The following is a 111,416-nucleotide window of genomic DNA, read 5'->3' as shown; positions in this document are numbered from 1 at the left end:
TCTCAAACTTTCCCTTGCAATGGGTAACTATGACCGCACACGGGCAATCGTGGATGGGCGTGTTCAGATCGACGGAGTAGACCCGGTTCCGATGCTGTTGTCGCCGGAAGAAATGTTCTTTCGCGCGTTCCGCCACGAGGCTTTCGATATCAGCGAGATCTCGCTGTCGTCCTATTCGATTTCGGTTGCCCGAGGGAATCCGCATTATGTGGCAATCCCGGTCTTCCTGAGCCGTGCGTTCCGTCACACCTCTGTCTATATCCGCACGGACAAAGGGATTAACAAACCAGAAGACCTGAAGGGCAAACGTATCGGTATCGCCGAATATCAGCTTTCAGCTAACGTTTGGGTGCGTGGTATCCTGGAAGAGGAATATGGCGTTAAGCCCTCGGATATCATCTGGGTGCGCGGCGGCATGGACACACCCGGCCGGCCTGAAAAAATCAAGGTTCAGTTGCCCGATGACATTCGTATGGAGGAAGCCCCAGAAGGTAGCACGCTGAACAGCATGCTTGAAGCGGGTGAAATTGATGGCTTTATCGGGCCGCGCTGGCCGCGTTGCTTTGCTGAACGTCATCCGCATGTTGGGCGACTGTTCGCAGACAGCATTACAGCGGCGGAATATTACTTCGAGAAAACCAAAATCTTCCCGATCATGCACGTACTGGGCGTACGCCGGAGCCTGGCAGAAGAATACCCGTTCTTGCCCGCGGCATTGCTCAAGGCATTTACGCAGTCAAAACGGTTGGCCGAAGAGGCCCTTTCGGACACATCTGCCACCAAGGTGACGATGCCCTTCGTGGAGGACAATCTCAACCGTGTCCACGCGCTGATGGGGGATGACCCTTGGAGCTATGGCGTCAGTGGAAATGCGCATGTGCTCAACAAGTTTTTAGATTACCACGTAAGCCAGGGCTTGTCGCCGCGCCGTGTGGAGATCGAAGAGCTGTTCCATCCGTCGACCCTGGAAGCCTATAGCCTGTAAGAGGAATGCCGAGAATGGAAGATTATCAACCTGGCGACATTGTTGAGATCGAAACAACTGCTGGTTTGGCTTATGTGCAGCTTACGCATACCCATCCCAGCTATCCCCCGGTCGTGAAGTTCTTGAAAGGCCCATTCCAGAAACGGCCCGAAGCTGTAACCGTTCTGGCACGCGAGGCCTCGCCCATCGCGATGGTGCCTTTGAGTGGTGTTCTGAAAAAGCTCGGGCTCAAACACGCCCGGGTGGGTACGGTTGAAATTCCCCGTGCTGAAGGGGAGTTCCCAATTTTCAGAATGCCCATTCGGGATAAGAAGGGCGAGATCATTTACTGGTGGTTCTGGGATGGCAAGGGGCTGACATACACGACAGAGCTAATGCAGCAGCAGGAAAAGCTGCCCATGCGTGAAATTATGTCTGCAGAACGCTTCCTGGATCAGCTTGTCGCGGATGAATAGCGCCGCTCTTGTTGCCCGATTAGACCAATGACTGCTGGCTTTGGTGGTCTGATGGCCGCGTTTGGTGCGTTTTGTTATGCGCTTAGCTCGGTCGCAATTGCCAAAAGCTCTCAATCCGCCCAAGGGCGCGGGAATGATGTTCTGCTGTCAGTGTTGATGACAGGTATCGTTTCCGGTGCCCTTTGGCTGGTTTGGGGGCCAGAGCTGCTTTCTGTTAGCCAGCCCGTACTGATCGGGGTGGCCTATTTTGTGCTGGCGGGTGTTCTGGGGAATGTGGTTGGCCGCCTGACGTTGTTTCGGTCGGTGGAGCTGGCTGGCGCGATCGAGACAGGCTTCATCCGGCGTCTGATTCCTGTTTTTGCAGCGATTTTCGCATTTCTCCTGCTTGGAGAGGTGATTACGACTTCTATTGTGATTGCGTTTATTCTGGTGACAGGTGGCGTGTTGATCATGATGACTCGCAAGTCCGCCAAGGCGGTATCGACCCTGGTCTCTACGGAACCTTCGCCACAGGACAGGACCAAGGGTCGGGTTTTGGCGCTTGGCTCTGCTGCGGGTTATGGTGGTTCCTTCGTAGCGCGCAAACTCGCGATGCAGACCTTGCCTGATCCGCTGGCCGGGGTGTTCATTGGTGCGTTGACGGGATTGGTATGGTTCGTTGGGTGGGGGCTTTTTCGATTGCGTGGCCGGGTAGGGCTTTCATGGAGGTTGCATAAGCCAAGCGGGTGGCAATTGCTGGCTGGTGGTGCGATGACAATCGGACAAGTCGCACTGTTTTTCTCGTTGATGTTCACCAGTGTGACCGTCGTTGCCATCATGTCATCTATCGAGATGTTCTTTGCAGCCTGGCTTGCTGGGCATATCTTCAAAACCGAAAGACGGCCTGGCCCCAGGTTCTACATTGCGGCTGCTCTGGCTGCGACGGGGGTCATCATCCTTGCGATTGCTCCGACGCTTGAGTGAACGCCGAGGGACGGTCAGCTATGTGAAAGGTTGCTGATCAGCTTATCCATCGCCGCAAAGAAGACGGTAAGTTCGTCTACGTCTGAGCTACCCCCCGAAATTAGGGCACTGACGTAGGCTACGATTTGTTTTCTGCTGATCTTCGACGAGAAGGAGATCAGAGATGTCGAAACGGAAGCAGCATTCGCCGGATTTCAAGGCGAAGGTGGCGCTTGAGGCGCTGAAGGGTGAGCAGACGGTAGCCGAACTGGCGAGCCGGTTCGGGGTTCACCCGACGATGATCCACACATGGAAGAAGGCTTTGCTGGAAGGCGCGTCGGGCGTGTTCGAGCGCGGTGGCAAGAAGGCCCCTGAGGTCGACGAGGAGTAAATGAAGGAGCTGCATGCGAAGATCGGGGAGCTGGCCGTGGCCAACGATTTTTTGTCCAGAAAGCTCAAGCCGTGGACCGGCAAGTGAGGCGGAAGATGGTTGAACCCGCCAATCCCGATCTGTCGATCGGCAAGCAGTGCAGGCTGCTGTCGATCTCGCGGTCGTCGTTCTACTACACCCCCAAGGGCGAGACGGCGCTAAATCTCGCGCTCATGCGCCAAATTGATGAACAATTCCTTGAGACACCGTTCTTCGGTGTGCGGCAGATGACCTGGCATCTGCGCAATGAGGGTCATCTGGTGAACGAGAAGCGCATTCGTCGTCTCATGCGGCTGATGGGTCTCATGCCGATTTACCAGAAACCCAACACGAGCAAGGCGGCGAAAGGGCGCAAGACCTACCCCTACCTGCTGCGCGGGTTGCGGGTGGACCGGCCTAACCAGGTCTGGGCGGCGGACATCACCTATCTGCCGATGCGGCGAGGGTTCCTGTATCTCGTCGCCATCATGGATTGGCACACGCGCAAGGTGCTGGCCTGGCGTATCTCGAACACGCTGGAGGCTGACTTCTGCGTCGAGGCGTTGACCGAAGCGATCCATAAGTTCGGACCACCCGAGAACTGGCACCAATCGTATGACTGTCAGAATGCACCATGACCTTTCCGTCGGGCTTTCGCCGCCACACGGCCATCAGCAAGGCTTGCAAGGCGAGGTCGGTGGTCATGCACGATTGCGCCGACCAGCCGACCACGCGGCGCGAAAACAGGTCGATGACGACACACAGATACAGCCAGCCCTCGTGGGTCTTGATGTAGGTGATGTCGGTCACCCAGACCTGATCGGGCGCAGAGGCTTGGAACCTCTGCTCCAGCCTGTTCTCAGACACGATGGCTGGCTTGCCGCCGTAGCGCCCGGGACGGCGTTTGTAGCCAACCTGTGCGGCGATCCCGGCCAGAGACGCCAAGCGCGCCACTCGGTTCTCGGATATTTGCTCGCCCTGATCGCGCAGATCGTCCGTCAACTTGCGATAGCCGTAGACCTTGCCGCTGTCGGCCCAGGCCTGCCAGATCAACTCGGTCTGACGCGCATCCTCCTGTGCACGGTGGCTTAACGGTTCCTTAAGCCATGCGTAGAAGCCGCTGAAATGGACCCGAAGCACCCTGCACATGGCTCGGATGCCAAACTCCTCGCGATGCGCCCGGATAAAGGCGTACTTCATTGGGACCCTCGCGCGAAGTACACCGTTGCCTTTTTTAGGATGTCGCGCTCCTCGGTCACCCTGGCCAACTCACGCTTCAGTCGCCGGTTCTCCGCCTCATGATCCACACCCGGCTTCTTTGGGGCGGGATCGCCGAACAGCTTCATCCACTTGTACAGAGAATGCGTGCTGACGCCCAAGCGCCGGGAAACCTCCCGGACCGGATACCCCCGCACCGTGATCTGATGCACCGCATCCCGCTTGAACTCGTCGCTGTAATTGCTTGTCCCCATTTCGGCCTCCTTGCCTCAAAGTTAGGGGGCAAAGCGTCTACAAATCTAGGGGCACCTCACACATAGTGCCTTGATATCGCCCACCCGCCCCGGAAACCATCGCTCTGATGGACCCGAGACCGGTCATGCACTAACAATCAAACCGGACCACGCACGTGGGGCTGATCATGAACTGATCCCACGCTCTCGGCACACAACCGTCTTCGAAATGTCGCTCTCCTGCTTCTTCAGGATCGCGATGATCTGTTCTTCGTTGAACCGTGATCGCTTCATTCTTCCGTCTCCTTCGTTGGGACGGATTCTACCTCAAAACGGAGGAGGAAACGGGTCTCAGGTCAGACATTCCGTTCCTCGACGAGATTGAAGCGAACAAGAAAGGGTGATCAAGCATCCTGCACTCCTCATGAAGCGGAATGTAGGGCTTGTATCACCAGGGGACTGGGCAGCTTGCTTGCCCAGTCTTTTCTTTGTCGGGATGCAGGGCGTGTACTGTTCCTCATAAAATCATAGACTTCTAAGATTGTGATTGCTAGTTTGCCTATGAAGTTCGAATTGTGAGGATAAAATGAGCATCAAGAACATCCTTATTGCACATTCCGGTAGCGCAGGCTTCCCAAGCAGCGTTAAGCACGCGGCAAAAATCGCCGCAAAGCACGATGCATGGCTGACTTGTGTCTATGGGAACGCATCCTCGTATTTCGAGCATGTTCTTGGTTTGACAGAAGATCTTCTCGACAAGCTTGGCAGTGCAAGAAACGAGAAAATTGCAGCAGCACGTGATCTGTTCCAACAGGCGGCTGCCGAGGCAGGCCTTGCAGAGCGGTCCCGCTTTATTATGCCGAATGAGATTGGCAAAATGAACTTGCCAGAGCTGGCGCGAAATTTCGATTTTGTCGTTACCGGCTATCATTCCAACCTGCCAACAGATGAGTTTCGGGCCGTCAGCCCGGATATGATGTCATTGCAGAGCGGCCGACCCGTTCTTGTGGTTCCGAATGGATATTCTACGGATCAGCTTGCATCGCATGCACTTGTCGCATGGGACGGAAAGCGTTCTGCGGCCCGGGCGCTCAACGATGCAATGACGATCCTCGAGGAAAAGCGGCGTCGGGTGACAATACTAAGTGTTGGGTCTAGCTTTCCGAAAATGCCGGAGGGGGCGGATATCTTGACGCATCTGAAGCGTCATAATGTCGACGCAGAGCATGTTACCCGTCCAAAAAGCAAGGGCGGTATCGCCGAGGTTATTCAAGAGACGGCCAGAGAACTGGGCGCAAAGTTAATCGTGATGGGGGCGTACGAACATAGCAAGTTCTCTCAAGACCTTTTTGGTGGTGTCACGCATGAGGTAACGAGGACCAGTAAAGTTCCGGTTTTTATGTCTCACTAGTACCCTGGCGAGGTATTTTGAGGATTGGTGTCGCTTCCTGCCGGGAATAGTTGTCAAAACTTCGTGGCGGGGCATGGCAATATCAATCACCGCCAAAACGGGCTCGGCCTGTGCAATACTGTTACCGGCCATGGTCGGTCTGCCTTGCGGTGTAGTTTGTGCAAAACCACTGTAGGGACCTGAAACCCGGCTATGATCGCCTACTGCGCAATCTGTGGGCTCCGCAGGCAATCATAGCCTTCAATCAGCGCTGTTCCGAAGGTGTTACGGAACGGAGTTCACCAGCCGGGCCATCCTGAGATGGGCCGACCACAATGCCATTCCCTGCACTACATTGACCCCGGCAAGCCACGACAGAATGCGTTCATCAATTCATTCAACGGCAGCCTGCGTGACGAACTTCTGAATGAGGAGTTATTCGACATGACCTGCCCCCCTTCGGTCCCTCGTTCATAACGAGAGTCTGCGGGTTTGATCTTGATAATCATGGGTTTCGGTTTGGGCAAGTGCGCCGGGCGCGGAGCCCTCAAATTGCTCAAGCGCTCGGCGCGCTTGCAGTGGCGTCTGGTTTCCGAGCGACGAATGCGGCCTGACGGCATTGTAGTCATATCGCCATAGCGCCAGCTTTCGCCGGGCATCGTTCAGGGTGTCAAAGATCTCCTCGTTCAATAGCTCGTCGCGCAGGCTGCCGTTGAACGACTCGATGAAGGCGTTCTGCTGTGGCTTCCCTGGGTCGATGTAATGCCACGGCACATCGTTCTGGTCGGCCCATTTCAGGATGGCCCGGCTTGTGAACTCCGTGCCGTTATCACTGACGATGCAACCTGGTTTTCCGTAGACCCGCACCAGCGCATCCAGCTCGCGGGCGACACGGGCTCCCGAGATACTGGTGTCGGCCATGAGGCACAGGTTTTCGCGGCAGCAATCGTCGATCACTGCCAGGATGCGGAACTTGCGTGAAGCACCAAAGCTGTCCGACAGAAAGTCCAGCGACCACCGCGCATTTGGGCGCGCCGCCTCCGGCATCGGTGTGCGTGTGCCGCGGGCCCGTTTGCGGCCACGTCGTCGCTTCACCGAGAGACCTTCCTCCCGGTAGAGCCGATACAGCTTCTTGTGGTTCATGATCATGCCCTTGCGTTCGAGCAGGACGCCGATCCGACGATAGCCGAACCGACGTCGCTTGCCTGCAATCTCCTGCATCTCTTTGCGGATCTCGGGGCAATCCGGCGGGCGTTCGCGCCGGACCGTCTTTGGATCGACACCGACAAGCCGGCAGGCCCGGCGCTGCGAGATGTCGTGATCCCGCATCGCTCTGAGCGCTGCCTCTCGCCGCTTGGTCAGCGTCGTCAGTTCTTTCCCAAAAGATCTTTCAGGACCACGTTGTCGAGCATCGTATCGGCCAGCAGGCGCTTGAGCTTGGTGTTCTCGTCTTCCAGCGCCTTCAGCCGGGCGGCTTCCGACACCTCCATGCCGCCGTATTTGGCTTTCAGCTTGTAAAACGTGGACGGGCTCAGCCCGTGACGACGGCACACTTCGGCCGTCGGCATGCCCGCCTCTTGCTCCTTGATCATCCCGATAATTTGCGCCTCGGTAAAACGGCTCTTTCGCATTCGTCTGCTCCTTCAAGGTTGGGCAAACTCTACATCATGATGAGGGATTTCGCGGGGGGCAGGTCAATTGGTCTGGCCGACATCCGGCATCCCGAAGGCGATCCATGTCGATAACGCGCAGGAGTTCCACAGCGACGCCTTCTCATCGGCCTGCGAAGATTGGGGCATTGCCGTCGAGTACCGCCCGCCTGGTGCAACGCACTTCGGAGGTCATATCGAACGTTTGATCGGAACGGCCATGGGGGCTGTTCATGTTTTGCCCGGGACCACGCAATCCTCCGCTGCCGAGAAGGGCGATTATGACAGCGAGAAACATGCGGCTCTGACCCTGGCCGAGTTCGAGGACTGGCTTCATCTGGAGATTTGCCGCTACCACAATACCCGCCACGAAGCCCTCGGGCGAACGCCGCTGGCCGCTTGGGCTGACTTGGGCGGAGACACTGCGGGGCGGCAGGTTGTCGATGTCGAAGCCTTCCGGACAAGCTTCCTGCCTTTTGAGTTGCGCCAGCTCGGGCGCACTGGGATCACTCTCTTTGGGGTGCACTACTGGAGTGATGCCTTCGCGTCGTTGGTCGGACGGGGCAGCGGCAAGGTGCAGGTGAAGTACGACCCGCGGGACCTGTCGCAGGTCTGGGTTCTCGTCAATGATGGCCGCATGATCCCGGCTCGGTATCGGGATCTGAGCCACCCTCGGATATCGCTTTGGGAAAGTCGTCGGGCGCGGAAGGAATGGCAAGACAGGCATGGCGGTCGGATCAACGAGAAGGCCTTGTTCCAGGTGATCGACGCGCAGAGACGACTGGCCGAGGCGGCGCGTCAGAAGACAAGGACCGCCCGTCTGGAGAGCGAACGCGAGACGCGGCTTCCCAAGCACCAGCCGCGCCGCGATCCGTCCCGAGAAATGTTCGCCATCGACACTGGTAACCCAGACCTCCCCACTTATCCGATTGAAGAGTTTGATGACCCCAGAAGAAAGAATTGACCGCATCCGCAGCGATCATTGGATCGCATTCGACCGTGCCACGATTGTTCTCAACCGATTGACGTCCCTGATGGAAATGCCGCAGCAGAGCCGGATGCCTGGCCTGATGGTCTATGGCAGTTCCGGTATTGGCAAGACGATGATCGCCAAGCGCATGGCCAGCAAGTATCCGACGCAGTACAACGCAGAACTGGGCATCACGAAGACCCCCATCCTGCTGGTTCAGGCGCCGCCAGCGCCGGACGAGCGACGCTTCTACCAGCACATCCTTTCGACGATCGGGGCGCCGATGTGGGGGCGGCATACCGTGTCCGAACTTGAGGTCCGCGCGCTCAGTCATCTTCGGGATATGGACCTGAAGATGCTGATGATCGACGAGGTGCACAATCTGCTTGCCGGTAGTTACCGGGAGCAACGCCGGTTCCTGAACATGCTGCGGTTCTTGGCCAACGATCTCTGTGCCTCGCTTGTCGTTTTCGGTGTCAACGAAGCGCTCGAGGCCGTCCGCGGTGACGACCAACTGGCCCGTCGCCTGGACGAACACTACCTGCCGCTCTGGGAGGACGACGTGGAGTTCTCTCGGCTCATCCAAACGCTGATTGCCGCGATGGCACTTGAGCAGCGGTCGGGCCTCACGGTTGCGTCGCTTCGGACAATCCTGAAAGTGACGGGCGGTGTGACCTCGCGCGTGTTCATCATGATCAAGTCCTTGGCCATCGATGCGATCGAGACGGGTGAGGAGCGGATCACCGATGAGGCCGTTCAGGCCTGGCAGCCGGTATGGGCGAAGCATGCTTGGAGCATTCCGCGCCAACCCATCGCGGAGTTCGGGTGACCGTGAACCCATTGCCGCGTCGACCGCCACCGGTATCCGACGAGCTTCTCTCGAGCTGGATCGGGCGGTTGGCCCGGGCCAATCATTGTTCCGTCGAAGAGCTTTGCGGCTATCTCGGTTTGGGGCAGGGCAGGGTGCCGGAGCATGCGGGTGACCTTGGGCATGTGAACTGGGCTCGGTTATGTCCGGCGGTTCAGCAGACCCGGGATGAGATCGCGGCCATGACCCTCCCGGACACGACGCATCATCCCGCTCAATGCGTATCTAGCGATGACTTCCAAAGTTGCGCAAACTGCTCGAAACAAACCTCGGGACTGGTCCTGCGCCACTGGCGCTTCGCCTGGTCGCTGACTTGCGAAAACTGTGGTCGACCTCTTGTGGCGAGGCATCCGGCCGATGGTCTATCAAACAGGCTACGTGTCCGCGCCGCTCGGGGCGCGGCATTGCTGAAGACGGCGGTTGCCGCCGCCGATCTGAGGCACATGCAGCGGATCAGCCATACGCTGTGCCTCTTACAAGTACTTGAGTTGGTATACAGCGTGCCACTCACGTCGCGGTGTCAACTGGAGCGGTCAATAGTGTCAATCGGCATTGAAGTTTGACCCCCTATCGGCATCCAATATTGACCCCCTTGGTGGTGAGCAGGCCCGGCGCTGCGTAGCCCTCACATAGCGCAGCGGCGGCGGGCCTGCGGGGTTTCGGGTTGGCGCTATGCGCGGTTCTTGAAGCGCCAGCTTTCGTTACCGGTTTCGACGATTTCGCAATGGTGGGTGAGCCGGTCGAGCAGTGCGGTGGTCATCTTGGCATCGCCGAAGACGCTGGGCCATTCGCCGAAGGCCAGGTTGGTGGTGACGATGATGGATGTGCGTTCGTAGAGTTTGCTGATCAGGTGGAACAGCAATTGGCCGCCGGTCTGGGCGAAGGGCAGATAGCCGAGCTCGTCCAGGATCAGGAAGTCGAGGCGGGAGATCAGGTCGGCGGTCCGGCCCTGGCGCTCGGCGCGGGCTTCGGCATCGAGCTTGTTCACCAGGTCGACCACGTTGAAGAACCGGCCCCGGCGCCCTGCCCGGATACAGGTCCGGGCGATGCTGACGGCAAGATGGGTTTTGCCGGTGCCTGTGCCGCCGATCAGGACGAGGTTGCGCTGATGGTCGAGGAAGTCGCCGTTGGCCAGGTCGCGGATCAGGGTCTCGTTAACCTCGGCGGCCTCGAAGTCGAACTCCTCCAGTTCCTTGGCGAGCGGCAACTTGGCGATGGTCATTTGGTATTTGACTGACCGGGCCTGCTTCTCCCTGATCTCGGCGGTCAGCAGGTCACCAATGATCTGTTGCGGCTCGTGCTGGCGTTTGACGGCGGTGGTCAGGACCTCGTCATAGGCGGCCCTCATTCCGTAGAGCCTCAGCTTTCCCATCGCGTCGATTACCTCGGATCTTTCCATTCTGTGTTCTCCTCAGGCTGTCATATCGGTTGCAGTCGGCAATGGGCTCGCAGGCCAGCTTCAGCGCATCCGGGGTGGTGATTGTCAGGGGTGGTGGCGGCTCGCGGTGCCGGGCCAGGATGTTCAGCACGACGCCTGCGGAATGGACATTGTGCGACAGGGCTTCGGCGCAGGCCGCCTCGACCGCATCAATCCCGTCGGTCAGCACGGCGCTCAGGATGTCGACCATCTGCCGGTCACCGCCCGGCTGGCGTTCCAGCTTGCGCCACACGCGGCGGATTGGCACCGGCAGCTCCCATTCCCTGAAGGGCGCCCCGTTGCGAAGGGCGCCGGGTTTGCGGGCCAGAACGGGGATGTAATGCAGGGGATCGAAGATGGTTTTGTCCCGCCCGAAGGCCCGCTCATGCTGGCCAACGATTTGCCCATCCTGCCAGCATTCCAGCCGGGCGGCATAGGCCCTGATCTCCACCGGCCGCCCGACCGCCCGGGCATCGACCGAGTAGCGGTTCTTGTCGAACCGCACGAGGCAGGTCTTGGACACCGATGCGGGAACTGCATGGAATCCATCGAAAGGGCCGACGTAAGGCACAAGGCTCGGGCGCTCGTCCTCGAACACCTCCCAGATCGTCTTGTCGCGCAACTCTGGATGTTTGTTCGCCTTGGCATAGGCCAGGCAGCGATCCTCCAGCCAGGCGTTCAACTCGGCATAGGATTTGAACTTCGGACGCGGCACGAAGAAGCGCCGGCGGATCACGCCGACCTGGTTCTCGACTTGGCCTTTCTCCCAGCCCGAGGCCGGGGTACAGGCCACCGGGTCGACCAGGTAATGGCCGCACATCTGCTGGAACCGCCGGTTATAGGCCCGATCCTTGCCAATGAAGATCGCGTCAACGGCGGTCTTCATATTGTCGTAGATGCCCCGCGCACAGGCCCCACCGAAGAAGGCAAACGCCTTGTCGTGGGCGTCGAACACCATCTCCTGTGTCTCTCTGGGATAGGCCCGCACAAACGGCATCCGGCTGTGGCTCAGGCGCACATGCGCAACCTTCACCGTCGTGGTCACGCCGTCAATCAGGACAACCTCATGGCTCCAGTCGAACTGATAGGCTTCGCCCGGGTCGAAGCTCAGCGGCACGTAGGCAGCGGCGGAAGCTTCCCGGGTCGCCTTCGACCAACTCGCCGCATAGCGCCGCACCGCATCATAGCTGCCGTCATAACCCCGGTTGCGCAGCTCTTCGTAAATCCGAACCAGTGTCAGCCGCTGGCGTTTGGGTTGCCGGTCATTCTCAGCCAGCATCTCATCCAGATCGGACCGCCACGGGTCGATCTTGGGGCGGGGCTGCGTGGACCGGTCATAGCTGAACTCGGTTGCCCCGGACCGCACCACCTTCCGCACCGTGTTCCGTGATACCCGCAGCTCCCGGCAGATCTGCTTGATCGACTTCCCCTGGATGAAATGCGCCCGCCTGATCTTCGCAATCGTCTCCACAACCAACATCCCCAAATCGCTCCCTCAATCCTTTGAGGAAGCTTCTGAACAGAAATATCAGGGGGGTCACTTTTGGACGCCGATTACCCCAATACAGGGGTCAATCTTGCATGCCGGTTCACAACCCAAGACGCCGTGCACGCCGTTCGTACAAAGTTCGGAGTCAGTCTGGAGCAGGAGCCCGTGATCTACTGATCCGCACCACCCGCTGACAGGACAGCCTGTCGTCGTCGCGCAGTGGCCGCCTAGTCGACCTGGGCTTTGTCGGACAAGACGACACCGTGGACCTGTCGGGCCTGTTCCGAAGAAACCAATCCGGAATACAAATCATCGACGACGGCTTCCAGGCTCCGCTCTAGCGCGGAGCCATACCCGCCCCGCCCCGGATGTGAACTGATGAATACGGTCACCGACGTTCAGCCTTAGTCCGCTGACCACGCGGTGTTGTCACGTTCACGGGGGCGAGGTTGCCGGTTTGTTAATCTGTGCGTAAGCGGCGTAGACCTCTCATAAGAGAAAGTCCGGCGCCGTACCGCTCTTACTATCCGGTATCACCGCCTCGAAGCTTTCGATGCCTGGAAATCGCCGGCGCATGTCGCCTGAGCAGCCAACCCGATGCCAAATTGAAAATTCAGCGAATTCACGTGACACCACCCAACATGCGACAACACCTAGGATGTCCCAGCTCCATATTTGGACGCATGCTTCAGAACCTCAGACTTGGCAAATAAAGGGCGATCTGGGGGAAGACGAGCAGTAGGGCGATCCCGAGCAGCATGGGGATCACGAAGACGATCGCGCCCTTTGCCGTTTCCGTGATCGACAGGTCGGGCACAACCGTCCGCAGGACGAATAGGTTCAGTCCGACTGGCGGGGTGATGGCGGCGATCTCGATCTGGATGGTCACGATCACACCGAACCAGATCGGGTCGTAGCCGAGACCGACGATGGTATCGAGAAAGATCGGCACCACGATCACGAGAATGCTGAGCGGATCAAGGAACATACCCATGATCAGGAGCAGAATGTTGATCGTCACGATGATGACCCATGGCGGGACATCAAGACCGGTGAGATAGTTCGAGATATCCTGCGGCACGCCAAGACGCGTCAGAACGAAAGAGCTGAAGAGCCCGCCGACAAGAAGCAGCATGAACATCCCTGTCGTCCGGACGGTCTTCTGCAGCGCTTTCGGCAAAACACCCCCTTTTAGTTTGCCAAGCGCGAGCGCAACCAGTACCGCCGCTGCCGCTCCGAAGGCACCCGTCTCGGATGGGGAGGCGATGCCCGCGTAGAGGGCACCGATGATCATTACGGCGATCAGGACCGTCGGAAAGGCTTCGGCGCTTGTCTTGACCCGCTCGGTAAAGCTGACCCTATGCGTGATAGCCGGAGCGATCGACGGGTTCATGAGGACTTGCAGGATCACCGTGCCGGACAGCAATGCGGCCATCATGAGCCCCGGCAGGATCCCGGCAAGGAAAAGCCCCCCGATGGACGTTTCGGTGATCACTCCGTAAAGGATCATCGGCACGGACGGCGGGATAAGGATGCCGAGCGTTCCCCCGGCGGCCGTAGCACCCGCGGCCAGGCTGCGGGCGTAGCCGTGCTTGGACATCTCGGGGACGGCCATTGCGCCGATTGTCGCTGCGGTGATCGGGCTCGAGCCGCAGACCGAAGCGAAACCTGCGCTTGCGGCAATGGTCCCGATGGCAAGGCCGCCGGGCAGCCGCCTGAGCCATATCGCAGCCGCCCGGAAGAGAGCGGCACCGAGGCCGGATAGCGCAATCACCTCGCCCATCAGAACAAAGAGCGGCACGATGACGAGCACGAAGCTCCATGTCTGCGAGTATGCGATGTTCGCGATCTGGACGACGGCTCGGGGTGACACGAAGGCTGCCGTACCGACAATGCCGATGAGACCCATGCTAACCGCAACCGGTATGCGAAGCGCCAGCAGGAATATGAGTGCGCCAATGAAGGCGCTGAACCAAAGCAAGGCTTCCATGTGAATTTCCTAGTCTTGTTCCGTGGCGGCGAACCGCTGTTGTGCTTCGAAAAGTCGGAGCACAGCCGTAAGCACGAATTGAAGGACGCCAATCGGGCCGATGACCTGTATCCACTTGAGCTGAACTGCGATCACCGCAGTGGCTAGGCGGTTGTCGGAAAAGGCGCGGGACGTCAGCTTCCACAGGTACCAGCAGAAGACGATCCCGAAGATGAGGCAGGCGATGGCGGCAACGTGATCGAGGTACTTTCGGATCCAATTGGGAAGGAAGCCTTCGAACAACTCGACCGTTACATGCTGTCCGGACTGAAGCGCAGGTGCCAGCGACAGAAAGACAACGTAGGTGAAGGCAATCTGAGCATAGTCGTGCGCCCACATCTGCGGTTCGCCAAAGGCGCGGGCCAGGGTTGCGCCCACCACGATCAAGCCGATGGCGGCGATCAGAAGACAAGCGACGAAGGTGAAGAGGGCGTTTACGCCCTCTACCGTTCGTTTGAAGCCCAGGTAGGGCTGAGATTGGTAAAATGCCATCTCGGCACTCTTACCGACCGAAAGCGTAAAGCGTGTCGACAAGATGCTTGCCCAACTCGTCGGTCACTTCGCCCATGGCTTCCTGATAAACCGGGTCCCAGGTTTGCAGCAGGTTTGCCAACTCTTCGTCGGTGACCTTATGGTAGGTTGCCTTGGCCTTGATGTTCTCGGCTTCCTGGACACTCACTTCGCGAAGCTGCTTGGTGCCCTTCACGGTGGTCTCGTTCGACAGATCGGTGACGATCTTCTTCTGCTCGTCCGTCATGTCGTCCCACACGTCCGCGCCGACCAAGGTGATCAACATGTTGCCCGCGAACCCGTAGTCCGAGAAGTAGGGAGCGACTTCGTAGAGGGAGTTGGACAGGTAGATCGATCCCGAGATCAGCGCGCAATCGATGGTGCCGTTCTGCAAGGCCGGATAGATGTCCGACGCTGGCAGAGAAACAGGACTCGCGCCAGCCGCTTCCATCTGCTTGGCCTGCCAGCGGCCAGCGGTCCGAACCTTCTTGCCGCTCCACTCTTCCACGGATTCGAGGATCTCACTGGTACAAGCCAGGCCGCCCCCGAAGGCGGGCATGATCCAGAGCGCCTTTGCATCATGGGGCGCCAACAGCTTTTCTACGTCGGGAAAGATCTGTGGCATCGCCTCTTCGGTCAGCGGATTATTCACCGGGACGCTGAGGTTCAGCTCCAGATAGCCAAAGGCCGGGATCGTACCAGCCATGGCCGAAGCCACACCCATGGCGGCTGGAACCACGCTGCCTTGAATGGCATCGAGCGTTTCCGGAATTGTCACTAGGGCCGAGTTTGCGACCGGCTCAAAAGTGATCTCGCCGTTCGTCGCGGCGGATACCGCGTTGGCCCACTCGATACCGATCTTCGAGAATTCGTTGGTCTCGTTGAATGGCAGTGAATACTGCATGTCGGCTGCGGCTTGCGTTCCGATGATGCTCGCAATTAGCGCACCTGTCTTCAGTTTTGTCATTTCTGTTTCCTCCCATTTGGTTGGCTGTCCCCGTCACTGCGATCGGTTGACGCCCTTTTCAGGCCTTGCGCGCAGCGCAGAGGCATGAATTCACTTCCGGCCGCGTTGGTCGGCATTGGGGGTCTCGTGAGGCGGCGCCGGTGGCGTCACAGCTAGCAACATGGATGATGCGATGCTGTCGATTACGACCTCAGGGCATTCAGGCCTTGCCATTTTCCTCTCCTCCCGGTGCGGTGGCCCTGTGGGCCAAACACTCCGGCTCCCCTCTCCTGACCCCAGCACCGGTCCTCTCCGGTGCCTGCGGACTTGCCGATGCTGCGGGTTAGATTTCGTCCAGATAACTGCCGGTCTTCCGGACCCGCCGTGCTCCCTACGCACAGGGTTCGGTCGCTCATCGGCCGGACGTCTTGCCCTTGGCTCTGAAGGGTTCAACACGTGCGAACCCAGATGTGTCCGGATGTGTTGCGGTCCCTTGCGGGCGGTCGAACCACCCTTCAATTCGATATTGCGTAGATTTCTAAGCTATGCAAATTGATATTGAGGGGCGGCTTTATTCGCGTGGTGAATTTAGGGGGGAGCATGCACGGCTTGAACAACTTGGACCTGAACTTGCTGAAAGTTTTCGACGCAATTCAGCAGGAAAGAAGCGTTTCGATCGCGGCGGATCGACTCAATATGACACAACCAGCGGTCTCCAACGCCCTCAACCGGCTCAGGCAGACGCTTGGCGATCAGCTTTTCGTGCGGACGCGCAACGGAATGGAGCCGACGCCCCTGGCCCAGATGATCAGCAATCCGGTGCAACAGGGACTCAAGGGAATTGAGACCTCTATCATGCAAGGGTTGTCCTTCGTCCCGGCTGAGTTGACCCGAGCCTTCACCATCCTTGCGACCGACGTGGGAGAAGAGACCTATATCGCCGCACTTATGAAGGTTCTTGAGACCGAAGCGCCGAACATAGAGATCAGCGTTTTCGAAGCGCCCTTGGACGAATATGAAACGCTCCTCGAATACGGATACGCCGACTTCGCCATCGGCCGGCTGGAGATCTCCGAGCGCTTCAGCCGAGAGCACATGGCAAGTTGCCGTTATTCCGCACTGATTTGCTCCAAACACGCGCAGAAGATAGGAGTTACGGAAGGCAGCACGATCCCGCTCGACGTCTACCTGGCACATCGTCATATCAACGTTCTGACACGGGCCACGCCTGCGCATCGCCATCCGGTCGATGTCACCCTCAAGCAGATGGAGCGCCCCAGAAAGATAGCGCTGACCCTGCCTCACGCGTCCGTACTCTCAGAAATCCTTCTCGGCACCTCACTGATTGCCACGGTCCCTGACCCGGCCGTGGCGCCGATTCGGGCACGGGCGGACCTCGTCAGGGCGCGCCTGCCGTTCGAGACAGAGACGCTTCAGGTGCTGTTGATTTGGCACCGGCGCCAAGAGATGGACAAGGGCCACACATGGATCAGAGAGCAAATCTTGAAGCTGCCGATGGCGGCCTGGAACGTAAAGGATGTCATTGAACCGCGGTGATCTGTGCCCAATGTCTTCATGTTGAATGTGTCGTGCCTGCTTTCATTGGGGCAGATTGTTCGTCAATAATTTCAGATTGTTGCGTTAGGCCGCGACGTGACTGGAAAATCCACCGAAACAAGCTTTATTCACCCTCGTGATTTTATCTGAAGATTAAATCAATTTGAGTAACACCGATGGCCATGCCTACGCTGTCCTCAGGATGACAGATTACTAGACCGCATTCGGCGCCGAGCGAGGACGACGCAGGAACATGGTCAGGTCATCCAAAATTCTGGAGGAGGAAATCGAATGGGAAACCTTCGAAACGACGCCATTGATGCACAGACCGCCCGGCGTGCCGACGCGGTTCACACCGGGGCAGACCTGCTGATCGACACGCTGGTCGGACTTGGCGCCGAAAAGGTATTCAACATCACAGGGCTTGGAATGCTGGGACTGGCCCGCGCCCTGATGACCCGCCGCAAAGAGATAAATTGCGTAAGCCATCTGAACGAGACGAACCTGACCATGATGGCGCAGGGCTACGCACGTCAGACGGGCAAGCCGACGTTCTGCATCGTGTATCACGCCTCCGGCACCGCTCTAGCGATGATGTCGGTCACGACGGCCTGGGCGGACAATATTCCCATGGTGATAGTGTCGACGACCGGGTCGCGCACGACAAGCGGACGTGATCAGTATGCCGCGACTCCTCGCTCATTGACCGAAATGAGCGCGCAGTTCACCAAATGGAACTACGACATCACGACGCCTGAGCGCATTCCCGAAATCCTTGCCCGCGCTTGGGAAATCGCATCGACCGCGCCCATGGGCCCGGTCCATATCTCGATCCCCTCGGACCTCTACGATATCGAATTGTCCGGCCCCCCGCCCCGCGAGGACTACGCGCGGATGCGTACGTTCGACGCGCCGGTCGCGGACGAACTCGGGTTGGCGGAAACGGCACGGCTTCTGGGCGAAGCGCGTCGGCCGGTGCTGCTTTGCGGCAGTGAGGTCGGGCGTCTCCGGGCCGTCGACGAGATGGTCGCACTTGCCGAGGCAGTGGGCGCTCCGGTTGTGTCCGAACAGGATCCTTCCTTCATGGGGTTCCCGACCAGCCACCACCAGTATGTCGGCACTCCGGCGAACAATGCCGCGATCCTAGCTGAGGCAGACGTCGCCTTTGCCATCGGCTATGAGTTCACCGAAAAAGGCGTGCCCGATGAAAAGCGGATGCTGCCGTCCGGGACGCGGCTGGTTACGCTGTCGGTCGATCCGATGCTGACCGCCAAGCAACTCTGGCCGGACGTGGCCCTGCACGGTCATCCGAAACCAAGCCTCGCCCGGCTGGTCGAGATATTGAAGCACACGCCTGTCGCCGAAGACGCACGGGCACGCAACCGCGAGATCTGCGCCGCACCAAGACAAGCCCGGCAGACCGCGATCGAAGAGGCGGACGCGCTACCAGGCGATCAGTCCCCAGTGCCGCAAAAGAAACTCATCCGCGAAGTGTACAAGCAGTGCGGATCCGACTGGATTATCGTTCAGGCAGGCAGCACCCTCGGCTGGCATGTCGAGACGATGTACGACTTCGACGACCCTCTGAATTTCCACGCCGTATCTGGAAAAGGCAGTGCGCAGGGATGGGGCGCGCCGACGGCGATTGGCATGCAGATGGGCGCCGAGGATCGACGGGTTCTCGCCTTCCTCGGAGACGGGAACCTCATGTTCAGCGCTACCTGCATGTGGTCGGCTGCGCAGCAGAACCTGCCTGTGGTTTTCGTGGTGAACAACAACCAAGGCTGGCTCTGTGTCCCGGATGCGATCGATGCGGTCTACGACATGTCGACCGGTCTTCAGGAACGCAACGAAATGGCATGGACCTGGGAATCCGCACCGGTCGATTTCACCCAGTTCGCTCAGAGCCTGGGTCTTGAAGCCAAACGTGTGACGACCGCGGATGACCTGTCGGCCTGTCTGAAGACGGCAAAGGCAAGCAATCGGCCCTGGCTGATCGAGGTGGTCGGCGAATAGCGCCGGCCTGCGCGCCGGAGGGCGCCATCAATCAAAGCCATCGGGGCCCCGACCCCTAATCCTGCTGCCAAGGGCCGACGGCCCGGCAGCGGGCCGGACCTGAACGACTTCAGCAATGGATACGCGATGAAAGCGGCCTTCTACACCGAAACCGGCGCACCGGAAGTCCTGCAATACGGCGATGTCGAAGACCCGACATGCGGCCCGGCGGACGTCGTGATAAAAGTCAGCGCCATCAGCATCGAAGGCGGTGATCTCCTGCATCGGCGGATAACGCCGGTGGACGGAGCGCGACGGATTGGCGGTTATCAGGCCGCCGGGACCGTCACCATGGTCGGACCCGAGGTCAAATCACTGCGCCCCGGCGACAGCGTTGTGGGGTTCAACTTCTCGTGCTCTCATGCCGAACTCTTCGCGGTTCCCCAACATTTCGCCTACCCGGTCCCCGCCGGTACCGATCTGAAGGCGATGTCAACAGTGCCGGTTGCTTTCGGAACGGCGCATCAGGCGCTCTTCGAATACGGACAGTTGAGATCGGGTGAAACTTTACTGATCCACGGCGCCTCCGGAGGGGTGGGTATCGCTCTCGTCCAGATCGCCAAGCGGGCCGGCGCCCGGGTGATCGGCACCGCTTCTTCACCCGAGAAGATCGCCGCCCTCAAGACGCTCGGTCTCGATATCGGTATCGACGGCAGGACGGGCGACATCAGGGCCGAAACTCTGGCGGCGACCCGGGGATATGGTGTCGATCTAGCGATCGACCTTGTCGGTGGCCCCAAGTTTTCCGACTTATTTGCCGCCATTCGCCCCCGGGGTCGGTTGGTCATGGTCGGCATGGCAAGCGGCGTTCAACCCACGCTTGACCCTGCCGCGATCCGACAATCCGCGGTCACGGTCACAGGCTTCATCTTCGGCAAAGTCATGCACCTTCCCGAAATCGGACAAATGATTTCGGGCCTGCTTTCGGATGTCGCCGCCGGAGAACTCGTGATGCCCGTGGAAAAGACTTTCCGACTGAGCGAAGCTGCCGCGGCGCATCGCCATGTCGAAGATAACCGCCCGTTCGGGAAGGTCGTCCTGATCCCCTGAACAGACCAAACCTAAGCCAGCAAACAATGGAGTATACCATGGCAGACGCGACAGCGAGCACCTTCAAGATAAATGTCGTAGGCATTCCTGAAAACGAAACGATCCCCGAAACCTTCGTCTTCAATGACTGGGGCTGCACCGGCGACAACAAGTCGCCCGGCTTGGAATGGAGCGGGGCGCCCGATGGGACCAAAAGCTTTGCCCTCACGATGTACGATCCCGACGCCCCGACCGGCAGCGGGTTCTGGCACTGGATCCTCTTCAACATCCCCGCCGGGACAACCAGCATTCCGGAAAACGCCGCAGCGACCGGCGACCTTCCGATGCCGACTGTTCAGGGCCGATCTGACTGGGGCGCCCCGATCTACGGCGGTCCGGTTCCGCCACCGGGCGACAAGCCGCACCGCTATGTATTCACATTACACGCCCTGAGCGTTGAAGCTCTGCCGCTCGACGATCAGGCCTCGGCCGCGATGGTCGGCTTCATGGTTCATCAGAACAAGATCGCGTCGACCACCTTCACGGCATACTACGGCCGCTAGTCCCGACGCCGCCCGATTGCACCGGCCGGAGGAGGAGATCGGCCCGCAATCTTAAGGTGAAATCTGGATGTCAGGCCCCAGGGCCTGACTGTCCCGCCCGGATCGGACTTTCGGCACCGTCGTCCGGATGAACGGAATGACCTGGCCTGAAGACGCCGAACCGCGCCGAATAGGGAGGAATAGCATGCAGGACGACACGGTACGCCCCGACACCGGTTTCCAAAACGGACATGAGAGGGTCGGATCATGAGCGACGACACCTTGCTGGACGTGCTCATCATTGGCGCAGGACTAGGCGGCGTCGGAACGGCTGCGCAATTGATCGAAAGCGGATACGACAACATCGCCGTCATCGAGGCCGCAGATAGCGTGGGCGGCGTCTGGCGGCAGCACCGATATCCCAATATCGCCTGCGACACGCCGATCGACCTTTACGCCTACAGCTTCTACCCCGGCACCAGTTGGTCGACCAATTTCGCGCCAGGCAGCGAAATACTAGCCTATCTCCGCGACCTCGCCGACCGGTATGGCGTGACCCGCAAGACGGTGTTCAACACTCGCATCAGTCAGGCCACCTGGAACGATGACGCCGGATGCTGGCGCGTGACGAGTCGCGATGGCCGGACTTGGGCCGCACGGATGCTGATCTGGTCCGGTGGCCTCCTCTCGCAGCCGACCCTGCCTGAGATCAAGGGCCTCGACGGGTTCGAGGGCCAGTCCATCCATACCTCTTTCTGGAACGACGATATTGACCTCGACGGCAAGCGGGTGGCCGTCGTCGGTGGCGGTGCGACCTCAATCCAGGTGGTGCCCTATGCGGCGAAACATGCTGAAAAGCTTTATGTTTTTGTGCGTACCCCCTCCTATGTCATGCCGCGTCCGGACATCTCTTTTGCGGATATCGATCGCGACAGCGAAGAGTTTGCCAGTCAGCAACTGGAACGGCGCAAGGAATGGTTCGACCGTTTCGAAGTGATCGCCAAGTCCCGGTTTCCGATGAACGGCGCCGTGATCGCGGAACAGGAAGCGGCTTGGCGCAAGCTGTTTGACGAACAGGTCAAGGATCCGCATGCCCGCGAGGTGCTGGCGCCGAAATACCGGTTCGGGTGCAAGCGACCACTCTTCAGCACCGACTATTACCCGGCTTTCGAACGCGACAACGTCGAATTGATCGGACGCGGTGTGTCCGGCCTTTCGGAGGACGCGATCGTCGATGTGGACGGCGAGCGTTACCCGGTCGATGTCGTGATCTGGGCCACCGGTTTCGATCCAGCCGGGATGATGGGCGACCTGACCATCACCGGCAGCCAAGGCCGTGTCCTCGCGCAGGAATGGCAGGAGGTCCCGCACGCCTATTTCGGGTCCATGGTCGAAGGGTTTCCTAACTTCTTCATGATCTGCGGCCCGAACGGCGGCGGCGCGTCGGTCACCGACATGGTCGAGGCGCAGACCCGTTTCATCCTTGATGCAATGAAGCAGGCCGAAGATCGCGGTGCAGACATCCTCGAGGTCGACGAAGCGGCTTATGCCGCCTTCAACGACGATATCCAGGCCAGGGCCGATGCCAGCGTCCTCGTTCAGGGGAACTGCGTGTCCTACTACCGGGTCGGCGGCACCGGCAAGGTGTTCACTCACTGGCCCGACACCATCGAAGCCTTCCGCAATCGCGTGAAGAAGGAAGCGCTGTCCGGCGTCCGGTTCAGGGCGTCAAACTCTGCCGGTCCTGCATCGGTTTGACAACACGCGGGGCCGAAGGCCTGCGCGCCTGTCGGAGGAGGCAGACGCGCTCGCTGATACAAGTGCGCGGCAATCAGCCCGCACCAACCAGGGAGGAAAACACATGAAGAAATTTGCAGTCATATCGGCAAGTGCGCTGTGTCTCGCGACGGGGGCGATCGCCGAAGAACATCCCTACTCGCTCCCCTTCAATGCCGCGAACGAATTCTCGCAGATCGGGGTGACATGGGCTGAGACCCTGGCCGAGGCCACCGGCGGAGAGGTGCAGTTCGAGGCCGCTTTCAATGGTGGTTTGGTCTCGATCCCCGAAGCGCTCGACGCTGTGGGCAGCGGCGTGCTGGCCTGTCGCGACGCCTTTGTCGAAACCATAGACGACTGGGCGGGAAAGAAGATCCGAGCAGCCGGACGCTGGCAGGCCAAGCAGGTCGAGATCCTTGGCGGCAGCCCAGTCGCCCTGCCGGCCTCTGACGTCTACACCGCACTTCAGACTGGAACCGTCGACTGTTCGCTGACCGTTCCAACGATCTACCTTGCAAGTTCAATGTACGAGGTCGCGCCGTATTTCTCGGGCTACCAGCTGACCGGCAATGCCTTGATTACCGTTGTCGGAATGGATGTCTGGGATGCGCTGAGCGAAGAGCAGCGGGCAACCGTCGAACGCGTGTCCTCCGAAACAACATTGAGTGGAACGAAAGGCCTGCGCACCATCAACGAGACCGCGCTGACACAGGTTGAAACAACGGCCAACCTCTATCGCGTGACCGAAGAAAATCGCCAACGTCTCGCCCCGGCCTGGGACCCGGTCTTTGCCGAACTCGCGTCAGAGATCACTGACGAAACCAGCAAGAGCCTGGTGACCACATTGACATCGCTTCGGCAATAATTCGGGCGCCCTGCACTTGCCGGTCGTACAAGCGTGCGGTTGGCATTCAAGGGCATGGCCGGCTCAACCACCGGCCAAGCCTAACGCAATAGTCGCAACATTCCGAGGCGGACAGGGCATCAAAGCGACACAGAGATTTTCAGGAGGGTTGCCCGCATGGCGACCGTGACAGGGAGGGCAAAACCATGAACACAGGTCTCGAGATTCAGACCGGCGCAGAGCAGCAAAGGGCACGCAGCCAGCAGCTGGGCGATCTGCTGCGGCGAAGCGCGGCCCGGTATCCAGACCGGCTCGCCCTCGCCTTCCGCGAGCACCGGGACACATTCGCCGATCTGAACGACGTGGTGAACCGGACTGCGAATGCACTGATATCGCTTGGCATATCGAAGGGGGAAAGGGTTGCCATCCTGTCACGCAACAGCCGTGCGTTCGTCATCGTCCGCTTTGCGCTCGCAAAGATCGGGGCCATCGCAACGCCCGTCAACTTCATGCTGAACGCCGAGGATGTCGCCTACATTCTGGATCACTCTGGGGCCCGTGGCCTGATCTGCCAAGATACGCTCTGCCCGGTCGCGGAGGAGGCGCTGGACCGGATCGGGGGCGGCCCCGACATTCTGCTCTCTATCGCGCATGGGGGCGGAGCGGTGTCCGACCGGTGGAGCCCGGTCGAAGACCTTTTTGCCTGTGCCGATGCCTCCGAGCCTTGGACAGATGTCCAGCCCGACGACCCGATCCAGATGATGTACACCAGCGGCACGGAATCCCGGCCTAAGGGCGCGATGATGAGCACTTCCGCGCTGCTCGATCAGTACGTCACCGTCATCGTGGATGGAGAGATGCAGCCGGACACTGTCGAACTTCACTGCCTTCCGCTCTTTCATTGCGCCCAACTGGATTGCTTCCTGACCCCCGACCTCTACCTCGGCGCGACCAGCATCCTGCATGATGGGGCCGACCCGGCGGCCATGTTCGCCGCTATCGAGGCGGAAAAGGTGACCAAGCTTTTCTGTCCGCCCACGGTCTGGATCCTGCTGCTGCGCCATCCCGAGTTTGACAAGCACGACCTGTCGAGCCTGCGTCAGGGCTATTACGGCGCCTCTATCATGCCGACCGCCATCATCGAGGAATTGTCGGCGCGACTGCCGAACATGCGGCTCTACAATTTCTATGGCCAGACCGAAATGGCGCCCTGCGCGACAATCCTCAGACCGGAAGAACAGCTGACCAAACTAGGATCCGCGGGCCGTCCGGGCCTGAATGTCGAGACGCGTGTGGTCAACGATCAGGACGATGAGGTCCCGGTCGGGGAAGTTGGCGAGATCGTGCACAGAAGCCCCCACCTTACGCTTTGCTACTATAACGACCCCGATAAGACGGCAGAGGCGTTCCGCAACGGCTGGTTCCACAGTGGCGACCTCGGACGGTTCGACGAGGATGGGTATCTTTACGTCGTCGACCGCAAGAAGGACATGATCAAGACCGGCGGAGAGAACGTCGCGAGCCGCGAGGTCGAGGAGACCATATTTCGACATCCCAAGGTTGCAGAGGTTGCTGTCTTCGGCGTTCCGCATCCGAAGTGGATCGAAGCCGTCGTCGCCGTCGTGGTGCCAAAACCAGGGCAGAATGTGACCGCCGAAGAGGTTACCGATTACTGCCGCGGCGCGCTCAGCGTATTCAAGACACCCAAGCACATCGCCCTGCGGGACAGCCTTCCGAAGAATGCGAGCGGGAAGATCCTGAAGCGTGAGCTGCGTGAGGAGTTCGCTGTATTATTCGAAGGGTAGAGTAACCATAAACGCTGATTAATCAAAGAGATCAGCGTCGCGACTTTTCAGCTGTTCCGCTTTGGCAACGGCCCTAAAATCTTGTGTCTGACGTCCGGAGCCGATCAGCAGTTGTGCATTGGCGCAATTTCGAAAAAAAAAACGCTTTGACCTTACGCAAATATGAACTTGACACTCATAAATTTAGCCATCTACGTTTATTGACAGGATGGCGGGACGAGAGGAGCTCTGCGCCATCCAAAACACAACCTGGAGGAGAACCATGTTTCGATTTTCATATCGGGCGGGGCAGAAGATGCTTTGCCTAGCGCTTGCGGCCAGCCTTGCAGCCCCTGTCTCGGCACAGGACAAAACCCCATTCCGCGAGCATAGCGGCGTTCTGCCCGACGGCACTTCCTGGCTCATCCGCGTCCCGGAGAACTGGAACGGCCGCCTGTTGCGCGATCTCGATTTCGCCAGCTTCATCCATGTCCCGGGCTACGCGCCCCGTTATGAAGATCTGCTGGCGCGCGGCTATGCCTTTGCCGGTCTGGCGCGCCATCCCCTCCGGCTCTGGCAATACGATCCGCAGCGCGAGATCCTGAACCTCCAGACCGTTCAGGACACCTTCACCCAGCTCGAAAGCGAGCCCGACATGGTGATGCAATACGGATGCTCCGGCGGCGGTCTGGACAGCCTCGCCTCGGCCGAAGATTACCCCGACAAGATTGACGGCTCGGTGGTGCTTGCGGCCCATACACCGGTCTGGATCATGAACAGTTTTCTGGACGGTTGGTTCGCGATGCGGGCGCTGCTGGCGGAAGATTTCGTGGCACAGGGCCTGGGCCAGGCCTCGGATCTGACGGTCGCTGGTCTGCCGAACGCAGGCGCGGGCGGCGATCGTAACCTTGACGCAATCCGAGCGTCGTGGAAGAGCGCTATCGAAAACGCGGGCAAGACGCCCGAAGGTCGCGCCCGTCTGGCGCTCGCCTTTGCCATTGGTCAGTGGTCGCCCTGGATGGTCGAGGGAACCGACCTGCCCGACACGTCCGATACCGCCGCGATGGCTGACATGGTGGTAAAATCGGCGATGCGTAATGCCGGCAATGTCGGCGGCACCGCGCGGCTGCTCTTCGAAAATGCGGCGTCGGGTCAGCAGTTGTCCGGAAACGAAGGCGTCGACTACGCCGCGTTCTACGCCAACGCCGCACCGGCGATGAAACAGCTGGTCGAGGCGCTATATGCCGAAGCCGGGCTGGACCTTCAGGCCGATCTTGCGACGATTGAGGCTGAACCCCGGATCGCGGCGTCGAACTATGCGCTCGACTTCTGGGCCGGGGACGGACGCACCACGACCGGAGAGCTCGAAGTTCCCGCCATCCGGATCCACATGCTGGGAGACTGGGCCATCCCCTATTCGCTGATGCAGGGGTACGAGGCGCTGGTCGAACAAACCGGCACCACCGACCTCTATCGGCAGGCCCTCGTTCAGGGGACCGGGCACTGCGAATTCATGGCCGCAGAAAGCAGCGTGATCGTTGAAATTCTGGCCGAACGGATCGAAACCGGCACCTGGCCGGAGGTCACGCCCGAGGCACTCAACACGGCCGCGGCCGCGCTGGAGACGGGATCCGATCCCCGCTTCGTCGAATTTGGCGACTGGCGCGTTGGGGCGTACAACCGTCCCTGGACGCCGAGCCAATGACCCCTCGCGGGGTCTGCCCACCTGGGTGGACCCCGCCCCTAGCCTGACAGGAGCTCGACGTTGCGCGTCAGCAAGACAGACTACCGGATCAGCATCGCCAGTAGGAATTCAGGCGACCGACAGACACATCGGATGACGACCGGCGCGAGACCTCCCCGCGCCGGCTTTTTCGTAATCTAGGGCACGCTTGGAATGCCTATCGTGTCATTATGTGGAGACGAAGGGATTGATCTCGAAATCGTAGGGCAAGCCGACGAGGTCCCAACCACGTTTGAGGTCCGCGACGTGCCGCGCCATCCAAAGCTCGGCCTCGTCCGGATCCTGCCGCTCGACGGCGTCGAAGATCTTTTCATGCGCTGCCATCTCGCGCGGCCGGGCCTGCTCGAGCACCGGTTTGAGGTGCCGCGAGGCCGGAAAAAGCAACTGCCCGATCGGGAAACGGGTCAGTAGAAGCGCGACATTGTTGCTCGCCTCCGCAATCAATGCGTGAAACGCGAGGTCGATCTCGTAATCCGCCCGTCCTGTTTCCATCGCATCCCGGAATTCGATCAGGTTTGCCCGCAGCGGAACCAATTGATCTTCTGTCCGGTGGATTGCCGCCAGTCTCGCCGAAAGCGGTTCGACCTCACGACACACCTCCCAGAGTTCGAGGAACGTAATGCGTGACAGGACCATGGCATCGGTGGCGCGCGGCGCGATCTGCGACGTGTCCGGGATCGACACGAAAAGTCGCCGGCGTCCCGAACGCCGGACCAGCCCGTCGGCTTCGAGCTGACGGATCCCCTCGCGCACGGTGGACCTGTTGACCCCAAGTTTCTCGGCAAGACTGAGCTCCGACGGAAAGGGCTCACCCGGTTGGAGACTGCCCGACAGGATGAGTTTGCGGATCTCGCGCGACACGACCTGATAGGCCGGCGGCGCCGACAACGCCTCGATTTTTAGGTCTTGAACCATTGTGCTCCCATAGTTCCGCGCACCGCGCCGACCTTGATCACCGCAAGGTGTCAGGCCGTCTTGATGTCCCGCAGCACGTTCTTCAAGACCTTGCCGTTCGCATTGCGCGGCAATGGCCCATCCAGAAAGGTCACGAGGTCGGGAACCTTATAGTCGGATAGTCGGGCAGAACAATAATTTTTGATCTCGTCCGCGTCCACCTGATTTCCATCCAGGAAAATGTAGGCGTGCACCCGCTCGCCCAACACGTCGTCAGGGACGCCCACCACTGCCGCTTCAACGACCAAGGAATGCGACGCCAGCACGTCCTCGACCTCGATACAGTAGACCTTGAAGCCCGCGCGGTTGATCATGTCCTTCTTGCGGTCGAAGACGCGGACGAAGCCATTCTCGTCTTTTGAACCGATGTCGCCCGACACCCAGTATCCGCCGGTGAACCCCTTGGCATTGCCTTCCGGGTTCTCCCAGTATCCCGGCACCACCATCGGTCCTCCGATCAGAAGCTCTCCGCTTTCGCCGGGGGCCACTTCACGACCAGCGTCGTCGACCACGATGATGTCAGCAAGGGGCAGCACCTGTCCCACAGTATCGGCATGTTCTGCGATCTGGCCGCCCGGCATGATGGTGACCGGCGATGTGGTTTCGGTCGACCCGTAGACATTGTGCAGCACCATGTTCGGCAGGTCCCTTGCCAGCGCCGCAATTGTGGATTGCGGCATAGGCGCACCGCCGAAACCGGCCACCCTCCAGCAGTCCAGATCAAAGGAACGGAAATCGGGGTCGAGCAGGCACAGATTGTACATCGCGGTGTCAATCGGCATTGAAGTTTGACCCCCTATCGGCATCCAATATTGACCCCCTTGGTGGTGAGCAGGCCCGGCGCTGCGTAGCCCTCACATAGCGCAGCGGCGGCGGGCCTGCGGGGTTTCGGGTTGGCGCTATGCGCGGTTCTTGAAGCGCCAGCTTTCGTTACCGGTTTCGACGATTTCGCAATGGTGGGTGAGCCGGTCGAGCAGTGCGGTGGTCATCTTGGCATCGCCGAAGACGCTGGGCCATTCGCCGAAGGCCAGGTTGGTGGTGACGATGATGGATGTGCGTTCGTAGAGTTTGCTGATCAGGTGGAACAGCAATTGGCCGCCGGTCTGGGCGAAGGGCAGATAGCCGAGCTCGTCCAGGATCAGGAAGTCGAGGCGGGAGATCAGGTCGGCGGTCCGGCCCTGGCGCTCGGCGCGGGCTTCGGCATCGAGCTTGTTCACCAGGTCGACCACGTTGAAGAACCGGCCCCGGCGCCCTGCCCGGATACAGGTCCGGGCGATGCTGACGGCAAGATGGGTTTTGCCGGTGCCTGTGCCGCCGATCAGGACGAGGTTGCGCTGATGGTCGAGGAAGTCGCCGTTGGCCAGGTCGCGGATCAGGGTCTCGTTAACCTCGGCGGCCTCGAAGTCGAACTCCTCCAGTTCCTTGGCGAGCGGCAACTTGGCGATGGTCATTTGGTATTTGACTGACCGGGCCTGCTTCTCCCTGATCTCGGCGGTCAGCAGGTCACCAATGATCTGTTGCGGCTCGTGCTGGCGTTTGACGGCGGTGGTCAGGACCTCGTCATAGGCGGCCCTCATTCCGTAGAGCCTCAGCTTTCCCATCGCGTCGATTACCTCGGATCTTTCCATTCTGTGTTCTCCTCAGGCTGTCATATCGGTTGCAGTCGGCAATGGGCTCGCAGGCCAGCTTCAGCGCATCCGGGGTGGTGATTGTCAGGGGTGGTGGCGGCTCGCGGTGCCGGGCCAGGATGTTCAGCACGACGCCTGCGGAATGGACATTGTGCGACAGGGCTTCGGCGCAGGCCGCCTCGACCGCATCAATCCCGTCGGTCAGCACGGCGCTCAGGATGTCGACCATCTGCCGGTCACCGCCCGGCTGGCGTTCCAGCTTGCGCCACACGCGGCGGATTGGCACCGGCAGCTCCCATTCCCTGAAGGGCGCCCCGTTGCGAAGGGCGCCGGGTTTGCGGGCCAGAACGGGGATGTAATGCAGGGGATCGAAGATGGTTTTGTCCCGCCCGAAGGCCCGCTCATGCTGGCCAACGATTTGCCCATCCTGCCAGCATTCCAGCCGGGCGGCATAGGCCCTGATCTCCACCGGCCGCCCGACCGCCCGGGCATCGACCGAGTAGCGGTTCTTGTCGAACCGCACGAGGCAGGTCTTGGACACCGATGCGGGAACTGCATGGAATCCATCGAAAGGGCCGACGTAAGGCACAAGGCTCGGGCGCTCGTCCTCGAACACCTCCCAGATCGTCTTGTCGCGCAACTCTGGATGTTTGTTCGCCTTGGCATAGGCCAGGCAGCGATCCTCCAGCCAGGCGTTCAACTCGGCATAGGATTTGAACTTCGGACGCGGCACGAAGAAGCGCCGGCGGATCACGCCGACCTGGTTCTCGACTTGGCCTTTCTCCCAGCCCGAGGCCGGGGTACAGGCCACCGGGTCGACCAGGTAATGGCCGCACATCTGCTGGAACCGCCGGTTATAGGCCCGATCCTTGCCAATGAAGATCGCGTCAACGGCGGTCTTCATATTGTCGTAGATGCCCCGCGCACAGGCCCCACCGAAGAAGGCAAACGCCTTGTCGTGGGCGTCGAACACCATCTCCTGTGTCTCTCTGGGATAGGCCCGCACAAACGGCATCCGGCTGTGGCTCAGGCGCACATGCGCAACCTTCACCGTCGTGGTCACGCCGTCAATCAGGACAACCTCATGGCTCCAGTCGAACTGATAGGCTTCGCCCGGGTCGAAGCTCAGCGGCACGTAGGCAGCGGCGGAAGCTTCCCGGGTCGCCTTCGACCAACTCGCCGCATAGCGCCGCACCGCATCATAGCTGCCGTCATAACCCCGGTTGCGCAGCTCTTCGTAAATCCGAACCAGTGTCAGCCGCTGGCGTTTGGGTTGCCGGTCATTCTCAGCCAGCATCTCATCCAGATCGGACCGCCACGGGTCGATCTTGGGGCGGGGCTGCGTGGACCGGTCATAGCTGAACTCGGTTGCCCCGGACCGCACCACCTTCCGCACCGTGTTCCGTGATACCCGCAGCTCCCGGCAGATCTGCTTGATCGACTTCCCCTGGATGAAATGCGCCCGCCTGATCTTCGCAATCGTCTCCACAACCAACATCCCCAAATCGCTCCCTCAATCCTTTGAGGAAGCTTCTGAACAGAAATATCAGGGGGGTCACTTTTGGACGCCGATTACCCCAATACAGGGGTCAATCTTGCATGCCGGTTCACAGGTCAATAGCACTCGCAGCTGTCGATGTCTGCTCAGCCCGTCCATTATTGGGAGTGGCCATCTTGCTGCGCGGAAATGAACAAGCATTCTGGGATCTCCGACGCGCCTTTCCTCAGCGCAGACGTTTGATTGAGAAGGTGCGCAAGCTGTCGATGAACCTCGATATGCGACTTCCGCGAAGACGTCGGCAGGAAAGCAGTCCCGTTGACCGATCTGCCAGGGCGACGTCGCCCAAAAAGACGTCTGCGCAGGCCCTAGACGCTGCCCGTCAGGCCATCTCCGAGCTCGGTGCCGATGCAGATCGTCAAGCGCTTCTGGCACGAGCCGATGCAATCTGGAAGCGCCAAAGCTGTGTCAGCCACTGACGCAGCGCCCTGTGGATATATTGCAATTAAGGGTACAGAATCTGCCGAAAACGCTTCCAATCCGCAGAATCTGATTAATTAGGGTACAGTGACAGCTGCGCTGTCGAGCGGGTCCGCATGGGCGGCATGGCTATCGGCGGCGTCGGGCGACACACGTTGGCTTTCTGGGAGCGTCACATCGAGATCCCGCGCGTGGCGCTCGTCGAGACACGCGGTTTCGAGCTGCAGCGTGACCATGTGAAACCCATATTGTTCCGTCAGTCGATGATAGGCCCGGTTCAGCAGGTCTGAGGCCTCTGCGGGCTCACCATGGCGGATATGGGCAGAAAATGCGTGCTTGCCGCTGGTCAGCGTCCAGGCATGCACATGGTGAACATCCAGAACCCCGTCCTGGCCGTTCAGGTCCGCCATCACAGCCTCGAGATCCGTTCCCTCTGGCGTGCCTTCCATGAGAATGTGAACCGCTTCCTTGATGACGCCGACGGAGGCCCAGAGGAGAACCACCCCGAACGCCATGCCGAGGATCGGGTCAATCGCCAGAAAGCCGGTGAACTCGATCACTAGAGCGGTGACGATGATCAGGAGGCTGCCGACAAAGGTCTGGATGATGTGCCAGAGCGCACCACGGGCATTCAGATCGTCCTTGCTCGATTGCCACATCAGCCCCAGCGAGATCACTTCGGTGACCAGGCCTCCGAAGGCGACCCAGAGCATGGGACCCGTGGCCAGGTGAATCGGATTCCCGAGCCGCATCGCGCCCATCCAGATCACCAGTAGCGCCATTCCCAGAAGAAAGCCGCCATTCACCAGTGCCCCGATGATCTCGGCGCGGTACCAGCCGAAACTCCGCGCCGAATCCGCCGGGCGGCGCGCAATGCGCTGCGCGATGATGGCCACGAGAACGCCGCCAACCGCCGACAGGGTGTGAAACGCATCCGACAGGACGGCAATCGAGCCAGTCCAGAGCCCGACGGCCAGTTCAATCACGAAGTAGACGCCGGTGAGCCAGGCCGAAATCACAAGGGCCTTGCCGGAACTCGGCATGTGCCCGGCGTGAGAATGACTGGCCATATCAGCTCTCCTCCCCTTGTGTGCCGGTCTTTCGCGTCGCGGCGAAGAGAACCGACAGGCCGGTAAAGCCACCGAGCGCAAGCGCGGTCCATGTGGCAGTGCGGGCATCTCCGTTCATCGCCTGGTTGCCCATGTGAGCGAGCAAAAAACTCGCTGGAATAATCCCGGCCATCGTGGCCAGCGCGAACCTCCAAAGATGCAGCTTGCTCAGACCTGCGGCGTAACTGATCATATCGAAGGACAGAAACGGCAGCAGGCGACTGCCGAAGACCAAGAAGGTCAGAGTGTTCTGCGATCCGAACAGGCCTGTGTTAATCTTCTGACCGAGATGACGCTCAACGAAGGGACGACCGAGACCGCGGGCCAGACCAAAAGCGGCAAGCGCACCGAGTTCCGCGCCAAGAACGACAAAGAGTGTCCCGAACGTGTGCCCATAAGCCGCTCCGGCGGCGAGTGCGATCGGCGCCGAGGGCAGGGGGCTTGCCACGATAGCGATTGTCATAAGCGCCACGATAACAATTGGTCCGGCAAGACCTGCCGCCTCGATCCAGCGGTCAATTTCCGCGCGATCCGGCAGGCGAATGTCAACGCCAAGGACGTCCGGGAAGGCCAATGCGACGACTCCCATCAGGAACACCGCAATAAGAAGGATGCGCATCATCATGGATCAAAACACGGCATAGAGCAGAACGAAAAACGTCGCTGCCAAAAGGTCAAAGGCCACGCAGAATGGAATATACCAGTTCGGAATCCGGGCGAGACGATAAGAATTGTGGTGTGACATGTCCCAAAGGGCGTGCAGGGCCAAGCCCAAGGGAAGGAAAGCCCAATGCCATATCAGCCCCAAAAAGGCTGCCGAGCCGAACAAAAGGGCGACGGCGAGCTCTGCCCAGAACACGCGCGCTCTGCCGTCCGCGGCGCCAAAGCCGATATAGGCACCGCCAATCAAAGCAAGCGTGATCGAAGCAAGAGCTATCGAGCTCTTTTCATCCAAAAACAGGTGAGCCGGCATTGTGAGCAAGACAAACAACACGCCAACCCATACGGGAGATTTCAAGATATCCCCGTGTCGATGGTGCGATACGTGATCGCCTGTCTTTTCGAAAATCTGTGCCATGGCTTTGTACCTAGGGATTCCAGCAACTGGAAGGTCAAGGGCTATTCATCCACGCGCGCAACGCAGCGCTCACTCAACCGTTCCACGGTGAGGTCAAAGGACCGATATCAGGACGTATTTGACGCTGACGCCAAGCTCATGTCCGACGCGCGTGGCGATTTTCAGTCATCTTTCGCCTTCTGCCAGACTTGCTGGCAGGCTGAGTAAAGAAACGTCGCTGACCAGGTCAGCAACATGAAGCCCAAAAGCGATTGCAGCATCAGCAACAGTCGAAAGGGCCCGACCACCTCTATGGACGAATAGCCAAGGGTCGAGAACGAGATGCCCGTAACATAGAGAACATCCTGAAACATCGGCGGGCTGTTGCTGAACGATTGCGGCAGAACGCTTGCCACCACCATCGTGTTGAACACGGCGAGCGTCACAAGTTCCAATACGTGCAGCAACAGCAACGCGGAAAACGTCAGGATGATCCGAAAGCCGGAGCCATCCGACCGCTGCGGGGAAAACTTCAGAATGCCCGACAACGCATAATGATGGACAATTCCCATCACGATCGCCGCGCATATTCCGACAAACATAGCCATCAACTCGGTCATACACCCAAACCCGTCTTCCTGTTCAAACAGGTCAATTTGACCATACATCAGGCTTTTAGCACAACGGGACCAATTGATTCTTCACTGGTCAGGCCAACGCGGGGGGCAACCCGTTCAGGGCGACATCCACCGGAACGGTTGGCAAGTTCGATGCGATCCAGCCAGGCCCTTCGCCTGATCCCAACATCCCTTCCGAGATATCGGCGTAGCCCGAATAACCAGCTTGTCTCAACGCTCGAAGCAGCGATGCGGAGCGTCCGCCAGTGGCGCAGATCAGTCCAACAGTGCGATCACCGCTCAGTTCCTTGGCCCTGAACAATCGGTCCGGAAAACCGGACGCGTGCATGCTTATCGGCCATACACCAGCACCTACGCCGGTTTCTTGCCACTCTTTGTGCGTTCTGACATCGATGATCCGCGCCGTATCCGATAGAAGCGCGTCAAAGGCATTCTCTGCCGACCAGACAGATCGGCTCTGCGCCAACAGCGGTGACGCCGTGACGGTCAGCACCATCATATGAGCACCCAGAACGAAACGGCGCCGGTTCAAATCAAGAGCCATATTCGAAAACCTCATCCTTTGATCGGTTGCGATCCCAAAGGGCACATAACATACCCGCGACGCTACCCGGGAGCACGATACGGTGCAGGCACAGATTTGTATCCATCTGTAGCAAGGGACTGACCTGATACAAACGGCTACAATTCTACCCATGAAACACGGTGCAACGATGATCTAGGAAGGACGCCATGGGACCGCCACCTCATATCCTTATCGTGGACGACCACGCTCAGATACGCGAAAGCGTCGCGCGCTTCCTGGAGAAGAATGGAATGCGCACGACCGTCGCCAGGGATGCCGTGGAGATGGATGCCAAGCTGGCCACCGGTCACTTCGACCTCCTCGTGCTCGATGTCATGATGCCGGGCGAGGACGGTTTGTCGGTTTGCCGCAGACTTGCGCCAGAGGGTGATCTTCCGATCATCATGCTGACGGCGCTTGGTGAGGAAACGGATCGGATCGTGGGGCTGGAAATCGGTGCGGACGATTATCTGGCCAAGCCGTTCAATCCACGAGAACTGCTCGCCCGCATCAAGTCGGTTCTTCGGAGAAGCAACCGCAACGAACCTGTGGCCGGAAGCCTCGCTGGCAGGAAAGTTAGTTTTGCGCATTGGATACTGGATACCGACCGGCAGGTGCTGATCGATGAGACCGCCACAGAGACGCCATTGACGACCTCCGAGTTCAAATTGCTGGCGGTCCTGCTGGAACGCGCGAGGATGGTGCTCAGCCGTGACCAATTGCTTGACCTGACCGCTGGTCGGACGGCAGGCCCGATGGATCGCACCATCGACAATCAGATCAGCCGCCTCCGCCGCAAAATCGAGCCGGATGTACTTAGGCCCAGTGTCATCAAAACGGTGCGGAACGGCGGATACTGTCTGGCTGCCGATGTCGAGGATGCGCCGTGATGCGCCGTGCGATGAGGTCTCTGAGCGGCCAGTTGATCTTGCTTGTGGTCGCGGTACTTGTCATGGCCCAGGCGATCAGCCTGTTCCTGTTCGCTGACGAGCGCAGCCTTGCGATCCGTGCTGCATTGGGGTTTGAGGCCGCGGGTCGCGCAGCGAATGTCGCGCGGTTGATCGAGGAGGCTCCGTTGGATCTGCAGGACTCGATCCTTCGCGCGGCGAATTCGCCTCTGATCCGGTTCGATCTGTCGGACGCTCCGATCGTGGATCACACCGGTCACTCGGACGGCGGCATCGTGGAAGCGCGAATACGCGCCCTGATGGACGACAGCTACAGCCGGGACATTCGCATTGAATTGCACGAGGTCGAAGGCGAGTTGCGGCCCCTTCCCAACCTCTCGGACGAGATGACGGAAATGCATCTCGCGATGATGCGCGGAGAGTTGACGGCGGTTGAAATGAACCTGTCGATCGCCATCAAGGGAGCGCGCTGGCTGAATGTCGGAACGCGGTTCGAGCGTCCGCCAATCCAATGGCCTTTCTATTCGATGCTGACCTTCGGAATTTCCGCCGGACTGCTTCTGGTGGCGATCTTCTGGTTTGTCTTGACGCGCCTGACACGTCCTCTTCGGACACTGTCCAAGGCCGCGGACCATCTTGGCCGAGGCGAAGATGTGGGCGAATTGACGGTCGCAGGACCGACCGAGGTCAAGGACCTGACCGTCGCCTTCAACCGCATGCAACGACGGCTGACCCGGTTTGTCAGTGATCGTACACGTATGCTCGCAGCCCTTGGCCACGATTTACGCTCGCCGTTGACTGCCATGCGTGTCCGCGCGGAGCTGGTTGACGAAGAAGAGACGCGGGACAGCCTCATCGCATCGGTCGAAGAGATGCAGAGTATGGTCGAAGCGACGCTCACCTTTGCACGCGGCCTTACCGGATCCGAAGGTGCCGAAGTGGTCGATCTGCGCAATTTTCTGGACAGCTTGTGCAGCGATATGGCGGCACACTGCACCTTTGCCCCGAGTGATGATGTTGCCGTGCGGCTTCGACCCAACGCGTTCCGAAGGGCACTGAGGAACTTGCTTGAGAACGCCGTTCGCTACGGTGGTGCCGCAAAAGTCAGCTGGGCGACCCACGGTTCGAACCTCGTACTCAACATCGATGACAATGGGCCCGGCATTCCCGTCGACCAGTTGGAAAAGGTCTTCGATCCGTTCTATCGCCTCGAGCAATCGAGGTCTCTGGAAACGGGCGGTTATGGGCTTGGGCTCTCAATCGCGAGGACAATCGTCCAATCCCATGGCGGCGATATCCAGCTGGTCAATCAGAACAGCGCGGGTTTGCGCGCTGTTGTCACCATCCCGTTGGATGAAACCGAACTGATCGAAGGAGAAACAGATGAAACTGAACGCGTTGATCCTGCCGTTGCTGGCCAGCTTGCCCGCCAGCATGGCGCAGGCTGATGGACCAGGCTCCTGGACGGGGCACATGTGGGGCAGTGGCTATGGCTTTATGGGCGGCTTCATGATGCTCGCCTTCTGGGGTGCGCTGATCGCATTGGTGGTGTTTCTGGTGTTCAGGCTGCGGGACAATGGCACCCGTCCCCCGGACTCGGACGCGCAGGAAGCGCTCAGGCGCCGCTTTGCAAATGGGGAAATCGACGAAGAAGAGTTCCGTCGCCGCAAAGCAACGCTCGACGAATAGACCCCGCCGCGGACGCCAAAGCCGTCCGACGCGACGCCCACCGACGCTGAATAGGAAAGAACGCCATGGTCCCGGAAATTGGTCACTTCGCACTGGCCCTCGCACTGGCGCTTGCGCTTGTTCAGAGTGTTCTACCGATTGCAGGTGCGTCGCGTAGAAATGCCGTCTGGATGAAATCCGCCCAGGCGACGGCAATAGGACAAGTGCTGTTTGTGGCCATCGCCTTCGCAGCGCTGATGCAGGCTTTCATCGTCAGCGATTTTACCGTCAGGAACGTCGTCGAGAACTCCCATTCGCTCAAGCCAATGCTCTACAAGGTGGCCGGGACCTGGGGCAGCCATGAGGGTTCGCTGCTGCTCTGGATCCTGATACTCGCGGTGTTCGGCGCGGGCGTCGCCTGGTTCGGATCGAACATCCCCGCCGAGACCAAGGCGCGCACCTTGTCGGTGCAGGCGTGGATCAGCGTCGGCTTCCTGTCCTTCCTGCTGCTGACGTCGAACCCCTTCGAGCGGGTGTTTCCGCCGCCGCTCGACGGCAATGACCTCAACCCGTTGCTTCAGGACATGGGTCTCGCCATGCACCCGCCGCTCTTGTATTTCGGGTATGTCGGCTTCTCCATCGTGTTTTCCTTTGCCGTTGCGGCTCTTCTGGAAGGGCGCGTCGATCCGGCCTGGGCCAGATGGGTCCGCCCGTGGACATTGGCCGCGTGGGTCAGCCTTACGGCAGGTATCGCTCTTGGATCGTGGTGGGCCTATTATGAACTGGGCTGGGGCGGCTGGTGGTTCTGGGACCCGGTCGAGAACGTGAGCTTCATGCCCTGGCTTCTGGGCACGGCGCTGCTGCATTCCGCCATCGTCACCGAAAAGCGCGACGCGTTCAAAAGCTGGACCATCCTACTTGCCATCCTGACTTTCTCGCTTTCGCTGCTCGGGACGTTCATCGTCCGGTCAGGCCTGCTTACATCCGTGCATGCCTTCGCCGTCGATCCAGAGCGCGGGCTTTACATTCTGGGTCTGCTGGCCGTGTCCATCGGTGGGTCGCTGGCGCTCTACGCCTGGCGGGCGCCCGAAATGGAGCCGGGTGGTCTGTTTCGCCCGATCAGCCGCGAGGCCGGGCTGCTCGTGAACAACCTCATTCTGGCCGCCGCTACGGGAACGGTCCTGTTCGGGACGCTTTATCCACTGATCCTGGAGGCTGTCACCGGGGACAAGATCTCGGTCGGTCCACCTTTCTTCAACGCGGCCTTCATTCCGATGATGCTGGCACTGGTCGTGTTCATGGGTCTTGGTCCATTCCTGTCGTGGAAGCGGGCTGATATCGCCGGTTTGCTCGATCGCATCCAATTCGTGGCCGTGCTGGCGGTCATTGCAGCCTTGGCCGCATGGTATCTTCTGAACGGTGGGCCGATCATGGCCTATCTTGCCATCCTCGGCGCAGCGTGGCTGCTTTTTGCGACCCTGCGGGAATGGGCGCTACGCATCCGTCTGTTCGAGGTTTCCCTTGCAGAGAGCGCGAGACGCGTGCGCAACCTGCCACGCGCCTCTCACGGTATGACGCTTGCCCATGCCGGCGTCGCTGTGTTGATGATGGGGATGATCGGCTCGACCGGATGGAAGAGTGAGGAGATCGTCTTTGCCGCCCCCGGGACCGAAGTCACGATCGCCGGGTTCGACATCACCTTCGAAGGGGCCGCAAAGGTTCAAGGGCCGAACTACATCGCGGATCGCGGCACCCTTGTGGTGCGTCGGGATGGCGAATTGGTCACGACACTTTTCCCGGAACGGCGGTATTACCCGGTCGCGGAAAGCCAGACGACGGAGTCGGCCATCCGCTCCACATTGGCGGGTGATCTCTATACGTCGATTGCAACGCCAGCCTCCGATCAAGTGAACAACGCCGGAGCATGGACCCTTCGGATCCTCTATGAACCGCTCGTCAACCTGATCTGGATCGGCTCGATCCTGCTGGTGATCGGTGGCTGTTTGTCCTTGTCGGATCGCCGTTTGAGGGTCGGGGCGCCGCGCCGTGCCAAACAGCCAGCCACCGATGCCGTTCCTGCCGAGTAGGAGAGAAGATGAAACGTCTCATTGCCGGGCTGCCGTTTATTGCGGCGGTCATATTCGGTGGGTTTTTTCTCTGGGGGCTCAATCCCGACCGGGATCCCAACGAGATCCCTTCCGTCCTGATCTCGCAACCGGCCCCGGCGTTCGACCTCGATCCCGTGCCGGGGTTGGAGACACCCGGCCTGGCCCGAAGCGATCTTGTCGGCAACGAACGACCGGTCGTGGTCAATGTCTTTGCGTCCTGGTGCGTGCCCTGCCGCGCGGAACATGCCGTGTTGACAAGATTTGTCGAACGAGACGGCATGCGGTTGTTCGGAATAAACTACAAAGACAAACCTGAGGATGCCGTGAAGTGGCTCAATGACCTCGGCAATCCCTACGAGCGGATCGGGTCCGACCTGTCGGGCCGGACCGGGATCGAATGGGGCCTGTCGGGCGTGCCGGAAACCTTCATCGTCGATAGCGATGGCACCGTTTTGTTTCGCTATGTCGGGCCGGTCGTGGGTCCGGACGCCGTCGAACGGTTCACGCAAGCCCTGAAGCAGGCAGGCGCACTGCCAAATGGAGCAGGTTCATGAGACAGTTGATTTTCGCGTTTTGCATCGGGCTCCTTCCCTTTGCCGCCAATGCGGTGGAACCGGACGAAATGCTGACCGACCCGGTATTGGAACAGCGTGCGCGGGAGATTTCCAAGGATCTACGATGCGTCGTCTGTCAGAACCAGGACATCGACAGTTCGAACGCGGGTGTGGCGCGGGACTTGCGTCTGCTCGTACGCGAGCGCCTGGTCGTTGGAGACAGCGACGCGGAGGTGATCGAATACATACGGGCGCGGTACGGGGATTACGTGCTGCTGAAACCGCCTCTGGAGCCTGCGACCTACGCGCTTTGGTTCGCTCCGATCGCTTTCGTTCTGATCGGGGTTTTCGTTGGTGGCGGGCTACTGATGAGTCGGCGAAAGCAAGAGGCATTTGAAGACTTGGGCTCGGAGGATGAGAACACCGTGTCCGAAATTCTCAGGCAAAACGAAGCGGGGGATGCGTCATGATCTGGGGTATTTTCGTTCTTTTGACGCTGGTCGCAATCGGAATTGTCCTCTACCCGCTGCTGCTGTCCAAATCGAACACTCTCACCAGAGGGGATGCGGTACCGGCGATCCTCGCCGATCAGATGCGGGAAATCCAACGAGACATGGACCGCGGTTTGATTTCTGAACAGGAAGCTCAAGCGGCCAGACTCGAGATCAAGAAACGGATCCTCGCGACGACCCGCAATTCGGAAGAAAAAGCCGGATCATCCCGTAATGGTGGCAGAGTCACTCTCGTTGTCGCGGCGGTCCTCGCGCCGGTTATTGCCGCGGGCTACTATCTGACGATGGGATCGCCGGAGGTTCCTTCAATGGCCTTCGCTGCCCGTGCAGAGGAGCGGGCACAGACTGATGAAGTGACGGCGCTGGCAATACAACTTCGCGAAAGGCTTGTATCCGATCCGACCGGCGACCCTAGCGAAGGGTGGATGCTGTTGGGCCAGACCTATCAGCGCATGGGCAGAGCAGCCGATGCCGTCGAAGCCTTCGAAGTCGTTGCCGAACGGGAGGATGCCACCTCCGCGACATTCTCCATGCTGGCAGAGGCTGTCGCGGTTGCCAATGACGGCGTTGTTATTCCACGGGCGAAATTGGCCATTGATCGCGCTTTGGACCTTGACCCATCCAATCCTGCGGCAACCTACTTCGAGTCTCTGTATTACTTTCAGCAAGAAGAGACGCGTAAGGCCTACGATCTGCTTGTTTCACGACTGAATCAGGAAGAGGCTTACGTTCCCTGGATGGAGACCTATGCAGCGCAGATCAACCGGATTGCAGCGGCAGCTCGACCTTCCGGTCGTCAATCTACCCAGCGGGCCGACGTCGCAACCAGGCCCGAGTGCCGCAGATGTCGCGGCGGCGTCGGAGATGAATGACGCGGATCGCGCGGAGTTCATCCGATCGATGGTCTCGCGGCTGGCCGAGCGTCTTGAGGATGAACCGGACGATCTGGATGGTTGGATGCGGCTGGCAAATGCCTATACCGTCCTTCAGGAGCCCGATCGCGCCGTTGAGGCCTACCGCAAGGCTGAAGCGCTGTTGGAGCAGCAGCCCGCCAGTGATCCTCGGCGTGCGGCGGTCCGTGCCGCGCTTGAGCGGCTCGGCGGCTGACTACTGCTCGGTGTCCCGGTCGAGCAGGTCACTCCTGTCCGGCAACCTTTGCGGAAACATCCCGACCACTGGCTTGCGCCAAGGCGTTCATCACGTCCTCGGTTTTTAGCAATTCGGACAGCACAATGCCATTCGGTGCCGATGGTCCGTAGACGGCATTGAAGGGGATGCCGTATCTGCCGAAACTCTCAAGGTAGCGGGAAATGCGCGTGTCCGGGCGTGTCCAATCTGCCTGCATCGCCGTGACTCCAGGCGCTTCAAGCGCGCTCCGGACTGGCTCCCGATCGATGATAAGTGTCTTGTTCGCTTTGCAAGTCAGACACCAGTCAGCGGTCACATCGACAAAAACGACCTCTCCTGCGGACACGCGTTTCGCTATTTCCGAACGATCAAATGCGATCCAAGCCATTGCCAACTGCGGCGTCGAACGCGCAGGTGCTGATTGCTGCAAGAGAGGACCTGCGGCAATGGCCAGGACAAGGCTGGCTATGGCAATAGACCACCTGAATTGGGACTGCACATTCGGGAGAGATAGTATCAGAACGGCGAGACCGGACAACGCCGCGACCGCGATGACAGACGCAAGCCCGGCGACACCGTCGAGCACCCAGAACAGCCACACGGCGGTTGCAAGCAACAAAACCCCCATGACGCTTTTGATGATCAGCATCCATCGACCAGGCTTGGGCATGAATGCGACCAGACGCGGGAACGCGGCGATGACGAGATAGGGCAGGGCGAGGCCGAGCCCGAGGCTCGTAAAGACGATGAGGATGTCCACGCCACGCCCGGCCAAAGCAAAGGCCACCGCGGTGCCGAGGAACGGTGCCGAACAAGGCGTCGCCATGACGGCACCGAACATGCCAGTGAAAAAGTCGGCGGAATACCCGTTGCGTCCTCCGGCCCCTGCAAGCCGCGTCTGCATGCCGTGTGGAAGGGCGAACTCGAACGCTCCGAACAGATTTGCCGAAAAGACGAGCAGGACAGCGATCATCGCCGCAAGAAACAGCGGGCTTTGAAACTGCAAACCCCACCCGACGCTGAGGCCTGCCGTCTGGAGCGCCCAGAGGACGAGCGCCAGACCCCACATGAACGTCATGATGCCGGCGCTGGCAGCGACGAAACCGAACCGGACACGGGTTGTGTCGTGATCGGTGTGTTTGAGCACAGACGACACCTTGATGGACAGCACCGGCAGCACGCAGGGCATCACATTCAGGATCAATCCGCCCAGCAGCGCGATCGCGGCAATCCAGATCAGTTCCATCATGTCCGGTGTCGTGGCGGCCAGTTCAAAGGGTGGTGCTATTCCTTGCGCCACGCGATCCGCGATGATCGTGAAGGCCCGGTTCTCGCCGTCGGTGACGGTAATCGACGGAGCCACTGTCACATCCGTATTCGACGAGAGGATCGGCAAGCGCGCCCAAAGCAAACGATCCTCTTCTCCCAAACGGATATCGGGTTTGCCAAGCGCAACACCCATACCCAGTTCGGGAAACACATCCGGCGACTGGAGTGGTTCATCGACGCGAAGGCTGACGATCAACTCCGTGAGGTCTTCGTCGATGAAGGCATTTGCCTCGCTGACGCCGCTCGTCTTGGCCCCTTCGGGGACGCGCTCGGAAAACGTACCGATCAGCCCAGCCGAAGTGCTGTCGATGACGTTGCCCCGTCCGAGGCGAAGTGACAGGTCAAACTCTTCCGGGACACAGACATTGGAGCACACCAGCAGTTTGACCTGCGCGGAAAGAGTCACAGGTGCGCCGGGATCTTTGAGCGTTATGCGCAGCGGAAAGACGACTTCACCCGCATAACCAAAATTTTCGATGCCGAAGGCGGTGAAGCGCGTCGGGGCGGGCCACATGAATTCGACATCTGCGACGTTTTCGGAACCGCTCCATTCGACCGAAGGCGGTATTCCCACCTCGCCCGGCGACCGCCAATAGGTCTTCCAGTTTTCGTTCAGTTGAAGGTGAAGCCCGGCTGACAGAGTCTGTGTGTTCTCGGGAACGCCGTCCTGTACACTAATGAGATGCGCGGTGAGTGGCGCGCTCTGGTATTCAGCAGAGGTTGCTGCCGCGACACTTCCAGAGACAACGGCCAGGAGCACGAAGGGAATAAGCAAAACCCGTCGCAGGATCAAAAGGCAATCGATCAAGATACCTGCTTCCTTCCCATATTTTCCGCAGATTTCGCCAGGACGGCGGAAATTGCGTCAAAGTCCACCTGTGGCAAAACCCTGACGACCGTCCGCACAGACAATTCGCGCAACGCCAGTCGCAGAAGATGAAAGGGTTCGACACCCATCCGGCAGAAGGTCTGACGCTTGCTTCGTGGACACGATAGCGCCGCGATCCGAGCAGTCTTCAAGACTTCCTGCACATCCCCCAAGCATGAAACCCGACAACAGCAACGCGCCTACGCGTACCTTCCCGCGCACATCACGGCCTGTCGCGGACCACGACTGGAATCGCGGAGGTTATGGGCTCGGTCGTTTCCTCGATAGTATCCTTTGCCTTGTCGGAATGGCACGATTTTCCCATGAACTTGTGCATCACGAGATGCGCCCCAACGCACAGCAGGAGCGGGGCGAAAGCCGCTGCATTGCCCCACATGCCCGCCAATGTGCCGCCGGCAAGAAAAAACCCCGCAACGGGCAGCAGCATGACGACGCAACACGCCATCATACCATAATGCATGAGCCTGTCCGTGATCGGCTTTTTTCTGTGGCTGTGGTGGTCCATGACACCCTCTTTGTCTCGTTCCCGGCGTCATTTGCGACCCTCCAGCAGGGTAAGGTCAAGGATACAAATGGATACACTTCTCGCGGCCTTGTCAGGTTGCCTGATGCCGGGTCTCCCTTAAAAGACATGTACAAACCGTAGGCTAGGAGTGTGTCATGACGACATCGCGAAACAACAAGATCAATCGACGAAGCCTGTTGGGGTATGCGGCTGTCGCTTTGGTTGCACCAAGCGTGGTTCGAGCCGAAACCATTCGCCGCAACATTTCTTCTTTCCGAGTTCATGACTGGCAAGATCACTTCGACGCACTCGGAAAGGGGATCATCATCTCCGATACCGTGACGAAGGCGCTCCAGCATTGGACATCAGATGGCGAAATGCGGATCTACCCAACGTCCGTTCCGCTGACCGACGAACTCACCAAACGCGGTTACACCGAAGTGGTGGAAAAACGCAAAAACCCCAGCTGGGCGCCAACGCCCTCCATGCGCGAACGCAATCCGGAATGGCCGGCACGTATCGAGGGGGGTGATCCGGAAAATCCCTTGGGAACCCGTGCACTTTACCTGTCGTGGCAGTATTATCGTATCCACGGAACACAGGATACGCGCAAAATTGGCCGTCGGTCGTCAAACGGCTGCATCGGTTTGTTCAACGCACAGATCGAGGAAGTTTTCGAGCGGGCACCCGTCGGCACTCAAGTCAAACTCATCTGACCCAACGGGCAAGGCGGAAGATACAGGCATGGACAAATTGACTGCGCTGATTGGTGCCGTTTTTGTTATCGGCGGGGGTTTTGCCGTTTGGCAGTTCGTTGGAGCCGAAGATACAGCGGTTGGCCACTCCATGACGCCGCCTGACACAAGTGAGATCGCTGAAGGCGGCCCGATCGTTCAGGTCCAGCTGCCGGACGAACTTTCGCAGCAGGCGGCGCTTGGAAAGAACATATTCGAGGCAAAGTGTTCTGAGTGTCACGGTGAAAATGCTGCCGGTCAAAACGGTGTTGCGCCGCCTCTTGTGCACAAGATCTACGAACCAAGCCACCATTCGGACATGGCCTTCGTTTTGGCTGCACAAAATGGCGTCCGGGCGCATCACTGGAATTTCGGTAACATGCCGAAGATTGAGGGGTTGACCCAAGGAGACGTCAAGATGGTTGCCGCCTATGTCCGCGAACTACAGCGGGCCAACGGGATCAACTGATGCGTTGGTCGAAGACAAGCCAATGGATTTGTCGATGATTCTTGGCCTTTTCCTTGTAGTTCTCGGGTTGCCTGAGGTACCAGCCAATCATGGCGAAGCATCCTTGGCGCAAGAAGTTCACCCTCACGAAGTTGTAGGGTCATCGACGAACGAAGCCTCTGACCACTGTCATCCGGGACTCGATTGCTCTGTCCCGGTAGCGGTTTTGCTTCAACCAAAAGTGGCTTACGAGCCTCACTTTCTGAAGGCCGTCATGCATGACGGCGCGACCCTACAAACCGAGTTGCGCCCCACCAACGATCCTCCACCGCCGCGACGGTGGGTCTGATTTCACATCGCTCGAAAAGCAGACCCAAAGAAGGATCGAAGACATGAAAAAGACGACTATCGTAGCGGCAGTGTTGATTGCAGGTACTGCGGTCACGGCATTCGCGCATAGCGGTGCCACCGGCATCGTGAAAGAGCGCATGGATGCCATGCTTGCAATGGGGAAGGCGGTCAAGACCGTGGCCCCGATGATGCGGGGCGAAACGGCCTATGACGCAGAAACAGTGCGCGATGCCGCGCGCCTGTTCCAGCAGCACGCCGGTGAGAGCATGACAAAGCTGTTCCCAGAGGGCACAGGGGGCATGCCCTCGGAAGCCAAGGACGAGGTGTGGACCGACTGGGAGCGCTTCGCGGCATTGGCAAGTCAGCTGGAAGAATACTCTGAGGGCCTGGAACGCGCAGCCGACAATGGATTGGGCGGCATGAGCGGCAATACCTCCATGGATGGCGCCTCGATGATGGGCGGCGGGTCAATGATGGGAGGCGATACAACCATGATGGGCGGGAGCACGATGATGGGCCGAGGCGACATGATGGATGCGGCCGCCATTGCCGAAATGCCCGCCGACGCAGCATTCGCGATGACGACCCAGGTCTGTTCCGCATGCCATGAACGCTTCCGGGCGGAAGAAGACTGACCATGCGCCGGTTCTTGACACTCGTCAGCGGGGCCGCCGTGCTGGGCGCGGCCAGCCTCGGCGTCGTGATTGCATGGCCTGTCGGCAGTGCAGTGACTCCGATTGCAATAGAGGGCAATGTCGACCGGGGCGCATATCTGGCGCGCGCCAGTGGGTGCATTGCCTGTCATACCAATTTTGAAGCGGGCGGCGCACCACTTGCCGGAGGGGCGCCGCTCGAAACCCCGTTCGGAACGTTCTACCCGCCCAACCTGACGACAGACCCGGAACATGGCATGGGCGAATGGACGGCAGAACAGTTCGCAAAAGCCGTGCGGCAAGGCATCGGCCCCGATGGAACGCCGTACTATCCGTCTTTCCCGTACACCTTCTATGCGGATTTTTCTGATCAGGATATCGCTGACCTCTGGGCGGCGTTTCAAACCGTGCCGCCCGTGGACGAGCCTGCACCAGAAAATGATGTCAGCTTCCCATTCGACCAACGATGGGGGCTGAAGCTCTGGCGAGCGGCGTTCTTCTACGATCCGGATACCGAACCGATTGAAGGGCGAAGCGACGCATGGAATTGAGGACGGGAATTGGTGCGCGGTGCGGCACATTGCGGAGCCTGCCATACGCCGCGCAATCTTGCGGGAGGCCGCGATATCGGTGCTTCCTTTGCAGGCAACGCCCAGCTTCCCGGTGGCAGCAAGGCCCCCGCGATACGGCCAAAAGACCTGGTCAAAAATGACTGGACGGTTTCAAACCTCGCTTATGCGCTCCAGACCGGCATCACCCCTTCGGGCGATGCTTTCGGCGGCAGCATGGCGGAAGTGGTTCGCGAGGGAACTCGGTTTCTGACACCTGCCGATCGCGAAGCGATGGCGCTTTTCCTACTGAACAAGGACACGGTCGAGGCGGAGAACTCCGCTTCGAACTAACATCACGCGGGGGCGACACGCCCCCGCTTTCTCGAGGATCGAAATGAAACAAACACGTCGGGATTTCTTGCGCAATGCAACTCTGGCGGCCTGTGCGGCCGCCATCCCGCGGTCGGCTTATGCCGCAACCCCGTTCGAGGACGTGGTTACCAAGGTTGCGCGTCGACAACTTCTTCCGGACACCTACCCGGAAACAGAGATCTGGGGCTATGACGGTCTTGTTCCGGCCCCGGAAATCCGGGTTGCACAAGGCGATCGGGTGCGTCGCAGGTTCCGCAACGAGGTACCCGATCCCAGTTCGGTTCACTGGCACGGAATCCGGATCGATAACGCGATGGATGGCGTTTCAGGACTGACCCAGAAAGCCGTGGCACCAGGTGAAACCTTTGACTACGACTTCGTCGTACCAGACGCGGGCACCTATTGGTATCACGCGCATAATCGCTCATACGAGCAAGTCGCGCGTGGTTTGCGCGGTGCCTTGATCGTCGAAGAGGCCGATGGGCCGGACATCGACCGCGAGGAAGTCATCGTTCTGGAGGACTGGTTGCTCGACCCTGAGAGCGGGCAGCTGTTCGACAATTTCGAACAGCCTATGATGATGAGCCATAGTGGACGTACCGGCAACTTCATCACGACCAATGGGCGCTATGACCTGACCTTGCCCGCGAAGCGTAACGAACGCATTCGCTTGCGCATCATCAACGCAGCTAGCGCGCGGATTTTCCCGCTGAGGCTATCGGGGGTGAGTGGCTGGACGATGGCCCTGGATGGGATGCCTATCGGCCAACCCCAGCCGGTTGACGGTGAATTGATCCTCGGTCCCGCACAGCGCGTGGACCTGATCGTCGATGTGACCGCAGACGAAGGCGGAACCGCAGAGGTGCTGCGCATCGGCGATGATGATCAACTGACCCCGCTGGTGACTTTTTCCGTCGATGGCACAACCAGTTCAGTACCGAGAGACAAGCCGCTGCCGCTGCCGCCGAATCCCGCGGCACACGCGCCGGACCTTGCCGAAGCGCGTGATTTGCGACTGGTCATGTCCGGTGGAGCAATGGGGCGGATGCAGTCTGCCATGCTCGGAGGGGAACGCCTTGGGTTTCGTCAGCTTGCCCAGGCGGGCAAGTTCTGGGCCCTGAATGATGTCGCCGAAATGACCGACACGCCATTGGCCGATCTATCCCTGAACGAGCCGGTGCGCTTGAAGATCGAGAACCAGACCGTGTTCCCACATGCGATGCACCTGCACGGAATGCATTTCCGTGAGCTGCGCCCCGACGGCGCGTTCGGACCGATGCGCGACACGATCCTGTTGGCTGGCAACGAGTCCCGCGAGATCGCCTTTACGGCGGACAATCCCGGCAAGTGGCTGTTCCATTGCCACATGCTCAGCCACGCCGCGTCCGGCATGACAACCTGGATGCGGGTCACATGAGGTATCTCGTTTGGTCCGTTCCGATCACTGTTGTCGCAGCCGCTTTCACCTATTGGCTCTCGACCAGTGCATCCTCGGATGTCGGCAGCGCGTCCAAGGCGGAGAGCTCCGACATCCAAGAAGGCGCGTTGCTCTACGCAGACAACTGCGCGTCTTGTCATGGCGCAAATCTGGAAGGCCAGCCGGAATGGCGAACGCCCGGCGCGGATGGGCGCCTGCCAGCACCACCGCATGATGAGACGGGTCACACCTGGCATCATCCTGACAGCCTGCTCTTCGATTACACAAAACTGGGGGGTGCGGCGCTTCTGGCGCGTCAGGGTGTCGAATACGACAGCGGAATGCCGGGTTTCGCAGACGTGCTGACCGACCAGCAAATTCACAACATCCTGGCCTTCATCCGGTCCACCTGGCCAGACCGCGTTCGCGAAGTCCAGGCCGCGCGGACAGAAGCCGACGAACAACGGGGAGATAATTAAAATGCGTTTCAGACAAGCCTTCACGACTGTCGCGATAGCTGCCTTGCTTCCGATACCGGTACTCGCCGACGAACTGTCAGAGTCCCGGGTCAAGGAACTTGTGCTCGAGGCAATCCGCGAGAACCCGGAGATTGTCATGGAGGCCGTGGCGATCCTCGAACAGAGGCAGGCGCAAGCGCAGGAGCTCAGTCAGGCCCAAGTTCTGAATGACCAGCGCGATCTGATCGAGAACGATCCGAATGCGCCGGTTCTCGGCAACCCGGAAGGGGACGTCACCGTTGTGGAATTTTTCGACTACAACTGTCCCTATTGTCGGCGGGTCAAACCCGAGGTGCGGGCTTTGATCGAAGAGGATCCAAACATTCGCCTCGTCTATCGTGAATGGCCCATTCTCGGAGACGGATCGGTGTTCGCCGCGAAAGCGGCCTTGGCAGCGCGCAAGCAGGACAAATACGAAGAGTTTCACTGGGCGATGATGGGGCTGGAAGGCCGCGCGGAAGAGGCCTCCGTGCTGCGCGTTGCCGAGGAGATCGGCCTGGATATCGCGCAGTTGCGCAAGGACATGGAGGCCCCCGAGGTCGAAGAGCACATTGCGACATCCATGCAACTGACCCAAGCTCTGGGCTTCAACGGCACGCCGTCTTTCGTGATCGGTGACGCGCTGGTGCCTGGCTTTGTCGAAAAGGCGCAGCTTGCCGACTTGGTCGAAGAAGCCCGCAAAGACGAAGACTGAAAGTTCTTGCCCGGACCGCCCCTGGGTGGTCCGGGCACTGCATCAAGCGGCCGCAGGTTCCACGTCATAGCCCGCATCCCGAATGATCGCTTGGACCTGATCGGCTGGTAACACGCTGTCGACACGCACTTGTCGGGCAGAAAGGTCACATTCTACGCCTGCATTCGGATCTGCGGTTTTCACTGCGCTTTCGATTGCTGCGGTGCAATGCCCACAGCTCATGTCCGGAACGCTGAACTTCATCGGAACCACTCCTTGATCTGATTTCTGCCGGTGACATGGGGCTTCCCCGCGCTGGAAGGTCAAGAGAAGAAATTTATTTGGCGCCCTCCCATTGACCCTCCAGTTACTGGAAGCCCTACATTCCACCTCGAATGGAAAAACAGGTGAAACATATGCCCGAACCCAAACAGATCAGCCTGCCGATCGAAGGCATGTCATGCGCGTCCTGTGTCGGCAGGGTCGATCGCGCATTGAATGCAATCGACGGCGTAGAGGATGTGTCGGTGAATCTTGCATCCGAAACCGCGCGTATGAGCGTGGACGCGCTCAAGCGCGTTCCGGAAGTCATCGAAACTCTCCGCGAGCTGGGCTACCCTGCGCGGACGGTCAGGGCCGAACTCACGATTGCGGCCATGTCCTGTGCCTCTTGTGTCGGGCGGGTCGACAAGGCGCTTGCCGCGGTGCCCGGGGTGGTCGAGGTGAACGTCAACCTCGCCTCCGAGACGGCGACGGTGGTTTACGTCGAAGGTCTTGTCACGACATCCGATCTGATCGATGCAAGCGGCGCGGCAGGGTATCCGGCCACCGTGGCAACGGCCCAAGCCGGTGACGACAGGGTTGCGCGCAAGGAGGAAGAGGCTCTGGCGCTTGCCAAACGGGTCACCTTTGCAGCCATCCTCGCCTTGCCGGTCTTTTTGATCGAGATGGGTGGCCACGTCATTCCGGCCGTTCATATGCTTATCGAGACCACGATTGGTCAGCAGACGAGTTGGCTTCTTCAATTCGTTCTCACGACAATCGTTCTCTTCGGCCCGGGCCGGACGTTTTACACCAAGGGTTTCCCGGCCCTATTCCGGGGCGCGCCCGACATGAACAGCCTCGTCGCGGTCGGCACCGGGGCGGCTTACTTCTATTCCGTAGTTGCGACATTCGTACCATCGGCCTTGCCTGACACGCTGCGCTCTGTCTACTTCGAGGCGGCAGCGGTCATCGTCGTCCTCATCTTGCTGGGGCGTTTTCTTGAAGCGCGCGCTAAGGGGAGAACGGGCGCGGCCATCCAGAAGCTGCTGGGGCTTCAGGCGCGGACCGCACGCGTGATGCGGGACGGTGAAAGCATAGAGATCGAGATCGATGCGCTAGTTCAGGGTGACATCGTCATCGTGCGCCCTGGTGAACGCATCGCGGTTGATGGCGAGGTCATCGAGGGGACCAGCCGCGTCGACGAAAGCATGCTGACAGGCGAGCCGATTCCCGCTGAAAAAAGTGCCGGAGATCCGGTGACCGGCGGGACGGTCAATGGTGCCGGAAGTCTGCAATTCCGCGCCACCCGGGTCGGCGCCGACACAACCCTGGCGCAAATTATTCGCATGGTCGAAGAGGCCCAGGGCGCCAAGCTGCCGATCCAGGGATTGGTCGACCGGATCACGCTTTGGTTCGTACCTGCCGTCATGGCGATCGCGGCGGCGACCGTGCTGGTCTGGCTGGTTTTCGGGCCTGATCCGGCCCTGACAATGGCGCTGATCGCCGGTGTGTCGGTGCTGATCATCGCGTGCCCCTGCGCGATGGGGCTTGCGACGCCGACCTCGATCATGGTCGGGACGGGACGTGCTGCGGAAATGGGTGTCCTGTTCCGCAAGGGCGACGCCTTGCAGCAACTTGATTCCGTTGATGTGGTCGCCCTCGACAAAACAGGCACGGTGACCGAGGGGCGACCCGCACTGACTGACCTGGTGCTGGCCGAAGGGTTCGATCGTTCAACAACGCTCTCGAAGATCACCGCCGTGGAGTTGCTCTCCGAGCATCCTGTCGCGGACGCCATCGTCCGTGCCGCGCGGGCCGAGGGCGCACCTCTTGCGGGGGCCGAAGGCTTTCAATCGGTCACAGGTTACGGCGTGCGCGCCGTGGTCGAAGACGTGGAGGTGTTGGTTGGGGCCGACCGCTACATGGCGCGCGAAGGCATTGACGTCTCGGCATTGACTCCAGAGGAAACGAAGATCGCAAGCAAGGGTCGCACGGCGCTTTACGCTGCCATAGATGGACGTGTCGCCGCCGTGATCGGCGTCGCCGATCCGGTCAAACCGGCAAGCCGCGCAGCCATCGCAGCGCTGCACGAGAAGGGTCTTGCGGTTGCGATGATCACAGGGGACAAACGCGAAACCGCCGAAGCCATCGCCCGCGAAACCGGCATCGACCATGTCGTTGCCGGCGTTCTGCCAGACGGCAAGGTCGCGGCGCTTGACGGTTTGCGCGAAGGGAACAAGCGCATCGCCTTTGTCGGCGACGGGATCAATGACGCCCCGGCGCTGGCGCATGCCGATGTGGGTATCGCCATTGGCACCGGCACTGATGTGGCCATCGAGTCCGCGGATGTCGTCCTGATGTCCGGCGATTTGCGCGGCGTGGTGAATGCCTTCGAAGTGTCGCGGCGAACCATGCGAAACATCCGGCAGAACCTGTTCTGGGCCTTTGCCTACAATGTCGCGCTGATTCCGGTCGCCGCCGGGGTGCTTTATCCGGCCTTTGGGCTGCTCCTGTCACCAATTCTCGCGGCGGGCGCGATGGCGTTGTCGTCGGTGTTCGTTCTAACCAATGCCCTGCGCCTGCGAGGTATCGCGCCGGCGATGGACGAGCAGCGCGCAATCCCGGCAGAGCTGGCAGCTGTCACTCCTGCTCCAGCAGAATAACGGAGGTTCGACATGAACATCGGAGACGTTTCCCGACAATCGGGTGTGCCCCCAAAAACAATCCGCTACTACGAGGAAATCGGGCTGATCCGCCCGAACCGAAGTGAGAACGGCTATCGCGCATTCACCGAGAACCACGTTCACAAGCTGGCGTTTCTCGGTCGAGCACGGGCCTTGGGGTTCACCATCGAAGATTGCAGGACGCTTCTGGCTCTCTACGAGGATGAAAACCGCGAAAGCGTTCAGGTGAAAACGGTTGCGGAAGACCATCTTCGCCAGATCGAGGAGAAGATAGAGAAACTGCAATCCATGAGAACGACGCTTACCGAGCTTGTGGAGAAATGTGCCGGGGATCATCGTCCGGATTGCCCGATCCTCGCAGATCTCTCACCTGTACGAATGTCCGAATAATCGATGCCGGTTCGGCACGTTTCAGAACCAAATTGCGCGGACCGGCATCCAGATACCCATGAAGATCATCATCAGGTTTTCCGTCAGCGAAATGAACCCCAGCGGGACGGAACTGTCACCGCCGACGCAGGCGCATTTCAACTCCCGCTTGTCAATGTAGACAGCCTTGAATACGCTGACAGCGCCGACCGTGCCGATAAACAGGGCGACAGGCGCCGAGAGCCACAGCAGCGCGCCGGCAGTCATCAGGACACCTGCCAACGCTTCGCCGAACGGATAAAGCTTGCCGTATCGTACCCATTTGCGCGCCAGCAGATCGTAGTTGAGGAACATCGTCGAAAACCCTTCGACATCCTGCAATTTCTGGATCGCGAGAATGGTCATGGACAGCGAAATGAACCATTCGAACCCGCGCAAGGTAAAGACCGACCCGTACTGGTGCCAAGACAGGCCCAGTGCCAATAGCGCGGCGACGGAAAAGATCGCGATGACCGGCTGGTAGGTCGTGTCGCTTTGCTCTTCCTCGGGTGGGTCGATGTCAAAGAACACCCTGAGATCATCGTAGCCGCCGATCCGTTCTCCGCCGATGAAGGTCTGCGGCGTCGTCTCGACCCCGTGCTTCTCCATGAAAGCATCGGTGTCTTCACGGGTCTCAAGCGGATGGTCTTCCACCTCGAAGCCTTGCCGCTCCAGCAGGTCTTTCGATTTCAGACCGTAGGGGCAGACATGGCCCGGCATGACCATGCGATAAAGCTGCGCGGATTTACTGTCTGTGTCCCGGGGCATATGCTTTCCTCCTTATCCGGCGCAGGTGAATTGACCACGGAACCCGGCTTCGTAGTCGGTTCCGCGCTGACGATCAGATCGGTCAGGTCACCGTCTGTCTCTACGATCTCGGCCGATAGCGGGCCTTGAGAAAACGCATTTTCGCCCTGCGCATCCAGGCGCACCAGGTCACCGCTGATCTTCATCGCGGCCCCAGTCCCTTCGCCGGTCTCACCGGTCACCAGCACGGCTGGACTGTCCGAGGTGTAGGCAAATCGGCAGTCTCCACCATTCGGGAACACCGCTGCGATTTCGTCTTCCGTCAGAAACTCGGGATCGATTTTTGACACGACCTCCGTTTGAAGCGCCTGTTGCGCATCCACGACCTGTACCGGCGTTCCGGTCGGCGTGGCCGATGCCTCACCGTTTGCGCCAATGTCAGCAATGAGGTAGCGCATTTCGGCGATTTCCTTGTCCTGCGCATAGATAATGTCGTCTGCGAGCCCCCGGACGCGCGGGTCGGTGATCTCGGCACGAGTCGACGTCATGATGGCGATCGAGTGGTGCGGGATCATGGCGCGCATGTAGGACCTGTCCTGCACCGTAAATTGCCCGCGTACCAGCCAGAGGCTTGCCGCAAAGACAAGTATGGCGCCCCCGAAGATCGCGATGTTGGCTTTGGTGTTCTGATACATGGACAACATGTACGCCAACATGATCACGGCCATGGTCGCCCCCATCAGGATGGCCATGTAAAGGCGTGTCTCCGAAAAGAAGATATGGCCCCAAAGATAGGTGTTCAGGTACATCAGAACGAACATGACCACGGTCGATGTTCCGATCATCATAAAGAACCGTGAGTAGTGCATTTCCAGTCACCTCCTTGCAGTTCTCTGTAAAACAACAACATTCCAGCGCTGGAGAGTTCCAAAAGCGCGAATTTTCGTAGTTTCAAGGCAACAAAGGCGCGTCGTTTGCCCCGGTTCACGGCTTCTTTTCTTTGCCCCTGACGCGCACTGAATTTTCATGGGTCCGAGGAGATCGCGCCATGCAGAATTTCACGAGACGAGAATTGATTTGTGCCGGAGCGATGGGTTGCTTTCTGCCCACAATTGCCTGGGCCCACAAAGTCAAATTGCCCGAACGGTTCGAACCGCAATTGGTAAACACCCGTCGTGGTGACTGGGTTAAAGACGATGTCCACGTCGTTCCCGACGATTTTTTCCTTTATTTCATGCTCGAGGACGGGATGGCGATCCGCTACGGGGTCGGGGTAGGGCGCAAAGGTTTGTACGAACCCGGAGAGTTCACGGTAGCGCGCAAGGCCAAATGGCCATGGTGGCGGCCAACGAACGCCATGATCCGGCGCGAGCCACGCAAATACGCGAAGTACAAGGATGGGCTGAAAGGCGGGCCAAACAACCCGCTCGGGGCCCGCGCGCTGTATCTCTATGATGATGAGGGACGCGATACCTATCTTCGTATTCATGGAACCAACGCTCCGGAAACCATTGGATCGGCCGTGTCGAATGGATGCGCGCGGTTGACGAATGAACACGTAAAAGATTTGTATGATCGCGTAGAAATTGGCGCCCGCGTCTTCCTGTATCCCAAAGTGACAACGGCGTGAGGAGCGTTCTGTCGCCTTGAAGTTCCTCTTCCGGAAATGGCACAAGTGCGGCAGTTGGCGAAAGCCAGTCCATCATTCATGAGGTGACGGAATTGTCTTTGAGCCGGAGGTCTTTCCTTGGCGGGATGACCGTTGCGCTGGCTGGTACCCGCTTGCCAGCAGCGACACGCGAGTTGATCCTCGCGCCCCAATCGATCAAGGCGCGCCTTGCTGGGTACGACGTGTCGATGTTGGGCTTCAACGGTGGTCTGCCGGGCCCAGAAGTCAGAATGCGACAAGGACAAACCGCCCGCATTACCCTCGATAACCGATTGGAGGAGGGCGCTCTTGTTCACTGGCATGGGTTGCGGGTTCCAAATCGGATGGATGGTGTCAACGTTCTCACTCAGGATGTGGTCATTCCGGGCGACACGTATCGTTATCAATTCGGCGTCCCGGATGCCGGCACGTATTGGTATCACTCGCATTACCTGTCTTACGATCAGGTCAGCCGCGGCCTTTTCGGCGCCTTCATCGTCGAGGAGCAAAATGCGCCGGCTGTCGACCATGACATTGTTGTTCAGTTCTTCGATGTCTTGTTGGATCAGTCCGGACAGTACGACGAAGGGTTCAACCCGGCTCATTTCGCGACCGAGGGCCGTATCGGCAATACGGTCACGGCGCTTGTTTCCAATGGAACCAGCAAGAATGTGAGACAAGGCGACCGCCTGCGTTTGCGCCTGATAAATCCCTCTATCGACAGGGTTTACCGTGTCGGGCTGGACGGTCTGGCAGGCAAGATCGTTGCACTGGATGGTATGCCCCTGGCGCAGCCACAGACACTCGAACCCATCCTCCTAGCTCCGGGGCAAAGATGCGATGTGATTGGTGATGCGACCGGGCCTATTAGATTCGACGACAGCTTTGGAGAGTGGACGTTGAGCCTTGGCGAAATCGCTGTTTCCGGCTCTCGTGACCCTGCGAAAGTGCCCATCACCGCGTTGCCCGCCAACCGAATGCCCGCCCCGCAAGACCCCGGCCAAACCGCGGAGCTGGTGCTCCAGGGAGGTGCGGGAAGCGCGTCCCATAACGGCACTGGAACATGGGCGCTCAATGACGTATCTGGACTGCCTCGAACCCCTTTCCTATCCGTCGCGCGGGGGACGACCGTGCGCATTTCAATCCGCAACGAAACCGGGTTTCCACACGTCATGCATCTGCATGGCCACCATTTCTGGGAACTCGATGCGGCGGGGGAAGCCGGTCCATACCGGGACTCGACCTTCCTGGATATCGGCGAGACGCGGGATATTCTCGTCGTCCTGGACAATCCGGGATCCTGGATGCTGCATTGCCACATGTTGAGCCACCAAGCCGACGGTATGGCAACGTGGATCAGAGTCGGCTGAGGGTCGAGACGGATACATACCGTTACAAATCTCTGAATGATAACAGGCCTTTTGCCGTCTACGTAACCTGACAAGCGAGAAACAGGTCCATCGATTGCCAACGGGAGCGTTCATTGACCCTGACACCAAAATCTCTCGGCATGACTGCGGCGGCAGGATCAGCCGCCTTGCTGTTAGGGGCCTTCGTTTTCCAGGCTCTTGGGTACGCGCCGTGCGCAATGTGCATCTGGCAACGCTACCCACACGCAATCGCCATTGGAATGGGCGCTCTGTTGCTCTTTGCTCTGCCGATTTTGCCAATCCTGATAATCGGTGCCCTGTCGGCACTCAGCACATCCGCGTTGGGAATGTTTCATACCGGTGTCGAGCGCGGCTGGTGGGAGGGACCGACTTCTTGCACGGGATCCGGCCTCGATGTTTCCCAAATGTCGGTATCGGAATTGCTGCCCTCTGCGAGTTCAAATGCGTCCACTCTTGTTCTGTGCAATGAGGTTGTCTGGGAATTTCTGACGTTGTCCATGGCGAGTTGGAACGCGATCCTAAGCGGTGTCCTTGCTTGCCTCTGGTTGGTCGCGATCGCAAGACATCAAAAGGTTCGGTGGCGTGGGGTCGCGGACGTTTCTTGAATTGTCTCGCATTCATCGAAAACAAACAAAGGGCTTCGTTTCATGGTTACAAGACGACACTTTCTTGCACTCTCCGGTTCGCTGTTTTCAGCGTCTCTGAGTTCACCTGTGTTCGCGAAGACTTGGCCGACGAAAGCCGAAAAAGCGGCTTGGGACGCGCAGGTCACGCCCGCCAACTATGACCCGGCAACAACCAACCCATGGGGGCTGCATCCCAGGCTGCTGCCGCAACGCGTTTTGGCGAATGACGGTTTGCGCCCGGGTGACATTCACGTCGATGCGATCGCGCGCTATCTGTACCATATCGAGGAAGGTGGCACCGCGATGCGATACGGGGTGGCGATTGCCAAGGGCGATCTCTATGAACCCGGCACCTATACGATCCGCCGAAAGGTCGAATGGCCGCACTGGACGCCAACGCAGTCAATGATCGAACGCGATCCGGAGGCTTACGAGCGGTTTGCCGACGGTATGGAGCCCGGCCCCAACAATGCCTTGGGCAGCAGGGCTTTGTATCTATTCGTCGGAGATCGGGATACGTACCTTCGAATTCACGGAACGCCGAGCCCTCGCAGCATTGGCGGCCGGGCCAGTTCGGGATGCGTGCGCATGGTGATGGCCCACATCAATGATCTCTATCCGAATGTCGCTGTCGGATCGACGGCGTTCCTTTACTCGGCCGAAGACAGCGTTACCGCTCGAAGCTAACCTATTGCATCTTTGGCTCACACGCCGAGGACTGCGTCGTGCAGGGACATCTTCCAATGAATTGTTGGACGAACACTCACGGCTGTGTCGCAAGTGAACTTTCGAACTGTGCGATCGCTACGGATTTGTCGTCCTCATCGTTCTCGAACAGCTTTGTGGTTCGCACGCCCGGCAACTTGCCAAAATCCGCCATCAGGCGCTTTGGAAAAAATGTGCGTCCGATGGATTCAAATCCTGGTAATTGTCTGAGTACCGCGGAGGTACTGGCACTACAAAAACCGGAAGCGGCTGGGCCGCTGGCAATTGCAAGGCGCAAAGCCTGCTCCGCGACTTCGGGAGACACATCGATCTCTTGTATGACGACATGGTAGGTCTCGCGAGCATGAGCCCGCGCATAAAAATCGGCCACTTGTGGAGTAATGCCATAAAGCACATCTCCCCGTTCCGGTACAGCGCTCAGCCGGACCGTTCCTGCCGGATCGAAGATAACACGCTGCGACCCATTAATCATGACGCTGCTATGCGCACCCGCCCCGGACCTGTTGTTGATCATGGTGTACAACGTCAGCGCGGCCGGTCCATCGTGACGGTAGGATGCGCTACTGATGACTTCGGCTGAAGCATCCGGGCGCATGTCGTTTCCTGCACCGCACCCCGCCAAAATTACCAAGGTTAGAACTGAGAAAATGCGGTTCAAAAAGAGCACCCTGCAGCCTCCTGCCATGGGTTGAATGATTGAATTTTCGGGATATTCAGGGCCTCTAGCAATCTCGACATCAACTCTTCCGGATTTCACCTCTACCGAAACATGGGTTCGGTTTCGGTTGGTATACGGATCCTCGACACCTTTTTTTCTGGATATCGCATGTTTCAGATGAAGAGGAGCGTTCGCCCCGAATTGATTTGTCGCAATTTGTAACAGACCCCGCCTTTGTGACCTCGCGATACAAAACACCGGCTCGCGTGGCATTCCGCATCTGCAGGTGCCCCCCATATGCTGGGTATCGCAACACTGACACGAGGTGATCGAAATGAAACGCAACACTTTACTCGCTGCAATGACCCTGGCTGCAACCGCCCTTGGCGGTGCCGCATTCGCGGACGCCAACCACGGGCGTGGGGGACAATTTGGCGCCCAGAGCGGACCAGGCATGATGCAGAACGGTGGTCCCGGTATGATGGGGAACATGGGCGGAATGATGGACATGATGAAGCGCATGCACGGAAACATGATGGGCGCAGGCATGATGGGCGCAGGCATGGGCAGTGGTATGATGAGCCCAGGCATGGCTGGCGGCATGATGCAAATGTTCGACACTGATGGAGACGGCACAACGACGCCGGAAGAAATGCGCACGCAGCTGCAGGCCAAGCTTTCCGAGTTTGACAGCGACGGGGATGGAAGCCTCTCGATTACCGAGTTTGAAGCTCTCCACAGCGCGATGATCCGCGAAATGATGGTGGATCGCTTCCAACACCTCGATGCCGATGGCGACGGCGCGGTGACGCCGGAAGAGATGGCCGCTCCTGCCGATAGGATGGAGCGGATGCAGATGATGCGGTCGAATATGGCAGATGCGCCTGCGCGGCCTGGCAACGGTCAGGGCATGGGCAACGGCTCCATGATGCAGGACAACTGAGCCAATGGGTGCCGGTTTTTTTCCGGCACCCGTCCTCACAACCCCAAAACCATTCGCGGTCGGGACATTGAACCGAACCGCGACCTGAACCGTTTAGCCTCGGTATGCCAACAAATAGAGACACGGAAAGGAAAATTCCCATGGCCTATACCTATGATCGCGTCCTGAAAGACACCAAAATCGATGACGCAGAGATGCGTGTTCGGGATGCTTTGGCAGACAAGGGCTTCGGCGTTCTGACTGAGATTGACGTCAAAGCGACGATGAAAAAGAAACTTGATGCGGACATGCCGCCTTACCGCATCTTGGGGGCCTGTAATCCGGGCATGGCGCACAAAGCCATCGAGATCGAGCCTCGCATCGGTGCGATGCTTCCCTGCAATGTTATCCTGCGGCAACTGGACGGCGACACCGAGATCAGCGCGGTCGATCCTGTCGCTTCGATGCAGGCGGTGCAGAACCAAGACCTGGACGCGGTCGCCGGCGAAGTCCGCGATCTCCTTCGGGACGCCCTCGACACCGCGTGATGGCGGGATGGGCGTTGGATGCCCTGTCGCAGATCGAGCGCCTTTAGCGGTGCTCGATCAATGCCATCTAATCCCCACGTAAATTCCTGATGAGGAACTCACCCAGTGCTGCCAGCGGGATTGCCATTTCCGGATATTGGAACCGACCTCTTCTCCTTCGACATCGGGGGGGTCACATTCGCACTCCGCTGGTACGCGCTAGCCTATATCTTCGGTATCCTGATTGGCTGGCGCATTTGTTCGAGTGCCATAAGCCGTCCCGCGCTCTGGACGTCAGCTGGACCGCCGCTTGACCGAACGCAGATCGAAGATCTTCTGACGTGGATCATCATCGGCGTGATTGCTGGTGGTCGCCTGGGCTTTGTACTGTTCTACCAGCCCGCATATTATCTCGCCAATCCCTTGGAAATTCTGATGGTCTGGCAAGGCGGCATGTCTTTCCACGGGGGGTTCGCGGGAGTTGTCATCGCGGCCTTGCTGTTCTGCCTTAGACAGAACGCGTCATTGCTCAGCACTGGCGACTTGCTGGCTTTGGCAACACCACCAGGCTTGTTTCTTGGAAGGCTGGCGAACTTCACCAACAATGAGTTGTGGGGGCGTCCAACGGACGTTCCCTGGGCGGTGATCTTTCCCGGCGAAGTCGCGCAGGCCTGCCCAGGGGTTAGCGGCCTCTGCGCCCGACACCCGTCCCAGCTGTACGAGGCGGTATTGGAGGGGCTCATTCTTGGAATACTGCTCATTTATCTCGCTTGGGGCCGGGGCTGGCTGAAAATGCCCGGTGCCTTGGCTGGCGTGTTTCTGACCGGCTATGGTCTTGCCCGAAGTTTCGTCGAGATGTTCCGGCAACCGGACCAACAATTTGTGACGGCGGACAACCCGATCGGCCATGCGCTTCATTTTGGTGAGTGGGGTTTGACCATGGGCCAGTTGCTCTCCATGCCAATGGCGCTGGTCGGGCTGGCGTTGATCGTGTTCGCCCGGCGGGAACGGGGCCGGACAGCGCCACCCCGCAGAGCCGCAATGTAATCGCCGTACTGATCTCTCTTGACCCTCCCGCGGATGGAAGCCCTAGGCAAGAGAAGCATTCTCGGAAAGGACCGCAAAATGAGCACTCCCGACAGTTCTGAAACCACAGCAGCTTCTTCGGTATTCGTTTGCCCCATGCACCCTGAGGTGCGGCAGGACGAGCCCGGCAATTGTCCGAAATGCGGGATGCACCTCGTGCCGGAATCGGAGCTCGAGGTCCATTCAGCACATGATCATCACGAACACCACGCGGGTGCCACGCCGGCCGATGGCCGATATGATCTGGTTCCTACAGGACATGATGGTCCCATTTTCACCTGCCCGATGCACCCTCAGGTGCGGCAGCCTGATCCGGGCGCGTGTCCGATCTGTGGTATGGGATTGGAACTGGAATCCGGTGTGCCGGGCGATGAAGGTCCAAATCCCGAACTGGTGGATTTCACACGGCGGTTCTGGGTCGGCACAGTCCTGACGATCCCGCTCCTTGTCCTCACGATGGGGCCATTCGTCGGTTTCCCCGCAGTCCGGACTTTTTTTGGCGAAAGCACCACACAATGGATCGAATTGATCCTGGCAACGCCAGTGGTCTTGTGGTGCGGCTGGCCGTTTCTGGAACGCGGATGGATTTCGTTCCGCACATTGAACCTCAACATGTTCTCCCTGATCGGCATGGGCGTTCTTGCCGCCTGGCTCTTCAGCGTCGTTGCCGTTCTCGCACCGGACATATTCCCTGATGGGTTCCGAGACTCCGAAGGCCATGTCGGCGTCTATTTCGAGGCGGCGGCGGTGATCGTGACGCTGGTGCTGCTCGGCCAGGTGATGGAACTACGCGCCCGCGAGGGGACCGGCAAGGCGATCCGCGCGCTTCTCGACATGGCGGCAAAGACCGCGCGGGTCATCCGGGACGACGGATCCGAGGAGGAAATCCCGCTGGAGGACGTGCAAGTCGGGGACCGGCTGCGCGTGCGGCCCGGTGACAAGGTGCCGGTCGATGGCGTGGTTCTGGACGGCCGGTCCTCGGTCGACGAAAGCATGATCTCCGGTGAACCCGTGCCGGTCGAGAAGACCGAGGGCGACCCGCTGACCGGCGCGACGATCAATGGCACCGGCAGTCTGGTGATGGAGGCGACGCGTGTCGGGTCCGACACGATGCTGGCTCAAATTGTCGAGATGGTGTCGAACGCGCAGCGCTCGCGCGCCCCGATCCAGAAATACGCCGACAAGGTGGCGGGATATTTCGTTCCGGCCGTCATCGGTATCGCGGTCCTGTCCTTCATCGCCTGGGCGATCTGGGGGCCCGCGCCTGCGCTTTCCTACGCATTGATTTCGGCGGTGGCGGTTCTGATCATCGCCTGTCCTTGTGCGCTTGGCCTGGCGACACCGATGTCGATCATGACAGCGACAGGACGGGGCGCTCAGGCAGGGGTGCTGATCAAGAACGCCGAGGCGCTGGAGCGGTTCGAGAAAGTCGATACCCTGATCGTCGACAAGACCGGCACGTTGACCGAAGGCAAGCCGCGGCTTGTCGACGTACTCCCGCAACCCGGCCACGACGAAGCCGAGGTCTTGCGTCTCGCCGCATCGCTTGAGCGCGGATCGGAGCACCCCTTGGCCGAAGCGATCGTCAGGGGTGCGGAGGAGCGAGATGTCAAAATGGACGAGGCACGGGACTTCGAGGCGGTCACTGGCAAGGGCGTCAAGGGGGTCGTTGACGGCAAAGCGGTCGCGCTCGGCAATTTGGCGATGATCCGCGAATTGGGGCTCGAGGCGGGCGCGTTGACCGCCAAGGCCAATGCCCGCCGCGACGAAGGCGAGACGGTCATGTTCGTTGTGCTGGATGGCGAGATCGCCGGTCTAGTTGCTGTCGCCGACCCAGTGAAGGAGACCACGCCAGAAGCCATCGAGGATCTGCATGAACTGGGGTTCCGCGTCATCATGGCGACCGGCGACAACGAACGCACGGCCAAGGCCATCGGCACGCGGCTCGGAATCGATGAGATCCGGGCCGACGTGCTGCCGGAGGACAAGGCGCGGATCATCCTTGAGTTGCAAGAGGCGGGCCACAAGGTCGCCATGGCCGGGGATGGCGTCAACGACGCCCCCGCGCTCGCGCAGGCCGATGTCGGCATCGCCATGGGCACCGGCGCCGATGTGGCCATCGAAAGCGCGGGCGTCACGCTGGTCAAGGGCAACCTTGATGGTATCGTGCGCGCGCGGCGGCTCGCCCGGGCCACCATGCGCAACATCCGTCAAAACCTGTTCTTCGCGCTGATCTACAATGCCTCCGGCGTGCCGGTCGCAGCGGGAGTTCTGTTTCCCTTCTTTGGCATCCTCATCAGCCCGATGTTTGCTGCCTTCGCCATGAGCGCATCATCGATCTCGGTGGTGCTCAATTCGCTGCGTCTTCGCGGCGTTCGTATTTAGTAGCGCAACAGCGTTCGGACGAACCAAAATTAGAAGGGGACAATTTATGCAGAGCGAACAAGACACGTACCGCGAAGGGTCCATCAGTCTGGGCGGAGCCATTGCGATGGGAACAGGCGTGATGATTGGCGCCGGGATCTTTGCGTTGACGGGGCAAATCGCGCAGCTCGCCGGCCCTCTGTTCCCGCTTGCATTCATCGCCGGCGCGGTCGTCACAAGCTTCAGCGCCTACAGCTACATCAGGATGTCGAACAAATGGCCGTCCTCCGGTGGCATCGCCATGATTCTGCAGAAGTGCTATGGCACCGGAGCTGTCGCAGGCGGCGCCGCGCTGCTGATGGCGCTCAGCATGGTGATCGCGGAAAGCCTCGTCGCCCGGACCTTCGCCACCTATGTCTTGCGCCCTTTCGACATCGAAGGTGGCCCACTGGTCCCCGCTCTGGCCGTGGCCGTGATCGTTTTCGCCTTTCTGGTGAACATCGCCGGAAACCGCTCGGTCGGGCTGTTCTCGCTGATCATGGCAGCAATCAAGATCGGAGGCATAGCTCTGTTCGGCATCGCGGCCCTGTGGTCCAGTGGTTTTGCGTTCGCCGCGGCCTCCGAGACGCCTCAATCCTACGGTATAACTGGTTTCATAGCATCCACGGCGCTGGCTATCCTGGCCTTCAAAGGGTTCACGACGATCACCAACAGCGGGGCCGAGATCACCGAACCCAACCGCAACGTTGGCCGAGCAATCATGTTCTCGATCGGGATCTGCGTCGTCATTTACCTGTTGGTCGCCTTCGGGGTTGGTTCGAGTCTGACGATCGAGGAGATCATCTCCGCGCGTGACTATTCACTGGCACAAGCGGCGCAGCCCGCCCTTGGACAAACCGGCTTCATACTCACAGTAGTCCTGGCTGCTGTCGCAACCGCGTCAGGCGTTCTGGCCAGCGTCTTTGCGGTGTCGCGTATGCTGGCGATGCTGACCGACATGGAAATGATTCCGCACAGCCACTTTGGTATGTCCGGCCCAATCCAACGCCACACGCTGGTCTATACCGTTGTCATCGCTTCAGCGCTGGCCGTGCTTTTCGACCTGGGCCGGATCGCATCCCTCGGTGCCTTCTTCTACCTTGTAATGGACATGATCATACACTGGGGCGTGTTCCGCTATCGTCGAACAGATGTGGGCGCCTCCGGTATCGTGCTTTTGAGTGCCCTGTCGCTCGATGCGATTGTACTGGCAGCTTTCACCGTGATGAAGCTTCAAAGCGACCCGATGATCGTTCTCTACGCCGCTGTCGGGATGATCGCCGTGTTCGCCTTCGAGCGCGTTTACTTGTCGAAGTGGATGGCACCGCAAGCTGCACACGCCCCCGCCCACGCCCACGGTGATTAGCCTACCATCACCTGGCCTGAAGAGATGCGATGCCTTGTGCGCCGATCGTGATCAGCCCGACCGACAAGGCAAACGCAGCCAGGGCAAGCAGCATCACGCCCGTGTTCATGGGCAAGCGACGTACAACCGGTCCAAGAAATTCCGACCGCCCGAAAGCCGAGACGTAGAGCGGCAACGCGCTTATCATAGTCGCATAGAGGTAAACGCCGGAGATGTTCTCGAAAAACGCCGAACGCGCAAGAGTTGGGGATACAACCGCCAAAGCGGTTGAACGATTGCCGCCGAATGACCCGAACCAGTCGGCAGATAGAACGTATATCAGCACGTGGAGACCTGGAAAGAGAAGGGCTCTGAGCAAGACATCGACCAGCACGAAAAACGCCGTGTCTCTTGAGCCCGCCTTTGGTTGCTTTGTCATAGCGAAAAGGAAAAAACTGACATAGTTGACGGCAAAAACCACGGGCAAACCGTTGGTCGCAACCTGCCTTAGTAAGCGCATGAGTGCCGGTCCGCCGGCAGCAAGAGCCGGAGCAAAGCCCGGAGCCAGTAAGACGTAGAACAACAGGACCGGCAGTAATGCAGCGAAGCTGAACAGCAGGACATTTCTAACAAACTGAGCCGCGGGCATACTGATAGAGAAAAATCTATCCATTGAAATAGCCTGCCATGTGGGCACCACTAGGTCGATGATACGGGGCGTTGTTGTACAAGTCTGACGCCGCAGGATTCTCTTCGCGAACCCATGCTGTTAGGCGCATTCCATGAGCAACCCATCTCCCGCCCGCTATCATACGACCAACTGGTCCAGCTACAACGCATCGCTGAGCAAGCGGGGGTCCCTGCTGATCTGGGTCGACGAAGACATCACTTGGCGCGCGCCCTCACCGCCGCCCTCCTAGCCGGTACGATATCATTACTGTCCCCCTGCGTGCTACCTCTTGTGCCAGGTTATGTCTCCTACATGGCCGGGCGCACAGCCGCTAAAGGCGGGGCGGCTGCGGCCTCGCCGTTGCGCACCGTTTGACTGAGTTTGTGTTTTGGCCTCGGCTTCTCCATGATCTTCATCGGGCTTGGCGCTTCAGCTACTGCAATGGGTCAGGCCCTACTTCGTTGGCGGTATGAACTCAACCTCGTTGGGGGCGGCATCATCATTGTCTTCGGGTTTTTCATGATCGGGGCCGCGCGTGTTTCGGTCATGGAACGCGACTTCCGATTCAATCTCAACATCCCCGGGGGCCAACCCGCTGCGTCCTATGTCCTCAGTCTTGCTTTCGGCTTCGGTTGGACGCCGTGTATCGGCCCTATCCTCGGCGCAATCCTGACAGCCAGTGCGGCGAGCGCCACGATGGGCGAAGGCGTCATGCTGCTTGCCGTCTATTCCGCAGGCCTCGGGATACCCTTTCTGATCGTTGCCGGTTTCACTGATCAGATCGCGGGCCGCCTCCGGGCCATTGGCCGGATCGGCCGTCGCCTTCACCAGATTGCGGGCGTTGTGATGATCCTCATGGGCGTCGCGATGATGACGGGACAGTTGAGCGCGTTGTCGTACTGGATGCTTGATACGTTCCCCGTGCTTGGGCGAATAGGGCAACAGCTCATGCGTTTTTACGAAAGACATCTCCTTCCCGGCCTCACGCATCTCGCCATGCGACAGGACCAGCTTCTTCCCTACCGGCGCCGTGCCGTCTCAGGTGCGAAGGGACGCGTTCTGGAGATCGGGATCGGCTCGGGCCTGAACCTCGCGCTCTACCCCGAGGCCGTACGTCAGGTCGTCGGTGTGGACCCGTCGCCGGAACTCCTCCGTCGTGCCGCGCAGGCTTCTCAGGGCTTGACCCCGACAACGGAGATGATCGAGGGCGTGGCCGAAGCATTGCCGCTGGAAGATCGCAGCGTTGACTGCGTGGTCGCCACCTGGACGCTCTGCAGCGTGTCGGAACCGGAGAAGGTGCTGGCCGAGATCCGGCGCGTTCTCAAGCCCGACGGCGTCTTCCGCTTCGTCGAGCATGGAACGGCGCCGGAACCCGGTGTCCAGCGTTGGCAGCGCTGGCTCACGCCTGCCTGGAAGCGGTGTGCCGGGAATTGTCACCTTGACCGCCAGACAGACACTCTGGTCGAGCAGAACGGCTTCCGCATGGAGCGGCTCGACACCGGTTACGCGAAAGGGCCGAAACCTTTTGTTTGCATGTATGAGGGACAAGCTCGCCTTTATTGAGGCAGCTTAGAAGGAGAACAATGTCGGCTTCCAAATGGCGAGATACTGATGACAAGGTAACCAACTCTCGGCGGGAACTTATAGAATATATCAGGGGTTACCGCATCATGAGCAAGCAGAAAAATGATAGACAAACCAATCTGACACGCGGCATCCGCGTCGAGATCGCCAGCCTTGTCTACAATCTGATCGAGGTCGTCGTATCCGTCACCGTTGGACTTCTGACCGGCAGCGCCGCACTAGTGAGTTGGGGTCTCGACAGCACGGTCGAAGCCACCTCAGCCGGGACGCTGATCTGGCGCTTGAAGGCCGAGAAGGACGGTGGCGACAAGCGCACGGTCCTGCATCGCAAGAAGGTCGCGCTCTATGTGGTCGCCTGTGCTTTCTGGATCGTCGTCGCCGGGATCCTCTACGAGGCGGTGTCCGCCTTCATCTCGCAGGAGGCACCGGGCTTCAATTGGTGGGGGATCGCGATCCTGTTTGTCTCTTTGGTGGTCAATCCGCTATTGGCCTGGGGCAAGTATCGCTACGGCAAGAGGCTCGATTCACCCGCCCTGAAATACGATGCCAAGGATACCCTGATCTGCGAATACCAGACCATTGTGGTGTTGGCCGGAATCGGTCTGACGCAATGGATGGGCTGGTGGTGGGCCGATCCGGTCGCGGCGCTTCTGATCGTGCCCTACGTTGCGTGGGAGGCGTTCGAGGCCACGAAGGATGCGCGGTCGGTCGGGCCGGGTGAGGCCGAAGCTACTGCCGACGCCTGACGTTGCGCATGATGAACCGGTTCTGGGGCAGTGATGGCAGCTCTCCTGGGTCAAGCTCCAAATCCTGATCCGGCACATCGTAGTCGATGTCGTTCACAAGATATCTGCAAAACGCCTTCATCTGACTGATCGCGATCCATTCACCCGGGCAGCGGTGGTTCGTGTAGTGGTTGCCGCCGCCCTGTGGAATGAAGTCGTAGGGGTTTTCGGCGCGGCCCCGAAACCGTTCGGGCCGAAACTCAACTGGCGCATCCCATGAACGCCGATCGGTGTTCGTGCCATAGAGGTCCAGCAGAACCCGGTGTCCTTTGGGAAAGCGATACCCTTGCCACTCGAAAGTACTTTTGACTCGTGCCGCGACCGCAGGAAAGAATGGATAGAGGCGGCGGACCTCCTGAACGAAGGGTTCGAGCAGTCCTTCGTCGTTCCGCAGTTTCTCCTGCCATTCTGGGTACCTGTACAGGGCGTGCGCCGTCTGCACGATGAATACGGACACCGCCACGGTCGGACGCAAGACGTTCAGCAACTCTACGGCGGCCACCTTGGGGTTCAACAACTCCCCGTCGAGATCACGCCATGTCGCGATGACATGAAGGGCGCTTTCCTGCGTCGGCTGAAGCTCGCCTTCACGCACCTGTCGGATCATCCCTGCTGCCCATTTTTCCAGGCGGTGGCGCGCCAGACGTGCAGCCCAGTGTTTCGGGCCAATGGCCCCGGCGTCCTGAAAAAGCGCTGTAAGTTGCGCCGTTCGAGTCGCCACCTCCGCCTCGGGAAGCGGAACCCCACACCAGGCGCAAACGGCTCTTGTGAGCATTTCGCGCACTTCGTCGTAGAAAACGACTTCGTTCCTCGCCTCCCAGTCCGGCGAATAGTTGTCCAGCATGTGAAGCGACATGCCCTGAAGCGCGGCTATATGCTCGGTCCCCATCATCGACATGAACATCTTCTTGCGGTGCTGGTGGGCAGCGCCGTCCAATCCCTGAACGCCGCCTTCACCCAACAGGGTCTTCTGTATGCGGCCTGGCATCGAGCCTGCGCGGATCAGCCGGTCTTCCCGATAGAAGGCTTCTGCCGCCGCCGCGCCGGTCATGCAGATCGTCTCTTGAAGGAGGATGCGGGTTTCGAACAGGTCTGTGTCGAGTGCGCGGCAGGTCTCCGAAATGAACCCATACGGATTTCGCAGCAGGGTGAGTGTGCTGTCAAAGCCTTTCGCAGATGGTATGCTGAACATGGGTTACATCCCCGTTGTGTTTTCCTTGCGTTGACCCTGACCAGGCTTGTCCTTCGCAGAGCGGAAGCTGTCCCAGAACAGCAGGGCCGCGCCGCAGAAGATTGCTACGTCCGCGAGATTGAAGGATGGCCAGTAGTATGACCCGTAATGGAAGTTGAGAAAGTCAGGGACGGCCTGATAGCGAAGTCGGTCGAGGATATTGCCAAGCGCGCCTCCGATGATCAGACCGAGCGCCGCACCTGTCAGCCTGTCCGGAGCCTTCCACAGCCAGATCAGCAGCCATGCCACGATCACGGCAGCAAGTGCGATCAGACCCCACCACGGCACGACCCCGCCGAGCATGCCAAAACTGACTCCATCGTTCAGAACCCGAACCAGATTGAGGAAGGGCAGAACCTCGACCCCATTCTCTAGCGCCGGGGTGTTCAGGGCAAGAGCCTTGGTGCCCTGATCGAGACCGAGCGCAGCGATTGCGCAGAGCCCACCGAGAACGCGAGTGTTCATGCCGTCACCTTCAGATCGGCCCGTGCGTCGCGGATGATCGCCCATGACGAGTGCAGGAACAGTCCGGCGATACCGAAGGCGACGATAAGGTCGGGCCACGCGCTGCCCAACCACGCCACGAGACCGGCGGCGATGACGACCGCCGCATTGCCGATGGCATCGTTGCGCGAGAATAGCCAGACGGCCCGCATGTTCGCGTCGCCCTTACGGAATCGAAGAAGCGGCAGAACGGAGACGACATTGACGACAAGAGCGATCATGCCGAGCAGGCCCATGAGGCCCGCATCCGGCGTCGTCTGTTCGAAGACCCGCAAGATGGTTGTGCCGAGGACACCAAGGCCGAGCAGGCCGAGGAAGATGCCCTGAATCAGGGCCGAGCGCGCCCGCCAGACCAGGCTCCAGCCGATGGCCAGCAGGCCGAGGAAGGTGATCGCACCGTCGCCGATAAAATCAAGCGCATCCGCCTTCACGGCCTGCGACCCGGCGATGAACCCACCGATCATTTCAAGGACGCCATAACCGACATTCAGGATCACGACGATCCAGAGCGCGCGTCGGTAGGCCGGGTCCTGATGGGCCGGATTCGGCGGAATGTCTCCATCGCCCTCGATCCGGTCAAAGCCGTAGCCGGTCACCGCAACGGCCTTTTCGATGTCCGGCAGACGCGCTTCGGGGGCGTTCAGTATCATGATGTGCGTCGCGGCCGACACCTTAACATCGTTAGGCGCGACCCCCGCCGCCTGCGCCGCCCGCTCGATCTGTGCGGCATCCTTAGCGCAGTCCATGCCGGAGACCCGGTACCGGACGGCCGAGACTTCTAATAGTGTGTTTTCTGCGTTGGCCATTATCGCGGCTCTCCTGCTAAAGTGGATGGAGAACTAATACATCAGTGAGAAATGATATGACGCAGTTTGCTGTGGACCACAAGACCGCCACTATTGAACAGCGCGCAAAGTTGCTTCGCGGCTTCGCGGACCACAGTCGGTTGGCAATCCTGGACGTCTTGTCAGAAGGTCCGATGGTCGTTCACGAACTCGTCGCCCGCACGGGTCTATCACAACCCAACGTCTCCAATCACTTGCGATGTTTGCTGGAGTGCGGGCTTGTTGCCAGCGATCGAAATGGCAGGTTTGTCCGTTACCGCATCAGCAGCCCGCGCATTACAACGCTATTGAGCGAAGTAGATGCGCTTTTCGATGTCGTCGCTGCAGGGGTTGAAGCTTGTGAGAACTATCGCGGGATGTGACTCAAGATGTCGCGGCCTTCGATCAAGTGCCAACATCGCTGTGATTTGGCCCTTATTCAGCTAATTGTTCTGTTTAACGTCAGACAGAGGCGTGATATTCGGCAATAGTCTGTCAACCAAAGAAGAGCACCGGCCCCGAACACAGAGCATCGGGCCCTCCCGCGGAAGGCGTCCAAGTTCTCGGCTAGGACGCTCGTCGCGAACATCCCTTCGACTGCGACAGCGCACGCCACCTTAGTTTTTCTGAGCAGGATTTGTGGTGCGCCTCCTTTGGGATTTCGACCCCGAGTGTCTTGGGTCCGAGCTGGCGTTCCAACTCGCGGATGTGGTGTTCTATACGTCGCACAGCGCGATTTTCAGAACGACATCGTCTCAAGGCACAAGCACAGTTCCTCTCTTCAGCACCAAACGCCGACAATGCCGACAATATAGCAAGTTCGGCGCCTCGCCATCGCGACGGTCCACGGCATAGTTGCTGGCGATATCGTCTGTCCTTGCCTAAGTGAGAACACGAAAGCACGTGTGACATCGGTATTTATTCTTGAACCTCTAGTAGCTTTAGGAGTTAAGCCACCGACAAAGAACGGCACCATGGAGCAAGTTGCCAATAACGCCTCACTCCTTCCCGGGCGAACAACACTGCGTTCGGGGTAAGGTTCGGTTTGCCGTCCAATGCGTGAACGGAGCAATCTATATGCTGACAAGACGACATTTCATCCAGACGACCACCGCGCTGTTTTCGGCATCGATATCCAGCCCGCTCCTTGCAGACACGTGGCCTACCGATGCGCAGAAGGCAGCTTGGGACGCACAGGTTACACCTCCCGGCTACGACCCGGCCACGTCCAACCCTTGGGGCCTTCACCCTCGCTTCCTGCCACAGCGGGTCCTCGCGAAGGACGGACTTGTACCCGGTGATATCCATGTCGATGCTGTTGCGCGCTATCTCTACCACATCGAAGAAGGCGGCACGGCGATGCGCTATGGCGTGGCGATCGCGCGCGGTAAACTTTACGAACCGGGCACCTATACGATCAAGCGCAAGGTCAGGTGGCCGCATTGGCAGCCGACACAAAACATGATCGACCGCGACCCAGAGCTCTACGCCGATATCGCTGACGGTATGGAACCCGGACCTGAAAACGCGCTCGGATCGCGAGCCCTCTATCTCTTCGTCGGCGACCGAGACACCTATCTAAGGATTCACGGGACGCCGTATCCGAGAAGCATCGGCGGCCGTGCGAGTTCCGGTTGCGTCCGAATGGTCATGGCACACATCAATGATCTCTATCCCAACGTCGAAATTGGCTCGACGGCATTCCTGTACTCGGCGGAAGACAGCGTCACCCCGAGAAGTTGACTGGCGCATCATGTGTTACGCGTGGGCCTGACGCATCTATGGGCTGATCAGGACTGGCGCGAAGTGCAGATGGGGTTGCCACCAGCCGAGCGTAGCGGAACCAAGGTGTTTTCCACCGGACCGCTGTGTTCATACCAATAACAGCCATCCTCGGGACGAAGCCGCGCCGTGGTGAGATCCTGACCAGGCGCAGCAAGGGCAATGACGGCCTCGGGAACACTTCCCGCTTCGTTGCGAGCGGCGCCGTCGTCCAGCGTTGGCACCGCGCAGCCAGCAAGCACCAATGTCGCTGTGATAATCGGTGCGTTTCGTTTCTGCATGTCTACCTCACTCATTCTGATCGCTTCGTACCGGCAAGCGTTGCTCCAACCGCGTCGTTTCAAGGGGGCGGCTAGCTTCAAGCCTCCGCAGGGCGCCTTTCTTGCTGGACGAATATCCACTTTTTGCCCTTGAAGCTCTAGTTACTGTAGGGGCTATGTCAATGTGGAATCAATGAATCCTGAGGTCAATCCATGTCTTCCGACGGCAACGGCAACGATCACGGCCATCCGAGTGATCAAGAGCATTCTGACCCAAGAGGCAAATCCTGTTGCGACGCCAGCAAGGACGTCGCGTTCACGGCGCCAGCGCCGTCCGGCGGAAGGAGCTTTCAGGTCTCCGGGCTCGATTGCGCCGAAGAGGTGGCGATCCTGAACCGGGTTGTCGGGCCGAAAGTGGGCGGAACCGAACACCTGGCATTCGACGTGATCAACGGGCGAATGACCATCCTCGATAGCGCCGAGAGGATACCAGACGACGAAGTCACGCAGTTGGTCGCAACGACCGGCATGAGCGCGAAGCCATGGGATGCCGACAACGCAGCGGAGGACCAGGCGGCGCATCTGGCGCGTCAGAAGCGCTTCACCGCGTTGAGCGGCGGCTTCTGGGCGGCGGGTTTCCTTTTCCACATCGTCGAGACGGGCATGGGCGGCGCGCTCGGGCTCTTTGCGGGGCATGGCGAGGCGCCGATGCCAATGGCGGAAGCGGGGCTCTTCGCCGTCGCAATTCTTTGCGGTGTCTGGCTTGTCGCGCCCAAGGCCTGGTCTTCGGCGCGGAGGCTTAGCCCCGACATGAACCTGCTCATGGTGGTGGCCGTCGCGGGCGCCATCGGCCTCGGCGAGTTTTTTGAGGCCGCGACGGTCGCCTTCTTCTTCTCGCTTTCGCTTTATCTGGAGAGCTGGAGCGTGGGGCGGGCGCGTAATGCGGTTTCCGCGCTCCTCGATCTGGCGCCGCCAACGGCGCGGGTTCTTTACGACGACGGATCGGAATCCGACGTTCCGGCCGCGGCCGTGGCAGTCAATGCAAGGTTTATCGTGCGCGGCGGCGACCGGATCCCCCTCGACGGTGAGGTCGTGGACGGGGCAGGGGCCGTCGATCAGGCCCCAATTACTGGGGAAAGCGCGCTAGTGCCCAAGGAACCCGGCGACGAGGTCTATGCCGGCACGATCAACGGCGAGGGCACACTGACGGTGCGGGCGACGAAGGCCGCCTCGGACACGGTGCTCGCGAAAATCATTCGCATGGTGGGCGATGCCCATGCCCGCCGCGCGCCGGTCGAACAGTGGGTGGCCAAGTTCGCGCGCATCTACACACCCATCGTGATGGCTCTGGCGATCGCCATCGCGCTGGTGCCGCCACTGCTGCTCGGCGGCGCCTGGGACTACTGGTTCTACAACGCTCTGGTTCTGCTGGTCATCGCTTGCCCTTGCGCGCTGGTCATTTCGACGCCGGTTTCCATCGTGGCGGCGCTGACCGCGTCGGCACGGGCGGGGGTGCTCATCAAGGGCGGCGCCTATGTCGAGGCACCGGGGCGGACCACGGCATTGGCGATGGACAAGACCGGGACGATCACCATGGGCGAGCCTGGGGTGGCGGCGGTTCACCCACTGGTCGGCGTTTCCGCACGCGATCTCATGGCGTTGGCAGCAAGCCTGGAGGCGCGGTCTTCGCACCCGCTGGCACGCGCCATCCTCTCGCGCGCCGAAGCCGATGGTGTTTCCGTGTCTGCCGCAGAGGACACCCGCACCGTGCCCGGGCGCGGTCTGGAAGGACGCGCCGACGGGCGCGCTATCTGGCTGGGCTCGGATCGGTTCGCCGAAGAGAAGGGGTTCGGCAATGCCATTCCGGCGGATCTGCGGGATCGGATCGAAGGGGCAGGGAGCACCCTCGTTGCCGTGGGTGACGAGACCGGCGTGACCGGCGTACTGGAGCTTCGCGACCGCATCCGCCCAGATGCAAAGGGGATCGTTGCCCGCCTGCATGCGCAGGGTGTGAAGACCATCGTGATGTTGACGGGCGACAACGAACGCACCGCGCGCGCGGTGGCAGCCGAAGTCGGCATCGACGAGGTGCGCGCCGAACTTTTGCCAGAAGACAAGGTGACGGCCATTGAGGAACTCGTCGAAAGCCACAACATGGTGGCGATGATCGGCGACGGTGTGAATGACGCACCGGCCATGGCGCGGGCGCATTATGCCATCGCCATGGGCGCTGTCGGATCGGATGCCGCGATCGAGACGGCCGACATCGCGCTGATGACCGACGACATCGGCAAGGTACCCTGGCTTATCGGCCATTCGCGCCGTGCCATGACGATCATCCACCAGAATATCGGCATATCGCTGGCGACCAAGGCGCTGTTCGTCGGGCTGACCGCGTTCGGCATGGCCTCAATGTGGGGCGCCATTGCTGCGGACGTAGGCGTGTCTCTGCTGGTGGTCGCCAACGCACTTCGGCTCCTGAACGGCCATCAGGTTGAGGCCGGGCCTTCAGGCGGAGAACCGGTGGGCGAGCAGATGGCGAAGGGAGCACTGGCGCACGGTCATTGATCCGGCGGTTTCGGTAGAGTAACGTCTGACATCAACCAGACCTCGCAAAAGGGGCGTCGAGCGGTGATGAATACCAGAATTCCACGGCGGGTCTTGCTGTTGGGCGGATTGGGCGTCTTCCTGTCAGGCTGTGCCGGCAAGTTCCGGTCCTACAACGGTCCCGAAGTGACCCGGCTGCGTATGTACAAGGCGCAGCGGCTGCTGGTTCTGGACGGGGCGGATGATGTCTTGCGGACCTATCCCATCGGATTGGGCTTCGCGCCCGAAGGCCACAAGCAGTTCGAAGGAGACGGCCGCACGCCGGAGGGCTCCTACGCGATTGACCGGCGCAACCCGGACAGCCTCTTCCACCTCTCCATCGGCATCTCATATCCCAATGAGGCCGACATCGCGTTCGCGGAGGCGCAAGGAAAATCGCCGGGTGGCGACATCTTCATCCACGGGGGGCCCCGCAAGGGGATCGACCCGATGAACAAACGCGACTGGACCGCGGGCTGCATCTCCGTCACCGACCGGCAGATCGAGGATATCTACGCCATGGTGCGGGACGGGACACCGATCGACATCTATACCTGATGGTCAGGCAAAACGACGGCGCAGCGCAACGTTGATAGCTTCGATGGCGATGACCATGACGACGACGGCAATCGTGACGCTGGCCGCCTTGTCATACTGGAAAGAGCGCACGTAGGTCTGGATGTAAAAACCGATCCCGCCCGCGCCGACAATGCCGAGGATCAGCGACTCGCGCAGGTTCAACTCGAACCGGAAAATCGTGTCGCGGGCGACGACCGGCGCCATCTGCGGCCAGATCGCGTATCTGAGCCGCACGAGCGGCCCGGCGCCCGCGCTTTCCAGTGCGGCGATCGGCGCGCGGGACACGCCGTCGATCGCCTCGGCATAGAACTTGGCGAGCATCCCGGTGGCATGAAAGGCGACCGCGATGATGCCGGGCAACGGCCCGAGCCCGACAGCGCCCACCATGAGCATGGCCACGAGGATCAGCGGAATCGCCCGGATGAAAGCAAGCAGCGTTCGGATCGGCCGGAACACCGCAGGCGATACCATCGTCTCAGACGCGAGAATGCCGAGGGGAACGGACAGGATCACAGCACCGAGGGTGCCGAGGATCGCGATCCGCAGCGTTTCCGCGCTGCCCTTCTTGATCTCGGCCATCACCGTCGGGTCAGGCGGAAACATCCGACCGAGGAAATCGGCAATGCGCGGGCCGGCCGACATGAGACGCGACAACTCGACATCGGTCGTGGCGAAGGACCACAGGATCGCGGCGGCGATCAGACCACTCGTCGTAAAGCCGCCAAACCCGCGGAACGCCATCAGGACACCGCCCTGAGGCCGATACCGGGGATTGGCTCAACCGCCCGATAGAGCTCCGCTGTCGCATCCTCGTTCAACTCGGAGGCCGGCACATCGAAGGCGATCCGCCCGCCACGAATGCCGATGATGCGCTGCGCGAAACGCCGCGCCAGGTCGGGCTGGTGCGACGAAAACAGCGCCGTCGCGCCGCGCGCTTGCGCCGCCCCGGTCAGCAGCGCCAGGATCTCACCTGCACGCGTGGGGTCAAGGTTGCTCACCGGCTCGTCGGCGAGGATCAGCCGTGGCTCCTGCGCCAGACACCGCGCGATGGCGACGCGCTGTCGCTGCCCACCACTGAGACTGTCGACCCTGCGTTCGGCAAGATCGGCAATGCCGCAATCGGCAAGTGCCGTGCGCGCAATCTCCAGATCATGCTTGGTCGGCGATCCCATCAGGGCCCGCAGCGGCGACATGCGCCCCACGCGGCCATTCAGGACGTTACGCAGAACCGTGGAACGCTCGACCAACGCAAACTCCTGAAACACGAAACCGGTATCCGGACGGCGCGCGCTCGGCGGCGGGCGGTCGGGATCGAGCGGCGCACCCAGAACGGATACCCGCCCGCTCCAGCCTTGGAGCCTGCCGTCGAGCAGTGCCAGCAGGGTCGTCTTGCCCGCCCCGGACGGGCCGAGCAAAGCGACGCTCTCGCCCGCCGAAATCCGAAACGAGACCCGCTCCAGCGCCGGAAGGTCCGCGCCCGTATGGGCAAAACTCAGGTCGTCTATTTCGATAGCTGTGCTCATCGCAACAGCCCGTATTGCCGTGCCATATCGCGTACGCCGTCATAGGCGGCGGAGTCGGCCCTGACATAGCCGTCCGGACCGTAGAGATAGCGCAGCTTTTCGCGGTTTTCCGGCGCATTGAGCCGCAGCATCGCGTCGACAAACCGGGCCTGCAGGTCGGTGTCGAGCCCCGGGCGAGCGATCACCAAATGGCTCGGGATCGGCGCGCTTTCCGCGATCCAGGTTACCTCCGCCTGTTGCTGCGGTGTCAGAAGCAGGTCGGCATACTGGCTGGCGCCCGCGGCATCGACCAGGCCTTCGGCCATTGCCTGCATGGCTTGTTGGTAGCCGCCCGCGAAGAAGACACGGCCGAAGAATGCGTCCGCCTGTCCAGGGCCTTCGATCAGCCCGGCCTCCACGAATTCGGCGAGCGGATAGAGATAGCCCGATTCCGAGATCGGATCCGCGAATGCGATGTCGCGTCCGCGCAGGTCTGCGAGCGCGCCGAGGCCGCTGTCGCGCCGCACGAAGATGCGGCCCGTATAACTCGGCGCGTCGCGGTAGACCTCGGACAGGAGCGGCACGGCACCGATCTCGGCCTCGGCCAGAACGAAGGGCAGGGCGCCCATGAAGGAGATATCCGCGTCGCCGTTGCGCAGCGCCTCGACCGCCGCTGCATGGTCGATGGTGACGAACCCCTCGACGGGGACGCCGATCTCCTCTGCCAGCCATCCGGTGATGGCCTCGATGTCCCCCAGAAGCTTGTCGGGGTTCTCTTGCGGGATGAAGGCAAGCCGCAGGGTTACGTCTTGCGCGGCGAGAGGTGTCGCCAGCGACACCGCGCCCGCGCCGACCAAGGTCAGTATCGTTCTACGGGTCAGATGGACCGGCATCAGAATGCCCTCTCTTCGATTGCATCGGCTTCGGACTTGAACGCGGTCCAGCTTGCTTCGGCGGCCTTCCAGTCATCGGCACGGACGGCGGCGCCGACCGCGGCCAGACGTTCGGCCAGCGCATAGACCTCGGGCCGGGCGGGGAGGTTCGACATGGTACTGGCGTCCGCCGAGAGGTCCGCGGCCACGGTGTCGGTCAGCAGCAGGATATGCTCCGCGTCCCGCCGCGGCAGTAGCGTATCGATTGTCGAGGCGAAGGTCGTCAGTTCGGCGAATGCCAGCCGGAAAGCGGTGTTCTCGGTGTCGAAGGCTTCATAGGGCTCGTCTGCCGCGCCAACGGTCTCGAGATAGGCGGTTAGGTCGGCGCGGTCTTCCTCGGTAAGCCCAAGCGATTTCGTCTCGTCGAACCAGTCCACGACGGCGGCCAGCGTCGGCAATGACCCGTCGTGGAAATAGGGGGCGGTATAGGCCGTGCCGAGCAGCGTGGGCGTGTCCAGCGCACCGGCGCGGGCCCCCTCGTAGCCCGGCGCTACTGAGCCGATGTCGTGGGCCTGCCGGTCGAGGAAGTTCGCGTCTGGCACGTGGCAACTGGCGCAGGACCGATCGCCGAGCCCGGCGAAGGGCGTATTGAAGATCTCCTCGCCGCGCCGGGCGGCCTCTTGGGTCGTGTCGGTCAGACGGCCATCAGTCGTCAGCATGGAATTCGGCAGGAAGTCGAATTCGAGCATGTAGGCGACGAGAGCGTCCAGCATGAAGGGCGTCGGTTCCTTCCCGCCGAACTCGTTGACGACCACGTTGCGGGTGAAATCGCGCAAGGAGGCGAAGCGGCCATCGCGGCCGTAGGGACCGGTAAAACGCAAGCCGCGCAGGCTGGGAATGTCGAGCGGGTCGTCGCGCCTGTCATTGAAGATCGGGTTGAAAAAGGCGCCGTCCACGTCGATCGCGCCCGGTTGGTGGCTGGCGCCGGGGATGAAGAGCCGCTGGTTGACGTCCGAGCGGTTGTGACAGGTCGAGCAGGCGATCCCGAGATCCTGCGCCGGGCTTCCAAAGAGTTGCGCGCTGTCGAACAGCATGTCGCCGTAGGCAACAAGCGGCAGATCGGTCTCGTCGATGCCCTGTTCCTCGAAGTTGAGCACGAGCAGCGGCAGCGGGTCCTGATCGAAGATGTCGGACCCAGGCGGCAGGCTTGGCGGTACCTCGATGGCCTTTCCGCTGAGCACAGCTGTTTCCGGCAGGGCGCTCAGCGTCCGGCGCGGAGCGAAACTGTCCAGGAGGTAGTTCTCCGCAAGATAGCCGGAGATGACTGCACGGGCGGCTTCCATCGTGTCGCGATCCGCAGATGTGGCGCCAGCGCCGAGAACACCAGCGGAACCTGTGCTGCTGTTGAGCTCCAGCCAGGCGAGGCCGATGCGTCTTGCAGCTTCGGGATCGGCCGCCGCGATACCATCCTCAAACGCACGGTAGAGTTCGCGTGCCGTCTGCACCGCCAGCTGTGCTGTCGCCAATTCTTCGGCCGCGAGAGCACGGTCCAAATTCTCCTCAATCCTGAGCGCTACAAGCCGCGTCGCCTCGGCGAAGACCGCCTGCAGGTCTTCGCGCATTATAGCGTCCAGGAGACCGTCGGGCTCGATATCGCTTTTGCGGTCCAGCCACGCCAGCGCCCCGACAGAGAATTCCGAACCCCGGTAGGGTTCCGTCCAGGCGGTCTCGATGTCGTCCCAGGGCAGAGGCTCGAGATTTCCAAGAAAGAGCGTCAGACGGTAGGCCGCTGCCTCGGGAAGCCAAGGCGCCTCCTTGGCCGGCGTCGCGGCGACAGGTCCGGACAGGAGGAGCGCACTTGCGAGTGTGGCGAGCAGCACTCTCATAATATTTCGCATCACCACGGCCTCCAAAGTACAAAGTTAGACATGGCTAACTTATCTACCCGAAGCAAACAAGTTGTCAATCCCGCTGTTTCGCTGCAAAGTCCCGAGTATGACAAAGCTACAATCACAAGGGCGTGAGCCATTCGAAGCGGTCGACCGGGCTCCCGAGGCGCAGGCCGATGGCTTTGCGACCGTGCGTCAGGCACATGAAAGCGAGATGGCGGAGGATTACGTCGAACTGATCGCGGAACTGATCGAGACGCGCGGGGAGGCCAGACCGGTCGAGATCGCCGAGCGGCTTGGCGTGAAGCCGCCGACCGTGACCAAGAACATCTCGCGGCTCAAGGCTGCTGGTCTGGTCCGGCGGGAGCCATACCGCGCGATATTCCTCACCGATGCCGGGCAGGACCTCGCGGAGATCTGTCGACGCCGCCACAGGGTCGTCGTCGCCTTTCTTCTGAGCCTGGGAATCGACGAAGAGACCGCGGAACGCGATGCGGAAGGGATCGAGCATCACGTCAGCGGGACGACATTGGAGGCGTTCGAGCGACGGCTCAATCAGAAATGAGCTCGCCTAGATGCACATTCGCGCGATTCTCTATCGGGACCTCGAGCTATCGGGTCTTCAAGCCGCTGACACGTTTGCGCAATTTCGAAGCTCGCTAGCCGAGAACCCGCGACAGCTCGATGGTTGCAAACAGGGCGACAAGTCCGAAGGCGATCGCAGACGCTACCGCATATTGGAGGATATCCAGATGATTCCCCCTCCTCCGTCGTGCCAGATAGCCACCCCAGATCGCGCCTCCGATAGCGCTCACGATCACAAGCATCAGGATACCTCCGTTCCAAAATGCCGCGCATCGGGATCTCGTCCGAGCAAACTGGCCAGCCAGCCGAAGACCCAGCACCCAAAAACAAGAACCGACAAGGTCCAGTCGCCGAACCGCGCATAGGGCGTTGGAGTACGCGCGCCCGGCAGGCCGGCATCGATGACGCCTGTTTCCCCGGTATCGAGACGCGCGACGACCTCGCCATTGGTGTCGATGATCGCGGATATCCCGGTGTTGGCCGCCCGGACCACGGGAAGCCCTTCCTCGACCGCGCGCATCCGCGCGGAGGCGAGGTGCTGCTCGGGTCCAATGCTGGTTCCGAACCAGGCATCATTTGTGGCGTTGAATATCCAGTCGGGGCGGAAAAGGTCATCGACTACCTGGCCCGGAAAAATGATTTCGTAACAGATCGCCACTGCGACCAGAGGCGCACCCGGGATCGCCAGCGTGCGTGGCCCTGGTCCTGGCGTGAAATCGCCCAAACCTTCGGTCAGCCGCTCGATCGGCAGCCAGCCTCTCAGGGGCACATATTCCCCGAACGGAACAAGATGATGTTTTGCATATCCCGTCAGAATTTCGCCGCTGCCGTCATAGGCCTGAACCGTGTTGAAATATCGGGTTTCCCCATCGCCCTCTACGCGGTCAGGCGCACCTGTCAAAAGGATCCTGCCGTCTGGCAGAACCGTGGATAACCGCCTACGCGCCAAGGCGTCCTCGTCCAGAAAACCGGGAAAGGCCGTTTCCGGCCAAAGCAGCACATCGAAATGTCCGGGTTGCGCGGACAAGCCCAAGTATTTTTCCAAGGTTCGCTCGCGGCTGCCCGGTGCCCACTTCTCGACTTGTGGAACATTGCCTTGGACGATGCGCAAAGCAACGTCTGTGGGCGGCACGTCCTGACCTAACCGAAGCGCACCGCCAACCCAGAGACCCGTCACAGCAACGGCGAAGAGCACGAGAACAGGCGCGCGTCTCTTTGGCGCCGCCACAGTCAACACACCTGGCAATATGCCGATGAAGACCGTGAGAAAGCCCAAACCGTAGCTTCCGACCCAGGCGGCGGGTTGGCGCAGGGCGGCATAATCGACAAGGGCATAAGCGGCAAGGTTCCAGGGAAACCCCGTCAGGACATGCCCCCGCAGCCATTCTGCGGCAACCCAGCAGGTTGCAAGCAGAAGACCTGCCGTAATGCCGTCGGCAGCACGGCGCTGCATGATGGTTGCAAATAACATCGCCGCAATCGCCGGGAAAATGGCCAGTCCGGCGGACAGCCCCGCGACTGCCGGGATCGCAAGAGCACCGAAACGTTCGGAATCGACATAGAAGCTCTCGGCGATCCAGGAAATTCCAATCCCGAATTGGCCCAGTCCGAAAGCCCAACCGACAAGGAAAGCGCGCGAGGTTGAGATGTTCCGGAGAACGACAAAGAGCACGGAGAAGGCGACGGGGACCGCGATGAGCCAAGAAAACGGCGGAAGGGTCAAAACCGTCAATCCGCCGGCAGCAAGGGCAAGACCCATGCGCTGGAACAGGTTCGGGTCTTCACTAACGAACTGCGGCAAACCCAGCTTCATCAATCGATCTGAAGTCGAGCGCCAACCCAGGGCGCAACGAGCAGCAGCACCACGCCGCCAACCACAAAAACATCGGCCAAGTTGAAGGCAGGCCAGTGCGCCGTCCCGATGTAGAAATCGAGGAAATCCGTCACCGCACGATAGCGCAGGCGGTCCAGAATATTGCCGAGAGCACCGCCGATGATCGCACCATAGGCAATGGCCTCGACCCGGCTGCCGGAACGGATCAGCATAGCCGCCAACCAGACGCAGATGCCAAGCGCCAATACGACAAGGCTCCACCACGGCGCACCGCCGAGAAGCCCGAAGGTCACCCCGTCATTGCGCAGGTAGATGAGATTGAAGCCGGGAAAGACCGATACGCCGGAACTAAGAACAGTCGCATTGGAAACAACGATTGCCTTCGTTGCCTGATCGACAAGAAAGGCGATCAGAGCAGCAAGCAGACCGACGAAGAGGCAAGTTCTCATCCGCTTATCCCAGCCAGACGTCGAGGAACAACATGATCACAAGGCCAACCGCGAGGCCGAGCGTCGCCCTGTTCTGATGGCCGGAACGGTGGGTTTCCGGAATGATTTCGTGGCTGATGACGTAGAGCATCGCCCCGGCGGCGAAGGCGAGGCCCCATGGCAACAGCGGCTGCGAGATGCTGATGATCCCAGCCCCAAGAAGCCCACCTACCGGCTCGACAAGACCTGTCAGGGCGGCGATGCCCCAAGCACGAAACCTGGAATAGCCCTCGCCGAGCAACGAAACCGCCACCGCCAGACCTTCGGGCGCATTCTGGAGGCCGATGCCGATCGCAAGTGGTAACCCGCCCGACAAACCGTCAGCCCCGAACCCGACGCCGACGGCAAGCCCTTCGGGAAAATTGTGGATCGTGATTGCGATGATGAAAAGCCAGACGCGCCGCAGCGATGCGGCGTCGGGACCTTCCCGCCCCGTCTTGAAATGTTCATGCGGTAGCCGTTCGTTCATCAGAGCGATCGCGCCCATGCCAAGCAGGATCGCAACACATACGATGGCCGCCGGGAGAGCACCGTTGTCGAACTGTCCTTCAGCTGCGTCGAGAGCCGGGATGATCAGCGAGAAGAACGAAGCCGCGAGCATGACACCCGCCGCGAAGCCAAGCAGCAGATCGCGCGTGGCCCGGGACGGGATGCGCCCAAAAAGAACGGGGACCGCCCCGACCGCGGTCAGCGATCCGGCGGCCAGGCTTCCAAGAAAGCCAAGCGCTATGGGGGAGAGGGGTTCCAATTGTTAAGGTTCTGCCGCGAGTTCAGTCAGGAGCCGAGTAGCTGGTGTAGACCTCGGTCGATCCGTCTTCGTGGATCAGGAAGACATCGTAAGCCTCCCGGTCGTCCTCCGGTCCCATGCCGGGCGACCCGTAGGGCATTCCCGGCACCGCCAGGCCTACCGCGTCTGGCCGGTCCTCCAGCAGGCGTTGGATGTCAGCCGCCGGCACGTGGCCCTCGATCACATAGCCGTCGACCAAAGCCGTATGGCAGGAGACCATGCGCTGCGGCACGCCATTGTCGAGTTTGAAGCGCACAAGAGATCCTCCGAACATGTCCTCGCCCATCGGCGCGAAGCCATTCTCCTCGAGGTGCTTCATCCAGGACAGGCAACAGCCGCAGCCGTTTGTCTTCCGGACGTCGATCTGAATCGCCTCTGCGACGGCCTGCGCCGCAGGAAGCAAGGCAAATGCGATGGCAAGGGCGGGAGTAAATCGTTTCATGGATCAAAGCCTTTCGGTTGTCGTCTGTGCAAATTCGCTGGCGAGCCTCTCAGCAAGAAGTGAACGCGCCTCACGCAGTCGCTCAAGCGCGGCCGTGTCGTCCGCTTCACGCTCGGCCGCCTCTGCCAATCGGTCGTCAGAGAGAGGGTCGGTTGGGCGACCGTCCACCAGCACTTCGTAATGTAGGTTGGGGCCTGTCGCGGTACCCGTCGCACCGACCCGCCCGATCATATCTCCGGCCATCACGCGTTGCCCTTGTGTGAGCCCGTCCGGTACGGCGCTCAGATGCGCATAGCGCGTCAGGGTGTCGGAGCCATGAGCGATCTCGACGACCCGGCCATACCCACCGCGTCGGCCGATGAAGCTAACGCGGCCCGGCGCCGTCGCCTGTACCGGCGTGCCGCGCGCCGCCGCGAAGTCGACTCCTGTGTGCATCCGTACATTGCCGTAGACCGGATGGGTGCGGCGCCCGAACACAGAACTCAGCCGTGCACCTTCGACCGGTTGCGCAAACACGCGCAGGACTTCTCCGTCGACATAGATCGTCGCTTGGCCGCTGCCGTCGTTCGGCCAGACGATTTCATAGACCGAGCCATCGATATCCAGTGCGGCAAAGGCAAGCTCGGGCTGACCAATCCTCTTGTTCCCGTCTCGGGCCTCGCGCCAAAGGAGGCGCATCGTCTCGCCACCCGCAAGATCACGACGGAAATCCACGGTGCCGCCCAGCATCTGCGCCAGGTCCACCGCAAAACGGGCGGGGATGTCTGCCGTGTTCAGGGCGGCGAAAATCGAGCTCTCGATCACCGCCTCGCCGGCGAAAGTCACCAATTCGGGATCCGGGTCCAACACGCGGGCGGCAAGCTGTTCGCCGAAGACCGCCTCTATCCGGACACCGTCTTCGACGGCGAGCTCTACACGACGCGGGTTGTCGTCCGTTGTGGAAACCACCGTAATGATGTGACCCGGACGCAGACGGCGCAGATCGTATTCCGTGCCAATCGCCAAGGCGATTTCGGCGCGATCCGAAGCATCCAGCCCCGCATCGGAAAGGACCGCATCAAGCGTCTCGCCGGACGCAATCTCCCGCGACCAGGTGACCAGCGGGGGCTCGATAGATGGCAAGGAGGTATCAGCGGGGGAAACGGTCAGGAGCGGCCGGGGTCTGAACTCGAATGCGATATCCGCCTGGGCGAGTGTAGGGCGGACCGAATTGGTTTCGGTAATCCGAGGCGGCGCAAGCGGATTGGGAGTCCAGAGGGTCGCTTCAGCAATCGCAGGGGGCACCGGTTCTTTGGACAGAACGCCAGAGATGGCGATGGCGGTCACCGAAAATGCGCCTGCGACCGCAACGGCCGCCAAGACAGTTCTTATCTTCATGTTGCCCCCTCTACGTCTTCTGTCAGTGCGCGCTGGATCTTCGGCACCGCGAATTCTCTTTGCTCGTGATAGTCGATCATGGTGACGAGCTCACCCTCGGCATCGAACAGGAATACGCTTGCCGTATGGTTCATCGTATAGCCGCCGCCCTCAGTCGGGACGCGCTCAAATGAGGCACGAAACCCTTCTGCAGCGCGGGCAATTTGGTCTTCCGGCCCCGTCCAGCCACGAATGACCGGATGAAAATAGCCGACATATTCGGCCATGGCCTCGACCGTGTCCCGCTCCGGGTCGACCGTGATGAAGACCACGTTCATCTCTGATGCTTCGTCGCCCAGTTCCTCAAGCCAGCCGGAAATATCCGATAGGGTCGTCGGGCAGACGTCCGGGCAGTAGGTGAACCCGAAAAACACCATTGTGGGACGACCGATCAGGTTGCCAGGCCCTACCTCATTTTCCTCGTGGTCGGTCAGCCGGAACTCCATCGCCGATAGGGGCAGGGGCCGCTGCCCTTTTGGTTCAGGCGCACCGGGCCCGTCCACCCGCCACCAGCCCACGAAGAGCGTCAGGCCAAGAACGCCGGCACCGGCTGCGCCGTATAGAAGGAGCTGCCGACGTTGCATCAGCCCTCCGGTCCACGCGCGGCGATTCCGAGGATTGGGACCTCGACCGTCACCTTGCCGCCATCCGAGAAGGTCAGTGTCAGCGGGAAATTCTCGCCTTCGGTCATCGGCTCTTGCAGCTTCATGAGCATGGCGTGCAACCCGCCCGGCTCCAATGCCACGCTTTGGCCGGGCTCAATCGTGATCTCGCCTGCAGGCGCCATGGAACTGACGCCATCGGAGTTGGTTTTCGACTCATGGATCTCGGGCATCATTGCCAGCGGTGTCGCAAGTCCAGTCAGCGTCACGGCGTCTTCACCCGTGTTGCGCACGGTCAAATAGGCGGCACCTGGCCTGTTGACGCCGATCGAGGCGCGGGACCACGCGTTCTCGACCACGACATCCTCCGAACCGGCCAGTGCGGGGGCCGACAACCCTGCAACCGCCAGAAGCACGGCCAATGCATTGGTATATCTCAGCTTCTTCACCACTCGTTTCTCCTGCTTCCGCAAATCAGCTTTGGCTTGCCGCAACTTCCACTGCCACCAGCCTCCGCAATTCGGCCTCGCCGAACGGATCGAGAGGCTTGCCGTTCACGAAGAACGTGGGCGTTTGGCGGACCCCGACTGTCTCGACATCGGCGCGGTCCTGGTTGAGCACCGCCACGACACCGGGGGCCAGCATCTGTGTCCGGGCGGCATCCGTATCGAGCCCTGCGGTCGAAGCTATCTGTAAAATCAAACCCGGCTCCGGCGCCCCGTGCGAGGCCCACTTCGGCTGCTCGCGCAGGACTGCCTCAAGCACGGGTTCAAACACGTCCTGCATGCGCGCCGCCTCGAGCACACGGATCGCTTCTACTGACGCCTCGCCGTGAAAAGGCGTGTAGCGAATTACAACACGCACCGCGTCTCTGTGCTCCGCCATGATATCCTCGACGACCGGATAGAAAGCGCGGCATGCCTCGCAGGCTGGGTCGAAGAATTCAACGATGGTTACGGGCGCATCCGCAGGTCCAAGGATCGGGGAATAGGGTCGGATCAGCGCGTCGGCCAATTCAGGGTCGATGGGATCGGCCGCGGCACTCGGGTCGGGGCGGCGGGCATACCAGGCGGCACCGCCGAAACCGGCGACACCGAGCGCGAGAACGGACAGGATGAGGCCGCGTCGTTTCATTCTTGTGTTTCCTTCAGTGAGACGGCCGACAGCAGCCCGATCACCACGAAGGCGGCGAGCGCCATCAGGGGGATCGGAACGCCGAAGACCAATTGATTGTCGTCGGTACAGGATGGGCCGGTCGCCGTGCAGGGCTGGATGCGTTCGGGGATCAGCCCGACATAGAGGCCGAGGTGCCAAAGTGCTATGGCGGCGCCCCCGATTGCCAGCGCGATCCCGTAGCGACCCACGCGCCGATCCTGCCACCACAGCCCAAGCCCGAGGATGATGCCCAAGGGGAACATGAAGGCACGCTGGAACCAGCAGAGCACGCAAGGTGTCTGCCCCAGAACCTCGCCGATGAAGAGCACGGCAAGCGACGCGGTGAGCGCGATGATCCAGGCCAGGCCAAGGGCCGTCTCTCCGGAAAGTCGGGTCATGACGATCAGATCCTCTGTCTCAGATCGGCGAGGATCTCTTCGGCGGGCGTGCCGTAGGGCCAGGAGTCCGCGAAGCCTGCTTGCGTGTCGAAAAGGAAAAGATGCGACGTGTGACCCATCGTGTATCCGCCCGGCGCAGTCGCCTGCTCGATCCGCTCAAAGAATATCGGAAAGGTTTCGGATGTCGCGGCGATCTGCTCCGGTGTACCGGTCAGCCCGATGATCCCTGCGTCGAACAGGGGCACATACTCGGCAAGTGCAGTCGGCGTATCCCGCTCCGGATCAATCGTTATGAAAATCGGCTGAACCATTGCTGCCTCATCGCCCAGGCCCTCCATCACGGCCGCGACTTCGGACAGTGTTGTCGGACAGACGTCGGGGCAATTGGTGAAGCCAAAGAAGACCAGCATCCAGCGCCCTGCGAAATCTTCGTCCGTTTGGACCATGCCGCGATGATCGGTCAGTTCGAAATCAGCAAGAAACGGTGGTTCACTCTCGGTGCGGGCAAGATCGGCACGGTAGTCGGACCATAGCAACAGCCAGATGAAAACGAACGCCGCCGCGCCCGCCAACACCCACAATACCTTCTGAAGACCTGAAAGCCTCACGCCGCTCCGCCCGAATTGGATTCTCTAATTTGTGTGCGTTTACATCCTCTAGCTACTGTAGGTTCAAGCGTGATTCCTGCCCTGCGGCAGCACGTCACGCACCTGTGAAGTTAATGCTCTCTATTCAGCGCTTCAAAACCTGCCGTCACTCAATGTTTCGCTGCTTCGTCTGACCCTACGGGTGGCCATCGAGGGAAGGCAACGGCAAGTTCCGCTAAATCCGACGCCTGCGGAAAACGGACCTGCAGATATAAAGCTGCTACGCAGATGCACTGCAAGCATGAGTTATTTATTAAGGTATCAGTCTAAAATAACGCTTGAACCTACAGCAACTGCAGGAACTACAAACAACGCGAATCAACTGTCGGATTCTGCTCACGGCATGCACGCACAAAGAACTTCATCCCACTCGGTTTTCCGCCCACCCCCATCCCGTTTGCGATTTACAGAAGCGAACACAGGCGGAAAGTGGAGAATGTCGCGATATGATCTCACTAGAATGAACGATGAACGATGATCATGCTGAATTCCCCCAATGCAGAAACCTTGTCCGGCTCGGATGCAGAAGCGCTACTCAGGAGAACGCAAAATGACACCTGAGATCGGACAATTCGCACTTATCCTGGCGCTTGCCGTCGCGATTGTTCAAAGCATCCTGCCAATTGTCGGGGCAAGCACGGGGCGCGTGCTTTGGATGGAAAGTGCCAAGACGACAGCCGCGCTGCAGCTGGTGTTGGTTGCCATGGCATTCGGCGCACTCATGCGATCATTTGTTGTCAGTGACTTCACGGTTCGAAACGTGGTGGAGAATTCCCACTCGCTGAAGCCGATGATCTTCAAGTTTGCGGGCACCTGGGGCAGTCACGAAGGGTCCCTACTTCTCTGGACCCTTATTCTCGTACTTTTCGGAGCTGGGGTCGCGCTGCTGGGCAGAAACATTCCGGTTGGTCTCAAAGCGCGAACTCTATCCGTTCAAGCCTGGATCAGCGTCGGTTTCCTGAGCTTCATGCTCTTTACATCCAATCCGTTCGAGCGGGTGTTTCCGCCGCCTCTGGATGGCACAGACCTTAATCCTCTGCTGCAGGACATCGGGTTGGCGATGCATCCCCCGCTCTTGTATTTTGGGTATGTCGGCTTCTCGATCGTCTTCTCCTTTGCGGTCGCGGCTCTGATAGAGGGTCGGGTGGATCCCGCATGGGCGCGTTGGGTGCGGCCTTGGACTCTGACGGCCTGGATCAGCCTCACTGCGGGGATCGCACTCGGCTCTTGGTGGGCCTATTACGAACTTGGCTGGGGCGGCTGGTGGTTTTGGGACCCGGTTGAAAACGCATCCTTCATGCCATGGCTGCTGGGTACAGCACTCCTGCACTCCGCTATCGTCACGGAAAAGCGGGACACGTTCAAAAGCTGGACCATTCTTTTGGCCATCCTGACCTTTTCGCTGTCACTTCTGGGGACATTTATCGTCCGGTCCGGCATTTTGACATCCGTTCACGCGTTCGCGGTCGACCCGGCGCGCGGCGTGTACATTCTCGGCCTTCTTGGCGTGACCATTGTCGGCTCACTGACACTTTACGCATGGCGCGCGCCTCAGCTTGGATCGGGTGGCGTCTTTCGGCCAATCAGCCGCGAGGCCGGGCTTTTGCTCAACAACCTTCTGCTCGCGACCGCAACGGCGACCGTCCTTTTTGGAACACTCTATCCATTGTTTGTGGAAGCGGTGACTGAAGAAAAGATCTCTGTAGGACCACCGTATTTCAACGCGACGTTTATCCCTTTCATGCTGCCGCTCGTCATTATAATGGGAGTTGGCCCATTCCTGTCTTGGAAACGGGCCGATCTTCCCGGTATCTGGCAGCGGCTGCGCTGGGTTTTTGGTATCGCGATTGGTATTGCGGGGATCGTTTGGTACCTTCAGACAGACGGGCCCCTGCTTGCCGTGGTCTCGATAGGGATTGCAGCCTGGGTTTTTTTTGCGACGTTGCGCGAATGGACGCTGCGCATCAAGCTCTTTAATTTACCGCTTTCACAGTCTCTGCGTCGCGCACGAAACCTGCCGCGCGCTGCGCACGGTATGACGCTCGCGCATCTCGGCGTTGCAATGCTTGTGCTTGGATTCGTAGGTTCAACTGCTTGGAAAGAAGAACGTGTTCTTTTCGCAGAACCGCGGACGACCGTAGAAATCGCCGGTTTTGAGGTAGTATTTGACGGCGTCGAACGGTTGCGTGGTCCAAACTACATCGCACAACAAGGCCAGCTTCGCGTCTTGAAAGATGGACGGGAGATTGCGCTTCTTCGTCCGGAGCGCAGAAGCTATCCGGTCGCGGGGACTTCAACAACCGAATCTGCAATCAGATCAACGCTCACCGGAGATCTCTACGTCACCATCAGTGAGCCCGCGGCCGATACGGCGTCGGGCCAGTGGAATTTGCGCGTTCTCTACGAGCCACTGGTCAACTGGATATGGATCGGAGCGATGATGCTGGTGCTTGGCGGGTCCCTTTCGCTATCGGACCGCAGATTGCGGGTGGGTGCGCCGTCGCCAAAAAGCCGGTCGTCAGCGCTTCGACCGGCGGAATGATATGATGAAGAAAATCCTTCTCGCGATGCCAGCGCTGGTCGCAGTGATCTTGGGTGGATTTTTGTTCTGGGGGCTAAACCCGGCCCGAGATCCTAACGCAATCCCTTCCGCTTTGGTCTCCGAACCAGTTCCGGACTTTGAACTTCCACCGGTAGAGGGCACGCAGACACCCGGACTGTCGACCGCAGCTCTTCGTAGCATTGGCGAGCCGGTTTTGGTCAATGTATTCGCTTCATGGTGCGTGCCCTGTCGTGCTGAGCATGCGGTGCTAACCAGGCTTGTTGAACAAGACGGTATTCGGCTGATGGGGATTAACTACATGGACAAACCAGCAGATGCCGCAAACTGGCTGGAGGAGCTTGGCAACCCCTATGAAAGGATCGGATCAGACAGCGAGGGCCGGGTCGGTATCGAATGGGGTATTTCGGGGGTGCCTGAGACGTTTGTGATCGATGCAAACGATATCGTAGTATATCGCTACGTTGGTCCCATTGTGACGCCAGAGGCACAGGATGAAATTCGTGCTGCGTTGGCCGCAGCAGGTGGTCAATCATGAAGAGTTGGCTCTATTCACTGGTGCTGGTGCTTGCCGCAACAACCGCGGCATGGGCTGTGGAGCCAGATGAGTTGCTGGATGATCCAGTGCTTGAGTCGCGCGCCCGGGAGCTCTCAAAGCAGCTGCGCTGCGTTGTCTGCCAGAATCAGGATATCGATAGCTCAAATGCGGGTGTTGCCCGAACGATGCGCACCTTGCTGCGCGAACGTCTGATTGCAGGTGAAACAAATGACGAGATCATTGCGTTTTTCGTAGATCGATATGGTGACTTCGTCCTGTTCAGGCCGCGCCTGAAACCCGCCACGTATCTGTTGTGGTTCGGACCAGCGGTTCTTTTTGCCGCTGGGATTGGCGTTGTCTTTGTCACAATCAGGCGCCGAAGCAGGGCCGTTCTTGATGGCACTGCTGATCCACTGAGCCCCGATGAAGAGCGTGAGTTCAAAGCCATTTTTCATGAAAATGAAGGACGGAGAGACCCATGATTTGGTTGGTATTATGCGCTATGGCATCCATCACTGTCCTTCTGTTCTTGTCCGGTCTCTATCGAACGGGTGAAGTCCTGAACAGAAAGGATGGAGCGTTGGTTATCCTCAAGGATCAGCTTTCCGAAATTGATACTGATCAAGAGCGGAATCTGATATCCGTTACCGAGGCCGAAGCGGCCAGGGTTGAAATCAAACGCCGCATTCTGGCTGCCGGTCGGCTTGCGACACGTGAGTCGTCGCGCGCAAGTGGGCGAAGCACCATCTTCGCGTCCGCCATTGCCACGCCCTTGGTAGCCTTCGCTCTGTATTCTCAAATCGGCTCGCCACAGATCGAAAGCCAGCCTCTGGCGTCTCGCGCATCTGAAACCCAGGAAGCCGCAAACCTCTCAGAGTTGACCCAGAGACTAAAAACCCGGCTTGAAGCAGACGAGTCTGGTGGACCAAGTGATGGTTGGGTTCTGCTCGGTCAGACCTATATGACAATGGCTCGTTACGATGATGCCGCCGAGGCATTCGAACGCGTCACTTTCCGCGACAATGCAGATATCTCAACCCTATTGCTATATGCCGAGGCCTTGATCGCAGCCGAGAACGGGATCGTGACGCCGCAAGCGGAAAGCGTGATCGAACGCGCATCGGAGATGGACCCCGATGATCCAGGCCCAATTTTCTATAGAGCCCGGATCCTCGAACAGGACGGGGTTCCAGATGAAGCGAGGACGCTTTTGATCGAGCGCCTCAAGAGAGCGGATCGCGCCTATCCGTGGATGGAACTTTTCCTTTCTGTCGCCAACCGATTGGGGGAACAGGTCGGAGAGAGCCCTGTCACCCTAGCTGATTTCTTTCCGGACTCTCGGGACGCGCGCAGGCCCGGTGCGGCCGATATCGAGGCCGCTCAGGACATGTCGGTCGAGGAACGCAGCGCTTTCGTCCGCTCCATGGTTGACCGCTTGGCGGCGCGATTGTTGGATGACCAAGACAATCTTGAAGGATGGCTTCGGCTTGCGGAGGCGTACAGTGTATTGGGTGACTTTGATGCTGCCCAGAACGCCGCTGACAATGCGCGCACCTTGGCCGAAAGCCTTCCGGAAACCGACCCTATGCGTGCCGCCGCCACGGCCCGATTGGATCGGATCAACAAATAAATTGGGGCCGCGTGGTCTCAGATACATAACAGCTTTCCCTTCACCTGAAACTAAACCACTGTAGGTTCTGCCTCCCTTGAGCGATGCAACGGCACAGTGTCATTGTTCTCGGGCAACGCTGAGGTTGGCATCCGACAGCGCTTTGAGAACGGCATCCGCGGATAGCAATTCAGATAAAATGATACCTTCAGGAGCATCTGGACCGTAGACGATGTTGAACGGAATTGCGTATCTGCCGTGCGCCTCCAGATAGGATTGGATTTTCGCGTCCGGTCGCGTCCAATCCGCGCGCATCGCAATCACGCCTTCCTCGCCAAGTGCTCCCAAAACTGGTTCACGATCCAGGACCAGGGTTTTGTTTGCTTTACAAGTGATGCACCAATCCGCAGTAACGTCCACGAAGACAGTTTTGCCCTGCGACACTTCACGCGCGATCCGGGACCGGTCGAACTCGACCCAGTAAGAAGTGATCGAGTTTGTTACATCATCGGAGCTTTTTGGCAGCAGTGCAGGGGCCGCCAACGTCATGCCCAAAACCGCAGTCATTCCCCACAGCAAACCGTTACGAGGCTGAACCTGATAGGCTCTCGCCGCCAGTACGATGAGCCCAAGACCCAGCAGCACCAGGCCTGTGAGGGTTGGCGACGTCACACCAATCAAGACCCAGCATAGCCATGCAACGGTTCCGGCAAGCAGCAATCCGAGAACGATCTTCACGCTTATCATCCAGGGTCCCGGTTTGGGCAGTCGAGACAGGAAACCAGGCCAAGCGGCAACCAGAATATATGGCAGTGCAAGCCCAATCCCCATCGCTGTGAAAACCGCAAGTATATCGCCTGTCGTGCCGGAAAGGGCGAAGGCAATGGCTGTCCCCAGCAACGGGGCGGAACAAGGCGTTGCAAGTATCGCAGCCAGAGCGCCGGTGGAGAAGTCTTCGACATACCCCCGCCCAAAGCGGCCAGATAGCCTAGCCATCCAGCTGCTGGGCAAGGAAATTTCAAAAACACCAAACAAATTTGCCGCGAAGAGTCCGACAACGAGAATGAGTGCGATCAGAAAATATGCATTCTGAAACTGCACGCCCCATCCAACGGCATATCCGAGCGTCTGCAGCGCTATGACCGCCAAGGCCAGCACCCACATGAAAGCAACAGTTCCCCCAGCCGTAGCGAGAAACCCCGCGCGCAATTGTGAAACGGAGCGATTCTTCATTCGGAGCGCCGATCCGAATTTGATCGATAGAACGGGCAAGACGCATGGCATTAAGTTCAGTATCAACCCTCCCAGGAAGGACAGCAAAAGAATCGGGAAAAACTGACCCCTATCTTGGCTGGTCTCGGATGAGTAAGGTGGCGCAGGTACAACGTCGGTAGTGTTCACATCATCGAATGTAACCGCGACATCCTCGTCTACGACCGTAATTCGAAGGGAGGTTTGTTCCTCGCTTAACGCGAGAATCGGGATACTTGCCCAGAGACCGGTGCGATCACTTGTAAGGCGGATGTCGGGTGCGCCGAATGCAGAGCTTGCACCAAACTCTGGAAAAAGGTCGGGATTGTTCCAGCCAGAAGGCCGCGTCATTTGAACAACCAATGCCTGATCCTGCTTCAGCGATGCGCCCGAGACCGCTATTGCACTTTCTGGCCCTGCAACAGGTACGCGAGCGGCCCATGTCGCGATATCGGTCGCGGCTTTCGCATCGACGCCCGTTCCCAATGGCACAGGGAGTGTCAATTCAAACCTTTCCGGAATGCACACATTGGAGCAGATCAGCAGATCGACGAGTCCCTTCAGCTCGGCCGCTCTATCAGAGTTCGCAAGCCGCAACTGCAATGGAAATATTACTTGTTTGGCATAGCCGAAATTTTCAATTCCGAAGGCGCGGAAACGCGTGGGTGCGGGCCAAAGCATGTCGACGGATTCAAGGTTTGTGGACCCCTCCCAATCGATCTCCGGCGGCAGGCCAACCTCGCCTGGCGACCGCCAGTACGCTTTCCATCCTTCCTCCAGTTCAATCTTCAAACCCGCCGAAAGGAACTGCGATCCTGGGGCGATTCCTGCTTCCGCGACGATCAAACGTGCCGTCAGAACTTCGGAACGATACGCATTGGATTCCAAGGCGCGAACTGGGCTTGCCACTAAAACAAGAAAGAGTGCGAGACCGACAAGCAATCCATGATACCCTGCCAAGGTTATACGCATATTCTGACCTCTTTTTTCTTCGCGCTCAGTCTCGGGAAGTTGCTGCAACGTGCTGTTCCCGAACGCGTTGCGGTGCCGTCGACCCCTCAAACAGTGGGCACAGCAAAGGGTCCGAATTACGAAGCAACAGCGATGCTCATTTAAGCTTCCTGCAAAACAGTCTCTTTATCTGCGTCAAACACAAATTTGACCCGCTCTCCATGGTGCCGCGCTTATAGGCTAGCGCCGTTTAAAGGTTAGTCCTCAACTAACTTTTCACGGTACCTCCGTAGTTCGCCCGTCGAGTCTCGAAGCTGGTCGACAAAATAGTCAAACCACAGGAACAGCCAGATGAAAACGAACGCCGCCGCGCCCGCCAACACCCACAATACCTTCTGAAGACCTGAAAGCCTCACGCCGCTCCGCCCGAACCTGATTCTATATTTTGTGTGCGTTTACATCCTCTAGCTACTGTAGGTTCAAGCGTGATTGTCATCGATCGGCCAACAATCACCGATCTGTGAAACTCGGGTGAAGCTTGTGATGCGCACCGCATAAAGCTACACCCACTGTAGGTAATGTGGGGAGCGGAAATGCTGACGATTGGGACGCTGGCGAAGAAGACCGGAACAAAGGTGCAGACCATCCGGTATTACGAGCAGATCGGACTTATGCCTGAGCCCGGCAGGACCGAGGGGGGCCAACGACGCTATGGCGACGCCGAACTCGACCGCTTGTCATTCGTCCGGCACGCACGGCAACTGGGGTTCTCGTTGGACGCGATCCGTGAGCTCCTCGATCTCAGCGATCATCCGGGAAAGTCCTGCGCTGAGGCGGATGCAATAGCCCGTCGGCAACTCAAACAGGTCGAGCAACGATTGGCGCGGCTCGAGGCGCTGCGGACGGAATTGAAGCGGATGGTGCATGAGTGCAGCGGCGGACAGACTTCTGATTGCCGTGTGCTCGAGGTACTGCGCGACCATTCCGAATGCCTGACCGACCATGAAGAGATCGGCGCCTGAGCAATTTCGACGACCTTTGATCGGAACGCAAAAAGCCCGGTGTTAGTTACTCATTGGCAATTCACTAATTTGGATACCCGGCATGGCGGAGCAGAGAAACGCAACGGAAAGACGCACACTCTGGATCGTGCTGGGTCTCAACATCGGGCTGGCAGTCGCTTTCTTCGCCTCGGGCGCATTCGGCGAGTCAAGCGCGCTTATCGCCGATGGCCTCGACAATCTGTCGGACAGTTTCGTCTACGCGATCAGCCTCTTCGCGCTGTCCCGCTCCGCCAAGTGGAAGCGCGGAGCGGCGAACGTTTCGGGCGGCCTGCTGATCCTCTTCGCCCTTGGAATCCTGTATGACGCGTGGCGCCGCTACGTCGGCGGATCGGATCCTCTTGGCACGATCATGATTGTCATGGCGCTGGTAGCGGCGGCCATCAACGCACTTTGCGTCTGGCTGCTGGCACGGCTTCGCGATCCAGACGTAAACATCCGAGCGGCGAATACCTTCAGCTGGAACGACTTCGCGGCCAATCTCGAAATCGTCGTCGCAGGCGGGCTCGTGGCTTGGCTCGGAACGAACTGGCCGGACCTTGTCGTGGGCGTGATTGTCGCCGGCATCGCGGCCTGGGGTGGCGTCGGTATCCTGAAAGACGCGCATGGTGAACACCACAAGGCGGTGCACGATGACAATCAGGCAAGTGAGGACATCGCCTGAAATCGGGGCTTGAAGCTATAGTGACTGTAGCAACTACATATTCTCGTGAACAATTCGAGGAGCTATCCCGTGAACCCCGCCGACCCTCATTCGGCCAAAACCCGGCTGCTGGATTTTGACGCGACCTCAATTGCAAAACTGATCGAGGAGCGCGGCTGGGCAGACCTTCCCAGCGAGGACCGAACTGGGGCCATCTATGATTTCGTCAGGAACGAGATTACCTTCGGCTACAACCGCGCCGACGACATTCCGGCGTCCGAGGTCCTCGCAGATGGCCACGGGCAGTGCAACACCAAGGGCACGCTCCTCATGGCCCTGCTGCGTGGCGTGGGAGTTCGCTGCCGACTGCACGGGTTCACAATCCACAAGGCGCTTCAGAGAGGCGTCGTTCCGGAACTCGTCTATCCCCTCGCGCCGTCCGAAATCCTCCACTCCTGGGTAGAGGTGGACTTGGGCGACGGATGGGTCAATCACCGCCAGAACTTCGGATTTGTGCGCGACTTGCTCTATCGCCACGTCATCCGTCACTGGATGAATGCCAGGGTTCGCCGCATCCGCCGCGGAATCTTGCCGCCGGTCCCCGGATTCGATCGGCCGAACCACCGCCATGAGGAGACGAACCGTGCCGCATGATCACGGCCACGCCCACATCGATCCTCAATCCGGTGATCGTCGCGTCTCCATCGCCATCTGGGCCAACGGCCTCCTGACGGTCGCGCAGATCGTCGGCGGGATCCTTTCCGGCAGCCTCGCGCTGATCGCGGATGCCCTCCACAATTTCTCGGACATGGCGTCGCTGGTGATCGCCTTCTTCGCGCGTAAGATCGCTCGCCGCCCGGCGGACAAGCGCATGACCTTCGGCTATGGGCGGGTAGAAATCGTCGCAGCGCTCATCAACTACACGACACTTATCCTGATCGGCTTCTACCTGATCTACGAGGGTGGCATGCGCATGATCGACCCACCAGAGGTACAGGGCTGGACGGTGGTGATCCTGGGCGGTGTGGCACTGGTCGTCGACACGTTGACGGCGCTGCTCACCTATTCGATGCAGAAAGGCAGCGTGAACATCCGTGCGCTCTTCCTGCACAACCTATCGGACGCTTTGGCCTCCGTGGCGGTCATCATCGGCGGCTCGCTCATCCTCCTCTACAACATGCGGTGGGTCGACCCGGCGATCACCATCGGCATCGCTCTCTACATCCTCTACCTCGCATTTACCGAGATCGGCGGTCCGATTCGGACGCTGATGCTCGGCAGTCCACCGGACATCGATAATGAAACCGTCGTTCAGGCGATGCGGGGTGTGGATGGTGTCGCGGACGTTCATCACGTGCATCTGTGGCAGATGCAGGAGCACGAGGCGGCTCTGGACTGCCACGTCGTGCTGACAGCGGACGGCTGGGGTCAAATCGAAAAGATCAAGGCCGCGATCAAGGACCGGCTGAAGGACGATTTCAGCATCGGTCATTCGAGTCTGGAATTTGAGCACGAAGACCGCGCACACGAAAACGCTGACCTTTACGGTCACGGCAAACCGGAAAAAGAGGAGGAAAACCATGTTCACCGAGACACTGACAGCTCATGACGACACGATTGGCCTCGCCTGCGAGGGCAAGCTCAGCGAAAGCGACCTGAAACGGATGCACGCCCTGCTTCATGAGCGCCTGCAAGAGACAAGTAAGCCCGGCCTGGTTCTCGATCTCACGAGGTTCGAAGGCTACGATGGGCCGTCCGCTCTGCTCGAAGATCTGAAAATCGACACAGCCCATAGGAATGACTTCCGCCGCGTCGCTGTGGTGGGCGAAGGGGCTTTGTTGGAGTGGGGAACCAGGTTCGCCGACGTGCTGACCACGGCAGAACTCCGTTAGTTCGACCCGGCGGAAATGAAGGCGGCAATCGCCTGGGCAAGTGAAAGGTAGAGTAGCTTTCAATCAGATGCCTTCGCAGAAGACAGCATCTGTTCGAAACCATAAACAAAAGAACTACAGCAGTTGCGAGACCCAAGAGCAATCCGAAAGTTCTGAACATGGTCGCTCCTTTCGCAAAGGAGTAACTTTGGTACGGTGGCACTGCCCTTGCCGGGGCATTATCAAATCGTAATGTTTTAGCGGCTCAGGGCGCCAGTTGGTTAACATAAACTTCATTATGCGACTTTATACTTAGCGTTGCGATAGTATATTATTGTATGTATGCTGAACTCCTATCACGGAGGCTCCACAGCATGCGCCATTTACTCAAGAAGCTCCTCCCCTCGGTCGCAGTCGCTTTGACCGTGACAGGTTCTTCGCTGCCAATACCCGCCCGCGCGCAGACATACCCGATCGATTGCGCGATCCTCTTGTGCCTGTCTGGCGGCTGGCCTGCTTCCGTCCCTTGCGCCCGAGCCCGCGCCGAATTTATCCGGCGGATTACACCTTGGCCGGTCGAACCACCGCTGCAAATCTGGCGCTGTCCCATGGGCGCCTCCTACGAGAACGATCGGTTACAAAACAACGCTGGCGGCATCTTTGAAGCCTTGTACCGAACCGACAGCCGTCGACCGCTTCAATCCTTGCCAGTAGATAATCTCGTTCCCACCGACCTCGCCCTGCGGCTCGTTCAGGACCGCGCGGACATCGATATCAGCGGGCCAGAGTTCAATTTCGTGCGGTCCATCCGCGTCTTCGATGTACGGTATGCACGACAGCACGAGTCCGGGCGCGATGGGGATTGTAACCGAAGCGCGACCGTGGTCCTCGGCACCTACGGGACCCAAGGCGATTTCTCATGGCAGCGATCTTCGATAACTGCCCTGCCCGAGGCCCATGTGGGACTTGAACGTTGGGGCGAGCATTGCCCTGGCATTTATCACCGATCCGTCTTCGTCGATTGGCGTGACTATGACGGCAACTACGGGTTCGAGCAGGTGAACTACTGACCTGCCGCTACGTAGATTTGTCATGGAAGACGGCGCCTTTGGCTTGCACGACCGCACCGCATACGCTTCGCGGTCCACATGCTGTTTGGCGTTTAGGCAAACACCGCGGGTTCGCTCTGTTCACCCGTCGTCGCTTCTTCCGATCCTCGTCAGCGCATCGAAGTCGATTTCTTGCTTCTGTTCGTCACTTATATCCGGCCGGGTTTCCGATACCGGCTGGGGCCCTTGGACGTCCCACATCACCGCATGTGAGCCTGTCCTCCAGCGATAAACCCAACCAACAACACTGCACCCATCGGTCCCGATCAGATTGGCGATCGCGACGCCCTCACCCTTATCTTCGTTCACTGTTTACTGGCTTCCTGCACTGCGGCGCTGCGAATTGCGGCGTGGGGTTGCAGAGCGTTCACTACGACCGCGCGCCGGGCTTCTTTGATGTTGGCTAACTGGTCCTCGATGAGGAAATGATCATCAGACCGGGAAAGTGGGTTCCCGTGTTCTCAACAATTCATTGGCTTCAAATCCTGTGGTCGGGCTCCGTGGCGGCTTCAACGATCGCCAGAACCTCGAACGGGTCAAAGCCGATGGCGCGCGCCAAGACGACCAGCTCGACAACGTCGACCCGGCGCTGGCCGCTCTCAAGGCGGGCAATAAGGGACTGGTGGCATCTGAGCCTGTCTGCCAGGTCTTTCTGACCAAGGCCCGCTTTGACACGGGCGTCGACCAACGCCTGACAGAGTGCCACTTGTCCCTTGCTTCTGATTGTCTTTGCCACGCGTCACATACCTTTTGTGACGTCGCTAGCGGATGAAATCTGTTATCTAAAAAGTAGATACTTGAGGGTGTTATCGGCGTCTGGTTTCCATGGGCTGCAAGTCTGATGCTCCCGAGGTTGCCCATCAATCCCCTACCAATTGCAGGAACCGGCCATATTCCTCGCTGACTTCGCGCGCTTCCTCGAAGGCGCGGGCCCGTTCACCGTCGAGGCAACGGAAGTAGCTCTGGATATCCTGAATGTAATCTTCGAAGTCGCCGCGGATGATATCCGCATAGTCCCGCGCGGCCTGCGAATCGCTTGGCAGGAAAGGACGGGATGGCGCAAAGCAGGATTCCGCCAAAACCGGCCCAGGAACGCAGATCAGAAGGGCCATAGCTTGCAATGGGAGCAGGCATGTCAACCTTGGGTTTCTCAAACCTGTTATCTCCTTGATCGCGGACACTGGCCGTGACTAGTGTTTGCGTAACCAAACTACAGCCAAAGCACGATATTACATCTTGCGGTTGATAATATACTATCGTAACTCTGGGCTTCAAGTAGGAATGCCTGGGGTCGCGCCATTGGAGAAAGCGTGAGCCGGGCCATGAACTGGGACATCGAAGCACCAAATGTGGTTACGGAAGCCAGGTTCCGCGAACTCGTGGAAAGCGGCTATAGCGCAGAAATCCTGTGCCAAGAGTCGGCACACAAGAAAGGCCCCAGCTATTACGGGGTCTGGATCATGCGTGTTGTCTCTGATGACGGGGTGGAAAAGCTCCTCGTCACCGCCCGCACGCGGACGACCTACAACGATATCAAGATCCGCGAGTTCAAGACGATCTCCGGCGTGGTGTCTTTCTTCATTGGCCTTGGTTTTGCGCATGTCGACCTGCCGCTTGAGGCGGGGACAAGCCGTACGCACAAATTTGCGCCGCCAGACAAAGCCCCATCAGACAAGGGCGCTGGCAGCTAACCTCGTCTGTCTCTGGCTGGTCGCAGCACCTGCCTCAGCGCAAATGGTCCTGGTCATGGAGAGCGACGGCTCCCTGACCCCGTCCCGCTCTCAGAGCAGCTTTGCTCGAAACTACAATGAAGGGATTGGTCAGAGTTCGGCCTCCGATGGGATCGCGATCTTCGGCGAGGTAGAGGCCGAGCAAGAGGGCGTCCAAGTCGCGGCCCTTGCCCGCCCGACTCCCCTGCCCCGCGCCGATGTCCTCTCCGGGATTCAGACCACGGCCTTGCGCTATGCCGGCCATCCCGGCCTGCGTCGCGCGGGGCTTTCCGTGACGGATTGGCTAGCTCTCTATCGAGCCAATATCGAGGTTGAGAGCGCCTACCGGCAGGATGCGATTTCAAGTGCAGGTGCCATTGGCCTTGGTCAATTGATGCCAGCGACGGCGCGTGATCTGGGCGTCGACCCGCGTGATCCGCTGCAGAACCTCGACGGCTCTGCCCGCTACCTCGCGATGATGCTGGAGCGCTTCGGCGATCCGCATCTGGCGCTGGCGGCCTACAACGCCGGTCCCGACGCCGTGCGCCAACACGGTGGCATTCCCCCCTACCGAGAAACCCAGAACCACGTGGCCCGTGTCATGGCCGTCGTGGCCCGTTTGGAAGGATCAAATTCATGAAGCACATATCTAACCTGTTTGTTGCGTCGCTCGCGCTCTTCCTGCTCCTCGCAGAGCCTGCGCTTGCTCAAAGCATCGATCTCTCACCGATCCAGAGCCTTTTACAGGGCATCGTCGATGCATTGACCGGCCCGCTTGGTGTTGTCATCGCAACGCTCGCGGTCCTCGGCGTTTTCTTGAGCTGGTTCTTCAATATCATTGATCTGCGCCAAGCCCTCTGGGTTCTCGTCGGCATCGCCGGTGTTGCCGCCGCTCCTACCATCGTCGCCGCGGTCTTCGCCGGTGGCTGAGCGCTCGCCACTCTTTCTCGGCCTCGTGCGGCCGCCCAAGCTTCTGGGCCTGCCCATCATGTATGCGATGGTCTGGCTCTTTGGCTCGGTGCTGCTCTTCGTCTGGGTCCAGCACATCGCGGTGCTGGGCGTGGCCGCCCTGCTCTACCCCGTGCTTTGGAAGGCGGCCGATTGGGACCCGCGCTTCATCGACGTGATGATGACGGCGCTGCAGGAGACACCGCCCACGCGGAACCGCTCCATCCACGGTGGGGACAGTTATGCCCCGTGATACTGCGCTCGATCTCCGCACGATGACGCCGGACTGGTATGCCCGCGAAACCCGCCTCGCGCATATGCTTCCCTATGTCAGCCTGGTCGATGACCGCACCGTGCGAACCCGGGTCAACGAGCTTTTCCAGTGCATCCGGCTCGACGGGGTCAATAGCTACACGACGGATGATGCCTATCTCGACAAGGTGACCGCGCTTTTTGCCCGGATCATCGCGCAGCTGGGGCCGGAATTCAGCTACTACGTCCACAAGGTCTCCAAGGCGATCACACCGGACCTGGAGCCGGTGCGCGATGACAGTTTTGCTGGAGAAGTTGACCGGCTCTGGCGCAAGAAGCTCGAGACCAGCGGGTTGCGCGACAAAACCCTGACGCTCACCGTCATTCATCGCCCACCCCCAAAAAGCGTTCTGCCCTTCCTGAACCGAAGCGCGCCCGACCGGCTGAAAGAGGCCACCGAGAGGCGTCTGCGTCGGTTGGGCGAGGCCGTGAGCGTGTTCCTGTCGGGCCTCGCCGAGTTGAACCCACGAGTGCTTTCGGCCAAGTCCGGCGAGTTGATCGGCTTTCTGGGGGCGCTGAATACCGGCCAGGAATTGCCGCTTTATCCGGCCAATACCTATGGCTTCCTGTCCTTCAATGTCGCCAATACCCGCGTCACGTTTCAAGGCGATTATTTCGAGCTTTCCGAAGGCGTCGTGGGCCTCCGCTACGGCAAGAGCTTCACCATCGGGGAATATTCCGAGGCAACCTCCTGCACCATGTTCGACATGCTGAACTTGCCGGTCGACATGATCGTCACGCATTCCTTCACGCCGATCAATTCGAACCTCATGGCGGGCCGGATCAAGCGGCAAAAGCGCCAGATGCAGGCCTCCCAGGATGCGGCCCTGTCGCTGATGGAAGCGCTCGACATCGCCGCCGATGATTTGGAGGCCAAGCGCCAGAGCTTTGGTGAGCACCACATGGTCGTGACGATCTTCTGCGATACGCTGGACGAATTGCAGACACTGAGCGCAGAGATCGTCAACGCCGCCGCCGCCGAAGGCGTTAAGATGATCGGTGAGCGGGTCGCCGCCAAGGCGCATTACCTCAGCCAGCATCCCGGCAACCAGCCCAAGCGCGTCCGTGCCAGTGCAATCACCAACCGCAACTTCGCGGATTTCGCGGCGTTTCATCGGACGCAGCTTGGTAAGCCTGCTCAGAAAACACCCTGGGGCAAGGTTATCACCTATCTGCCCACGCCCGAGCAGAGCGCCTATCGTTTCTCCTATCACGAGCAAGGCAGCCCCGACAAAGAACCCACCAGCGGGCATACACTGATCATGGGGCGGCCCGGATCGGGCAAATCAGTGCTGTCGGCCTTTCTCATGACACAAGCCCGTCGAGCAGGGGCGCGGATCTTCGTCTTCGATTACCGTCTCGGTATGGAGATGGCGGTCCGCGCCAATGGCGGCCGCTACGCCTCCCTTAAAGCCGGCCAACCCACAGGCCTCAACCCGCTCTGGACCGAAACCGATAGTCGCGGCACAGCATGGCTCTCGGACTGGCTCGCCACACTGCTCTATCGTGCCGACAAGCCACTGACACCTGCCCAGACCAACCGCATCCAGGAAGTCGTCCGCCAGAACGCGCAGGCCTCCAATCCAGCCCTGCGGAACTGGAAGGATTTCGCATCGCTCTTTGTGTCGACCGACGATGGCGGCGATCTGCACCAGCGCCTGCTCGAATGGACGGAAGAGGGCCGCTACGGCTGGATCTTCGGACAAACGCTGGAAGACACCTTCTCGCTTGAAGGCGATGTCGTTGGCTTCGATCTCACCGGCATTCTCGACAGCGAGGCCGAGAAAGAACGCATGGCCGTCCTCTCCTATCTCTTCCGCCGGGTCGAGCGCGAGATCGAGGATCGCCGTCCCACCATCATCGTGATCGACGAGGCCTGGAAGGCGCTCGACAACGCGTATTTCGCAGAGCGGCTGTCGAACTGGCTCGTGACCGCGCGCAAGCAGAACACCGTCGCGGTGATGATGACGCAATACGCAAGCCAGCTCGAGCGCACGCGGACCGGCAAGACCATCGTCGAGGCGGTGCCGACGCAGATCCTGCTCCCGAACATCCGCGCCCATGCCGCCGACTACGCGATGCTGAACCTCTATGAGAAGGAACTCGACGTGCTTCTCAACACCGGCAGCGACAGCCGCCTTGCGCTCATCCGCGACGACCAGGGCTCGATCGTCGTCGATGCCGATCTGAGCGCCCTCGGGCCCAATCTCACCATCCTCGGCGGCATGGAAAAAGGCGAGGCGCTGGTCGGCGCCGATTACCGCGACCGCCCGGACTTCTGGAGACTTTCATGACACGCATTTTGTTGCTCCTTGCCGCGTTTGGCACTTTGGCTTCCTGCGCCCAGTACCAAGAACCGCAGGCCAATTGCTTTACCTTCCTCGCCTCGACGGCACCTGTCGCACCCGAATGTTCCTTCACGCCCCTTGGCACCCCGGAGGGTGACGTTGAGGTCTAAGCTGCCTCATATCGTGGCGCTTTGCCTGCTGCCCGGTCTCGCCTTGTCTCAAGGCGTGCCGACCAATGACAGTGGGCTGACCGCGCGCGATATCGTCGAGACCGGCGATCGCGAGGCCGACCTTGCGATCCAGGCCGACAAGCTGTCCGTGCGCGAGCTCATCGCCGAGATCGAACGCGAGCAACTCGCAACCCTGCAGCGCATCCTCGATGCCCAGACCAGCTTTGGTGGTCAGGGCCTGCCGGCGATGGTCTCTGGGCTGGAAAGCGGCAGCGGCGATCCGGACCGTTCCGTCGAAGCGGTCTACGGCAATGCCGAGATCAACCCCAATCCCGGCGGCGCACAGATGTTCGGGGACGCATCGGAAAACATCGAGCAGCTCATCATCCGCGTCGCCCAGGAAACCAGCGGGTTTGCCGGTGTGGGCCGCGCGGGCCTCTCCCCAGTCCAATGGCGCGCACTCCTACAGGCGCTCATCTGGCAGGAAAGCCGGTTTACCATCGGCGCGCGCTCGCCGGTCGGCGCCTTTGGTCTCACCCAGATCATGCCCGGCACCGCCAGCGATCTCGGCATCAACCCGGAATACTACGACAGCCCCTACCTGCAGGTGCATGGCGGCGCGCGCTATCTCGCAACGCAACTGAACACCTTAGACGGTGATATCATCAACGCGCTCGCCGCCTATAACGCAGGACCCGGCCGGGTGTTTGAATATGGCGGTGTCCCGCCCTTTGCCGAGACCCAGCATTACGTCCAGGTCATTCCCGAACGCTACAATCTCTATCTGAGCCGCATCGGTGGCATCGAAGCGCTCGGCACGATCGACCCCGCGTTACTGGCCAATGCCAACCTCTCGATCACCGGGCATGGGGCTGCCCTCTATGGCAACAACTCTCCTGCCGCGATCAGGCAGGCCGCCCTGCGCATCGCGGATATCGTGGAACGGATTTCCGAAACGGAAGATGTTCAGGAAAGCATCGCGCTCAACACCTATGCCCGCGCCGAACTCGTGCGTCTCGTCGCGGCCCGCATCCGGCTACAGGCGGCGCGCACCCGCATCCTTTCCGCCGAAGAACTGGCGCAGGCCAGCGCCCGCATGGCCAAGGGCGCCTTCATGGAATTCACGATCAGGGAGATAGACTGATGAGAGATTTGCTCATGAGGACGGCCTTGGCCACGACGCTTGGGATTGGCCTGCATCTGGCAGCCCTCTCCCCTGCCGCGGCGCAAGGCGTGCCCGTCGTCGACACGCAAAACATCGCGCAAAACATCCAGCAGCTCCGGCAGATGATCGAAGACGAGATCTTGCAAAACGAGCAGCTGACGCAGCTCCGCGAACAGCTTGCCACACTCACGGACCAACTCGCGGAGCTGCAAAGAACCTACGAGGCCCTCACCCGCCTCGCCGATCTTCCAGAAATCATCCGCACCGAGATGGAGGATGAGCTGAACGGCCTGCTCGATCAGGAGTTCGGAGACATCCTCGCCACCATCGAAGCGATCAAGACGGGAGACTTTTCTGGCCTGTCCGGTTCCGGTGCGGGCGAAATCGAAACCCAGATGGACCGGGTACTGGCCGATCTCGGATTTGACGATGACACCCTCTCGGAAATGGCCACCAGCGGAAATCCCGGGGCCAACCGCGTGGCGACGCAGGCCACCACCGGCGCGCTCGTCTCGGCGGCGGCCCAGAACAGCTACGAGGACGCGGGCCAATCGCTGGAACGCGTCGACCGGTTGGTCGGTCTCATCGATGACATGGATGAACTCAAGGAAAGCGTCGATCTCAACACCCGCGTAACGGCGGAGCTTGCCATCGCACTGGTCGCCATGTGGCAGCTTGAGGCCGTGCGGACCGTGGGCGATGGCACCGGCGGTGTGATCGATGCCGCCACCATTGCCGAGGAGCAGCGGTTTATGGACTTCACGCTGCCCGAGTTGCGGGCAGACTGATCAAGGGTTGTGACAGGTGGCGAGTGAACAAGAAATCATCGAAGAAGAGCTGGTCTATGGCGCGCTGCGCCGCGAACGGCTCTGGCAACGCCTTGGCCTGATGGGCCTTGTCTTTGGTGTCATCGGCTGTCTGAGTGCCGCGGCTGTCTCGATCCTCGATGTCGACCCGCCCCCCGTCGTTGTCCCCTATGATCCCGCCACCGGCTTCGCACTCCCCGAAGCCTCGGTGGGCGCCTCCTCGGTGACCGCCAACCAGGCGATCATCGAGGCGGAGGTGTTCCGCTATGTGACCGACCGGGAGGTCTATAACCAGCTCGACAACGATCTGCGCATCCGCAACGTCCTGCGCCGCTCGGACGGAGCTGCCGAGAGCGGGCTGCGCCAGATCTGGAACAGCGCCAACGAGAATTATCCGCCGACGGTCTATGGCCCGAACGCCCGGCTCGACGTGGAAATCCTCAGCATCAACCGGATCGGTACGAACCGCGCCACCGTCCGCCTGCGCAAGCGCCTGACATCCATCAATGGCGTCCAAACGGGGCTCTTCACCGCCACGCTTCTCTTCGAGTTCCGTCCCGAGACCCGCCGCTCCATCGATGAGGTCTGGACCAACCCCTTCGGCTTCACGGTCCTCGAATATTCCATCCGCTCCGACAGATTGGAGAACTGACGTTGTTGTTCACAAGATCGCTTGTTTTTGTCATTGCCCTGTTGCCCGGCCTTGCCTCCGCCGAAGCCATCCCGCGCGGCGGTCCCAATGACAATCGGGTTCGGCTGGCCACCTATCAGGAGGGCCAGGTCTATCGTCTCAATGTCTCGCTGACCCACGTGACCACCGTTGAGTTCGGCGAAGGCGAGAGCATCCGCTCGATCATTGCCGGCGACACGGAGGGCTTTGAAATTGACGGTGTCCCGGGCGGGCAGGCCTTTGCGATCAAGCCGGTGGCGCGCGGGGTGCATACCAATGTGACCGTCTACACGAACAGGCGCAGTTATTACTTCAACGTCCAGGAGACCCGCAGTCCGACCTTTTACGTGGTCCAGTTCCGCTACCCCGAAGACAATACGCGGCCCACACGTGCCATAGCGGCCCAAGCGCCGAACTATAATTACGGTGCCAGCGCGCGGACCGAGTTCACCCCCACCCGTGTCTGGGATGACGGGACCTTTACGTATTTCGAATTTCCGCGGAACGCGCCGGTGCCTGCGATCTTCCGCTACGCCAATAGCCGAGAAAGGACAGTCAACACGACGGCCACCGCGGACGGCGTGATCCGGATTTCCGGGGTGAACAGGCAATGGGTGCTGCGGATCGGTGACGAGGTGGTCTGTATCGAGGCCACACCACCTGCGGGGGTCGGATCATGAGCGAAACCGGAAACGCGGACCTCGAAAAGCGCCTCGCCGCCCTCGAGCAAGGCAAAGGCGCGAGCTCACCCCCTTCCCCACGGCGCTCTCCCCTGCTCGCTTTGGTCGTTGTCCTCGTGATCGGCATAGGTGGTTCACTGCTCTATTTCATGTCCCAACCCGAGGAAGAGGAAGCCCTGCCCACGGCCACACCGGACGTCTTCCAGAACGAAGGCGACGGGTTTGGCGCCATCGAAACCCTTCCCCCACCAGAGCCCGAAGTCGTTCTGGTCGCACCAGAGCCGGTGGAACCCAATGCCGAGCTCTTGGCGCAACTCGCCGCCCTGCAGGCGCAGATCGAGGAATTGCGCAACGCGCCCGAACCGGTGGTCGAAGAAGATACCGCTGCCGCCGAAGCGATCGATGCGCTGACGGCCCAGATCGCGGCTCTGCAAGCGGCGTCAGAAGCCGCGCAACAGCAGTTTCGCGATGAACTTACGGCACGCGATCGCGAACTGGAGCAACTCCGCATGGACCTCGAACTCGCACAGCTTGAGGCCAATCGCCCCCTTCCAGCACCCATCGGACCCACAGAGGACGAATTGCGTGCGCGGGAAGAAGAACGGCTCCGCCGCGAAGAAGAAGCAAGACGGCTGGCCGAACTTGAACGCCGCGCGGCCGAAGAACGTGCATTCCAAGAACGCCGCATCACCTCGCCCACCATCGCCTTTGGCGGCACCTCAGGCGCGAATGAGACGGCCCTGACCGAACGCACCTTCGGCGAAGTGACGGATTTCGTTCTGAACGGCGCGTTGCCCACTTCGGTGACGCAGGCAGAAGTCATCGCCAATCCGTCCAACACCATCATCCAGGGCACGATGATCCAGGCCGTCATGGAAACCGCCCTAGACAGCTCCCTGCCCGGCCAGACCCGGGCCGTAGTGTCCGAGGATGTGTTCAGTTTCGACGGTTCTCGGCACCTGATCCCGCGCGGATCCCGTCTCATCGGGCGGTATCGCTCTGGTGTCGATATCGCGCAGCGCCGCGTCACGATCGCTTGGGACCGGATCATCCTGCCCGACAATCAAACCATCCAGATCAGCTCCTTCGGCGGTGATGAGTTGGGCCGCTCTGGTGTGACCGGTTTTGTCGACACACGCTTCGATGAGCGTTTCGGCTCGGCGGCGCTGATTTCATTGATATCAGCAGCGCCAAGCGCCGCCGCAGCAAATGTTCAGGATGAGACCGCCGCAGATGTGCTCGAAGACGTGGGCGATGATCTGGCCGATGCCACGGATAGTGTGATTGGCGACTACCTCTCCATCGGTCCAGTCATCTACGTTGACCAAGGCGCCCGCGTCACTGTCATGGTCGACCGCGATCTGGAGATTTTTTGATGCCATGTCGCTGAGCTATCTCCAGACCTCGCTTGATCGGATCGACGCCGCCGCACGCGACGATGTCATCGAGATCTGCATCAATCCCGATGGCACCTGCTGGGGAGAACTCCAGGGCGATCACTTCATGCGAAAGCTGGAGCAGGCGTTGACCACGACAGAGGTGAAAGACCTCGGCAACCAGATCGCCTCTTCCGCAAACACCACGATGAGCAAGGACCGCCCCATCGTCTCGGTCTCGATCACCTACAAGGGCCGCCCGATCCGGGCCCAGGTCATCACACCACCCGCTGTGCTCTCTGCCATGTCGATCAGCCTACGGTTCTTCTCAAGCCTGCCGCTCGACGGGATCGCGCTTGATTTCCTCTACGGCAAAGAACGCAAGCTTGAAGAACTCCGCCTCGAGAAAACCCGCGAACTCCGCGAGGTGGTGGCCGCAGGCGTGATCGACGATGCCCTGGCCTTCTGCGTCGAGAACAAACTCAACCTGATCGTCTCGGGCGGCACCTCAACCGGCAAGACCGTCGTTGCGCGGAAGATCCTCTCGCATGTGCCTGCCGATGAACGGATCGTCACCATCGAGGAAGCCGCCGAGCTTCTGCCGACCCAGCCCAATGCCGTGACCCTCATCGCCAATCGCGATGCGGAATTCCAGACAGCCGACGTGCTGCTCACCGCAACGCTGCGCATGCGCCCGGACCGGATTATCCTCGGCGAGGTGCGCGGCAAGGAGGCCATGACCTTCCTCGAAGCG

General features: G+C 59.9%; 115 protein-coding genes and 7 pseudogenes (1 of these 122 running past the window's edge). 76 read left to right on the top strand and 46 right to left on the bottom strand.

From position 1 onward, the window contains the following. The 5 genes from ACXADQ_RS00970 to ACXADQ_RS00950 all read left to right on the top strand — a co-directional run. Positions 1–985, top strand: the 3' portion of a protein-coding gene (locus ACXADQ_RS00970; RefSeq protein ID WP_027246167.1) for an ABC transporter substrate-binding protein. Its footprint begins 8 nt before the window's first position; 985 of the gene's 993 nt are visible here — the last part of the coding sequence; the start codon falls outside the window, past its left edge; its stop codon occupies positions 983–985. A 14-nt stretch (positions 986–999) separates the two neighbouring features. Continuing rightward, a complete protein-coding gene (locus ACXADQ_RS00965) occupies positions 1,000–1,440 on the top strand; it encodes a hypothetical protein (RefSeq protein ID WP_475314052.1) in 441 nt (146 codons plus the stop codon). Positions 1,441–1,491: 51 nt separating this feature from the next. After that, on the top strand, positions 1,492–2,403 hold the full coding sequence (locus ACXADQ_RS00960; RefSeq protein WP_475314049.1) for an EamA family transporter: 912 nt from the start codon (positions 1,492–1,494) through the stop codon (positions 2,401–2,403). A gap of 163 nt (positions 2,404–2,566) precedes the next feature. Then, a complete protein-coding gene (locus ACXADQ_RS00955) occupies positions 2,567–2,773 on the top strand; it encodes a transposase (protein WP_475314046.1) in 207 nt (68 codons plus the stop codon). A gap of 71 nt (positions 2,774–2,844) precedes the next feature. Continuing rightward, on the top strand, positions 2,845–3,429 hold the full coding sequence (locus ACXADQ_RS00950; protein ID WP_475314041.1) for an IS3 family transposase: 585 nt from the start codon (positions 2,845–2,847) through the stop codon (positions 3,427–3,429). On the opposite strand, the pseudogene ACXADQ_RS00945 reads toward ACXADQ_RS00950, so the two are convergent. Continuing rightward, a pseudogene (locus ACXADQ_RS00945) lies at positions 3,413–4,263 on the bottom strand (IS3 family transposase); the annotation flags it as partial. The gene ACXADQ_RS00950 and the pseudogene ACXADQ_RS00945 overlap by 17 nt on opposite strands. Positions 4,264–4,431: 168 nt before the next feature. Continuing rightward, positions 4,432–4,536, bottom strand: a pseudogene (locus ACXADQ_RS00940) (transposase); the annotation flags it as partial. Between the two features lie 292 nt (positions 4,537–4,828). On the opposite strand from ACXADQ_RS00940, the gene ACXADQ_RS00935 reads away from it, so the two are divergent. Continuing rightward, on the top strand, positions 4,829–5,653 hold the full coding sequence (locus ACXADQ_RS00935) for a universal stress protein (protein WP_234994835.1): 825 nt from the start codon (positions 4,829–4,831) through the stop codon (positions 5,651–5,653). A gap of 268 nt (positions 5,654–5,921) precedes the next feature. Then, positions 5,922–6,076 (top strand): annotated as a pseudogene (locus ACXADQ_RS00930) (integrase core domain-containing protein); the annotation flags it as partial. A gap of 27 nt (positions 6,077–6,103) precedes the next feature. Here the strand turns inward: ACXADQ_RS00930 and ACXADQ_RS00925 are convergent. Beyond that, positions 6,104–7,263 (bottom strand): IS3 family transposase gene (locus ACXADQ_RS00925; RefSeq protein ID WP_475314035.1). Its coding sequence is split into 2 segments (ribosomal slippage): positions 6,104–7,014 and positions 7,014–7,263, totalling 1,161 coding nucleotides; the frame shifts between segments, so codons are not numbered across the junction. A 67-nt stretch (positions 7,264–7,330) separates the two neighbouring features. Between ACXADQ_RS00925 and ACXADQ_RS00920 the strand changes: the two genes are divergently transcribed. Genes ACXADQ_RS00920 through ACXADQ_RS00910 form a run of 3 tightly spaced genes read left to right on the top strand, consistent with a single transcriptional unit; the run spans position 7,331 to position 9,682 of the window. Beyond that, the gene (locus ACXADQ_RS00920) at positions 7,331–8,245 is read left to right on the top strand and encodes a Mu transposase C-terminal domain-containing protein (RefSeq protein ID WP_475314031.1); all 915 of its coding nucleotides are present in this window, start codon (positions 7,331–7,333) and stop codon (positions 8,243–8,245) included. After that, the gene (locus ACXADQ_RS00915; protein WP_071974414.1) at positions 8,223–9,080 is read left to right on the top strand and encodes a TniB family NTP-binding protein; all 858 of its coding nucleotides are present in this window, start codon (positions 8,223–8,225) and stop codon (positions 9,078–9,080) included. The genes ACXADQ_RS00920 and ACXADQ_RS00915 overlap by 23 nt, the downstream gene beginning before the upstream one ends. After that, positions 9,026–9,682 (top strand): TniQ family protein, encoded by a 657-nt coding sequence (locus ACXADQ_RS00910; protein ID WP_475314025.1) that lies wholly within the window; start codon positions 9,026–9,028, stop codon positions 9,680–9,682. The genes ACXADQ_RS00915 and ACXADQ_RS00910 overlap by 55 nt, the downstream gene beginning before the upstream one ends. A gap of 107 nt (positions 9,683–9,789) precedes the next feature. Here the strand turns inward: ACXADQ_RS00910 and istB (ACXADQ_RS00905) are convergent, their stop codons facing one another. From istB (ACXADQ_RS00905) to ACXADQ_RS00895, 3 genes are all read right to left on the bottom strand, one after another. Continuing rightward, positions 9,790–10,518 carry an IS21-like element helper ATPase IstB gene (istB, locus tag ACXADQ_RS00905; RefSeq protein WP_083783480.1) on the bottom strand — a complete coding sequence of 243 codons (729 nt, stop codon included), beginning with the start codon at positions 10,516–10,518 and terminating at the stop codon, positions 9,790–9,792. Next, positions 10,451–12,016: an IS21 family transposase gene (gene istA, locus ACXADQ_RS00900; protein WP_008335500.1), complete on the bottom strand. Its 1,566-nt coding sequence runs from the start codon at positions 12,014–12,016 to the stop codon at positions 10,451–10,453. The genes istB (ACXADQ_RS00905) and istA (ACXADQ_RS00900) overlap by 68 nt, the downstream gene beginning before the upstream one ends. 236 nt (positions 12,017–12,252) lie before the next feature. Continuing rightward, positions 12,253–12,417, bottom strand: a complete 165-nt coding sequence (locus tag ACXADQ_RS00895; protein WP_475314020.1) for a hypothetical protein — start codon at positions 12,415–12,417, stop codon at positions 12,253–12,255. 112 nt (positions 12,418–12,529) lie between these two features. Between ACXADQ_RS00895 and ACXADQ_RS00890 the strand changes: the two are divergent. Next, positions 12,530–12,610: pseudogene (locus ACXADQ_RS00890) on the top strand (IS6 family transposase); the annotation flags it as partial. A 103-nt stretch (positions 12,611–12,713) separates the two neighbouring features. On the opposite strand, the gene ACXADQ_RS00885 reads toward ACXADQ_RS00890, so the two are convergent. The 3 genes from ACXADQ_RS00885 to ACXADQ_RS00875 are packed head-to-tail and all read right to left on the bottom strand — an operon-like array spanning position 12,714 to position 15,531. Continuing rightward, positions 12,714–14,015 (bottom strand): TRAP transporter large permease, encoded by a 1,302-nt coding sequence (locus ACXADQ_RS00885; RefSeq protein ID WP_138421457.1) that lies wholly within the window; start codon positions 14,013–14,015, stop codon positions 12,714–12,716. Positions 14,016–14,024: 9 nt separating this feature from the next. Then, positions 14,025–14,546, bottom strand: a complete 522-nt coding sequence (locus ACXADQ_RS00880; RefSeq protein WP_138421458.1) for a TRAP transporter small permease — start codon at positions 14,544–14,546, stop codon at positions 14,025–14,027. A gap of 10 nt (positions 14,547–14,556) precedes the next feature. Continuing rightward, positions 14,557–15,531 carry a TRAP transporter substrate-binding protein gene (locus ACXADQ_RS00875; protein WP_138421459.1) on the bottom strand — a complete coding sequence of 325 codons (975 nt, stop codon included), beginning with the start codon at positions 15,529–15,531 and terminating at the stop codon, positions 14,557–14,559. 579 nt (positions 15,532–16,110) lie between these two features. On the opposite strand from ACXADQ_RS00875, the gene ACXADQ_RS00870 reads away from it, so the two are divergent. From ACXADQ_RS00870 to ACXADQ_RS00835, 8 genes are all read left to right on the top strand, one after another. Continuing rightward, on the top strand, positions 16,111–17,067 hold the full coding sequence (locus ACXADQ_RS00870) for a LysR family transcriptional regulator (protein ID WP_475314013.1): 957 nt from the start codon (positions 16,111–16,113) through the stop codon (positions 17,065–17,067). A gap of 291 nt (positions 17,068–17,358) precedes the next feature. Then, the gene (locus ACXADQ_RS00865) at positions 17,359–19,083 is read left to right on the top strand and encodes a thiamine pyrophosphate-binding protein (protein ID WP_138421461.1); all 1,725 of its coding nucleotides are present in this window, start codon (positions 17,359–17,361) and stop codon (positions 19,081–19,083) included. Between the two features lie 126 nt (positions 19,084–19,209). Beyond that, positions 19,210–20,172, top strand: a complete 963-nt coding sequence (locus ACXADQ_RS00860; protein WP_138421462.1) for a quinone oxidoreductase family protein — start codon at positions 19,210–19,212, stop codon at positions 20,170–20,172. A gap of 38 nt (positions 20,173–20,210) precedes the next feature. Continuing rightward, positions 20,211–20,714 (top strand): YbhB/YbcL family Raf kinase inhibitor-like protein, encoded by a 504-nt coding sequence (locus ACXADQ_RS00855; protein WP_050772051.1) that lies wholly within the window; start codon positions 20,211–20,213, stop codon positions 20,712–20,714. Positions 20,715–20,960: 246 nt separating this feature from the next. Beyond that, the gene (locus tag ACXADQ_RS00850) at positions 20,961–22,451 is read left to right on the top strand and encodes a flavin-containing monooxygenase (RefSeq protein ID WP_475314000.1); all 1,491 of its coding nucleotides are present in this window, start codon (positions 20,961–20,963) and stop codon (positions 22,449–22,451) included. A gap of 103 nt (positions 22,452–22,554) precedes the next feature. Continuing rightward, positions 22,555–23,334, top strand: coding sequence for a TRAP transporter substrate-binding protein (locus ACXADQ_RS00845; RefSeq protein ID WP_008335495.1), 780 nt, complete (start codon positions 22,555–22,557; stop codon positions 23,332–23,334). A gap of 185 nt (positions 23,335–23,519) precedes the next feature. Next, positions 23,520–25,118, top strand: coding sequence for a fatty acyl-CoA synthetase (locus tag ACXADQ_RS00840; RefSeq protein WP_008335492.1), 1,599 nt, complete (start codon positions 23,520–23,522; stop codon positions 25,116–25,118). Positions 25,119–25,380: 262 nt separating this feature from the next. Next, on the top strand, positions 25,381–26,802 hold the full coding sequence (locus ACXADQ_RS00835; protein WP_235917316.1) for a hypothetical protein: 1,422 nt from the start codon (positions 25,381–25,383) through the stop codon (positions 26,800–26,802). A 207-nt stretch (positions 26,803–27,009) separates the two neighbouring features. Here ACXADQ_RS00835 and ACXADQ_RS00830 read toward each other — a convergent pair whose 3' ends face one another. The 9 genes from ACXADQ_RS00830 to ACXADQ_RS00790 all read right to left on the bottom strand — a co-directional run bounded on the left by ACXADQ_RS00830 (position 27,010) and on the right by ACXADQ_RS00790 (position 34,749). Continuing rightward, positions 27,010–27,756: a FadR/GntR family transcriptional regulator gene (locus tag ACXADQ_RS00830; protein WP_008335487.1), complete on the bottom strand. Its 747-nt coding sequence runs from the start codon at positions 27,754–27,756 to the stop codon at positions 27,010–27,012. A gap of 50 nt (positions 27,757–27,806) precedes the next feature. Then, positions 27,807–28,577, bottom strand: a complete 771-nt coding sequence (locus ACXADQ_RS00825) for a class I adenylate-forming enzyme family protein (protein WP_008335485.1) — start codon at positions 28,575–28,577, stop codon at positions 27,807–27,809. A 117-nt stretch (positions 28,578–28,694) separates the two neighbouring features. After that, on the bottom strand, positions 28,695–29,423 hold the full coding sequence (gene istB / locus ACXADQ_RS00820; RefSeq protein WP_083783480.1) for an IS21-like element helper ATPase IstB: 729 nt from the start codon (positions 29,421–29,423) through the stop codon (positions 28,695–28,697). Beyond that, positions 29,356–30,921, bottom strand: a complete 1,566-nt coding sequence (gene istA, locus ACXADQ_RS00815; protein ID WP_008335500.1) for an IS21 family transposase — start codon at positions 30,919–30,921, stop codon at positions 29,356–29,358. Before istA (ACXADQ_RS00815) ends, istB (ACXADQ_RS00820) begins: the two co-directional genes overlap by 68 nt. A 557-nt stretch (positions 30,922–31,478) precedes the next feature. After that, a complete protein-coding gene (locus tag ACXADQ_RS00810) occupies positions 31,479–32,471 on the bottom strand; it encodes a cation diffusion facilitator family transporter (RefSeq protein ID WP_475313984.1) in 993 nt (330 codons plus the stop codon). A gap of 1 nt (position 32,472) precedes the next feature. Then, positions 32,473–33,135 carry a TVP38/TMEM64 family protein gene (locus ACXADQ_RS00805; RefSeq protein WP_092813037.1) on the bottom strand — a complete coding sequence of 221 codons (663 nt, stop codon included), beginning with the start codon at positions 33,133–33,135 and terminating at the stop codon, positions 32,473–32,475. A gap of 3 nt (positions 33,136–33,138) precedes the next feature. Continuing rightward, positions 33,139–33,588, bottom strand: a complete 450-nt coding sequence (locus ACXADQ_RS00800) for a DUF6010 family protein (RefSeq protein ID WP_012187041.1) — start codon at positions 33,586–33,588, stop codon at positions 33,139–33,141. A 161-nt stretch (positions 33,589–33,749) separates the two neighbouring features. Next, entirely contained in the window at positions 33,750–34,187 is a 438-nt protein-coding gene (locus tag ACXADQ_RS00795; protein WP_012187040.1) for an ion channel, read from the bottom strand. 88 nt (positions 34,188–34,275) lie between these two features. Next, the gene (locus ACXADQ_RS00790) at positions 34,276–34,749 is read right to left on the bottom strand and encodes a rhodanese-like domain-containing protein (protein ID WP_475313973.1); all 474 of its coding nucleotides are present in this window, start codon (positions 34,747–34,749) and stop codon (positions 34,276–34,278) included. 188 nt (positions 34,750–34,937) lie between these two features. On the opposite strand from ACXADQ_RS00790, the gene ACXADQ_RS00785 reads away from it, so the two are divergent. The 8 genes from ACXADQ_RS00785 to ACXADQ_RS00750 all read left to right on the top strand — a co-directional run bounded on the left by ACXADQ_RS00785 (position 34,938) and on the right by ACXADQ_RS00750 (position 41,627). Further along, the gene (locus ACXADQ_RS00785; protein WP_275394925.1) at positions 34,938–35,660 is read left to right on the top strand and encodes a response regulator; all 723 of its coding nucleotides are present in this window, start codon (positions 34,938–34,940) and stop codon (positions 35,658–35,660) included. Next, positions 35,660–37,126, top strand: a complete 1,467-nt coding sequence (locus ACXADQ_RS00780) for an ATP-binding protein (RefSeq protein ID WP_475313963.1) — start codon at positions 35,660–35,662, stop codon at positions 37,124–37,126. The genes ACXADQ_RS00785 and ACXADQ_RS00780 overlap by 1 nt, the downstream gene beginning before the upstream one ends. Next, a complete protein-coding gene (locus ACXADQ_RS00775) occupies positions 37,062–37,367 on the top strand; it encodes an SHOCT domain-containing protein (protein ID WP_222481198.1) in 306 nt (101 codons plus the stop codon). The genes ACXADQ_RS00780 and ACXADQ_RS00775 overlap by 65 nt, the downstream gene beginning before the upstream one ends. Positions 37,368–37,432: 65 nt before the next feature. After that, positions 37,433–39,433, top strand: coding sequence for a heme lyase CcmF/NrfE family subunit (locus tag ACXADQ_RS00770; RefSeq protein ID WP_012187039.1), 2,001 nt, complete (start codon positions 37,433–37,435; stop codon positions 39,431–39,433). A gap of 8 nt (positions 39,434–39,441) precedes the next feature. After that, positions 39,442–40,008, top strand: coding sequence for a DsbE family thiol:disulfide interchange protein (locus ACXADQ_RS00765; RefSeq protein ID WP_009807483.1), 567 nt, complete (start codon positions 39,442–39,444; stop codon positions 40,006–40,008). After that, a complete protein-coding gene (locus tag ACXADQ_RS00760) occupies positions 40,005–40,478 on the top strand; it encodes a cytochrome c-type biogenesis protein (protein WP_009807484.1) in 474 nt (157 codons plus the stop codon). Before ACXADQ_RS00765 ends, ACXADQ_RS00760 begins: the two co-directional genes overlap by 4 nt. Then, positions 40,475–41,392, top strand: coding sequence for a c-type cytochrome biogenesis protein CcmI (gene ccmI, locus ACXADQ_RS00755; RefSeq protein WP_475313947.1), 918 nt, complete (start codon positions 40,475–40,477; stop codon positions 41,390–41,392). Before ACXADQ_RS00760 ends, ccmI (ACXADQ_RS00755) begins: the two co-directional genes overlap by 4 nt. Next, on the top strand, positions 41,385–41,627 hold the full coding sequence (locus tag ACXADQ_RS00750) for a tetratricopeptide repeat protein (RefSeq protein WP_475313944.1): 243 nt from the start codon (positions 41,385–41,387) through the stop codon (positions 41,625–41,627). The genes ccmI (ACXADQ_RS00755) and ACXADQ_RS00750 overlap by 8 nt, the downstream gene beginning before the upstream one ends. A 28-nt stretch (positions 41,628–41,655) precedes the next feature. On the opposite strand, the gene ACXADQ_RS00745 is transcribed toward ACXADQ_RS00750, so the two are convergent. Both ACXADQ_RS00745 and ACXADQ_RS00740 read right to left on the bottom strand, forming a co-directional pair. Further along, positions 41,656–43,785, bottom strand: coding sequence for a protein-disulfide reductase DsbD family protein (locus ACXADQ_RS00745; RefSeq protein ID WP_475313941.1), 2,130 nt, complete (start codon positions 43,783–43,785; stop codon positions 41,656–41,658). Between the two features lie 283 nt (positions 43,786–44,068). Continuing rightward, positions 44,069–44,371, bottom strand: a complete 303-nt coding sequence (locus ACXADQ_RS00740; RefSeq protein WP_043754567.1) for a DUF2933 domain-containing protein — start codon at positions 44,369–44,371, stop codon at positions 44,069–44,071. Positions 44,372–44,526: 155 nt separating this feature from the next. On the opposite strand from ACXADQ_RS00740, the gene ACXADQ_RS00735 reads away from it, so the two are divergent. The 7 genes and pseudogenes from ACXADQ_RS00735 (at position 44,527) to ACXADQ_RS00705 (ending at position 50,109) form a co-directional block, all read left to right on the top strand. Further along, positions 44,527–45,087: a L,D-transpeptidase gene (locus tag ACXADQ_RS00735; RefSeq protein ID WP_043754569.1), complete on the top strand. Its 561-nt coding sequence runs from the start codon at positions 44,527–44,529 to the stop codon at positions 45,085–45,087. A gap of 28 nt (positions 45,088–45,115) precedes the next feature. Continuing rightward, the gene (locus tag ACXADQ_RS00730; RefSeq protein WP_043754571.1) at positions 45,116–45,574 is read left to right on the top strand and encodes a c-type cytochrome; all 459 of its coding nucleotides are present in this window, start codon (positions 45,116–45,118) and stop codon (positions 45,572–45,574) included. A gap of 371 nt (positions 45,575–45,945) precedes the next feature. Continuing rightward, positions 45,946–46,539, top strand: a complete 594-nt coding sequence (locus ACXADQ_RS00725; RefSeq protein ID WP_007803403.1) for a c-type cytochrome — start codon at positions 45,946–45,948, stop codon at positions 46,537–46,539. 2 nt (positions 46,540–46,541) lie between these two features. Then, positions 46,542–47,459 (top strand): annotated as a pseudogene (locus ACXADQ_RS00720) (c-type cytochrome). Between the two features lie 43 nt (positions 47,460–47,502). Then, complete coding sequence (locus ACXADQ_RS00715; protein ID WP_475313932.1) at positions 47,503–48,897, top strand: multicopper oxidase family protein; 1,395 nt, start codon at positions 47,503–47,505, stop codon at positions 48,895–48,897. Then, positions 48,894–49,376 (top strand): c-type cytochrome, encoded by a 483-nt coding sequence (locus tag ACXADQ_RS00710; protein ID WP_058123693.1) that lies wholly within the window; start codon positions 48,894–48,896, stop codon positions 49,374–49,376. The genes ACXADQ_RS00715 and ACXADQ_RS00710 overlap by 4 nt, the downstream gene beginning before the upstream one ends. Before the next feature lies 1 nt (position 49,377). After that, on the top strand, positions 49,378–50,109 hold the full coding sequence (locus ACXADQ_RS00705) for a DsbA family protein (RefSeq protein ID WP_058123692.1): 732 nt from the start codon (positions 49,378–49,380) through the stop codon (positions 50,107–50,109). Positions 50,110–50,151: 42 nt separating this feature from the next. Here ACXADQ_RS00705 and ACXADQ_RS00700 read toward each other — a convergent pair whose 3' ends face one another. Next, positions 50,152–50,352, bottom strand: a complete 201-nt coding sequence (locus tag ACXADQ_RS00700) for a heavy-metal-associated domain-containing protein (protein WP_024099389.1) — start codon at positions 50,350–50,352, stop codon at positions 50,152–50,154. Positions 50,353–50,504: 152 nt separating this feature from the next. Between ACXADQ_RS00700 and ACXADQ_RS00695 the strand changes: the two genes are divergently transcribed. After that, positions 50,505–53,015 carry a heavy metal translocating P-type ATPase gene (locus ACXADQ_RS00695; protein ID WP_475313921.1) on the top strand — a complete coding sequence of 837 codons (2,511 nt, stop codon included), beginning with the start codon at positions 50,505–50,507 and terminating at the stop codon, positions 53,013–53,015. A 12-nt stretch (positions 53,016–53,027) separates the two neighbouring features. Next, on the top strand, positions 53,028–53,426 hold the full coding sequence (gene cueR / locus ACXADQ_RS00690; RefSeq protein ID WP_058123691.1) for a Cu(I)-responsive transcriptional regulator: 399 nt from the start codon (positions 53,028–53,030) through the stop codon (positions 53,424–53,426). A 21-nt stretch (positions 53,427–53,447) separates the two neighbouring features. On the opposite strand, the gene ACXADQ_RS00685 is transcribed toward cueR, so the two are convergent. Then, a complete protein-coding gene (locus tag ACXADQ_RS00685) occupies positions 53,448–54,170 on the bottom strand; it encodes a glutaredoxin (protein ID WP_058123747.1) in 723 nt (240 codons plus the stop codon). After that, positions 54,134–55,060 carry a DUF305 domain-containing protein gene (locus ACXADQ_RS00680; RefSeq protein WP_306434225.1) on the bottom strand — a complete coding sequence of 309 codons (927 nt, stop codon included), beginning with the start codon at positions 55,058–55,060 and terminating at the stop codon, positions 54,134–54,136. The genes ACXADQ_RS00685 and ACXADQ_RS00680 overlap by 37 nt, the downstream gene beginning before the upstream one ends. Before the next feature lie 179 nt (positions 55,061–55,239). On the opposite strand from ACXADQ_RS00680, the gene ACXADQ_RS00675 reads away from it, so the two are divergent. The 4 genes from ACXADQ_RS00675 (at position 55,240) to ACXADQ_RS00660 (ending at position 58,543) form a co-directional block, all read left to right on the top strand. After that, entirely contained in the window at positions 55,240–55,821 is a 582-nt protein-coding gene (locus ACXADQ_RS00675) for a L,D-transpeptidase (protein ID WP_082645005.1), read from the top strand. A 125-nt stretch (positions 55,822–55,946) separates the two neighbouring features. Next, positions 55,947–57,209, top strand: a complete 1,263-nt coding sequence (locus ACXADQ_RS00670; protein WP_092465203.1) for a multicopper oxidase family protein — start codon at positions 55,947–55,949, stop codon at positions 57,207–57,209. Positions 57,210–57,349: 140 nt separating this feature from the next. Then, complete coding sequence (locus ACXADQ_RS00665; RefSeq protein WP_475314256.1) at positions 57,350–57,835, top strand: disulfide bond formation protein B; 486 nt, start codon at positions 57,350–57,352, stop codon at positions 57,833–57,835. Positions 57,836–57,877: 42 nt separating this feature from the next. Then, positions 57,878–58,543 carry a L,D-transpeptidase gene (locus ACXADQ_RS00660; protein WP_475313906.1) on the top strand — a complete coding sequence of 222 codons (666 nt, stop codon included), beginning with the start codon at positions 57,878–57,880 and terminating at the stop codon, positions 58,541–58,543. A 76-nt stretch (positions 58,544–58,619) separates the two neighbouring features. Here the strand turns inward: ACXADQ_RS00660 and ACXADQ_RS00655 are convergent, their stop codons facing one another. Then, positions 58,620–59,177 (bottom strand): hypothetical protein, encoded by a 558-nt coding sequence (locus tag ACXADQ_RS00655; protein WP_012187179.1) that lies wholly within the window; start codon positions 59,175–59,177, stop codon positions 58,620–58,622. Between the two features lie 397 nt (positions 59,178–59,574). On the opposite strand from ACXADQ_RS00655, the gene ACXADQ_RS00650 reads away from it, so the two are divergent. The 5 genes from ACXADQ_RS00650 (at position 59,575) to ACXADQ_RS00630 (ending at position 65,544) form a co-directional block, all read left to right on the top strand. After that, positions 59,575–60,183: an EF-hand domain-containing protein gene (locus ACXADQ_RS00650; protein WP_012187178.1), complete on the top strand. Its 609-nt coding sequence runs from the start codon at positions 59,575–59,577 to the stop codon at positions 60,181–60,183. A gap of 140 nt (positions 60,184–60,323) precedes the next feature. Beyond that, the gene (locus ACXADQ_RS00645) at positions 60,324–60,710 is read left to right on the top strand and encodes a DUF302 domain-containing protein (protein ID WP_475313898.1); all 387 of its coding nucleotides are present in this window, start codon (positions 60,324–60,326) and stop codon (positions 60,708–60,710) included. 105 nt (positions 60,711–60,815) lie between these two features. Continuing rightward, positions 60,816–61,736 (top strand): prolipoprotein diacylglyceryl transferase, encoded by a 921-nt coding sequence (gene lgt, locus ACXADQ_RS00640; RefSeq protein WP_007803438.1) that lies wholly within the window; start codon positions 60,816–60,818, stop codon positions 61,734–61,736. 78 nt (positions 61,737–61,814) lie between these two features. Continuing rightward, on the top strand, positions 61,815–64,160 hold the full coding sequence (locus ACXADQ_RS00635; protein WP_012187177.1) for a copper-transporting P-type ATPase: 2,346 nt from the start codon (positions 61,815–61,817) through the stop codon (positions 64,158–64,160). Between the two features lie 46 nt (positions 64,161–64,206). Next, positions 64,207–65,544 (top strand): APC family permease, encoded by a 1,338-nt coding sequence (locus tag ACXADQ_RS00630; RefSeq protein ID WP_475313887.1) that lies wholly within the window; start codon positions 64,207–64,209, stop codon positions 65,542–65,544. Between the two features lie 7 nt (positions 65,545–65,551). Here the strand turns inward: ACXADQ_RS00630 and ACXADQ_RS00625 are convergent, their stop codons facing one another. Continuing rightward, positions 65,552–66,196 (bottom strand): hypothetical protein, encoded by a 645-nt coding sequence (locus ACXADQ_RS00625; protein WP_007803445.1) that lies wholly within the window; start codon positions 66,194–66,196, stop codon positions 65,552–65,554. Positions 66,197–66,305: 109 nt separating this feature from the next. Between ACXADQ_RS00625 and ACXADQ_RS00620 the strand changes: the two are divergent. From ACXADQ_RS00620 to ACXADQ_RS00605, 4 genes and pseudogenes are all read left to right on the top strand, one after another. Further along, positions 66,306–66,425: pseudogene (locus ACXADQ_RS00620) on the top strand (IS5/IS1182 family transposase); the annotation flags it as partial. Continuing rightward, positions 66,413–67,132, top strand: a pseudogene (locus ACXADQ_RS00615) (cytochrome c biogenesis CcdA family protein); the annotation flags it as partial. The pseudogenes ACXADQ_RS00620 and ACXADQ_RS00615, both read left to right, overlap by 13 nt. A gap of 9 nt (positions 67,133–67,141) precedes the next feature. Then, on the top strand, positions 67,142–67,756 hold the full coding sequence (locus ACXADQ_RS00610) for a class I SAM-dependent methyltransferase (protein ID WP_475314249.1): 615 nt from the start codon (positions 67,142–67,144) through the stop codon (positions 67,754–67,756). 107 nt (positions 67,757–67,863) lie between these two features. Then, a complete protein-coding gene (locus ACXADQ_RS00605) occupies positions 67,864–68,523 on the top strand; it encodes a cation diffusion facilitator family transporter (protein ID WP_475313883.1) in 660 nt (219 codons plus the stop codon). Here ACXADQ_RS00605 and ACXADQ_RS00600 read toward each other — a convergent pair. Genes ACXADQ_RS00600 through ACXADQ_RS00590 form a run of 3 tightly spaced genes read right to left on the bottom strand, consistent with a single transcriptional unit; the run spans position 68,507 to position 71,103 of the window. Continuing rightward, complete coding sequence (locus ACXADQ_RS00600) at positions 68,507–69,754, bottom strand: cytochrome P450 (protein WP_475313880.1); 1,248 nt, start codon at positions 69,752–69,754, stop codon at positions 68,507–68,509. The two genes, ACXADQ_RS00605 and ACXADQ_RS00600, sit on opposite strands and share 17 nt — an antisense overlap. 3 nt (positions 69,755–69,757) lie before the next feature. Continuing rightward, positions 69,758–70,258 carry a signal peptidase II gene (lspA, locus tag ACXADQ_RS00595; RefSeq protein ID WP_475313877.1) on the bottom strand — a complete coding sequence of 167 codons (501 nt, stop codon included), beginning with the start codon at positions 70,256–70,258 and terminating at the stop codon, positions 69,758–69,760. After that, positions 70,255–71,103 (bottom strand): cation efflux transmembrane domain-containing protein, encoded by an 849-nt coding sequence (locus tag ACXADQ_RS00590; protein WP_475313874.1) that lies wholly within the window; start codon positions 71,101–71,103, stop codon positions 70,255–70,257. The genes lspA (ACXADQ_RS00595) and ACXADQ_RS00590 overlap by 4 nt, the downstream gene beginning before the upstream one ends. 56 nt (positions 71,104–71,159) lie before the next feature. Here ACXADQ_RS00590 and ACXADQ_RS00585 point away from each other — a divergent pair, with 56 nt between their 5' ends. After that, a complete protein-coding gene (locus tag ACXADQ_RS00585; protein ID WP_475313871.1) occupies positions 71,160–71,504 on the top strand; it encodes an ArsR/SmtB family transcription factor in 345 nt (114 codons plus the stop codon). Between the two features lie 694 nt (positions 71,505–72,198). Further along, positions 72,199–72,864, top strand: a complete 666-nt coding sequence (locus tag ACXADQ_RS00580) for a L,D-transpeptidase (RefSeq protein ID WP_007803448.1) — start codon at positions 72,199–72,201, stop codon at positions 72,862–72,864. Between the two features lie 47 nt (positions 72,865–72,911). On the opposite strand, the gene ACXADQ_RS00575 is transcribed toward ACXADQ_RS00580, so the two are convergent. Then, a complete protein-coding gene (locus ACXADQ_RS00575; protein ID WP_475313864.1) occupies positions 72,912–73,199 on the bottom strand; it encodes a hypothetical protein in 288 nt (95 codons plus the stop codon). Between the two features lie 177 nt (positions 73,200–73,376). Here ACXADQ_RS00575 and ACXADQ_RS00570 point away from each other — a divergent pair, with 177 nt between their 5' ends. Together ACXADQ_RS00570 and ACXADQ_RS00565 are read left to right on the top strand one after the other, a co-directional pair. Continuing rightward, a complete protein-coding gene (locus ACXADQ_RS00570) occupies positions 73,377–75,731 on the top strand; it encodes a heavy metal translocating P-type ATPase (RefSeq protein ID WP_475313860.1) in 2,355 nt (784 codons plus the stop codon). 66 nt (positions 75,732–75,797) lie between these two features. Continuing rightward, positions 75,798–76,307, top strand: a complete 510-nt coding sequence (locus tag ACXADQ_RS00565; RefSeq protein ID WP_085818091.1) for a L,D-transpeptidase family protein — start codon at positions 75,798–75,800, stop codon at positions 76,305–76,307. A gap of 3 nt (positions 76,308–76,310) precedes the next feature. Here the strand turns inward: ACXADQ_RS00565 and phnE are convergent, their stop codons facing one another. From phnE to ACXADQ_RS00545, 4 genes are read right to left on the bottom strand one after another with little or no spacing between them, the layout of a single operon-like run. Further along, positions 76,311–77,069, bottom strand: a complete 759-nt coding sequence (gene phnE, locus ACXADQ_RS00560; RefSeq protein WP_085818092.1) for a phosphonate ABC transporter, permease protein PhnE — start codon at positions 77,067–77,069, stop codon at positions 76,311–76,313. After that, positions 77,069–77,851 carry a phosphonate ABC transporter ATP-binding protein gene (locus tag ACXADQ_RS00555; protein ID WP_475313850.1) on the bottom strand — a complete coding sequence of 261 codons (783 nt, stop codon included), beginning with the start codon at positions 77,849–77,851 and terminating at the stop codon, positions 77,069–77,071. The genes phnE and ACXADQ_RS00555 overlap by 1 nt, the downstream gene beginning before the upstream one ends. Further along, on the bottom strand, positions 77,848–78,723 hold the full coding sequence (locus ACXADQ_RS00550) for a phosphate/phosphite/phosphonate ABC transporter substrate-binding protein (protein WP_475313845.1): 876 nt from the start codon (positions 78,721–78,723) through the stop codon (positions 77,848–77,850). The genes ACXADQ_RS00555 and ACXADQ_RS00550 overlap by 4 nt, the downstream gene beginning before the upstream one ends. After that, positions 78,723–80,600 carry a cytochrome c peroxidase gene (locus ACXADQ_RS00545; RefSeq protein ID WP_475313840.1) on the bottom strand — a complete coding sequence of 626 codons (1,878 nt, stop codon included), beginning with the start codon at positions 80,598–80,600 and terminating at the stop codon, positions 78,723–78,725. The genes ACXADQ_RS00550 and ACXADQ_RS00545 overlap by 1 nt, the downstream gene beginning before the upstream one ends. 97 nt (positions 80,601–80,697) lie before the next feature. Between ACXADQ_RS00545 and mntR the strand changes: the two genes are divergently transcribed. Further along, a complete protein-coding gene (mntR, locus tag ACXADQ_RS00540; protein ID WP_008327326.1) occupies positions 80,698–81,156 on the top strand; it encodes a manganese-binding transcriptional regulator MntR in 459 nt (152 codons plus the stop codon). A gap of 261 nt (positions 81,157–81,417) precedes the next feature. Here the strand turns inward: mntR and lnt are convergent, their stop codons facing one another. The 10 genes from lnt to ACXADQ_RS00490 are packed head-to-tail and all read right to left on the bottom strand — an operon-like array spanning position 81,418 to position 88,870. Beyond that, complete coding sequence (gene lnt / locus ACXADQ_RS00535) at positions 81,418–82,989, bottom strand: apolipoprotein N-acyltransferase (protein WP_475313834.1); 1,572 nt, start codon at positions 82,987–82,989, stop codon at positions 81,418–81,420. Then, entirely contained in the window at positions 82,989–83,459 is a 471-nt protein-coding gene (gene lspA, locus ACXADQ_RS00530) for a signal peptidase II (RefSeq protein WP_475313829.1), read from the bottom strand. The genes lnt and lspA (ACXADQ_RS00530) overlap by 1 nt, the downstream gene beginning before the upstream one ends. Positions 83,460–83,463: 4 nt before the next feature. Then, a complete protein-coding gene (locus ACXADQ_RS00525) occupies positions 83,464–84,246 on the bottom strand; it encodes a ZIP family metal transporter (protein WP_475313827.1) in 783 nt (260 codons plus the stop codon). 22 nt (positions 84,247–84,268) lie between these two features. Continuing rightward, entirely contained in the window at positions 84,269–84,727 is a 459-nt protein-coding gene (locus tag ACXADQ_RS00520) for a DUF411 domain-containing protein (RefSeq protein WP_007803465.1), read from the bottom strand. Positions 84,728–84,730: 3 nt separating this feature from the next. Next, positions 84,731–86,104, bottom strand: a complete 1,374-nt coding sequence (locus tag ACXADQ_RS00515) for a M23 family metallopeptidase (protein ID WP_007803467.1) — start codon at positions 86,102–86,104, stop codon at positions 84,731–84,733. Next, positions 86,101–86,727, bottom strand: coding sequence for an SCO family protein (locus tag ACXADQ_RS00510; RefSeq protein ID WP_007803468.1), 627 nt, complete (start codon positions 86,725–86,727; stop codon positions 86,101–86,103). Before ACXADQ_RS00510 ends, ACXADQ_RS00515 begins: the two co-directional genes overlap by 4 nt. Further along, entirely contained in the window at positions 86,727–87,197 is a 471-nt protein-coding gene (locus ACXADQ_RS00505) for a copper chaperone PCu(A)C (RefSeq protein ID WP_475313818.1), read from the bottom strand. The genes ACXADQ_RS00510 and ACXADQ_RS00505 overlap by 1 nt, the downstream gene beginning before the upstream one ends. Before the next feature lie 22 nt (positions 87,198–87,219). After that, entirely contained in the window at positions 87,220–87,879 is a 660-nt protein-coding gene (locus ACXADQ_RS00500) for a DsbA family protein (RefSeq protein WP_216340072.1), read from the bottom strand. Then, entirely contained in the window at positions 87,876–88,298 is a 423-nt protein-coding gene (locus ACXADQ_RS00495; protein ID WP_475313815.1) for a disulfide bond formation protein B, read from the bottom strand. Before ACXADQ_RS00495 ends, ACXADQ_RS00500 begins: the two co-directional genes overlap by 4 nt. 5 nt (positions 88,299–88,303) lie before the next feature. Beyond that, positions 88,304–88,870: an SCO family protein gene (locus ACXADQ_RS00490; RefSeq protein WP_007803475.1), complete on the bottom strand. Its 567-nt coding sequence runs from the start codon at positions 88,868–88,870 to the stop codon at positions 88,304–88,306. Positions 88,871–89,495: 625 nt separating this feature from the next. Between ACXADQ_RS00490 and ACXADQ_RS00485 the strand changes: the two genes are divergently transcribed. Genes ACXADQ_RS00485 through ccmI (ACXADQ_RS00470) form a run of 4 tightly spaced genes read left to right on the top strand, consistent with a single transcriptional unit; the run spans position 89,496 to position 93,673 of the window. After that, positions 89,496–91,487, top strand: coding sequence for a heme lyase CcmF/NrfE family subunit (locus ACXADQ_RS00485; RefSeq protein WP_108895400.1), 1,992 nt, complete (start codon positions 89,496–89,498; stop codon positions 91,485–91,487). A 1-nt stretch (position 91,488) separates the two neighbouring features. Continuing rightward, a complete protein-coding gene (locus tag ACXADQ_RS00480) occupies positions 91,489–92,043 on the top strand; it encodes a DsbE family thiol:disulfide interchange protein (protein WP_442417781.1) in 555 nt (184 codons plus the stop codon). Then, complete coding sequence (locus ACXADQ_RS00475; protein ID WP_108895401.1) at positions 92,040–92,525, top strand: cytochrome c-type biogenesis protein; 486 nt, start codon at positions 92,040–92,042, stop codon at positions 92,523–92,525. The genes ACXADQ_RS00480 and ACXADQ_RS00475 overlap by 4 nt, the downstream gene beginning before the upstream one ends. Then, positions 92,522–93,673, top strand: a complete 1,152-nt coding sequence (gene ccmI / locus ACXADQ_RS00470) for a c-type cytochrome biogenesis protein CcmI (protein ID WP_475313812.1) — start codon at positions 92,522–92,524, stop codon at positions 93,671–93,673. Before ACXADQ_RS00475 ends, ccmI (ACXADQ_RS00470) begins: the two co-directional genes overlap by 4 nt. A 99-nt stretch (positions 93,674–93,772) precedes the next feature. Here ccmI (ACXADQ_RS00470) and ACXADQ_RS00465 read toward each other — a convergent pair whose 3' ends face one another. Continuing rightward, positions 93,773–95,875, bottom strand: coding sequence for a protein-disulfide reductase DsbD family protein (locus ACXADQ_RS00465; RefSeq protein WP_475313810.1), 2,103 nt, complete (start codon positions 95,873–95,875; stop codon positions 93,773–93,775). A 572-nt stretch (positions 95,876–96,447) separates the two neighbouring features. On the opposite strand from ACXADQ_RS00465, the gene ACXADQ_RS00460 reads away from it, so the two are divergent. From ACXADQ_RS00460 to ACXADQ_RS00435, 6 genes are all read left to right on the top strand, one after another. Then, complete coding sequence (locus ACXADQ_RS00460) at positions 96,448–96,876, top strand: MerR family transcriptional regulator (RefSeq protein ID WP_007803476.1); 429 nt, start codon at positions 96,448–96,450, stop codon at positions 96,874–96,876. Positions 96,877–96,958: 82 nt separating this feature from the next. Continuing rightward, on the top strand, positions 96,959–97,579 hold the full coding sequence (locus ACXADQ_RS00455; RefSeq protein WP_475313808.1) for a cation efflux transmembrane domain-containing protein: 621 nt from the start codon (positions 96,959–96,961) through the stop codon (positions 97,577–97,579). Between the two features lie 69 nt (positions 97,580–97,648). Further along, positions 97,649–98,212: a transglutaminase-like domain-containing protein gene (locus tag ACXADQ_RS00450; protein ID WP_475313803.1), complete on the top strand. Its 564-nt coding sequence runs from the start codon at positions 97,649–97,651 to the stop codon at positions 98,210–98,212. Further along, entirely contained in the window at positions 98,202–99,167 is a 966-nt protein-coding gene (locus tag ACXADQ_RS00445; RefSeq protein WP_007803480.1) for a cation diffusion facilitator family transporter, read from the top strand. The genes ACXADQ_RS00450 and ACXADQ_RS00445 overlap by 11 nt, the downstream gene beginning before the upstream one ends. Next, the gene (locus ACXADQ_RS00440; RefSeq protein ID WP_007803481.1) at positions 99,139–99,450 is read left to right on the top strand and encodes a SpoIIAA family protein; all 312 of its coding nucleotides are present in this window, start codon (positions 99,139–99,141) and stop codon (positions 99,448–99,450) included. The genes ACXADQ_RS00445 and ACXADQ_RS00440 overlap by 29 nt, the downstream gene beginning before the upstream one ends. Positions 99,451–99,803: 353 nt before the next feature. Beyond that, entirely contained in the window at positions 99,804–100,499 is a 696-nt protein-coding gene (locus tag ACXADQ_RS00435; protein ID WP_173674657.1) for a hypothetical protein, read from the top strand. Positions 100,500–101,016: 517 nt separating this feature from the next. On the opposite strand, the gene ACXADQ_RS00430 is transcribed toward ACXADQ_RS00435, so the two are convergent. Together ACXADQ_RS00430 and ACXADQ_RS00425 are read right to left on the bottom strand one after the other, a co-directional pair. Continuing rightward, positions 101,017–101,274, bottom strand: a complete 258-nt coding sequence (locus ACXADQ_RS00430; RefSeq protein ID WP_017470289.1) for a helix-turn-helix domain-containing protein — start codon at positions 101,272–101,274, stop codon at positions 101,017–101,019. Between the two features lie 124 nt (positions 101,275–101,398). Continuing rightward, positions 101,399–101,650 carry a hypothetical protein gene (locus tag ACXADQ_RS00425; protein ID WP_008327366.1) on the bottom strand — a complete coding sequence of 84 codons (252 nt, stop codon included), beginning with the start codon at positions 101,648–101,650 and terminating at the stop codon, positions 101,399–101,401. 210 nt (positions 101,651–101,860) lie between these two features. On the opposite strand from ACXADQ_RS00425, the gene ACXADQ_RS00420 reads away from it, so the two are divergent. The 12 genes from ACXADQ_RS00420 to ACXADQ_RS00365 all read left to right on the top strand — a co-directional run. After that, positions 101,861–102,229 carry a hypothetical protein gene (locus ACXADQ_RS00420; protein ID WP_008327368.1) on the top strand — a complete coding sequence of 123 codons (369 nt, stop codon included), beginning with the start codon at positions 101,861–101,863 and terminating at the stop codon, positions 102,227–102,229. A 43-nt stretch (positions 102,230–102,272) separates the two neighbouring features. Then, positions 102,273–102,887, top strand: coding sequence for a lytic transglycosylase domain-containing protein (locus ACXADQ_RS00415; RefSeq protein ID WP_197922768.1), 615 nt, complete (start codon positions 102,273–102,275; stop codon positions 102,885–102,887). After that, positions 102,884–103,177 (top strand): TrbC/VirB2 family protein, encoded by a 294-nt coding sequence (locus tag ACXADQ_RS00410; protein ID WP_475313787.1) that lies wholly within the window; start codon positions 102,884–102,886, stop codon positions 103,175–103,177. Before ACXADQ_RS00415 ends, ACXADQ_RS00410 begins: the two co-directional genes overlap by 4 nt. Beyond that, positions 103,170–103,448 carry a VirB3 family type IV secretion system protein gene (locus ACXADQ_RS00405; RefSeq protein WP_008327373.1) on the top strand — a complete coding sequence of 93 codons (279 nt, stop codon included), beginning with the start codon at positions 103,170–103,172 and terminating at the stop codon, positions 103,446–103,448. Before ACXADQ_RS00410 ends, ACXADQ_RS00405 begins: the two co-directional genes overlap by 8 nt. Further along, positions 103,438–105,801, top strand: a complete 2,364-nt coding sequence (locus tag ACXADQ_RS00400) for a VirB4 family type IV secretion/conjugal transfer ATPase (RefSeq protein ID WP_475313785.1) — start codon at positions 103,438–103,440, stop codon at positions 105,799–105,801. Before ACXADQ_RS00405 ends, ACXADQ_RS00400 begins: the two co-directional genes overlap by 11 nt. Continuing rightward, a complete protein-coding gene (locus ACXADQ_RS00395; RefSeq protein WP_475313781.1) occupies positions 105,798–105,965 on the top strand; it encodes a hypothetical protein in 168 nt (55 codons plus the stop codon). Before ACXADQ_RS00400 ends, ACXADQ_RS00395 begins: the two co-directional genes overlap by 4 nt. A gap of 55 nt (positions 105,966–106,020) precedes the next feature. Further along, positions 106,021–107,109 (top strand): lytic transglycosylase domain-containing protein, encoded by a 1,089-nt coding sequence (locus ACXADQ_RS00390; RefSeq protein ID WP_475314241.1) that lies wholly within the window; start codon positions 106,021–106,023, stop codon positions 107,107–107,109. Then, a complete protein-coding gene (locus ACXADQ_RS00385; protein WP_475313778.1) occupies positions 107,109–107,918 on the top strand; it encodes a type IV secretion system protein in 810 nt (269 codons plus the stop codon). The genes ACXADQ_RS00390 and ACXADQ_RS00385 overlap by 1 nt, the downstream gene beginning before the upstream one ends. Before the next feature lie 16 nt (positions 107,919–107,934). Continuing rightward, the gene (locus ACXADQ_RS00380; protein ID WP_475313775.1) at positions 107,935–108,588 is read left to right on the top strand and encodes a VirB8 family type IV secretion system protein; all 654 of its coding nucleotides are present in this window, start codon (positions 107,935–107,937) and stop codon (positions 108,586–108,588) included. Positions 108,589–108,590: 2 nt separating this feature from the next. Next, positions 108,591–109,286 carry a TrbG/VirB9 family P-type conjugative transfer protein gene (locus ACXADQ_RS00375; protein ID WP_475313771.1) on the top strand — a complete coding sequence of 232 codons (696 nt, stop codon included), beginning with the start codon at positions 108,591–108,593 and terminating at the stop codon, positions 109,284–109,286. Continuing rightward, positions 109,283–110,662: a TraB/TrbI/VirB10 family type IV secretion system protein gene (locus tag ACXADQ_RS00370; RefSeq protein WP_475313767.1), complete on the top strand. Its 1,380-nt coding sequence runs from the start codon at positions 109,283–109,285 to the stop codon at positions 110,660–110,662. Before ACXADQ_RS00375 ends, ACXADQ_RS00370 begins: the two co-directional genes overlap by 4 nt. A gap of 4 nt (positions 110,663–110,666) precedes the next feature. Then, on the top strand, positions 110,667–111,416 hold a 750-nt coding region (locus tag ACXADQ_RS00365; RefSeq protein ID WP_475313762.1), incomplete at its 3' end, for an ATPase, T2SS/T4P/T4SS family.

The organism is Thalassovita sp. ABM4_323, assembly GCF_056158665.1.
Note: the sequence above shows the minus strand (reverse complement) of the source record. Positions and strands in the feature narration are given on the sequence as shown.

Bases quoted from the DNA above. Each gene is read 5' to 3' on its own strand.
- ACXADQ_RS00965 (WP_475314052.1), top strand. From the start codon at position 1,000: ATGGAAGATTATCAACCTGGCGACATTGTTGAGATCGAAACAACTGCT.
- ACXADQ_RS00960 (WP_475314049.1), top strand. From the start codon at position 1,492: ATGGCCGCGTTTGGTGCGTTTTGTTATGCGCTTAGCTCGGTCGCAATT.
- ACXADQ_RS00955 (WP_475314046.1), top strand. From the start codon at position 2,567: ATGTCGAAACGGAAGCAGCATTCGCCGGATTTCAAGGCGAAGGTGGCG.
- ACXADQ_RS00935 (WP_234994835.1), top strand. From the start codon at position 4,829: ATGAGCATCAAGAACATCCTTATTGCACATTCCGGTAGCGCAGGCTTC.
- ACXADQ_RS00915 (WP_071974414.1), top strand. From the start codon at position 8,223: ATGACCCCAGAAGAAAGAATTGACCGCATCCGCAGCGATCATTGGATC.
- ACXADQ_RS00910 (WP_475314025.1), top strand. From the start codon at position 9,026: ATGGGCGAAGCATGCTTGGAGCATTCCGCGCCAACCCATCGCGGAGTT.
- istB (WP_083783480.1), bottom strand. From the start codon at position 10,518: ATGGAAAGATCCGAGGTAATCGACGCGATGGGAAAGCTGAGGCTCTAC.
- istA (WP_008335500.1), bottom strand. From the start codon at position 12,016: ATGTTGGTTGTGGAGACGATTGCGAAGATCAGGCGGGCGCATTTCATC.
- ACXADQ_RS00885 (WP_138421457.1), bottom strand. From the start codon at position 14,015: ATGGAAGCCTTGCTTTGGTTCAGCGCCTTCATTGGCGCACTCATATTC.
- ACXADQ_RS00880 (WP_138421458.1), bottom strand. From the start codon at position 14,546: ATGGCATTTTACCAATCTCAGCCCTACCTGGGCTTCAAACGAACGGTA.
- ACXADQ_RS00875 (WP_138421459.1), bottom strand. From the start codon at position 15,531: ATGACAAAACTGAAGACAGGTGCGCTAATTGCGAGCATCATCGGAACG.
- ACXADQ_RS00870 (WP_475314013.1), top strand. From the start codon at position 16,111: ATGCACGGCTTGAACAACTTGGACCTGAACTTGCTGAAAGTTTTCGAC.
- ACXADQ_RS00865 (WP_138421461.1), top strand. From the start codon at position 17,359: ATGGGAAACCTTCGAAACGACGCCATTGATGCACAGACCGCCCGGCGT.
- ACXADQ_RS00860 (WP_138421462.1), top strand. From the start codon at position 19,210: ATGAAAGCGGCCTTCTACACCGAAACCGGCGCACCGGAAGTCCTGCAA.
- ACXADQ_RS00855 (WP_050772051.1), top strand. From the start codon at position 20,211: ATGGCAGACGCGACAGCGAGCACCTTCAAGATAAATGTCGTAGGCATT.
- ACXADQ_RS00850 (WP_475314000.1), top strand. From the start codon at position 20,961: ATGAGCGACGACACCTTGCTGGACGTGCTCATCATTGGCGCAGGACTA.
- ACXADQ_RS00845 (WP_008335495.1), top strand. From the start codon at position 22,555: ATGAAGAAATTTGCAGTCATATCGGCAAGTGCGCTGTGTCTCGCGACG.
- ACXADQ_RS00840 (WP_008335492.1), top strand. From the start codon at position 23,520: ATGAACACAGGTCTCGAGATTCAGACCGGCGCAGAGCAGCAAAGGGCA.
- ACXADQ_RS00835 (WP_235917316.1), top strand. From the start codon at position 25,381: ATGTTTCGATTTTCATATCGGGCGGGGCAGAAGATGCTTTGCCTAGCG.
- ACXADQ_RS00830 (WP_008335487.1), bottom strand. From the start codon at position 27,756: ATGGTTCAAGACCTAAAAATCGAGGCGTTGTCGGCGCCGCCGGCCTAT.
- ACXADQ_RS00825 (WP_008335485.1), bottom strand. From the start codon at position 28,577: ATGCCGATTGACACCGCGATGTACAATCTGTGCCTGCTCGACCCCGAT.
- istB (WP_083783480.1), bottom strand. From the start codon at position 29,423: ATGGAAAGATCCGAGGTAATCGACGCGATGGGAAAGCTGAGGCTCTAC.
- istA (WP_008335500.1), bottom strand. From the start codon at position 30,921: ATGTTGGTTGTGGAGACGATTGCGAAGATCAGGCGGGCGCATTTCATC.
- ACXADQ_RS00810 (WP_475313984.1), bottom strand. From the start codon at position 32,471: ATGGCCAGTCATTCTCACGCCGGGCACATGCCGAGTTCCGGCAAGGCC.
- ACXADQ_RS00805 (WP_092813037.1), bottom strand. From the start codon at position 33,135: ATGATGATGCGCATCCTTCTTATTGCGGTGTTCCTGATGGGAGTCGTC.
- ACXADQ_RS00800 (WP_012187041.1), bottom strand. From the start codon at position 33,588: ATGGCACAGATTTTCGAAAAGACAGGCGATCACGTATCGCACCATCGA.
- ACXADQ_RS00795 (WP_012187040.1), bottom strand. From the start codon at position 34,187: ATGACCGAGTTGATGGCTATGTTTGTCGGAATATGCGCGGCGATCGTG.
- ACXADQ_RS00790 (WP_475313973.1), bottom strand. From the start codon at position 34,749: ATGGCTCTTGATTTGAACCGGCGCCGTTTCGTTCTGGGTGCTCATATG.
- ACXADQ_RS00785 (WP_275394925.1), top strand. From the start codon at position 34,938: ATGGGACCGCCACCTCATATCCTTATCGTGGACGACCACGCTCAGATA.
- ACXADQ_RS00780 (WP_475313963.1), top strand. From the start codon at position 35,660: ATGCGCCGTGCGATGAGGTCTCTGAGCGGCCAGTTGATCTTGCTTGTG.
- ACXADQ_RS00775 (WP_222481198.1), top strand. From the start codon at position 37,062: ATGAAACTGAACGCGTTGATCCTGCCGTTGCTGGCCAGCTTGCCCGCC.
- ACXADQ_RS00770 (WP_012187039.1), top strand. From the start codon at position 37,433: ATGGTCCCGGAAATTGGTCACTTCGCACTGGCCCTCGCACTGGCGCTT.
- ACXADQ_RS00765 (WP_009807483.1), top strand. From the start codon at position 39,442: ATGAAACGTCTCATTGCCGGGCTGCCGTTTATTGCGGCGGTCATATTC.
- ACXADQ_RS00760 (WP_009807484.1), top strand. From the start codon at position 40,005: ATGAGACAGTTGATTTTCGCGTTTTGCATCGGGCTCCTTCCCTTTGCC.
- ccmI (WP_475313947.1), top strand. From the start codon at position 40,475: ATGATCTGGGGTATTTTCGTTCTTTTGACGCTGGTCGCAATCGGAATT.
- ACXADQ_RS00750 (WP_475313944.1), top strand. From the start codon at position 41,385: ATGAATGACGCGGATCGCGCGGAGTTCATCCGATCGATGGTCTCGCGG.
- ACXADQ_RS00740 (WP_043754567.1), bottom strand. From the start codon at position 44,371: ATGGACCACCACAGCCACAGAAAAAAGCCGATCACGGACAGGCTCATG.
- ACXADQ_RS00735 (WP_043754569.1), top strand. From the start codon at position 44,527: ATGACGACATCGCGAAACAACAAGATCAATCGACGAAGCCTGTTGGGG.
- ACXADQ_RS00730 (WP_043754571.1), top strand. From the start codon at position 45,116: ATGGACAAATTGACTGCGCTGATTGGTGCCGTTTTTGTTATCGGCGGG.
- ACXADQ_RS00725 (WP_007803403.1), top strand. From the start codon at position 45,946: ATGAAAAAGACGACTATCGTAGCGGCAGTGTTGATTGCAGGTACTGCG.
- ACXADQ_RS00715 (WP_475313932.1), top strand. From the start codon at position 47,503: ATGAAACAAACACGTCGGGATTTCTTGCGCAATGCAACTCTGGCGGCC.
- ACXADQ_RS00710 (WP_058123693.1), top strand. From the start codon at position 48,894: ATGAGGTATCTCGTTTGGTCCGTTCCGATCACTGTTGTCGCAGCCGCT.
- ACXADQ_RS00705 (WP_058123692.1), top strand. From the start codon at position 49,378: ATGCGTTTCAGACAAGCCTTCACGACTGTCGCGATAGCTGCCTTGCTT.
- ACXADQ_RS00700 (WP_024099389.1), bottom strand. From the start codon at position 50,352: ATGAAGTTCAGCGTTCCGGACATGAGCTGTGGGCATTGCACCGCAGCA.
- ACXADQ_RS00695 (WP_475313921.1), top strand. From the start codon at position 50,505: ATGCCCGAACCCAAACAGATCAGCCTGCCGATCGAAGGCATGTCATGC.
- cueR (WP_058123691.1), top strand. From the start codon at position 53,028: ATGAACATCGGAGACGTTTCCCGACAATCGGGTGTGCCCCCAAAAACA.
- ACXADQ_RS00685 (WP_058123747.1), bottom strand. From the start codon at position 54,170: ATGGTCATGCCGGGCCATGTCTGCCCCTACGGTCTGAAATCGAAAGAC.
- ACXADQ_RS00680 (WP_306434225.1), bottom strand. From the start codon at position 55,060: ATGCACTACTCACGGTTCTTTATGATGATCGGAACATCGACCGTGGTC.
- ACXADQ_RS00675 (WP_082645005.1), top strand. From the start codon at position 55,240: ATGCAGAATTTCACGAGACGAGAATTGATTTGTGCCGGAGCGATGGGT.
- ACXADQ_RS00670 (WP_092465203.1), top strand. From the start codon at position 55,947: ATGACCGTTGCGCTGGCTGGTACCCGCTTGCCAGCAGCGACACGCGAG.
- ACXADQ_RS00665 (WP_475314256.1), top strand. From the start codon at position 57,350: ATGACTGCGGCGGCAGGATCAGCCGCCTTGCTGTTAGGGGCCTTCGTT.
- ACXADQ_RS00660 (WP_475313906.1), top strand. From the start codon at position 57,878: ATGGTTACAAGACGACACTTTCTTGCACTCTCCGGTTCGCTGTTTTCA.
- ACXADQ_RS00655 (WP_012187179.1), bottom strand. From the start codon at position 59,177: ATGCGCCCGGATGCTTCAGCCGAAGTCATCAGTAGCGCATCCTACCGT.
- ACXADQ_RS00650 (WP_012187178.1), top strand. From the start codon at position 59,575: ATGAAACGCAACACTTTACTCGCTGCAATGACCCTGGCTGCAACCGCC.
- ACXADQ_RS00645 (WP_475313898.1), top strand. From the start codon at position 60,324: ATGGCCTATACCTATGATCGCGTCCTGAAAGACACCAAAATCGATGAC.
- ACXADQ_RS00635 (WP_012187177.1), top strand. From the start codon at position 61,815: ATGAGCACTCCCGACAGTTCTGAAACCACAGCAGCTTCTTCGGTATTC.
- ACXADQ_RS00630 (WP_475313887.1), top strand. From the start codon at position 64,207: ATGCAGAGCGAACAAGACACGTACCGCGAAGGGTCCATCAGTCTGGGC.
- ACXADQ_RS00625 (WP_007803445.1), bottom strand. From the start codon at position 66,196: ATGGATAGATTTTTCTCTATCAGTATGCCCGCGGCTCAGTTTGTTAGA.
- ACXADQ_RS00610 (WP_475314249.1), top strand. From the start codon at position 67,142: ATGCGTTTTTACGAAAGACATCTCCTTCCCGGCCTCACGCATCTCGCC.
- ACXADQ_RS00605 (WP_475313883.1), top strand. From the start codon at position 67,864: ATGAGCAAGCAGAAAAATGATAGACAAACCAATCTGACACGCGGCATC.
- ACXADQ_RS00600 (WP_475313880.1), bottom strand. From the start codon at position 69,754: ATGTTCAGCATACCATCTGCGAAAGGCTTTGACAGCACACTCACCCTG.
- lspA (WP_475313877.1), bottom strand. From the start codon at position 70,258: ATGAACACTCGCGTTCTCGGTGGGCTCTGCGCAATCGCTGCGCTCGGT.
- ACXADQ_RS00590 (WP_475313874.1), bottom strand. From the start codon at position 71,103: ATGGCCAACGCAGAAAACACACTATTAGAAGTCTCGGCCGTCCGGTAC.
- ACXADQ_RS00585 (WP_475313871.1), top strand. From the start codon at position 71,160: ATGACGCAGTTTGCTGTGGACCACAAGACCGCCACTATTGAACAGCGC.
- ACXADQ_RS00580 (WP_007803448.1), top strand. From the start codon at position 72,199: ATGCTGACAAGACGACATTTCATCCAGACGACCACCGCGCTGTTTTCG.
- ACXADQ_RS00575 (WP_475313864.1), bottom strand. From the start codon at position 73,199: ATGAGTGAGGTAGACATGCAGAAACGAAACGCACCGATTATCACAGCG.
- ACXADQ_RS00570 (WP_475313860.1), top strand. From the start codon at position 73,377: ATGTCTTCCGACGGCAACGGCAACGATCACGGCCATCCGAGTGATCAA.
- ACXADQ_RS00565 (WP_085818091.1), top strand. From the start codon at position 75,798: ATGAATACCAGAATTCCACGGCGGGTCTTGCTGTTGGGCGGATTGGGC.
- phnE (WP_085818092.1), bottom strand. From the start codon at position 77,069: ATGGCGTTCCGCGGGTTTGGCGGCTTTACGACGAGTGGTCTGATCGCC.
- ACXADQ_RS00555 (WP_475313850.1), bottom strand. From the start codon at position 77,851: ATGAGCACAGCTATCGAAATAGACGACCTGAGTTTTGCCCATACGGGC.
- ACXADQ_RS00550 (WP_475313845.1), bottom strand. From the start codon at position 78,723: ATGCCGGTCCATCTGACCCGTAGAACGATACTGACCTTGGTCGGCGCG.
- ACXADQ_RS00545 (WP_475313840.1), bottom strand. From the start codon at position 80,600: ATGCGAAATATTATGAGAGTGCTGCTCGCCACACTCGCAAGTGCGCTC.
- mntR (WP_008327326.1), top strand. From the start codon at position 80,698: ATGACAAAGCTACAATCACAAGGGCGTGAGCCATTCGAAGCGGTCGAC.
- lnt (WP_475313834.1), bottom strand. From the start codon at position 82,989: ATGAAGCTGGGTTTGCCGCAGTTCGTTAGTGAAGACCCGAACCTGTTC.
- lspA (WP_475313829.1), bottom strand. From the start codon at position 83,459: ATGAGAACTTGCCTCTTCGTCGGTCTGCTTGCTGCTCTGATCGCCTTT.
- ACXADQ_RS00520 (WP_007803465.1), bottom strand. From the start codon at position 84,727: ATGAAACGATTTACTCCCGCCCTTGCCATCGCATTTGCCTTGCTTCCT.
- ACXADQ_RS00515 (WP_007803467.1), bottom strand. From the start codon at position 86,104: ATGAAGATAAGAACTGTCTTGGCGGCCGTTGCGGTCGCAGGCGCATTT.
- ACXADQ_RS00510 (WP_007803468.1), bottom strand. From the start codon at position 86,727: ATGCAACGTCGGCAGCTCCTTCTATACGGCGCAGCCGGTGCCGGCGTT.
- ACXADQ_RS00500 (WP_216340072.1), bottom strand. From the start codon at position 87,879: ATGAAACGACGCGGCCTCATCCTGTCCGTTCTCGCGCTCGGTGTCGCC.
- ACXADQ_RS00495 (WP_475313815.1), bottom strand. From the start codon at position 88,298: ATGACCCGACTTTCCGGAGAGACGGCCCTTGGCCTGGCCTGGATCATC.
- ACXADQ_RS00485 (WP_108895400.1), top strand. From the start codon at position 89,496: ATGACACCTGAGATCGGACAATTCGCACTTATCCTGGCGCTTGCCGTC.
- ACXADQ_RS00480 (WP_442417781.1), top strand. From the start codon at position 91,489: ATGATGAAGAAAATCCTTCTCGCGATGCCAGCGCTGGTCGCAGTGATC.
- ACXADQ_RS00475 (WP_108895401.1), top strand. From the start codon at position 92,040: ATGAAGAGTTGGCTCTATTCACTGGTGCTGGTGCTTGCCGCAACAACC.
- ccmI (WP_475313812.1), top strand. From the start codon at position 92,522: ATGATTTGGTTGGTATTATGCGCTATGGCATCCATCACTGTCCTTCTG.
- ACXADQ_RS00465 (WP_475313810.1), bottom strand. From the start codon at position 95,875: ATGCGTATAACCTTGGCAGGGTATCATGGATTGCTTGTCGGTCTCGCA.
- ACXADQ_RS00460 (WP_007803476.1), top strand. From the start codon at position 96,448: ATGCTGACGATTGGGACGCTGGCGAAGAAGACCGGAACAAAGGTGCAG.
- ACXADQ_RS00455 (WP_475313808.1), top strand. From the start codon at position 96,959: ATGGCGGAGCAGAGAAACGCAACGGAAAGACGCACACTCTGGATCGTG.
- ACXADQ_RS00440 (WP_007803481.1), top strand. From the start codon at position 99,139: ATGTTCACCGAGACACTGACAGCTCATGACGACACGATTGGCCTCGCC.
- ACXADQ_RS00435 (WP_173674657.1), top strand. From the start codon at position 99,804: ATGCGCCATTTACTCAAGAAGCTCCTCCCCTCGGTCGCAGTCGCTTTG.
- ACXADQ_RS00425 (WP_008327366.1), bottom strand. From the start codon at position 101,650: ATGGCCCTTCTGATCTGCGTTCCTGGGCCGGTTTTGGCGGAATCCTGC.
- ACXADQ_RS00420 (WP_008327368.1), top strand. From the start codon at position 101,861: ATGAACTGGGACATCGAAGCACCAAATGTGGTTACGGAAGCCAGGTTC.
- ACXADQ_RS00415 (WP_197922768.1), top strand. From the start codon at position 102,273: ATGGTCCTGGTCATGGAGAGCGACGGCTCCCTGACCCCGTCCCGCTCT.
- ACXADQ_RS00410 (WP_475313787.1), top strand. From the start codon at position 102,884: ATGAAGCACATATCTAACCTGTTTGTTGCGTCGCTCGCGCTCTTCCTG.
- ACXADQ_RS00400 (WP_475313785.1), top strand. From the start codon at position 103,438: ATGCCCCGTGATACTGCGCTCGATCTCCGCACGATGACGCCGGACTGG.
- ACXADQ_RS00395 (WP_475313781.1), top strand. From the start codon at position 105,798: ATGACACGCATTTTGTTGCTCCTTGCCGCGTTTGGCACTTTGGCTTCC.
- ACXADQ_RS00385 (WP_475313778.1), top strand. From the start codon at position 107,109: ATGAGAGATTTGCTCATGAGGACGGCCTTGGCCACGACGCTTGGGATT.
- ACXADQ_RS00370 (WP_475313767.1), top strand. From the start codon at position 109,283: ATGAGCGAAACCGGAAACGCGGACCTCGAAAAGCGCCTCGCCGCCCTC.